The 113002-nt window shown below is 72.7% G+C and carries 100 protein-coding genes (1 of these 100 only partly in view); 55 read left to right on the forward strand and 45 right to left on the reverse strand.

All coding sequences use genetic code 11. The features are described 5' to 3' along the window. Positions 1–342: 342 nt before the first annotated feature. Positions 343–813, reverse strand: coding sequence for a carboxymuconolactone decarboxylase family protein (locus tag ACGFT2_RS23010; protein WP_393281265.1), 471 nt, complete (start codon positions 811–813; stop codon positions 343–345). 629 nt (positions 814–1442) lie between these two features. On the opposite strand from ACGFT2_RS23010, the gene ACGFT2_RS23015 reads away from it, so the two are divergent. Next, positions 1443–3557 carry a SpoIIE family protein phosphatase gene (locus tag ACGFT2_RS23015; RefSeq protein WP_393281266.1) on the forward strand — a complete coding sequence of 705 codons (2115 nt, stop codon included), beginning with the start codon at positions 1443–1445 and terminating at the stop codon, positions 3555–3557. 227 nt (positions 3558–3784) lie between these two features. On the opposite strand, the gene ACGFT2_RS23020 is transcribed toward ACGFT2_RS23015, so the two are convergent. Then, on the reverse strand, positions 3785–4234 hold the full coding sequence (locus ACGFT2_RS23020; RefSeq protein WP_393281267.1) for a spore-associated protein: 450 nt from the start codon (positions 4232–4234) through the stop codon (positions 3785–3787). 151 nt (positions 4235–4385) lie between these two features. Here ACGFT2_RS23020 and ACGFT2_RS23025 point away from each other — a divergent pair, with 151 nt between their 5' ends. Beyond that, a complete protein-coding gene (locus ACGFT2_RS23025; RefSeq protein WP_393281268.1) occupies positions 4386–5099 on the forward strand; it encodes a FadR/GntR family transcriptional regulator in 714 nt (237 codons plus the stop codon). Position 5100: 1 nt separating this feature from the next. Beyond that, positions 5101–5958, forward strand: a complete 858-nt coding sequence (locus ACGFT2_RS23030) for a sterol desaturase family protein (protein ID WP_393281269.1) — start codon at positions 5101–5103, stop codon at positions 5956–5958. On the opposite strand, the gene ACGFT2_RS23035 is transcribed toward ACGFT2_RS23030, so the two are convergent. The 5 genes from ACGFT2_RS23035 to ACGFT2_RS23055 all read right to left on the reverse strand — a co-directional run bounded on the left by ACGFT2_RS23035 (position 5936) and on the right by ACGFT2_RS23055 (position 10963). Next, positions 5936–8143, reverse strand: coding sequence for a xanthine dehydrogenase family protein molybdopterin-binding subunit (locus tag ACGFT2_RS23035; protein ID WP_393281271.1), 2208 nt, complete (start codon positions 8141–8143; stop codon positions 5936–5938). The genes ACGFT2_RS23030 and ACGFT2_RS23035 overlap by 23 nt on opposite strands. Next, positions 8140–9129, reverse strand: a complete 990-nt coding sequence (locus tag ACGFT2_RS23040; protein ID WP_393281273.1) for an FAD binding domain-containing protein — start codon at positions 9127–9129, stop codon at positions 8140–8142. The genes ACGFT2_RS23035 and ACGFT2_RS23040 overlap by 4 nt, the downstream gene beginning before the upstream one ends. Beyond that, the gene (locus tag ACGFT2_RS23045) at positions 9116–9643 is read right to left on the reverse strand and encodes a (2Fe-2S)-binding protein (RefSeq protein WP_393281274.1); all 528 of its coding nucleotides are present in this window, start codon (positions 9641–9643) and stop codon (positions 9116–9118) included. The genes ACGFT2_RS23040 and ACGFT2_RS23045 overlap by 14 nt, the downstream gene beginning before the upstream one ends. Before the next feature lie 306 nt (positions 9644–9949). Further along, entirely contained in the window at positions 9950–10546 is a 597-nt protein-coding gene (locus ACGFT2_RS23050; protein WP_393281276.1) for a hypothetical protein, read from the reverse strand. 201 nt (positions 10547–10747) lie between these two features. Then, entirely contained in the window at positions 10748–10963 is a 216-nt protein-coding gene (locus ACGFT2_RS23055; RefSeq protein ID WP_393281277.1) for a hypothetical protein, read from the reverse strand. A 282-nt stretch (positions 10964–11245) separates the two neighbouring features. On the opposite strand from ACGFT2_RS23055, the gene ACGFT2_RS23060 reads away from it, so the two are divergent. Next, positions 11246–11668, forward strand: a complete 423-nt coding sequence (locus tag ACGFT2_RS23060; RefSeq protein WP_393281279.1) for a hypothetical protein — start codon at positions 11246–11248, stop codon at positions 11666–11668. Positions 11669–11761: 93 nt separating this feature from the next. Here the strand turns inward: ACGFT2_RS23060 and ACGFT2_RS23065 are convergent, their stop codons facing one another. Beyond that, a complete protein-coding gene (locus ACGFT2_RS23065) occupies positions 11762–13264 on the reverse strand; it encodes a DUF4118 domain-containing protein (protein WP_393281281.1) in 1503 nt (500 codons plus the stop codon). A gap of 345 nt (positions 13265–13609) precedes the next feature. Here ACGFT2_RS23065 and ACGFT2_RS23070 point away from each other — a divergent pair, with 345 nt between their 5' ends. Further along, positions 13610–14203 (forward strand): response regulator transcription factor, encoded by a 594-nt coding sequence (locus tag ACGFT2_RS23070; protein WP_393281283.1) that lies wholly within the window; start codon positions 13610–13612, stop codon positions 14201–14203. Here the strand turns inward: ACGFT2_RS23070 and ACGFT2_RS23075 are convergent. The 4 genes from ACGFT2_RS23075 to ACGFT2_RS23090 form a co-directional block, all read right to left on the reverse strand. Next, the gene (locus ACGFT2_RS23075) at positions 14181–14888 is read right to left on the reverse strand and encodes a response regulator (RefSeq protein ID WP_393281285.1); all 708 of its coding nucleotides are present in this window, start codon (positions 14886–14888) and stop codon (positions 14181–14183) included. The genes ACGFT2_RS23070 and ACGFT2_RS23075 overlap by 23 nt on opposite strands. Before the next feature lie 195 nt (positions 14889–15083). After that, positions 15084–15509 (reverse strand): hypothetical protein, encoded by a 426-nt coding sequence (locus ACGFT2_RS23080; RefSeq protein WP_393281286.1) that lies wholly within the window; start codon positions 15507–15509, stop codon positions 15084–15086. A gap of 472 nt (positions 15510–15981) precedes the next feature. Continuing rightward, positions 15982–17283 carry a ThuA domain-containing protein gene (locus ACGFT2_RS23085; protein ID WP_393281288.1) on the reverse strand — a complete coding sequence of 434 codons (1302 nt, stop codon included), beginning with the start codon at positions 17281–17283 and terminating at the stop codon, positions 15982–15984. A 504-nt stretch (positions 17284–17787) separates the two neighbouring features. Next, a complete protein-coding gene (locus ACGFT2_RS23090; protein ID WP_393281289.1) occupies positions 17788–18048 on the reverse strand; it encodes a hypothetical protein in 261 nt (86 codons plus the stop codon). Positions 18049–18556: 508 nt separating this feature from the next. Here ACGFT2_RS23090 and ACGFT2_RS23095 point away from each other — a divergent pair. Both ACGFT2_RS23095 and ACGFT2_RS23100 read left to right on the forward strand, forming a co-directional pair. Further along, on the forward strand, positions 18557–19030 hold the full coding sequence (locus tag ACGFT2_RS23095) for a carboxymuconolactone decarboxylase family protein (protein ID WP_393281291.1): 474 nt from the start codon (positions 18557–18559) through the stop codon (positions 19028–19030). A gap of 340 nt (positions 19031–19370) precedes the next feature. Continuing rightward, positions 19371–19880, forward strand: a complete 510-nt coding sequence (locus ACGFT2_RS23100) for a GNAT family N-acetyltransferase (RefSeq protein ID WP_393281293.1) — start codon at positions 19371–19373, stop codon at positions 19878–19880. An 82-nt stretch (positions 19881–19962) separates the two neighbouring features. On the opposite strand, the gene ACGFT2_RS23105 is transcribed toward ACGFT2_RS23100, so the two are convergent. Together ACGFT2_RS23105 and ACGFT2_RS23110 are read right to left on the reverse strand one after the other, a co-directional pair. Next, positions 19963–21189 carry a glucuronyl hydrolase gene (locus ACGFT2_RS23105; protein WP_393281294.1) on the reverse strand — a complete coding sequence of 409 codons (1227 nt, stop codon included), beginning with the start codon at positions 21187–21189 and terminating at the stop codon, positions 19963–19965. A gap of 162 nt (positions 21190–21351) precedes the next feature. Next, positions 21352–23448 (reverse strand): SpoIIE family protein phosphatase, encoded by a 2097-nt coding sequence (locus ACGFT2_RS23110; protein ID WP_393281296.1) that lies wholly within the window; start codon positions 23446–23448, stop codon positions 21352–21354. A gap of 336 nt (positions 23449–23784) precedes the next feature. Here ACGFT2_RS23110 and ACGFT2_RS23115 point away from each other — a divergent pair, with 336 nt between their 5' ends. Both ACGFT2_RS23115 and ACGFT2_RS23120 read left to right on the forward strand, forming a co-directional pair. Continuing rightward, positions 23785–26241, forward strand: coding sequence for a SpoIIE family protein phosphatase (locus tag ACGFT2_RS23115; RefSeq protein WP_393281298.1), 2457 nt, complete (start codon positions 23785–23787; stop codon positions 26239–26241). A 79-nt stretch (positions 26242–26320) separates the two neighbouring features. Beyond that, on the forward strand, positions 26321–27136 hold the full coding sequence (locus ACGFT2_RS23120) for a maleylpyruvate isomerase family mycothiol-dependent enzyme (protein ID WP_393281300.1): 816 nt from the start codon (positions 26321–26323) through the stop codon (positions 27134–27136). A gap of 103 nt (positions 27137–27239) precedes the next feature. Here the strand turns inward: ACGFT2_RS23120 and ACGFT2_RS23125 are convergent, their stop codons facing one another. Next, the gene (locus ACGFT2_RS23125; RefSeq protein ID WP_393281643.1) at positions 27240–28340 is read right to left on the reverse strand and encodes a PP2C family protein-serine/threonine phosphatase; all 1101 of its coding nucleotides are present in this window, start codon (positions 28338–28340) and stop codon (positions 27240–27242) included. Positions 28341–28696: 356 nt separating this feature from the next. Here ACGFT2_RS23125 and ACGFT2_RS23130 point away from each other — a divergent pair, with 356 nt between their 5' ends. Beyond that, positions 28697–29974, forward strand: coding sequence for an FAD-dependent oxidoreductase (locus tag ACGFT2_RS23130; RefSeq protein ID WP_393281302.1), 1278 nt, complete (start codon positions 28697–28699; stop codon positions 29972–29974). A 3-nt stretch (positions 29975–29977) separates the two neighbouring features. Here the strand turns inward: ACGFT2_RS23130 and ACGFT2_RS23135 are convergent, their stop codons facing one another. Beyond that, positions 29978–30850: an SDR family oxidoreductase gene (locus ACGFT2_RS23135; protein WP_393281304.1), complete on the reverse strand. Its 873-nt coding sequence runs from the start codon at positions 30848–30850 to the stop codon at positions 29978–29980. Between the two features lie 102 nt (positions 30851–30952). On the opposite strand from ACGFT2_RS23135, the gene ACGFT2_RS23140 reads away from it, so the two are divergent. The 4 genes from ACGFT2_RS23140 (at position 30953) to ACGFT2_RS23155 (ending at position 34336) form a co-directional block, all read left to right on the forward strand. Continuing rightward, a complete protein-coding gene (locus tag ACGFT2_RS23140; protein ID WP_393281306.1) occupies positions 30953–31420 on the forward strand; it encodes a MarR family winged helix-turn-helix transcriptional regulator in 468 nt (155 codons plus the stop codon). A 201-nt stretch (positions 31421–31621) separates the two neighbouring features. Next, positions 31622–32356: a TetR/AcrR family transcriptional regulator gene (locus ACGFT2_RS23145; protein WP_393281307.1), complete on the forward strand. Its 735-nt coding sequence runs from the start codon at positions 31622–31624 to the stop codon at positions 32354–32356. Further along, positions 32356–33243, forward strand: coding sequence for an alpha/beta fold hydrolase (locus ACGFT2_RS23150; RefSeq protein ID WP_393281309.1), 888 nt, complete (start codon positions 32356–32358; stop codon positions 33241–33243). The genes ACGFT2_RS23145 and ACGFT2_RS23150 overlap by 1 nt, the downstream gene beginning before the upstream one ends. A 136-nt stretch (positions 33244–33379) precedes the next feature. Beyond that, positions 33380–34336, forward strand: a complete 957-nt coding sequence (locus tag ACGFT2_RS23155) for a hypothetical protein (protein WP_393281311.1) — start codon at positions 33380–33382, stop codon at positions 34334–34336. 126 nt (positions 34337–34462) lie between these two features. Here the strand turns inward: ACGFT2_RS23155 and ACGFT2_RS23160 are convergent, their stop codons facing one another. Then, entirely contained in the window at positions 34463–36112 is a 1650-nt protein-coding gene (locus ACGFT2_RS23160; RefSeq protein WP_393281313.1) for a sigma-70 family RNA polymerase sigma factor, read from the reverse strand. A 315-nt stretch (positions 36113–36427) separates the two neighbouring features. Continuing rightward, positions 36428–37234: an SGNH/GDSL hydrolase family protein gene (locus ACGFT2_RS23165; RefSeq protein ID WP_393281315.1), complete on the reverse strand. Its 807-nt coding sequence runs from the start codon at positions 37232–37234 to the stop codon at positions 36428–36430. A 532-nt stretch (positions 37235–37766) separates the two neighbouring features. Between ACGFT2_RS23165 and rpmG the strand changes: the two genes are divergently transcribed. Genes rpmG through ykgO form a run of 3 tightly spaced genes read left to right on the forward strand, consistent with a single transcriptional unit; the run spans position 37767 to position 38397 of the window. Beyond that, positions 37767–37931 carry a 50S ribosomal protein L33 gene (rpmG, locus tag ACGFT2_RS23170; protein WP_393281317.1) on the forward strand — a complete coding sequence of 55 codons (165 nt, stop codon included), beginning with the start codon at positions 37767–37769 and terminating at the stop codon, positions 37929–37931. 45 nt (positions 37932–37976) lie between these two features. Further along, positions 37977–38237, forward strand: a complete 261-nt coding sequence (locus ACGFT2_RS23175) for a type B 50S ribosomal protein L31 (RefSeq protein ID WP_393281319.1) — start codon at positions 37977–37979, stop codon at positions 38235–38237. A gap of 37 nt (positions 38238–38274) precedes the next feature. Beyond that, positions 38275–38397: a type B 50S ribosomal protein L36 gene (ykgO, locus tag ACGFT2_RS23180; protein WP_393281320.1), complete on the forward strand. Its 123-nt coding sequence runs from the start codon at positions 38275–38277 to the stop codon at positions 38395–38397. 393 nt (positions 38398–38790) lie between these two features. Here ykgO and ACGFT2_RS23185 read toward each other — a convergent pair whose 3' ends face one another. After that, positions 38791–39468, reverse strand: a complete 678-nt coding sequence (locus tag ACGFT2_RS23185) for a GAP family protein (protein WP_393281322.1) — start codon at positions 39466–39468, stop codon at positions 38791–38793. A gap of 478 nt (positions 39469–39946) precedes the next feature. On the opposite strand from ACGFT2_RS23185, the gene ACGFT2_RS23190 reads away from it, so the two are divergent. The 4 genes from ACGFT2_RS23190 to ACGFT2_RS23205 all read left to right on the forward strand — a co-directional run bounded on the left by ACGFT2_RS23190 (position 39947) and on the right by ACGFT2_RS23205 (position 44322). Next, positions 39947–40537 (forward strand): hypothetical protein, encoded by a 591-nt coding sequence (locus tag ACGFT2_RS23190; protein WP_393281324.1) that lies wholly within the window; start codon positions 39947–39949, stop codon positions 40535–40537. Positions 40538–40651: 114 nt separating this feature from the next. Next, positions 40652–42001, forward strand: coding sequence for a Dyp-type peroxidase (locus tag ACGFT2_RS23195; protein ID WP_393281325.1), 1350 nt, complete (start codon positions 40652–40654; stop codon positions 41999–42001). A 56-nt stretch (positions 42002–42057) separates the two neighbouring features. After that, positions 42058–43185, forward strand: a complete 1128-nt coding sequence (locus ACGFT2_RS23200; RefSeq protein ID WP_393281326.1) for a catalase family protein — start codon at positions 42058–42060, stop codon at positions 43183–43185. Positions 43186–43536: 351 nt separating this feature from the next. Then, complete coding sequence (locus tag ACGFT2_RS23205; protein WP_393281328.1) at positions 43537–44322, forward strand: hypothetical protein; 786 nt, start codon at positions 43537–43539, stop codon at positions 44320–44322. Positions 44323–44346: 24 nt separating this feature from the next. Here ACGFT2_RS23205 and ACGFT2_RS23210 read toward each other — a convergent pair whose 3' ends face one another. Then, positions 44347–46059: a RecQ family ATP-dependent DNA helicase gene (locus tag ACGFT2_RS23210; protein ID WP_393281330.1), complete on the reverse strand. Its 1713-nt coding sequence runs from the start codon at positions 46057–46059 to the stop codon at positions 44347–44349. A 324-nt stretch (positions 46060–46383) separates the two neighbouring features. Here ACGFT2_RS23210 and ACGFT2_RS23215 point away from each other — a divergent pair, with 324 nt between their 5' ends. From ACGFT2_RS23215 to ACGFT2_RS23250, 8 genes are all read left to right on the forward strand, one after another. After that, positions 46384–46872: an SRPBCC family protein gene (locus tag ACGFT2_RS23215; protein WP_393281332.1), complete on the forward strand. Its 489-nt coding sequence runs from the start codon at positions 46384–46386 to the stop codon at positions 46870–46872. Then, complete coding sequence (locus tag ACGFT2_RS23220) at positions 46865–48484, forward strand: phytoene desaturase family protein (RefSeq protein WP_393281333.1); 1620 nt, start codon at positions 46865–46867, stop codon at positions 48482–48484. Before ACGFT2_RS23215 ends, ACGFT2_RS23220 begins: the two co-directional genes overlap by 8 nt. A 129-nt stretch (positions 48485–48613) precedes the next feature. Continuing rightward, on the forward strand, positions 48614–49066 hold the full coding sequence (locus ACGFT2_RS23225; protein ID WP_393281335.1) for a hypothetical protein: 453 nt from the start codon (positions 48614–48616) through the stop codon (positions 49064–49066). 119 nt (positions 49067–49185) lie between these two features. Further along, on the forward strand, positions 49186–50067 hold the full coding sequence (locus tag ACGFT2_RS23230) for a short-chain dehydrogenase/reductase (RefSeq protein ID WP_393281337.1): 882 nt from the start codon (positions 49186–49188) through the stop codon (positions 50065–50067). Between the two features lie 52 nt (positions 50068–50119). Then, on the forward strand, positions 50120–50356 hold the full coding sequence (locus tag ACGFT2_RS23235; RefSeq protein WP_393281339.1) for a DUF2945 domain-containing protein: 237 nt from the start codon (positions 50120–50122) through the stop codon (positions 50354–50356). A gap of 73 nt (positions 50357–50429) precedes the next feature. Next, positions 50430–50918 carry an MSMEG_6728 family protein gene (locus ACGFT2_RS23240; RefSeq protein WP_393281341.1) on the forward strand — a complete coding sequence of 163 codons (489 nt, stop codon included), beginning with the start codon at positions 50430–50432 and terminating at the stop codon, positions 50916–50918. A gap of 65 nt (positions 50919–50983) precedes the next feature. After that, entirely contained in the window at positions 50984–51802 is an 819-nt protein-coding gene (locus ACGFT2_RS23245; protein WP_393281645.1) for an oxygenase MpaB family protein, read from the forward strand. 413 nt (positions 51803–52215) lie between these two features. Further along, positions 52216–53094 carry an SGNH/GDSL hydrolase family protein gene (locus ACGFT2_RS23250; RefSeq protein ID WP_393281343.1) on the forward strand — a complete coding sequence of 293 codons (879 nt, stop codon included), beginning with the start codon at positions 52216–52218 and terminating at the stop codon, positions 53092–53094. Between the two features lie 10 nt (positions 53095–53104). Here ACGFT2_RS23250 and ACGFT2_RS23255 read toward each other — a convergent pair whose 3' ends face one another. The 4 genes from ACGFT2_RS23255 to ACGFT2_RS23270 are packed head-to-tail and all read right to left on the reverse strand — an operon-like array spanning position 53105 to position 58171. Next, a complete protein-coding gene (locus tag ACGFT2_RS23255) occupies positions 53105–54121 on the reverse strand; it encodes a DUF5914 domain-containing protein (protein ID WP_393281345.1) in 1017 nt (338 codons plus the stop codon). Continuing rightward, positions 54118–55170, reverse strand: coding sequence for a phytoene/squalene synthase family protein (locus ACGFT2_RS23260; RefSeq protein ID WP_393281347.1), 1053 nt, complete (start codon positions 55168–55170; stop codon positions 54118–54120). Before ACGFT2_RS23260 ends, ACGFT2_RS23255 begins: the two co-directional genes overlap by 4 nt. After that, positions 55167–56711 carry a phytoene desaturase family protein gene (gene crtI, locus ACGFT2_RS23265; protein ID WP_393281349.1) on the reverse strand — a complete coding sequence of 515 codons (1545 nt, stop codon included), beginning with the start codon at positions 56709–56711 and terminating at the stop codon, positions 55167–55169. Before crtI ends, ACGFT2_RS23260 begins: the two co-directional genes overlap by 4 nt. Next, entirely contained in the window at positions 56708–58171 is a 1464-nt protein-coding gene (locus ACGFT2_RS23270; RefSeq protein ID WP_393281350.1) for a polyprenyl synthetase family protein, read from the reverse strand. The genes crtI and ACGFT2_RS23270 overlap by 4 nt, the downstream gene beginning before the upstream one ends. A 306-nt stretch (positions 58172–58477) precedes the next feature. Here ACGFT2_RS23270 and ACGFT2_RS23275 point away from each other — a divergent pair, with 306 nt between their 5' ends. From ACGFT2_RS23275 to ACGFT2_RS23285, 3 genes are read left to right on the forward strand one after another with little or no spacing between them, the layout of a single operon-like run. Further along, complete coding sequence (locus ACGFT2_RS23275) at positions 58478–59701, forward strand: lycopene cyclase family protein (RefSeq protein WP_393281352.1); 1224 nt, start codon at positions 58478–58480, stop codon at positions 59699–59701. Then, positions 59698–60417 (forward strand): class I SAM-dependent methyltransferase, encoded by a 720-nt coding sequence (locus ACGFT2_RS23280; protein ID WP_393281354.1) that lies wholly within the window; start codon positions 59698–59700, stop codon positions 60415–60417. The genes ACGFT2_RS23275 and ACGFT2_RS23280 overlap by 4 nt, the downstream gene beginning before the upstream one ends. Beyond that, entirely contained in the window at positions 60414–61967 is a 1554-nt protein-coding gene (locus ACGFT2_RS23285) for an FAD-dependent oxidoreductase (RefSeq protein ID WP_393281355.1), read from the forward strand. The genes ACGFT2_RS23280 and ACGFT2_RS23285 overlap by 4 nt, the downstream gene beginning before the upstream one ends. Before the next feature lie 89 nt (positions 61968–62056). Here ACGFT2_RS23285 and ACGFT2_RS23290 read toward each other — a convergent pair whose 3' ends face one another. Continuing rightward, entirely contained in the window at positions 62057–62416 is a 360-nt protein-coding gene (locus ACGFT2_RS23290; protein WP_393281357.1) for an STAS domain-containing protein, read from the reverse strand. A gap of 178 nt (positions 62417–62594) precedes the next feature. Between ACGFT2_RS23290 and ACGFT2_RS23295 the strand changes: the two genes are divergently transcribed. The 7 genes from ACGFT2_RS23295 to ACGFT2_RS23325 all read left to right on the forward strand — a co-directional run bounded on the left by ACGFT2_RS23295 (position 62595) and on the right by ACGFT2_RS23325 (position 72332). Next, positions 62595–63443 carry an RNA polymerase sigma factor SigF gene (locus ACGFT2_RS23295; protein WP_393281358.1) on the forward strand — a complete coding sequence of 283 codons (849 nt, stop codon included), beginning with the start codon at positions 62595–62597 and terminating at the stop codon, positions 63441–63443. 201 nt (positions 63444–63644) lie between these two features. Next, positions 63645–64073, forward strand: coding sequence for an ATP-binding protein (locus ACGFT2_RS23300; RefSeq protein WP_393281647.1), 429 nt, complete (start codon positions 63645–63647; stop codon positions 64071–64073). 347 nt (positions 64074–64420) lie between these two features. Then, on the forward strand, positions 64421–66094 hold the full coding sequence (locus ACGFT2_RS23305; protein ID WP_393281360.1) for a SpoIIE family protein phosphatase: 1674 nt from the start codon (positions 64421–64423) through the stop codon (positions 66092–66094). Further along, the gene (locus ACGFT2_RS23310) at positions 66094–67161 is read left to right on the forward strand and encodes a B12-binding domain-containing protein (protein ID WP_393281361.1); all 1068 of its coding nucleotides are present in this window, start codon (positions 66094–66096) and stop codon (positions 67159–67161) included. Before ACGFT2_RS23305 ends, ACGFT2_RS23310 begins: the two co-directional genes overlap by 1 nt. 32 nt (positions 67162–67193) lie before the next feature. Beyond that, the gene (locus ACGFT2_RS23315) at positions 67194–67583 is read left to right on the forward strand and encodes an STAS domain-containing protein (protein WP_393281362.1); all 390 of its coding nucleotides are present in this window, start codon (positions 67194–67196) and stop codon (positions 67581–67583) included. Positions 67584–68055: 472 nt separating this feature from the next. Next, positions 68056–72024, forward strand: coding sequence for a SpoIIE family protein phosphatase (locus tag ACGFT2_RS23320; RefSeq protein ID WP_393281649.1), 3969 nt, complete (start codon positions 68056–68058; stop codon positions 72022–72024). Continuing rightward, positions 72024–72332 (forward strand): STAS domain-containing protein, encoded by a 309-nt coding sequence (locus tag ACGFT2_RS23325; RefSeq protein WP_393281364.1) that lies wholly within the window; start codon positions 72024–72026, stop codon positions 72330–72332. Before ACGFT2_RS23320 ends, ACGFT2_RS23325 begins: the two co-directional genes overlap by 1 nt. A 250-nt stretch (positions 72333–72582) precedes the next feature. Here ACGFT2_RS23325 and ACGFT2_RS23330 read toward each other — a convergent pair whose 3' ends face one another. Then, the gene (locus ACGFT2_RS23330) at positions 72583–73014 is read right to left on the reverse strand and encodes a MarR family transcriptional regulator (protein ID WP_393281366.1); all 432 of its coding nucleotides are present in this window, start codon (positions 73012–73014) and stop codon (positions 72583–72585) included. A 200-nt stretch (positions 73015–73214) separates the two neighbouring features. Between ACGFT2_RS23330 and ACGFT2_RS23335 the strand changes: the two genes are divergently transcribed. Beyond that, positions 73215–74387 (forward strand): PP2C family protein-serine/threonine phosphatase, encoded by a 1173-nt coding sequence (locus ACGFT2_RS23335; protein WP_393281368.1) that lies wholly within the window; start codon positions 73215–73217, stop codon positions 74385–74387. A gap of 708 nt (positions 74388–75095) precedes the next feature. Next, positions 75096–76232 (forward strand): PP2C family protein-serine/threonine phosphatase, encoded by a 1137-nt coding sequence (locus tag ACGFT2_RS23340; RefSeq protein WP_393281652.1) that lies wholly within the window; start codon positions 75096–75098, stop codon positions 76230–76232. 69 nt (positions 76233–76301) lie between these two features. On the opposite strand, the gene ACGFT2_RS23345 is transcribed toward ACGFT2_RS23340, so the two are convergent. From ACGFT2_RS23345 to ACGFT2_RS23355, 3 genes are all read right to left on the reverse strand, one after another. Then, complete coding sequence (locus ACGFT2_RS23345; RefSeq protein WP_393281370.1) at positions 76302–76814, reverse strand: MarR family winged helix-turn-helix transcriptional regulator; 513 nt, start codon at positions 76812–76814, stop codon at positions 76302–76304. Between the two features lie 106 nt (positions 76815–76920). Beyond that, entirely contained in the window at positions 76921–77352 is a 432-nt protein-coding gene (locus tag ACGFT2_RS23350) for a response regulator (RefSeq protein WP_393281372.1), read from the reverse strand. A 3-nt stretch (positions 77353–77355) separates the two neighbouring features. Continuing rightward, complete coding sequence (locus ACGFT2_RS23355; RefSeq protein WP_393281374.1) at positions 77356–77721, reverse strand: hypothetical protein; 366 nt, start codon at positions 77719–77721, stop codon at positions 77356–77358. A gap of 122 nt (positions 77722–77843) precedes the next feature. Here ACGFT2_RS23355 and ACGFT2_RS23360 point away from each other — a divergent pair, with 122 nt between their 5' ends. After that, positions 77844–79439: an ATP-binding protein gene (locus tag ACGFT2_RS23360; RefSeq protein ID WP_393281376.1), complete on the forward strand. Its 1596-nt coding sequence runs from the start codon at positions 77844–77846 to the stop codon at positions 79437–79439. Next, the gene (locus ACGFT2_RS23365) at positions 79436–80647 is read left to right on the forward strand and encodes a PP2C family protein-serine/threonine phosphatase (protein ID WP_393281377.1); all 1212 of its coding nucleotides are present in this window, start codon (positions 79436–79438) and stop codon (positions 80645–80647) included. Before ACGFT2_RS23360 ends, ACGFT2_RS23365 begins: the two co-directional genes overlap by 4 nt. A 27-nt stretch (positions 80648–80674) precedes the next feature. Here ACGFT2_RS23365 and ACGFT2_RS23370 read toward each other — a convergent pair whose 3' ends face one another. From ACGFT2_RS23370 to ACGFT2_RS23380, 3 genes are read right to left on the reverse strand one after another with little or no spacing between them, the layout of a single operon-like run. Then, a complete protein-coding gene (locus tag ACGFT2_RS23370) occupies positions 80675–81103 on the reverse strand; it encodes a PRC-barrel domain-containing protein (RefSeq protein ID WP_393281379.1) in 429 nt (142 codons plus the stop codon). Next, a complete protein-coding gene (locus ACGFT2_RS23375) occupies positions 81100–81708 on the reverse strand; it encodes a PRC-barrel domain-containing protein (protein ID WP_393281381.1) in 609 nt (202 codons plus the stop codon). Before ACGFT2_RS23375 ends, ACGFT2_RS23370 begins: the two co-directional genes overlap by 4 nt. Next, positions 81705–81851: a hypothetical protein gene (locus tag ACGFT2_RS23380; RefSeq protein ID WP_393281382.1), complete on the reverse strand. Its 147-nt coding sequence runs from the start codon at positions 81849–81851 to the stop codon at positions 81705–81707. Before ACGFT2_RS23380 ends, ACGFT2_RS23375 begins: the two co-directional genes overlap by 4 nt. Positions 81852–82167: 316 nt before the next feature. On the opposite strand from ACGFT2_RS23380, the gene ACGFT2_RS23385 reads away from it, so the two are divergent. From ACGFT2_RS23385 to ACGFT2_RS23415, 7 genes are all read left to right on the forward strand, one after another. Next, the gene (locus tag ACGFT2_RS23385) at positions 82168–82596 is read left to right on the forward strand and encodes a phage holin family protein (protein WP_393281384.1); all 429 of its coding nucleotides are present in this window, start codon (positions 82168–82170) and stop codon (positions 82594–82596) included. After that, positions 82593–83075, forward strand: a complete 483-nt coding sequence (locus tag ACGFT2_RS23390) for a DUF3618 domain-containing protein (protein ID WP_393281386.1) — start codon at positions 82593–82595, stop codon at positions 83073–83075. Before ACGFT2_RS23385 ends, ACGFT2_RS23390 begins: the two co-directional genes overlap by 4 nt. 274 nt (positions 83076–83349) lie before the next feature. After that, positions 83350–84543, forward strand: coding sequence for a YbdK family carboxylate-amine ligase (locus ACGFT2_RS23395; RefSeq protein ID WP_393281388.1), 1194 nt, complete (start codon positions 83350–83352; stop codon positions 84541–84543). 235 nt (positions 84544–84778) lie between these two features. Next, entirely contained in the window at positions 84779–86563 is a 1785-nt protein-coding gene (locus ACGFT2_RS23400) for an N-acetylglutaminylglutamine amidotransferase (RefSeq protein ID WP_393281390.1), read from the forward strand. Positions 86564–87099: 536 nt separating this feature from the next. Then, positions 87100–89226 (forward strand): S9 family peptidase, encoded by a 2127-nt coding sequence (locus ACGFT2_RS23405; protein WP_393281654.1) that lies wholly within the window; start codon positions 87100–87102, stop codon positions 89224–89226. A gap of 399 nt (positions 89227–89625) precedes the next feature. Next, complete coding sequence (locus ACGFT2_RS23410; RefSeq protein WP_393281656.1) at positions 89626–90720, forward strand: glutamate--cysteine ligase; 1095 nt, start codon at positions 89626–89628, stop codon at positions 90718–90720. Between the two features lie 135 nt (positions 90721–90855). Further along, on the forward strand, positions 90856–91290 hold the full coding sequence (locus ACGFT2_RS23415) for a signal peptidase I (RefSeq protein ID WP_393281392.1): 435 nt from the start codon (positions 90856–90858) through the stop codon (positions 91288–91290). A gap of 145 nt (positions 91291–91435) precedes the next feature. On the opposite strand, the gene ACGFT2_RS23420 is transcribed toward ACGFT2_RS23415, so the two are convergent. The 7 genes from ACGFT2_RS23420 to ACGFT2_RS23450 all read right to left on the reverse strand — a co-directional run bounded on the left by ACGFT2_RS23420 (position 91436) and on the right by ACGFT2_RS23450 (position 101189). Continuing rightward, positions 91436–92095 (reverse strand): DUF5825 family protein, encoded by a 660-nt coding sequence (locus ACGFT2_RS23420; protein WP_393281393.1) that lies wholly within the window; start codon positions 92093–92095, stop codon positions 91436–91438. Positions 92096–92185: 90 nt separating this feature from the next. Further along, positions 92186–94141: a RiPP maturation radical SAM C-methyltransferase gene (locus tag ACGFT2_RS23425; protein WP_393281395.1), complete on the reverse strand. Its 1956-nt coding sequence runs from the start codon at positions 94139–94141 to the stop codon at positions 92186–92188. A 92-nt stretch (positions 94142–94233) separates the two neighbouring features. After that, positions 94234–94359, reverse strand: a complete 126-nt coding sequence (locus ACGFT2_RS23430) for a hypothetical protein (RefSeq protein WP_362156174.1) — start codon at positions 94357–94359, stop codon at positions 94234–94236. Positions 94360–94416: 57 nt separating this feature from the next. Beyond that, positions 94417–96195 (reverse strand): alpha/beta fold hydrolase, encoded by a 1779-nt coding sequence (locus ACGFT2_RS23435; RefSeq protein WP_393281397.1) that lies wholly within the window; start codon positions 96193–96195, stop codon positions 94417–94419. Beyond that, complete coding sequence (locus tag ACGFT2_RS23440) at positions 96192–97658, reverse strand: MFS transporter (RefSeq protein ID WP_393281398.1); 1467 nt, start codon at positions 97656–97658, stop codon at positions 96192–96194. Before ACGFT2_RS23440 ends, ACGFT2_RS23435 begins: the two co-directional genes overlap by 4 nt. A 648-nt stretch (positions 97659–98306) precedes the next feature. Beyond that, on the reverse strand, positions 98307–99554 hold the full coding sequence (locus tag ACGFT2_RS23445) for a DUF2993 domain-containing protein (protein WP_393281400.1): 1248 nt from the start codon (positions 99552–99554) through the stop codon (positions 98307–98309). A 117-nt stretch (positions 99555–99671) separates the two neighbouring features. Further along, a complete protein-coding gene (locus ACGFT2_RS23450; protein WP_393281401.1) occupies positions 99672–101189 on the reverse strand; it encodes an MFS transporter in 1518 nt (505 codons plus the stop codon). Between the two features lie 222 nt (positions 101190–101411). On the opposite strand from ACGFT2_RS23450, the gene proP reads away from it, so the two are divergent. The 3 genes from proP to ACGFT2_RS23465 all read left to right on the forward strand — a co-directional run bounded on the left by proP (position 101412) and on the right by ACGFT2_RS23465 (position 104765). Next, a complete protein-coding gene (gene proP, locus ACGFT2_RS23455) occupies positions 101412–102908 on the forward strand; it encodes a glycine betaine/L-proline transporter ProP (protein ID WP_393281402.1) in 1497 nt (498 codons plus the stop codon). 128 nt (positions 102909–103036) lie between these two features. Beyond that, positions 103037–103777 carry a PepSY domain-containing protein gene (locus tag ACGFT2_RS23460; protein ID WP_393281404.1) on the forward strand — a complete coding sequence of 247 codons (741 nt, stop codon included), beginning with the start codon at positions 103037–103039 and terminating at the stop codon, positions 103775–103777. Between the two features lie 211 nt (positions 103778–103988). Further along, entirely contained in the window at positions 103989–104765 is a 777-nt protein-coding gene (locus ACGFT2_RS23465; RefSeq protein WP_393281406.1) for a hypothetical protein, read from the forward strand. Positions 104766–104864: 99 nt separating this feature from the next. On the opposite strand, the gene ACGFT2_RS23470 is transcribed toward ACGFT2_RS23465, so the two are convergent. Then, positions 104865–105368: a GNAT family N-acetyltransferase gene (locus ACGFT2_RS23470; RefSeq protein ID WP_393281408.1), complete on the reverse strand. Its 504-nt coding sequence runs from the start codon at positions 105366–105368 to the stop codon at positions 104865–104867. Between the two features lie 97 nt (positions 105369–105465). On the opposite strand from ACGFT2_RS23470, the gene ACGFT2_RS23475 reads away from it, so the two are divergent. Then, positions 105466–105894 carry a hypothetical protein gene (locus ACGFT2_RS23475; RefSeq protein ID WP_393281410.1) on the forward strand — a complete coding sequence of 143 codons (429 nt, stop codon included), beginning with the start codon at positions 105466–105468 and terminating at the stop codon, positions 105892–105894. A 172-nt stretch (positions 105895–106066) separates the two neighbouring features. Here the strand turns inward: ACGFT2_RS23475 and snpA are convergent, their stop codons facing one another. Beyond that, positions 106067–106756 carry a snapalysin gene (gene snpA / locus ACGFT2_RS23480; RefSeq protein ID WP_393281412.1) on the reverse strand — a complete coding sequence of 230 codons (690 nt, stop codon included), beginning with the start codon at positions 106754–106756 and terminating at the stop codon, positions 106067–106069. A 182-nt stretch (positions 106757–106938) separates the two neighbouring features. Here snpA and ACGFT2_RS23485 point away from each other — a divergent pair, with 182 nt between their 5' ends. Next, positions 106939–108003: a LysR substrate-binding domain-containing protein gene (locus ACGFT2_RS23485; RefSeq protein ID WP_393281413.1), complete on the forward strand. Its 1065-nt coding sequence runs from the start codon at positions 106939–106941 to the stop codon at positions 108001–108003. Here ACGFT2_RS23485 and ACGFT2_RS23490 read toward each other — a convergent pair. The 4 genes from ACGFT2_RS23490 to ACGFT2_RS23505 all read right to left on the reverse strand — a co-directional run. Continuing rightward, positions 107922–109910, reverse strand: a complete 1989-nt coding sequence (locus ACGFT2_RS23490) for a glycoside hydrolase (protein WP_393281415.1) — start codon at positions 109908–109910, stop codon at positions 107922–107924. The genes ACGFT2_RS23485 and ACGFT2_RS23490 overlap by 82 nt on opposite strands. Positions 109911–110005: 95 nt before the next feature. Further along, complete coding sequence (locus ACGFT2_RS23495; RefSeq protein WP_393281417.1) at positions 110006–111529, reverse strand: sensor histidine kinase; 1524 nt, start codon at positions 111527–111529, stop codon at positions 110006–110008. Between the two features lie 17 nt (positions 111530–111546). Continuing rightward, a complete protein-coding gene (locus ACGFT2_RS23500; protein ID WP_393281419.1) occupies positions 111547–112260 on the reverse strand; it encodes a response regulator transcription factor in 714 nt (237 codons plus the stop codon). 87 nt (positions 112261–112347) lie between these two features. Next, on the reverse strand, positions 112348–113002 hold the 3' portion of the coding sequence (locus tag ACGFT2_RS23505; RefSeq protein ID WP_393281421.1) for a class I SAM-dependent methyltransferase. Its footprint extends 239 nt past the window's final position; the window shows 655 of its 894 coding nt (coding positions 240–894); the start codon falls outside the window, past its right edge; the stop codon is at positions 112348–112350.

Below are 113002 nucleotides of genomic sequence, written 5' to 3' on the forward strand. Positions count from 1 at the left end.
GAGCCAGGGCCGGCTCCGGGCACCGTCGTGACCAGCCGGAGGAACGTCTGTTCGCCGTGGGCGTGTCGCGGACTCCCGTCCACGATCGCACGTCGTGCGCCCTCAAGGACCGCGGGCAGGATGCCGGGCCCGGCGGGAACGGACCGGGTTGTCCAGTTGCCACCAGGCTCGGGCACTTCCCAGGTCGTTGCATCGGCATCGGCATCGGCATCGGCATCGGCATCGGCATCGGCGTCGACGTCGGCGTCGGCCCTGTCCCTGTTCGCCGTTCTCAGTTCGTCCGTGCGCCCGGGCCCCGTCTCACCTCGCGCCGTCGGCCCCGGCGCAGCAGCGGTGTCTTCGTCACCATTGGCCGGGCTGGTAGTCACCGGCGGGCTGCTGGGTGATGACGTTCAGCCGGTTCCAGGCGTTCATGACGGCGACGAGGGAGAGCAGGGCGGCGAGCTGGTCATCGTCGTAGTGCTTGGCGGCGTTGCCCCACACCTCGTCGCTGACACCCCCGTCGCCGTCCGCGATGCGGGTGCCCTGCTCGGCCAGGTCCAGGGCCGCCCGCTCGGCGTCGGTGAAGACCGTGGCCTCACGCCAGGCCGCGACCAGGTTGAGCCGCACCGAGGTCTCACCGGCCTGCTCGGCGTCCTTGGTGTGCATGTCGATGCAGCGGGCACAGCCGTTGATCTGGCTGATGCGGATCTCCACGAGGTGCTGTGTCGCCGCCGGCAGCGTCGAGTCCCCCACGGCCTTGCTCGCCGAGAGCAAGTACTTCGTGACCTTGGACCCGACGGGGTTGCCGCGGTGATCGAAACGAGCGTCCATGCTGAACTCCTTGCCGTGTTGCCTGTCGCACCCCCGCCGGCAGGACGCCCCGGCGATCGGTGGGCGGCCCGGTGATGATCTACCTCTCCCACCACTGCAGCCGGTCGTCCGAGGCGGCACCTGTCGGGGTTGCGTACGGCCCAGATGTGCGTGATCCGGCCGCCCCTGACGGCGAACGCGTACGCCGTCACGGTGACACCGGCTCGCCGGGCGGCGATCAGTCCGGGCCGGCCGATGATCGTCGGCTCCAGAATAGTGTCGCGCGGGCGAGGGCGACGCAGGCGCGCCCGGCCTCCGCTTGCCCAGTCCTCCGGACCCTCTCGCCCAGTCCGCCGGCCGCCCTCCGATGATCAGTCCGCCGTCCACTTCGGCGCCCTCCGATGATCAGTCCGCCGTCCACTTCGGCCGCCCGGATCACCCGTCCACTTCGGCCCGTCGGGGAGCAGAGCCGGTGGGCGTGGATCTTCCGTGGTACACCTGTGCCGGATCGCGTGCCGTCCGCCGTGCGGGGGCGTAGCGTCCCCGTATGAGCGAGGACGGGCGCGTCCAGCGCGGGCGGAGCGTGCCGCGCGGGCGGATGACTCGGGTGCGGGCGCCGGAAGTCGTTCCCGCCGGGCTGGAGGTGCCTCGTGACCGGAGCCGATGACGCGGCCACGGAGGCGCGGGACGCCGCGTTCGCGGAGACCGTGCGCCGCGCGGGCGCCTCCATCGGCGCCCTGTACCTCCTCGCCCCCGACGAGCGGCAGCTGTCGCTCGACGTGCTGTTCGGGGCACCGGCCGACTTCGCGGCGCCGTGGGCGACGGTTCCGGTGACCGCTCCGGCGCCGGTGGCCGAAGCGGTACGGGAGGACCGCATGGTGTGGGTCGGCAGCCAGGAGGAGCTGGCCCGCAGCTATCCGCGCACCGCGATGGCGTTGCCGTACCCGTTGGCGATGGCCGCCGCACCGGTCACCGGGGTGCGCCGGTGGGGTGTGCTGCTGCTGATGTGGCCGGCCACCCGTCCGCCGTACATGACCCAGCGCGAGCGCGGGCACATCGCGTCCAGCTGCGGACGGCTGGCCAGACTGCTCGAAGAAGCCGTCGGGAACCGCCCGCTCCCCGTCCCCGGCGACCGGCCGCGCGCACTTGCCGCGGGAACGGGCCGCCGCTCGACGGGCCCGGCGCTGGCCGCCGCCGACCTGATCGAGCGGCTGCCCGGCGGCAGTTGCGCGCTGGACCTCGAAGGGCGCGTCACCTATCTCAGCTCGGGTGCCTGCGAACTGCTGGGCCGGGATGCCGGCGAACTGCTGGGCACCCTTCCGTGGCAGGCACTGCGCTGGCTCGACGACCCGGCCTACGAGGACCGCTATCGCGCGGCCGTGATCAGCCGGGAGCCCGTCGCCTTCACGGCGTGCCGGCCGCCGGATCTGTGGCTCGACTTCCACATGTTCCCGGACGCCAGCGGCATCACCATCCGGATCGTGCCCTCCGGGGCGGCGGACCCGCCCGTCCCGGCCGCCCGTCACACCGGCCGCACCGTCACACCGGCCCGTGCCGGACGGCTCTACCAGCTCACACACCTCGCGGCGGCGCTGACCGAGGTCGTCAGCGTGCAGGACGTCATCGAGCTGGTCGCCGACCAGATCATGCCCGCGTTCGAGGCCCAGGCCCTGGTCCTGTCCAGCGCCGAGGGCGGACGCCTGCGGATCACCGGGTACCGCGGCTACGACCCCCGCACCATCGAGCGTCTCGACGGCCTTCCCCTCGACACCGCCCTGACGCCGGCCGGCCAGGTCCTCGGCAGCGGCGTCCCGGCGTTCTTCCGCGACCCCGAGGAGATGCGACGCGTCCACCCCGAGGCCGTGCCGATCAGCGGGAAGCAGGCCTGGGCCTTCCTGCCGCTGATCGTCTCGGGCCGTCCGGTCGGCTGCTGCATCCTGTCCTACGACCAGCCGCACACCTTCCCGGCCGAGGATCGCGCCGTCATGACCTCGCTCGCCGGCCTCATCGCCCAGGCCCTGGACCGCGCGCGGCTGTACGACACCAAGCACGGCCTCGCCCACAACCTGCAGCAGGCACTGCTCCCGCGCGCCCTGCCCAAGGTCACCGGCCTGCGGGTCGCCGCCCGCTATCTGCCCGCGACCAGGGGCATGGACATCGGCGGGGACTTCTACGACCTCATCCCCCTCGGCGACCAGGTCGTCGCGGCCGTCATCGGTGACGTCCAGGGCCACGACGCGGCCGCCGCCGCGCTCATGGGACAGGTACGCACCGCCGTCCACGCCCACTCCACGCTCGGCACGACGCCGGACCGGGTGCTCTCGGCGACCAACCGGCTCCTCATCGATCTCGGCACCGACCTGTTCACCAGCTGCCTCTACGCCCACCTCGATCTCGCGGGCCGGCGTGCGACGCTGGCCAGCGCCGGGCACCCCCCGCCGATCATGCGTGTGCCCGACCGCGGCACCGGCCCCCTCGACGTGCCGCCGGGACCGCTCCTGGGCATCGACCCCGATGCGGTCTTTCCTCTCACCGAGATCCCGCTCACCCCCGGGCTGCTGCTCGCCTTCTACACCGACGGCCTCATCGAGACGCCGGGAGCCGACCTCGACGACTCCATCGCCGGCCTCGCGCGCCACCTCGCCCACGCCGACGACCGGGACCTGGACGGGCTGATCGACACCCTGGTCGGGCAGACGGCTGCGAGCGGTCAACGCGCCGACGACATCGCGCTGCTCGTCCTGCACCACGCGATGACCCGGTGAACCTGGGCACCGGCGAACCATGCCCGGCGGGCACGTGCCCCGATCCGTCGCGCGCGAAAAGCCTCGGACCCCGGCCCCGCCACGAGCGGGGCATCCGCCGGGTCTGAACTCCCGCCACGTGCCGGGGACATCGAGTGGGCGAAGTGAACCGCCCTGCTCGGGGCATGCGTTCGCCCTGGCGGAACGGAGTGCGTTCCGCCAGGGCGAACGGGCGAACGGAGAGCGGGTCAGCGGGTGAAGGTGACCCGGTGCTCCTTCAGGGTGCCGCAGTTGGAGCCGGACACCTGCACGTACACGTTGTTGATGTTGCCACCCCAGTCGACGCAGTGGCCCTTGCCGTAGACGTAGGTCGGCCCCGCGTACGACGTGTACTGCCCGTAGTCCTCGTCACCCTGGTCGGTGCCGGTGACGTAGATCCAGGCGGACATGGCCACGGCGGTGCCCGGCTTGCTGCGGATGGTCGCGACGCAGTTCTTCCCGTTGGCGGAGTTGTACGTCAGATACACGCTGCCCAGCGAGCCGACAGGTGCCGAGTTGACGGTCTTGTAGGCGCTCCCGCAGACCTTCTGCGGTGTGGTGTCGGGTGCGGCGGCGGCCGGCGACGCCAGGGCGGTCGCGGTTCCCAGGGACAGGGCCGCCAACGCGGAAGCGGCCACGACGGAACGGGTGTATCGCATATTTCCCCCTTATGAGTCTTGGAGACGCTTGCTCCTGCCTGGTGTGACCCACGACTCATCGAAAGGGTTGCACCCCCACGGACAAGAACTCCCGGAGAAAGACTGGTCCAACCAGTTGACCAGTCGAGTCGGTCCGGCCACCCTGATCGCCATGACTCAGGGAGAGATCCGGCGGGAGGCGGTCTCCGACCAGCTCTTCGCCCTACTGCGCGACAGGATCCTCGGCGGGGTGCTGCCTCCGGGCTCCGCACTCACCTCGGAGCGGGACCTGGCGGCCGAGTTCGGGGTGAACCGGCATGCCGTCCGTGAGGCCGTCAAGCGGCTGCAGCAGGCGCGGCTGATCGAAGTCAGCCACGGCGGCCGCACTCTCGTTAAGGACTGGCGGCGCACCGCCGGCCTCGACCTCGCCGTGGGGATAGCCGCGGCGGACGGCGGCCCCGCGCTGGACGACCTCGCCCGGGACGCACTGGAGATGCGGGCGTGCATCGGCGCGGACGCGGCCCGGCTGTGCGCGCTGCGGTGCTCCGAGCGCACCGCCCTGGACATCGCCGAGGCCGCCGGCCGGTACGCGTGCAGCGGCCCCGACCTGTCCGAGCTGGGCGAGGCGGACGTAGCCTGGTGGCGGCTGATCGTGGAGGGGTCGGGGAACGTCGCCTACCTGCTGGCCTTCAACAGCCTGGTGGGCGGAACGCTGCCGGTCGCCGACGTACCCGACGACCTGCGCGCCGCCGAACTCCTCGACGTGGAGGCCCATCTGCGGCTCGCCTCCCACATCGCGGACCGCGACGCCGAGGCGGCCGAACGGCTCGCGCGCGAGCTGCTCACCCGCAGCGTGCCCGCCGCACCCCGGAAGGCGGTGCGCTGACATGATCCCGGCCGTCGTCTACGCGATACCGGCGTTCGTGCTCCTGGTCGTCGTCGAGGCGGTCTCCTACCGCCTCCTGCCGGACGACGAGGAGCGCGGCTACGAGATGCGGGACACCGTGACCAGCATGTCCATGGGCGCCGGCAGCCAGGTCGTCGCGGTGCCGTGGAAGGCGGCGACGATCGTGCTGTACGCGGCCGTCTTCACCGTCGCCCCCTGGCACCTCTCCGCGTCCTCCGGATGGACCTGGGTGCTGCTCTTCTTCGCCGACGACCTGGCGTACTACGCCTTCCACCGTGCCCACCACCGGGTGCGCGTGCTCTGGGCGAGCCATGTGGTCCACCACTCCAGCATCCGCTTCAACCTCTCCACCGCCCTGCGGCAGAGCTGGACACCGATGACGGGACTGCCCTTCTGGCTTCCGCTGGCGCTGCTCGGCATCCCGCCCTGGATGATCCTGCTGCAGCAGGCCGTCAGCCTCGTCTACCAGTTCTTCCTGCACACCGAACGCGTCGACAAGCTGTGGCGGCCGGTGGAATGGGTCTTCAACACGCCGTCCCACCACCGCGTCCACCACGGCTCGAACAACGTGTACCTGGACCGCAACTACGGCGGCATCCTCATCGTCTGGGACCGCGTCCTCGGGACCTTCGAACCCGAGGGGGAACGCGCGGTCTACGGCCTGACGAAGAACATCGGGACCTACAACCCCCTGCGCGTGGCGTTCCACGAGTACGCGGCCGCCTGGCACGACGTACGGGCGGCGCGGCGCTGGCGCGACCGTGCCGGCCACCTGTTCGGGCCGCCCGGCTGGGCACCCGCCGCGGCGCCGCCGGTCACAGCAGGGCGTCCAGGGTGAGCGGCAGTTCGCGAAGGCGCCTGCCGGTGGCGTGGTGCACGGCGTTGGCGATCGCCGGGGCGATGCCGACCAGTCCGACCTCACCGACGCCCTTGGTGCCGGTCGGGGTGCCGCGGTCGGGTTCGCCGACGAAGACCACGTCCAGGTCCGGCACATCGGCGTTGACCGCGACGAGATAGTCGGCGAACGTGCCGTTGGCGATGCGCCCGGTGCGCGGGTCGGTGGCCGTGTCCTCGAACAGGGCCAGGCCGATGCCGCCCACCGTGCCGCCGATGATCTGGCTTCGCGCCGTCTTGGAGTTGAGGATGCGGCCGCCGTCGATCACGGAGACCACCCGCGCGACCCGGATGAGGCCCAGGTCCGCATCGACGCGGACCTCCACGAACTTCGCGCCGTACGCGCCGGCGAGGGACATGCCCAGGTCGGCGGCGACCGGTGGGGTGCTCTTCCCGTTCGCGGTCAGCTCGGACAGCTCGTGCCGGGAGAGGATGTCCGCGTACGACTCCCCCCGGTCCGGACGGCCCGCGGGACGGATCCGCCCGCCGGCGCACTCCACGTCGTCCGGGTCCACGCCGTGCAGGGGCGAGTCGGCGTCACCGCACGCGAGGACGGCGAACGAGCGCACCAGCTGCCGGCAGGCGTCGTGCACGGCGTTGCCCAGGGCGCCGGTCAGACCGGAGCCGCCCGCCATCATCGAGTTCGGCATGTCGGAGTCGCCCAGGTCGAAGCGGACCAGATCCAGCGGCAGGCCCAGTGCGTCGGCGGCCAGTTGGGCCATCACCGTGTAGGTGCCGGTACCCAGATCGGTAGCCGCGCTGCGCACCAGCGCGCTGCCGTCGCGGTTGACGGTGGCCTGCGCCGTGCACGGCTGCGCGAACCAGGGGAACATCGCGCTCGCCATGCCGTAGCCGACCAGCCAGTTCCCGTCGCGCATGGAGCGTGGCTCGGGGTTGCGCTCGGCCCACCCGAAGCGGCGCGCGCCGACCTCGTAGCACTCCAGGAGTGCCTTGCCGGACCAGGGCAGCCCGTTGCGCGGGTCGACGTCGGTGTGGTTGCGCAGCCGCAGTTCCAGGGGGTCCATGCGCAGGGTGTGGGCCAGCTCGTCGAGCGCCGACTCCAGCGCGAAGTTGCCCTGCGCCTCGGCCGGGGCCCGCATGGACGTCGGCACGGCGATGTTCAGCCGGGCCTGCCGGTCCCGTGTGATCACGTTGGGGCACCGGTAGGCGAAGGCGGTGCCCGACGCGAACGGCTCGAAGTCGGTCTCCTCCATGCTCAGCGAGCTGAGGCTGCGGTGGTCGAGGGCGACCAGCTCGCCGTCGCGGGTGGCGCCGACGCTCAGCCACTGCACACCGCTCGGACGGTGCCCGACGGAGGTGAACATCTGCGGCCGGGTCAGCACCAGTTTGACCGGCCGTTTGAGCATCCGGGCGGCCATGGCGGTCAGAATGACGTGCGGCCACGCACGCAGCCCGGCGCCGAAGCCGCCACCCACGTACGGCACCAGGACCCGTACCGAACTCTCCGGGATGCCGAAGACCATGGCGAGGGTGGTGCGTACCATCGACGGCCACTGGCTGGTGTCGTGCACGGTGAGCGTGTCGCCCTCCCACGAGGCCAGGGTGGCGAAGAGGCCGAGCGGGTTGTTGGTGTTGTCCGCCGTGGTGTAGGTGGCCCGCAGGGTCACCTCGGCCGACTCCAGCGCCGCGCCGGGGTCGCCGCGCGAGGTGTCCATCTGCCAGGGGTCGACGAGCTGCTCGGCCCGCGGGTCCCGCAGGTCCAGCAGCGGCTGCGTGGTCTCGTAGTCGGCTCGCGCCAAGCGTGCCGCCGCGGCGGCCTGTTCCGGGGTCTCGGCCACGACGAACGCGATGTGCTGGCCGTGGTGGACGATCCGGTCGCTGCGCAGCGGCGGAGGTGGCGAAGCCCCGAGCGCCGTCATCGGCCCGGTCCCCACCTCGGGGGCGTTCTCGTGGGTGAGGACGGTCAGTACGCCGGGGGAGCCCTCGGCGGCCCCGGTGTGCATGCGGAGTATCCGGCCCGCGGCGACGGTGCTCTGCACCAGGGCGCCGTAGGCCTGGCCGGGGACGCTGAAGTCGCTGGGGTACGGGGCGGTGCCGGTGACCTTGCGCGGCCCGTCGACCCGGTTGACCCCCGTGCCGACCAGCGGCCTGCTTTCGACGGTGCTCATGTGGTCACTCCGGAAACGGTCTGCAGCTCGCGCACCAGGGTGCGCCGGGCGAGCGGCACCTTGAAGGCCGTGCCCGGCACGGTCCAGGCATCGCGCATGGTCGCCTCGGCGGCATCCAGGAACGTGGCCGTCGTGGCGGGCGCGCCGGTCAGCACGTGCTCGGCCTCGTAGGCCCGCCAGGGCTTCGTCCCCACCCCGCCCAGACCGACGCGCGCACGGTGGATCCTGCCGCCGTCCAGCACGAGCAGCACGGCGGCCGAGGTCAGGGCGAACTCGTACGACATCCGGTCCCGGACCTTGAGGTAGCCCGAGCGGGCGTCCGGCGACGGCAGCGGGATCTCGACCTCGGTGATCAATTCGGCGTGCTCCAGGACGTTCTCGGTCTGCGGGTCCTCGTCCGCCGTCACGTAGAACTCCGTAAGGGGCACGCTGCGGGACGTCGCCGGTCCCTGGATGTGCACGACCGCGTCGAGTGCCACGAGGGCGACGGCGAGGTCGGACGCGTGCAGCGCGATGCACCGCTCGCTCGCCCCGAGCACGGCGTGCATGCGCGCCACGCCGTTCACCGCGGCGCAGCCGGAACCCGGCGCCCGTTTGTTGCACTCGGGGACCGTGGGGTCGCGGAAGTACCGGCAGCGGGTGCGCTGCAGCAGGTTGCCGCCGATGGTGGCCATGTTGCGCAGCTGCACCGACGCGCCCAGCAGGAGCGCCTCGCGCACCACGGGAAGCCGCTCGGCCACGGTGGCGTCGGCGGCCAGCTCCTCCATGGTCGCCAGCGCGCCCACGTGGAGGGCCTCGCCGCGGCGCTCGATGCCGTGCAGCGGGAGCCGGGTGATGTCGATCAGGCGCGGAGGTTCGAGGACACCGTCCTTCATCAGGTCGAGCTGCGTCGTGCCGCCCGCCAGGAAGGACGCGGCCGGGTCGTCCGCCAGCAGCTGGACCGCCTCCCGGGTGCCGGTGGCCCGCACGTAGTCAAAGGCGCGCATCGGGACCTCCCCGGGCCGCCTCACGGATCGCCGCCACGATGTTGGGATAGGCGCCGCACCGGCAGAGGTTGCCGCTCATGAACTCCCGGATCTCCTCCTCGGACCCGGCCCGGCCCTCGGCCATCAGCGCCACCGCGGACATGATCTGCCCCGGTGTGCAGAAGCCGCACTGGAAGCCGTCGTGCTCCATGAACGCCCGCTGCACCGGGTGCGGTCCGTCGGCACCGGCGACACCCTCGATGGTGGTGATCGCACGGCCCTCCGCCTGGGCCGCCAGCGTCAGACAGGCCAGCACGCGGCGCCCGTCCAGATGGACGGTGCACGCGCCGCAGGCCCCCTGGTCACAGCCCTTCTTCGTGCCCACGAGGCCCAGCCGGTCACGCAGTGCGTCCAGCAGCGTCACCCGGGTGTCAAGGCGCAGGGCGTGCTCCCGGCCGTTCACCGTGAGTGTCACGACGCGCTCGGTGACCGCGGGAGGACCGCCCATGTCCCGTCTGCTCGCAACGTCCGTCATCGCGTCCTCCTCCGGACGGTCGCATACGGTCCGAGCCCCGTCCGGGGGCGTGTCCGATGGCGATTCGACCCATGAGTGCGAGTTGCGTTCGGATATGTACGTCACCTTATAGGCCGAATGTGTGGTCTCGCATGTGGTGCCGCCGCCCCGGCCCACCGGTCGACTTCACCGCCCACGCCCGATCCGTCGGCGTCGACGCGGCCACGTCCGGCATCTTCGGCTGCGCCGTCACGGAAGGGCAGGGCCGAGCCGTCTCGCGGTCCGGCCCCCCGACGCCGAGGCGGAACCCCGGCTTCACCCTGTGTCCTAGTCCTTGATGTCCACGTGCATGTCGAAGGTGCGGCCGGCGATCTTCACCAGCAGGTTTCCCTGCACTCCCCGGGTGGCCAGAGTCGCCCCCACCGTGCCCTTGCCGGCCTTCTTCTTGTCCTGTGGCGGGAAGTCGTGGAAGTCGGTGAACACGCCCTCCCCGCTGGCGTATTCGCCGGCCACCGCCCAGGCCTTGCGCAGCTGGGCGAACTCCGTGCGGGTCATCGCGCCCGACAGGCCGAGGTTGACCCGCTGTCCGCCCACGTAGGCGTCGGCGCACTGCTGGAGGATCTCCGGCACCAGCGTCTTCGACAGCTCCTCGGCCTGCTCCACGAGTGAGAGCAGCCCGTCCTCGTCGCCGTCGAGCTTGCTCCTGCGCGCGCTCCTCGCCGACTCCGCGAGCAGCGCCACCTGGTCGGAGTCGATGGCGCGGTACGCCTCGTCGTAGCCGTACTTGCGGTCACAGGCGATGCGGATCGTGGTCGCCCAGCGCTCCTCGCTCAGCCACTCCCGGTCGAACGCGCTCGCCGCGCAGTACGCGACGAGATCCGTCTCGGCCTCCGCGGCGTCCTTGGCGTACGTCCCCTTGGGCATGTCGTCCCCCCTCGTCCTGGGCCGCCCTGCCGGATGGTCGTGGACGGCGGCCTCCACCGTGGCACCGGGAGCAGGGTGTGTCAGCCGGTTCGCCGCATTCCGGTAGCGATGAGGACGTAGGGGACGGATGAGGCGGTGGACCCGGGCGCCCGCCCCGCCCCGCGCCGTATCGGCCGGTGCGGGCGTGGGCCCGGCGGGGTCCTAGCCGGCTTCCCGGCCGAGGACGCGGCGGGCCGCCTCGGCCTCGGCCGCCGGCGGGGAGAGTTCGTCGAGGGTGTCGAGCTCGTCGTCCGCCTCCAGCTCCCGCTCCCAGGCCGCCGCGAGCCGTTGCTGCTCCTCGCGCGGTCTGGAGCCGATCGCTTCCCGGTGATCGGGGTCCAGGGCCGCCAGGAATCGTCCGACCGCATCCGTCGGCATGCAGTGCTCCTTGTCGTGTGGAAGGGTTCCGCTCCGGGCCCAGCATGGCCAACGGCAGGCGTGCAGGGCGCCCGACACCGCCGGGTGACACCCTGATGGCCTCCCCGCGCGCCCCGCCGCCAGCCACCCCGCCGTCCGCGGCGCCGACCGGGATGGCAGGATTCACCGCGTGGGCGAAACGCAAGTTCGGGCTGGTCGGGGGGCGTTGCACGGCAGTACCGCCGACGCTCGGACGGCCCCTCGTCGGCCCGTCGGGCCCCGGGACACAGACGGGCAGCTGCCATGACTGCTGAGTGGTACGTCCTCATAGAAGAGGACACCAGAAGGACCGAGCGCGCTGACGGCGTCGAACTGAGGCTGCACCGGTGGACGCTCGTCGCCACGCACCGCATCGACGGGGACGAGGCGCGGGCCGCTGCGGTGGCCGAGGACGCGGCCCTGCACCACGTCCCGGAGGTGCTGGCCCGGCATGCCCGGCCCGGTGACCAACCGGAGCGGCATGCCTTCCGCACCCAGGACGGCGCATGGGTGGTGCTGGTGAGGCAGCGGCACCGGGACTGTCACATACGGGTGACCACGGCCCGGCTCGTGCACTCGCGGGAGGAGAAGGAGGCTCCGCCGAAGAGCCTGAAGGAGAAGTTCCGCAGCGCCTTGGAGGGCCCGCCGCCGGTGCCGGACCCGTGGACTCCGCCCCGCGACGCCTGAGTGCCCACGTGGCCGGGGGGCGGGGGCACCGACGCCCGCGGCTCCGGGTGCCGGCTCGGCGGGGTCACCGTAGGCTGTCGCTCCGGTCGCCGGCTAGGCGTAGGCGCGGCCGTGGTCCGTGAGGGGGAGGTCGACCCGCACGGTCGTTCCCACCGTGCGCGGGCTGTCGACGAGGATCCGGCCACCGAGCGCCTCCACCCGGTCCTTGAGGCCGACGAGACCGGTACCGCGGCCGAAGTCGGCACCGCCGACGCCGTCGTCGCGCACGGTGAGGATCAGCACCTCGTCACCGCCCTCGACCGTCACCGTGACGGCCGAGGCGCGCGCGTGCTTGACCACGTTGGTCAGGGCCTCCGAGACGACGTAGTAGCCGCTCACCTGGACCGGCTCGGGCAGATCGCCTTCGGCGTGCACCGCGAGATCGACCGGGACGGGGCAGCGGCGGCCGAGCGACTTGAGGGCGGGCACGAGACCGCCCCTGGCGAGGATCGAGGGATGGATGCCCCGTGCCATCTCCCGCAGCTCGTCCGAGGCGTCCGTCAGCCCCGCGGCGACCTGCTGAAGCCTCGCCCGCAGCTCGTTCAGGCCGTCCGGCACCATGTCCTGCGTCGAACCCACCAGCAGCACCAGCGAGACCAGCCGTTGCTGGACGCCGTCGTGCAGGTCCCGTTCGATGCGCCGGCGCGTCTCGTCGGCGGCGTTGACGATGCGCACGCGCGAGGCGGACAACTCGGCGCGGGCCTCGGCGTTCTCCACGGCGGCGGCGACCAGCTCGGTGAAGCTGGCGATCTGTGCCTCCGTGTTCCCAGGGAAGGGCTCGTCCCCCCGCGTCGAGGCCGCCATCACCCCCCACAGCCGGCCGCCCACCGTGACCGGGCAGCCGACCGAGGAGCGGATCCCCATGGCGCGGGCCTCCTGCGCGATCGCCCCCGAAGCGCTGGCGTAACTGTCGATCCGGACCGGGGAACCGAGCTGGAGGACCTCGCGAGCGACGCTCACCCCTTCCAGGTCGAAGCGCGCACCGACGAGCGGCGGGTCCGACCGCATGCTCCGGCTCCAGGCGGCGACGCCGGTGACGGTCCCGTCCGGCTCGTAGCGCTCCATGCGGGCCATGTCGGCTCCGCAGAGCAGCCCGACCTCTCGGGTGACGGCCTCGAAGACCGCCGCGGGCGGCTCCGACCGGGCGACCAGCGTCGCGACCCGCCGCAACGCGGACTGCTCCTCCGTCAGACGTCCCGCCGCCTCCGCCGCCCGCCGCAACCGGGCCGCCAGCTGTCCCACGACCACCGCCGTGAGGAGGAAGACACCCAGAGCGATGTAGTTCTCCGAGTGGTCGAACCGCAGCACGTGAAGCGGCGGAACGAACAGATAGCCGTAGACCGCGACGCAGAGCACCGACGTGACCAGCGCGAGCCCCGTCCCCCACACCACGGCGACGGGCAGTACGACCAGCAGATACAGCACCAGAGGGTGCAGCGACGGGATGTGCGGTTTGAGGAGCGCGATGAGGCTGGTCAGCGCGGCCACCAGCGTCACGCTGGCGAGCAGGCGGTTCGGCCAGCGCAGAACCGGCAAGCGGACCCGACGCCCTGCCATCACATCGCTTCCCCGGCCGACCACAAACGGACCTAACTCCTCAGAGTGTGACATATATGACCGATGTGGCGGCTCGTCGGCAGGGAGTCGTCCCCAACCGGTCTGCAGGAGAGGAGAGCACCGGAGAGCACGGGAGATCATGGGAAGAGGAGCGGGGAGAGCGGGGGGAGAGGAGCGGGGGAGGGCGGGGGAGCCGCTGGCCGGTCGGGAGGCCCGGCAGGCCGCCGGGGGACAGCAGGCCGCAGGGGGACGGCGGGCGCCGTCGCGTCGGGACGCGGGACCGTACCGGCTGCGAATACAGCTAGCAGGAATGCCGATCAGCCACCGCCCTGGGATTCTGGACCCATGCTGCGCTGCCTGATCGTCGACGACAATCAGTACTTCCTCAGCGCCGCTCGCTGTCTGCTCGAACACCAGGGCATCACCGTCGTGGGCCTGGCGTCGGACAGCGCCGAGGCGCTGCGGCTGGCCGAGCGCCTGAGGCCGGACGTGACGCTCGTGGACATCGACCTGGGTATCGAGTGCGGCCTGGAACTGGCCGGCCGGCTGCGGTCCGCGGCCGGTCCGCCTCCCCTGCCGGTGATCTTGATCTCCAGTCACGCCGAGGAGGACTACGCCGACCTGATCGAGGCGAGCCCCGCGACGGGCTTCGTCGGCAAGACGGTTCTGTCGGGCGATGCGATCCGTGCGGTGCTGGCCGCGGCGGACGCCGGTGGCCGGGCCGGTCCGGAAGGCAGTGGTCCGAAAGGCAGTGGTCCGAAAGGCAGTGGTCCGAAAGGCAGTGGTCCGGACGCCAGTGGTCGGGACGCCAGTGGTCGGGACGGTCGGGACGGCTGTGGCCGGGACTCCGGTGCCGGGCAGCGCGGCGGCTGGGAAGACAGCGGCCGCGACGAACCGGTCAACCCTGTCAACCCGGTCAACGGGCCTCCAGGAAGGTGATCACCGCCCGGACGCGGCGGTGGTCGTCGTCGGTCTCCGGCAGGTCGAGCTTTGCCAGGATGCTGCGCACGTGTTTCTCCACCGTGCCTTCGGTGACCCACAGCCGCCGGCCGATGCCGGCGTTGGACCTGCCCTCGGCCATCAGCTCCAGGACCTCGCGCTCCCGCGAGCTGAGTACGTCCAGAGGATCCGCCCTGCGGCGCGCGGCCACCAGCTCCTGCACCAGTGCCGGGTCCACCACCGAGCCGCCCCGGGCGACCCGCCGCAGTGCGTCGAGGAACTCCTGTACGTCGCTCACCCGGCTCTTGAGCAGATAGCCGACACCGCGGCCACTGGCGAGCAACTCCATCGCGTGTTCCACCTCGGCGTGCGCCGAGAGGACCAGGATGCCCGTGGCCGGCAGCTCCTGCCGGATGGTGCGTGCCGCGTCGAGGCCCTCGGTGGCCTGCCCCGGCGGCATCCGGATGTCGACCACCACCAGCCCGGGCGCCGCCCGCCGGACCAGATCGAGCAGTTGCGTCGCGTCGGCGGCCTGCCCCACCACCGCACACCCCGACCGCTGCAACAGGCTGGCCAGGCCTTCGCGCAGCAGGACGTCGTCGTCGGCGAGAACGACCCGCAGATCCGCCGTCTCCGGTCCGCCGCCGTCGGGCCCGCCCTCGGCGCTGGGGGTTGCAGGCGTCATGTCTGACATTGTCGGGGAGCCCGGGCGGGTGAGCACCCGGCAAGGGGCCGAGGGGGACGGTCGCACCACCGGAACGTGCGGACGCCGGCGCGTCGGGGCGCGGCTCGGGGCCGGTCGGCCTGCACCGACCGGCCCCGGGCCCCGGGCGGAACCCCCGGCCCGCCCCGGTCCTCCTCAGCCGTGACCGTGGCCTGCTCAGTGGCCGCCACCGCCGTGACCACCGCCACCGCCGTGGCCACCACCGCCGCCGTGGCCGCCACCGCCGTGACCACCACCGCCGCCGTGACCGCCGCCGCCGTAGCCGCCGCCGTGACCGTCACCATGGCCGCCGCCGTGGTCGTAACCGCCGTAGCCGTGACCGCCGTGGCCGTAGTCGTCGTGATCGTGACCCCAGCCTCCGCCGTAGCCGTTGTCGTCCCACCAGTCACCCTCGCCGTTGTAGCGATCGTGGCTGTGACGGCCGTCGTAGCTCTGAGCGTTGTGGTAGCCGGAGGCGAAGCCGCTGTGTCCGTCCGACTGGCCGGTGGCGGCACTCGCGACACCGACCCCACCGAGCACCAGGGCGGCCGTAGCGAGGGGGACGGAAGCCAGACGTACGAACCTGGACGCGTTTGACCTCATGACGAGACCTTCCGTAAGGGATGAGCTTCGCTGCAGGGCGACCCGAGGCCGAGCGCCTCCGCATGCAGTCGCTGCAGCACGGATGCCGAACCCGCGTCGGAGGCCGGTTTTCCTTCGTCTCCGTGAGCGGGAACCGAACTGTCTCCAGCTTTGCGCCGTGACGGGACCGTGTCTTTGCAGCCAGCGGTGGTTCTCGGCTACCGCTAGCAGGAATCGGCGCTCCGTCCGGCTCTCCCGCGCGGGTCCGCCGACGTACGAGGACGAAATGCCGTGATGCGTCTCGCGGTCCCGCCCACAGGCCGCGAGGAGCACGAGCCGGACCTCGCTGACGGTGGGGAAGCCGGCTACCGCGTGCCTCAGCGGCTTCGGGCCACCCGTCGCCTGTCACCCGTCGCCGGCAGCGCCACTGCCGCCCTCGGCGCCCCTGACGCCCCTCGGCACGCAGAGGGGCGGGTTTCCCCGCCCGGCTCGGTCAGGGCTGAGCGGTCGGTATGAAGCTCTGGACGGGGGAGCCGTCGCAGGTGCGCTGGGTGAGCTGGATACCGGCGGCGGCCGTGGCTCCGGCGCTCAGGCACTTGCCGCTGTGCCGGGCGACGAAGTGGTAGGCGCCGTCGTCCTGCCGGACGGCACGCCACTGCTGATTCCGGCCCCCGCCGTAGGCCCACAGCTGGAGGCCGGCGCCCTCGGCCGTGGAGCGGTCGGCGACGTCGATGACCTGCTGCGGGTCACCGCGGCCGGTGATGCGCAGATAACCGCTGTCGGTGGAACGGAACTGGTACTGCTGGGCCGTGGTGCCGTTGCAGGTGTACTGCTGGATCACCGTGCCGTTGGCCGTGCCGGCGGCGCGGGCGTCCACACAGGTGCCGTTGCCGCCGTTGCGCAGCGAGTACCAGGCCGTCTCGGAGAGGGGCCCGGACGGCGGCTCCGTCTGCGTCGCTCCACCCAGCCACTTCAGTCCGTCGAGGACGAACCGGTTCTGTGTCTCACTGGCGAACGTCGAGGACAGCGGCGTGTCGGTGGCGTAGTCCATGGCATTGTGACCGAAGTTCGCGTACAGCATCCTGTACTTGGTGTTCGTCCACAGGATGGGGTAGTAGCCGCTGTACCAGGTCTGGTCGGGGTCGGTGCCGACCGGGAAGCTGCTCGGGTCGATCGAGGCCAGGATCTTGATGTCGGGGTTCTGCCGGAGGTCGTGGGACCAGCTGTACCACTCGCTCACCGACGAGGCGAAGGTGGCCGGCAGGTTCTTCGTGGCGGGATGGGTGCGGTCCTCCACACGCAGTACGGTCGAGGTCGGGCCCCAGGTGTTGGACTTGAAGTCGCCGGATCCCAAGAACTGGTCGTGATACCAGGACCAGCCGGACGCGTTGGTGGTGAACGCCGAGACGTGGAAGCCCAGCCAGGCGCCGCCGGAGCGCATGTACCGCTCGAATCCCGTGCGTTGGGCCGCCGTCTGCGGAAGGTCGTCGAGGAAGAGGACCACCTGGTACGCGTCCACCCCGCCATTGGCGAGCAGGTCCCAGTCGTTGCTGGCGGTGTAGGTGAACCCGTTGGCCGCGGCCTGCCGCGGGAACCACTCGTTCGCCTCCTTCTCGAAGCTGATGTGCGCCGCGTCCCAGGTGCCGCTGTAGAGGCCCAGCACCTTGAAGGGCGCGGCGGCCGGGTGCGGGGCGGCTTGGGCGGGCGCCTCGGCGAGACCGATCAGCACGGCCAGCAGCAACAGCAGCCGCAGACAGCGGGACGGGACGGCCAAGGAGGCTCTGCGGGGGTGCATGGGACGCTCCTGTCGCATTACTCGACTGTTAAGTCAAGTCGTGAATAAAGTCCCCGTGGGGCATGAGTGCAGACCCGCGCGGGTGGGGGGTGGTGCGAAGTCGGCAGCGGTTCAGGGGTCCTCGGGCGGAACGGGTCCGAGACCTGGAACGTAGAAGGTCTGGACCAGGCGCGTCAAGAGCCGGACACGGCCAGGCTGCGGGCGGGTCGAGGGGGGGCGTGAGGCCGCAGCGGCGCAGGGCTCCCCAAGGGGCACGTGGTGCCGCGCGTTCGCCCGCCGACGCCGGACATGACTCAGCTGGTGACGGACGCCGTGTCCGTCACCAGCTGATGGCCGCCCGCGTGTGGTGATGTGTCCGCTCGGACGGTCCGGCGGCGCATGGTGTGCCCTGGACCCGTTGCCGCCGTCCGGACCTCAGCCGTCACCGCCCTCGCCTGGCCCGCCTTTCATGGCCTGGTGGCGCGGCGGGGCGGTCGGTTCCTGCCGCCGCCCTTCGTGCCGGCGTCAGCCCAGCAGGATCACCACGACGCCACCGCCGCCGTAGTAGCCGTTGCCATAGAAGCCGCTTCGGTTGCCGAAGCCGTTGCCGAAGCCGTTACAGCCGCCGTACCAGAAGCCGCCGCGGTAAGAGCAGCCGTTGTGTGTGGGGACGTTCGTCGGAGTGGCTGCCGATGCGGTACCCGCCAGGCCGACGGCGGTGCCACCGGCCATGAGAACGCTGACCGCAGCACCTGCGAAGAGACGCCTCGCGCGCTGTCCTATCATGGGCCTTCCTTCTTTCAACCCCTCGTGATTGCCGATGCGAGGGGGCTGGCCGGGCCGCCCTGGAAAGACACGGTGCGGCCATGGGTGTCGCCGCGTTCGGAAGAGAGATGCGGACTTTCGGCGTGGGCTGACGGCCCTTGGACAGGGCCCTCGCCTACGTCGGCGGGGCGCACCTCACGGAACGCGGCCCTCTCATCACACGCTAGCCGCCCTTCGACCGGCCAGCATCTCGACGGCGCCCCCGGGCTGGTCAGAGGGCCTGGTCAGGGCGTCGCGCGAGCGAATTCGGCGGGCCGTCCCAGGGCCTGCGGCGCGCCTGACCGAGGCAGCGGCACGCGGGGCGCGGCCCAGCTGGAGATCGTCGCCGTGGGACCGGACGGCATCGACGTGCGACGCGGATCCGACTCCGTCCGGTGTGAGACGTACGTCACATTTCGACCATGTCACATATGGCAAGGGCTGTTCCGTCCAAGGAGGTGTACGCACCACAACACCGCAGGAGTGCACCATGGAAGCTCGCTTGAACCTCTTCGCCAGCCCGGTCGCGGCCAAGTTCACCAAGCACCTCGTCGCGGCGGGGAAGGCGCTCGCGGAGTCGACGCTGCCGGTCACGACGCAGGAACTGGTGAAGCTCCGGGCCAGTCAGATCAACGGCTGTGGCTTCTGCGTCGACATGCACACCAAGGACGCGGCCCACGCCGGGGAGACCGCCACCCGCCTGAACCTGGTCGCCGCCTGGCGCGAGGCCACGGTGTTCACCGAGGCGGAGCGCGCCGCCCTCGAACTGGCGGAGCAGGGCACCCGCATCGCCGACGCGGCCGGCGGCGTCAGTGACGAGGCCTGGGAGAACGCCGCGAAGCACTACGACGAGGAGCAGCTCGCCGCCCTGCTGGGTGTCATCTCCCTCATCAACGCCTTCAACCGTGGGAACGTCATCGCCCGGGTCCCCGCCGGCGACTACCAGCCGGGCCAGTTCGGCTGAGCCGGAGCGCCTGCCGCGGCGGCCGGACCCCGCGCCGGCCGGCGCACCGCGGTACGCCCTCGGGCTCCGGCAACCGGAGTCCGAGGGCGTCTTCGGGATCGGCCGGCCGACCCGGTGGCCCCGGGGGAGCCGGCCGGCCTGTAGGCTCGTGGTCGTTCGTGTTCCGGAAACGAGGAAGCAGGGAGGTGAGGTTGATGACCGCGCTCAAGGCCACCGTCGGCAGCGTTCGGGTCTCCCTCACGTCCCGGGCCGTGGCCTGACCTCATCCGCCCCCCGGCCGGGAGCGTGAGCCCGCCGGACATCCACACGGACAACCTTGCGAAGAGGACTCTCCTCCACCATGCACACCACCTGGAACACGCGCGCCGAGACACGGAGCGACATCCCCGGCATCCGCGAGATCAACATCGCCGCCTTCGGCACTCCCGCGGAGGCCGACCTGGTCGACGCCCTGCGCGCCGACCCCGCCTGGATCGAGGGCCTGTCCCTGGTCAGTCACGAAGAGGACGGCACCCTCGTCGGTCACGCCCTGCTCACCCGGTGCCGCATCGGTGACGCACCGGCGCTCTGCCTGGCACCTGTCGCCGTACGTCCCGCCCACCAGCGCACCGGCGCCGGCTCGGCCGCCGTCCGGGCGGCCCTGGCGGCGGCCGAGAGCATGGGCGAGTGCCACGTCGTCGTCCTCGGACACCCGGCGTACTATCCGCGCTTCGGCTTCAGCCGGGCCTCGGCGCACGGCATCGGCCTGAGCATCGACGTCCCGGACGAGGCGCTGATGGCCCTCACCCTCGACTCGGAACGCCCGCTGCCCGCCGGTACCGTCCACTACGCGGCACCGTTCGGCATCTGACCGGCCTCCCTCCGGCGAACCCCGGTCCCGTGACCGGCCCGGCATCGGGTCGGTCACGGGACCCGGAGGCGAGCCGCGGGCGTCACAGGGTGGACAGGTCGATGGCGCGGTCGACGTCCCGCGGCCGCAGCACTCGCAGAATGCCTTCGAGCAGGTAGTAGTCGGCGTAGGGCAGGGAGATCTCGATCCCGTCCTCGGCCGGCCGGTTACGGGTGCAGCGGGCCACGACCGCCTCGGCGCGCGCCGACTTCCTCGTCAGGCAGGTCTCCGACAGGGCGGTGAGAATCCGCACCGCCACCTCGCGGTACTCGCGTCGGCCGGTCGCCGCGGACAGGTCGAGCAGCCCGCACGCCATGATCGCGCCCGCCGACGCGTCCTTGATGTCGTGGGGCTGCTGCGGCGCGCGGTAGTCCCACACGGGCACATGGTCCGCACCCAGCGCCTCCACCGCGAAGTCGGCCAGTTTGCGTGCCGTGGCCAGGAACTGCCGCTCCCCGGAGCGGCGGTAGATCGTCGTGAACCCGTAGATCCCCCAGGCCTGACCGCGTGACCAGCAGGAGGTGGGACTGTAGCCCTGCACGGTGCCCGGACCGACCGGTGCGCCGCTGACCGGGTCGAAGTCGTACACATGCGGGGTCGAGCCGTCCGGGCGGGGAAAGAACCGCTGCGCCGTCCTGGCGTGCTCCACGGCGACGTCGAGGTAGGTCCCGTCGCCGGTCTGCCGGCTCGCGAACGCCAGCAGATCGAGGTTCATCATCGTGTCCATGATCACCCGGCCGGCGTTGGCGGGGTCGTCCAGCGCTCCCCATGCCCGGATGAAGCGGCCCCGCGGGTTGTACCGCCGGACGAGCGAGCCGGCCGCTTCCACGGCGCCCGTCCGCCAGCTGTCGTCGCCCGTCAGCCGCCAGGCGGTGACCCAGGAGGGATAGAAGAGGAAGCCGAGGTCATGGGTGGTGGTGTCGTGCCGGCGGGGAGCGAGCTTGCGCGCCGAGTCGAGCGCCAGTGTCCGGAACGTCTCGTCCGCACTGTGGAGGTACGCCATCCACAGCGTCCCCGGCCAGAAGCCGCCCACCCAGTCTCCGTTCTGGGAGAGGACCCACTTCTCGAACTTCGTCCCGACGGGAAAGGCGCTCACCCCCGGCGCCACGGCGCGCAACTTCTGCACCGCGTAGTCGGCCGCCGCCCGCAGCACCCGGACGGCGGACGCCGGCTCCCCGCCACGGGCCGCCTCCGCGGAGTGCGCCGGCGCGGCGGCTGTCGCCGTGGCTCCGGCCGTCGCGGCCAGCACGGCACGCCGGGAGATGCTCATCAATGTCCTCCAACTGGTCAGCCGAACAAGGACGTTGACGGAGTCTGGCACGGCGCCCGCGTCTCCGTACACCCACATGAGCAATGTTCATATGGGTGAACACCGGGGTGGCGGCCCGGGTGGGGGCCGAAGGAAACGGTGTGCGCTGAGCGGTGAACGCGCTTACGAGACGCCGACGTCCCGTACCGGCATCTGCAGCGCCCGAGCGATGAGCAGGGCCACGTCGTCGTGGTCGTCGGGGTGGCGCAGGCCGTGCAGAAGGCGGTCGCAGGTCTCCTCCAAGGGCCGTTGGGGCTCGTCGAGGAAGCTCAGCAGCACCTCCAGCCGGTCGTCTATGGCGTGCTGACGTGTCTCGACCAGGCCATCCGTGTACAGGACCAGCAGATCACCTGGGCGCAGTTCGAGCGTGGTGGCCTCGAACCGGATGCCGCCGACGCCCAACGGGCCCGCCGCCGGCAGTTCGAGGAGTGCGGGGGCACGTCCGGGGCGGGCGAGCGCGGGTGGCATGTGCCCGGCGTTGGCGATGGTGCAGCGCCCGGTCCGGGGGTCGTACACCGCGTACAGACAGGTGACGATGTAGTGCTCCAGATCGCAGGTGACCTTGTCCAGGTGCTGGAGCACCTCGCCGGGTGCCAGGTCGAGTTCGGCGTAGGCGCACGTGGCGGTGCGCAGCCGGCCCATGGTGGCGGCGGCGTCGATGCCGTTGCCCATGACGTCCCCCACCACGAGAGCGGTCTTGTCGCCCGCGAGCGGTATGACGTCGTACCAGTCCCCGCCGACCTCGCTGGTGGCCTGCGCCGGCTGGTAGCGGGAGGCGACCTCCAGACCCGTGTGATGCGGCGAGTGGTCGGGCAGCAGGCTGCGCTGGAGGGTGAGCGCGGTGTTGCGGACACTCTGGAACCAGCGGGCGTTGTCGATGGCCACGGCGGCACGCCCGGCCAGTTCGCTCGCCAGGACGACGTCGTCGTCGTCGAAGGGCGCCGGGTTCTGGGTGCGCTTGAGGTCGAGGGCGCCGATCACCTCGCCGTGGGCGATCAGCGGCACGGCGAGGTACGAGTGGACGCCGGCCCGGGCCAGCAGCGCGCCGGCCTCGGCGTCCCGGGCGATGCGCGGCAGATCGCGCTCCTTCACCTCCGGGACGAGGACCGGACGGCCCGTGTGCACGCACAGCGTGACCAGGCGGTCGCCTTCGTACGCGGCGAGGTCGCCCGGCGGGTCGGCGGCACGCACGGCGACGGTGGGGTGGGCGGCTTTCAGGGCGAGCGCCCGGAAGAGTTCCGGGCCGTTGTCCGGTCTGCGCATCCGGCGGCAGGACAGTGCGGAGTCGAGCACGTCCACCGCCACCACGTCGGCCAGTGCCGGTGCCGCGATCTCGGCCAGTTCATGCGCGGTCTGCTGCACGTCCAGCGTGGTGCCGACCCGCGTGGAGGCCTCGGCGACGAGTGCCAGGCGCCGCCGTGCCCGGTCGGCCTCGGCGGCCGCGCGGTGCCGCTCGGTGACGTCGACGACCGAGGCGGCCGCGCCCAGGACGCGGCCGCCGGGATCCGCCAGGCGGTAGAAGGACAGCGACCAGGCGTGCTCGTGCTCGGGATCGGCCGGCGGCCGGCCGACGTGGTACTGGTCGAGGAGCGGCGTGCCGGTGGTGAGCACCTGGCGCAGAGCGGACTCGACGGTGTCGACGTCGGGGAAGGGCAGCGTCTCCCGCAGCCGGCGCCCGATGTGCTCCTCGGCGGGGATGCCGTCGATGCGCTCCAGCGCCGGGTTGACCAGCAGGTACTGCAGGTCGGGGTCCAGCAGGGCCAGGCCGATCGGCGACTGGTTGATGAGCTGCTCGCACAGGGCCAGGTCGGTCTCGACGCGCTGCAGCAGGGTGTGGTCGGCGGCGATACCGAGGGCGTAGACGTCCCCGAGGTCGTCCAGGAGGCGCATGGCGCGGAATTCCGTCAGGCGGCTGCTGCCGTCCTTGTGCTGCACCGGAAACGCGCCGGCCCAGCCCCGGCCGGTCTCCAGGACGTCCGTGAACAGGCTCGTCACGGACTGCAGATGCTCGGGGCTGACGAGCAGGCGTGCCGCTTGTTCGCCGAGGGCCTCCTCCGCGCTGTAGCCGAAGAGCTCCTCGGCCTGCGGGCTCCAGAAGACGACGCGGCCACGGGTGTCCAGGGCGACCGCGGCCACGCTGAGCACGTCCAGCAGGCCGGTCGGCCGGGGCCGCTCAGGCCGTCGGGCATCGTGCCCGGTCTCGAAGAACTCCGTTGCCATCCCGGATCCACCTCCACCGGCCGGTCGGCCGGCCCCCGGGTCGGTCGACCGGGAGACGGCGTCGTGCGGGCCCCGTGTGCACCTGTACGACAACCGGTTCCCTCCATGCTCCCTCGGGTGCCCCGCGGGCCCAACCCGGCGGCGCCGGCGAACGCGGTCCGAACCGCGTGTCCGCTCGGCGGGAGGGTCCGCCGAACCGGCCGCGGCGGGAGCCGCCGACCGGCCGCGAGCGTCCGCCGGACGGGCCCCGACGGCGGCCGCCGACCGCGTCCACATCAGGAACCCCGGGTACATCAGAGGTATAAAGGCGTGCATCTAGGTGTATGGGTGTAATTGATGGGATCTGAGCGAAAGGATGTCTCCACGTCCACGGGACCGGGTGATCTCTTCGACGCGGCCACCGACGCGGCCGCGGTCGTGTCCGGCGACGGCGTCGTCCTCGGCTGGACCCGCGGTGCGGAAGCTCTGCTGGGGTATGCGGCGCCTGAGATCGTCGGCGCCTCCGTCGCGCGGCTGTCCGCCGTGCCCGGCGACCCGGTGCGGGTCGCGGGTATCGCGCAGCGATGCCGTACGGGCAGCGGCTGGAGTGGCCTGATCACCGCACGGCACCGGGACGGCCACCCGCTGGAGGTGCAGGTGCGGGTCTCGGCGACGTTCCAGATGGGCCGGGACGAGTGCTTCCTGGTGTCGGCGCACGAGCGGAAGCCGCAGTGGGCGATGGGCCGGTCGGTGCTCGAAGGGTTCCTGACCCGCTCACCGCTGGGCATGGCCGTCATGGATCCGGAGCTGCGCTACCTCTGGCTGAACGACACCCTGGAACGGTTCGGCGGGGTACCACGTGAGCAGCGGCTCGGGCGGCGGCTGAGCGAGCTGCTGCCCGGACTGCAGGCGGAGACCCTGGAAGGGCTGATGCGCAAGGTGCTCGCGACGGGGGTACCGGTGACCGACTACGAGTACCTGGGGTGGAGCTGGGCCGATCCGCACCGCAGGCGTGCGTACTCGTCGTCGTTCTTCCCGCTCGTCGAGGGCGGGGACACCGTCACCGGTGTCTGCTACATCGTCATGGACGTCACCGAGCGCTGGTCCGCCCGGCAGCTGCTGTCGCTGGTCAACGAGGCGGGCACCAGTATCGGCACGACACTCGACGTGCTGCGGACGGCCCAGGAACTCGCCGACTTCGCCGTCCCCCGCTTCGCCGACTTCGTCATCGTGGACCTCCTGGAACCCGTCCTCAGCACCGAAGGGCACGGAGCCCCGCCGCCCGACGCGGGATCGCCGCCCGCCCGGCCGGCGATGCGGCGGGCCGCCCTGCGCTCGGTGCGCGAAGGCTGCCCCGAGGCGGTGGCCGGGGTCGGCGAGCGGGTCGCCTTCCTGCCGCCGCCCCACGACGTGAACCTGCTGATCGACGGCGATCCGCTCCTCGTCCCGGTTCTCGACCCGTCCGACGAGGCCTGGGCCGAGCAGGATCCGGTACGGGCGCAGCGGATCCGCGAGTACGGCCTGCACTCACTGATCGCCGCTCCCCTGCGCGCGCGCAACACCGCCCTGGGACTCGCCACGTTCGTCCGCTCGCTGAACTCGGTCCCCTTCGGACCCGACGACGTCCTGCTGGCCCGTGAGCTGGTGGCACGGGCGGCGGTGTGCGTCGACAACGCGCGCCGTTACAGCAGGGAGCACACGGCGGCGCTCACCCTGCAGCGCAGCCTGCTGCCACCCGTCCTCACGGGTGGTACCGCGCTGGAGGTCGCCTCCTCCTACCGGCCGGCCGACCCGGTGGGCGGCGTCGGCGGCGACTGGTTCGACGTCATCCCCCTGTCCGGTGCCCGGGTGGGCCTCGTCGTCGGCGACGTGGTGGGCCACGGCATCACCGCGGCGGCGAGCATGGGACGGTTGCGCACCGCCGTACAGACCCTGGCCGACATGGAGCTTCCCCCGGACGAACTGCTCGCCCATCTCGACGACCTCGTGCTGCGGCTGAGCGAGGAGGAGAGCGCGGCCGGTCCGGCCGGTCACGGCACCACGGCCTTCACCGGGGCGACCTGCCTCTACGCCGTGTACGACCCGGTCGGCGGACGGTGCCAGCTGGCCCGGGCAGGCCACCCGCCCCCCATCGTCGTCGCACCCGACGGACGGGCCCACTTCCCCGAGATACCCGCCGGGCCGCCGCTCGGGCTGGGGGGAATGGCGTTCCAGGCCACCGAGATCGAGCTGGCGGAGAACAGCCTGTTCGGTCTGTTCACCAACGGCCTCATCGAGGGATCCGACCGCGATGTGGAACGGGGGATGTCCCGGCTCGAAGAGGTGCTCGGCCGGCCCGAGGGCGACCTGGACACGCTGTGCGCGTCCGCCGTACGGCAGCTAGTGCCCGTGCCCCAGCCCGACGACATCGCCCTGCTCCTGACCCGGACCCGCCGCCTGGGCGCCGACCAGGTCGCCTCCTGGGACGTGCCCGTGGACCCCGCCGCCGTCGGTGACCTGCGGACCAGGGCCGCCCGCCGGCTGACGGACTGGGGCCTCGGGGACCTGGCCATGACGACGGAGCTGATCGTGAGCGAACTCGTCACCAACGCGATCCGCCACGCCGCACCACCCATACGACTGCGACTCCTCCTCGACACCCGCCTGACCTGCGAGGTCGCCGACGCCAGCAGTACAGCCCCCCGGCTCAGGCACGCCCGGAGCACGGACGAGGGCGGCCGTGGCCTCTTCCTGGTGGCCCAGGTCGCCCATCGCTGGGGCGCCAGGTACACGGGCGAAGGGAAGATCATCTGGGCCGAGCAGGAACTGCCGTGACCCCGCTTCGAGTGGACTCCAGCGGCCACAATGGGCGCGAAGGAACATCGGACCGGGAAGAGAACGGCGGCAGCAGCAGATGGCAGTGATGAGCGGGGCGGGGCATTCCCTGCCGTACGACACCCACCGCGAGGCCGTCGCGCGCGAGACCCTGCGCTTCGCCGAAGTGGTCAGGGGCGCCGATCCGACGGGCGCGGTGCCCTCCTGCCCGGACTGGACCCTGGCCGATCTCACCCGGCACGTGGGAGCGTTGCAGCGCTGGTTCTGCACTCTGCTGACCGGGCTGGTGCAGGAGCCTCCGCGCAGTCGTGACGTGGAGCTGGCTCTCCCCGGCGATCCCCGTGACCTCGCCGACTGGGTGGCAGCGGGGGTCCCGGACGTGGCGGCCGTGCTGCGGGCCACCGATCCGCAGGCGGCGATGTGGGCCTGGGGCGAGGACCAGCACGCGCGCTTCTGGGTCCGCCGGATGCTGTTCGAGACGCTGGTGCACCGGGTGGACGCCGAGCGTGCCGTCGGCCGGGAGCCGGACGTCGACCCCGCCCTGGCGGCGGACGGCGTCGACGAGTTCCTCGTCAACCTGCCCCACGCCGGCCTCTTCGCCCCCGAGGTGGACAAGCTGCGGGGTGAAGGCGAGATCATCGCGTTCCGGCCCACGGACACCGGTGGCGCCACCGGTGAGGCCTGGTGCGTGCGGCTGGACCCGGACGGCTTCCGGCTGCTGCCCCGGGCGGCCGACGGACCGGCCGCAACCGGCGCACGCACGGTGTCGGTGAGCGGCCGGGCGGCGGATCTCCTGCTGCTCCTGTACGGCCGCCGGTCCTACCGCGAGCCGGTCTTCGAGGTGACGGGACCGGTGGAGGTCCTCGACCGGTGGTTCGCCCGAACGGCCTTCTGACCGGGCCCGCACCAGATCCGGACCCGGGCGCCGAGGGGTACGCCGCGCCTGTGTCCGGGCGCCGTCCGGTGGCGCACCGTGACGGGGCGCAGGCCGGTGGGTGTCAGCCGGTCGCCGGAGCGGACCGCGCCGGTGGCTCCTCGGCGGGGAGGTGCACGGCGAGCGCAGCGGTGTCGTCCTGCATCCGGTTGCGGCTGTAGGCCAGCAGGTCGTTGTGCAGCCGCTCGAGCAGATCGCGCGGCGCCAGCGGCCCCCAGGAACGCAGCCGCTGGAGCAAGGGGTAGAAGGAGCCGTCGGGTCCCCGGGTCTCCGTGATGCCGTCCGTGTACAGCAGAAGCTGGTCGCCGGGGCCGAAGTCGTAGACGTCGACGTGATACGGGTCGCCGACGAGCATGCCGAGGTTCAGCGGCGGCGCCGACCGGCCGCGGTCCAGTTCGCTCACCTCACCGGGGCGGATGAGGAGTGGGGGCGGGTGGCCGCAGTTGACGATGCGGACGAGACGGCCGTCGGCGGGGATCTCGGCGAAGACGGCGGTGACGAACCGTTCGCCCACCTGCGTTCCGCCGAGCAGCTTCGCCCTGCGGTTCATGCTCCGCTCCAGCCGGTCCGCGAGCGCCGGCAGGTCGGGCTCGTCGTGCGCCGCCTCGCGGAACGCGCCGAGCAGGGTCGCAGCGGTCTCCACCGCGAGCAGCCCCTTGCCCCGGACGTCGCCGATGAGCAGCCGGACCCCGTACGAGGTGGGGACGGCCTCGTAGAGATCGCCGCCGATGCGTGCCTCCGCCGCGGCGGAGAGGTAGAGGCTCTCCAGGAGGAGGCTGCCGATGCGGTGGGGGACCGGCCGGAGCAGGACGCGCTGCGCGATGTCGGCCACGAAGCGCACGTCGGCCAGCGTGCGCTCACGGCGGATCCGATGGGCGGCCAGGACCGTGCCGAGGGCGCCCACCAGGGCGGTGCAGATGTACGAGGCCACGTAGTGGCGGTCCCACAGGTAACCCACGGACCGGCCCGCACAGCAGGGAGTGCCGGCCAGTACCCCCTCGAAGAGCACGGAGAACACCGTCGAGCCGGCGACCACGACGGGCCCGTGGGCGAAAGCGGTCAGCAACGGCACGGCGATCAGGGCGAAGCTCACCGGCCAGTCGGCGGGGGTGAGCGGTTCGATCAGCAGCAGTGCCACCACGTACAGGACCGGGAGCCAGCGCATCCAGGCCGGGGGAGCGGGCAGCCGGGACCGAGCGGCCATGGCGCCGTCCGGCAGCCGGCCGGCAGTCAGCTGCCGCACCCGTCGCCCCTGTGCGGCGCCGCCCGCGGGACGTGGCGGGCGGCGGGACACCACGCCGGACGGTTGGGCTTACGCGGCCTTCGCACACCGGACTCCTGTCACACGACCCGACACGTCCCCAGCCTGCTGTGCCGGGCCGTGGCACGCCGGTGATTGCGCCGTTCAGCGGCATGTTCCGTCGCCCACGGCACGCCCGGACCGCACGCAGTACCCTATTCATCAAGTGCGGAATTAATTCTCCGAAAGGCTGCTCCCCCGGCCGGAAGGGCAGGAGCGCGATGGAACGAACCACGTGCTGTGTGGTGGGAGGCGGCCCCGCGGGCATGGTGCTCGCCCTGCTGCTGGCCCGGACCGGAATCGCGGTGACGGTCCTGGAGAAGCACGCCGACTTCCTGCGTGACTTCCGCGGCGACACCGTCCATCCCTCGACCCTCGCGCTGCTGGACGACCTGGGCCTGGCCGAGCGCTTCGCCCGGCTGCCGCAGCGCCGGGTGCGCACCGTCCGGCTGCCCGTCGGGGCGGGCCGCTCGGCGGTCACGGTCGCCGACCTCGCGGTGCTGCCCGGTCCCTACGACTACGTCGCGATGGTGCCCCAGTGGGACCTGCTGGACCTGCTCGCGGAGGAGGCCCGGCGCGAGCCGTCCTTCGAGCTGCGGATGAACACCGAGGCGACCTCCTTCCTGATCGAGTCCGGACGCGTCACCGGGGTGCGCTACCGCACCAGCGACGGCCGTACCGGCGAACTGCGCGCCCTCCTCACCGTCGCCTGCGACGGCCGTGGGTCCCTGGCCCGCTCCCGTCCGGAACTGGGGCTGCGCAGCTTCCCCTGCCCGATGGACGCCTGGTGGTTCCGGCTGCCGCGGCACGAAGGCGATCCGGCCGGCCTCTTCGGCGGCGCGGGCGACCGGTTCCTGACCGCGATGATCGACCGCGGTGACTACTGGCAGTGCGCCGGACTCATCCCGAAGGGCAGTGACTCCCGGCGCCGGGCCGCCGGACTCGACCGTTTCCTGGCGGAGTTCAGCGCTGCGGTCCCCTGGGTGGCCGACCGCGTGCACGCACTGCGCTCGTGGGACGAGGTCAAGCTCCTGCGGGTGCGCCTGGATCGCCTGCGCCGTTGGCACCGCCCCGGCCTGCTCTGCATCGGCGACGCGGCACACGCCATGTCCCCGGTGTTCGGCATCGGCATCAACCTCGCGGTCCAGGACGCCGTGGCCGCCGCGCGCCGCCTGGCCGAGCCGTTGAGCCGCGGGACCGTGCGCCTGCGCGACGTACGCGGTGTGCAGCGTCGGCGCGGTCCCACCACGGTCGCCACCCAGACGCTCCAGCGGATGGCGCACGCCCGGTTCATCGCCCCCGTCCTGCAGGGGCGTTCGCCCTTCGGCAGCCCGCAGCGGGCCGAACGCGTCGCACGTCTCGTCGCCGGCTCCCGGTGGATCCGCCGCGTTCCCGCGTACTTCGTCGCCTACGGCGCCCTGCGCGAACACCCTCCCGAGGCCGCCGTACGGCAGCCGGCCGGCGGGGCCGGGGCAGGGGGAGCGCACCACCGTGGGTGAAGGTCAGGCTACCCAGCCGTTGGTGAGGCCGAGGACCGCGGAGCCGTCCAGGTCGGTGAGCTTCGTGCCCACGAAACCGCGAGCCCAGTCGGAGGTCTGGAGACGGAAGGCCGGCTCGTCCGCGGTCAGCGCCTCCAGCACCGTCTCGGCGGCGCCCTCCGCCGTCTGCGCACCGTCGAGGAACTGGCCGACCGTCCGGTTCAGGTAGGCGTCCAGCTGCGGTCCGTACACCCCGGCAGCGGCGACGGCTCCTTCCAGGTCGACCCCGGCGTTGGCGACGAACTCGGTCGCCACGGCGCCGGGCTCGATCACGGAGACGGACACGCCGTGCGCCGCGACCACGGGGGCCAGGCTCTCCATGTATCCCTCGACGGCGAACTTGGCGGCGCAGTAGGCCTCGTTGAAGGGCTGGCCGATCACGCCGCCGACGCTGGTGACGGTGATCAGACGGCCGCCGGACGCGCGCAGGTGGGGCAGGGCCGCCTTCGAGACGTCGAGCACGCCGAAGAAGTTGACCTCCATGACCTTGCGGACCTCGGCGACGGCCTCGTTCTCCAGGGTGCCGAGATGACCGGCGCCCGCGTTGTTGACGACGGCGTCCAGGCGTCCGTGGTCGGCGATCACACCGTCGATCGCGGAGGTGATCGAGGCCTCGTCCGTGACGTCGAGTCGCCGGATGTCCAGTTCCACGCCCGCCTCGGCGGCGGCCTTGCGGAGGGCGTCGGAGCGGCTGGGGTCGCGCAGCGTGGCGACCGTGGTCCAGCCCGCGCGGGCGGCGGCGACGGCGGCGGCGAGTCCGATACCGGAGGAGGTGCCGGTGATGAGGACGACCTTGGGGGACTGGGGCACGGACCGGAGCTGGGGCTGGGAGGGCATGGCAGGCCTTTCACGGCAGGAAGAGGGCGACTCGTTTGAGTGCGTGTACACACACTATAACCCTTTTCTCGTGCGTGTACACACAACCGCTAAGCTGGGGTCATGCCGAAGAAGAAGCTCACCGAGGTGGAGATGCCGGTGGCCGACCACGCCTTCTACGGGCTGGTCTGGGCCGGGACCGTGATGACGGACCGTGTCGACCGCGCCCTGAGCAGGGCGCACGACCTTCCGGTCTCGTGGTTCGAGGTGCTGCTCTGGCTGGCCTCCAGCCCCGAGCCCGTCCCGGCCTCGGTTTTGGGCAACAGCACCATGCTCAGCCGCAGCCAGGTCTCACGCGTCGTCGACGCCCTGCAGAGCCGCGGTCTGGTGCAGCGCACCCCTTCGCCCCGGGACGCCCGCTCGATCGGGGTCTCGCTCACCCCCGAGGGGCGCCGGCTCTTCGAGGAGGCCGACGCCACCCGCCGCGAGTGCCTCGCCCCCGTCTTCACGGACCTGCTCGACCAGGACGACCTGCAGGCGCTGAGCGGTGTGTGGAAGAAGCTCAAGGCAAACGTCAACAAGGAGGCGTGAGGGCGCCGTTGCCGGCCTCGGCGGCCGCGGGTGCCGGTGGCTCGCCGGCTCCGGCCGGGCCGCGGCGAAGCGGGATCCCGCACCGACGGTCAGGCCGCCTGCGCGGGGCGATGTGCCCGGCGTGTACCGCGCCGCGTCCGGACCGTGCGGTGGGCGGCCCACTTCTTGTGATGCGTCCACTGGACGCATAAAGTGCGTCCAGTGGACGCACAGCTGCATGAGCCGCCCGGCGGGCACGGTCCGGCCGTCGGGTCGGTCGCCTGGTGGCGTGGGCGGTACGCGGCCCGCGAGCGCCGGCGGTCCCGGCCCGGTGGCCTGACCCTCGGAGCGATCATGGACACCTCGCTCCGGATCGCCGACGAGCAGGGGCTGGACGCGCTGACGATGCGAGCCGTGGCGGAGCGGATGGATCTGCGGCACACCTCGCTGTACCGGCACGTACCGAGCCGCGAAGCGCTGCTGGTGGAACTGGTCGACCACATGCTGGGGGAGATCTCGCTGCCCGCGCCGGGCGCGGACTGGCGGGCGGGAACCGAGGCCGGGGCACGGGAGTACCGCCGAGTCCTGCTCGCGCACCGCGCACTGGTGCCCTTGCTGGCCCGGGGGCACCTCTTCGGCCCCAACGCCCTGCGCGCCCGGGAACAGGGCCTCGGCCTGCTGATCGCCGCGGACTGGCCGGCCGGGAGCGCCGTACGGATCTACCTCACGGTCACGCACTACGTCGTGGGCGCCGTGCTGCTGGACACCGGGGGAGCGGTACACCCGCCGGGTGAACGGGCGGACGCGCACGGGCTGTTCGCCTCGCTGCCGGCCCGCACGCACCCCCTGGTCGCCGCCCACTCGGCGCTGCTCGGCGGCCTCGACGGCGAGGAGGAGTTCGACTTCGGCCTGCGGTGCCTGCTGGACGGCATCGCCGGAACACGGGAGGGTCGCTGATGCCCCGGACCGCCATGCCCACGATCGCGCAGTGGACCGCAGGGGGGAGCAGGATCGGCGTGCGCGGGCGCGCCGGCCGGCACACCCTGTTCGTCCGTCAGGACGGTCCCGCCACCGGGCCGCCGGTGACGCTCGTGCACGGGTTCCCCACCTCCTCCCACGACTGGTCGCCGATCGTGCCCCTGCTGGCGGCGCGCGGACACCGGGTCACCACATTGGACCTGCTCGGTTTCGGCCACAGCGACAAACCGCGCCGGCACATCTACTCCCTGCTGGAACAGGCGGACCTGGTGGAGGACGTCTGGCGCGGTCTCGGCATCGGCGACACCGCGCTGGTCGCCCACGACTACGGCGTGAGTGTGGCCCAGGAGCTGCTCGCGCGAGGCCCCGGCCGGATCACCCGCATGGCCTGGCTGAACGGCGGCCTCTACCCCGATCTGCACCGGCCCGTGCGGGCGCAGCGGCTGCTGCACGGCCCGTTCGGCCCGCTGCTCGCGCACGCCGTCACCGAACGGGGGTTCCGGGCGGCCATGCGCCGGATACTGGGCCGACCGGTCCCGGACGGCGACCTGCACGCCATGTGGGAGAGCGTCCGTCACGACGGAGGCCGTCTGCTGGCACCCCGGCTGCTGCGCTACATCGACGAGCGGCGCACCCATCAGGCGCGCTGGATCCCGGCGCTGGAGGGCTACGCCGGGCCCACGCTGTTCCTCTGGGGGCCGGCGGACCCGATCAGCGGCGCCCATGTGCTGGCCCGGATCAGGCAGCGCATGCCGGACGCGACCGTGACCGAACTCGCCGGACCGCCCACCGTCGGCCATTATCCGCAGGTCGAAGCCCCGGACGAGGTCGCCGGCCATCTCGTCGACTTCCTCGGCACGCCGTGATCCGGCAGCTCGGATTCGGCCGGTTCGAGTCTTGGCGTCTCACCATACGGGCGGGTAATAGCGAGGTTAGTCGTGTAACCAGTAACGATCTTGACTCATCCCTTGTGTGGATCAGATGCCGCTCTAGCCTCCGGACATGGCATTTCTATCGAGCCGCCGTAAAAAGGTGCGACTTGCTCCGGAACTGGACGATCAGGATCTGGGCAGGCTCCTGAAGTCCTTGCTGGCCACCACCAGAACGGGCACGATCGCGACGACGGACCTCTGCGTCGCCCAGATAACCCGGCTCCTCGACCAGGAGCCGGGCGACTGGGACCGCAGGGCCCACCGCCTGTCCGTCCTCGCGGACTACCTGTCGGCATCGCATCTTTCGCGGTCCTGGATCACTCGCGAGCCGCGCAACGCGAACGCGCTCCTGCTGCACTCCTGGACGCAACTGGTACGCGGCCGCTCCGAGGGGCGTCTGGAAGGCGCGGACGCCGTGGTCGACGATTGTCTGCGGGCCGCGGAACTGATCCCGCAGGACCCCACGCCCTGGGTGGTCCTGCTGGGAGTGGCACGCCTGGAACGCTGGGACCAGCCCCAGACGTTCGGGGTGTGGAACGAGGTGCTCGCGCGTGACCGGTGGAACCGCGAGGCCTACCTGAACATGCTGGGCTACCTCTCGCCGGACGAGGCGGGGTCGCGGATCCAGGTCCTGGACTTTGTGGACGCCCTCAGCGCACGCATGCCCGCGAACGCTCCCTGCGCGGCGACCGAACTCACCGCACAGGTCTCGCAGTACCACGCGGTTCTGGACCGGGGCGGATTCGAGGCGCTGGTGGCACGCAACCACTGGTCCCAGGCGATGGCCGCCCAGGCGCTCGACCGCGTGGCCCACACCTGGGCGCAGCCCGGCTTCCTCCAGCACGCCGGTGCCCTCGCCGACCTCAACTCCCTCGCCTACGCGCTGATGGCCGCCGATCGGCGCCGCGAGGCGCGACCGCTCTTCGAGGCGCTGGGCGGCACCGTCACCGCCTGGCCCTGGAACGCCGGCGGCGATCCCGTGACCGAGTTCGACCAGGCACAGCGCAGAGCGGCCGCCGGCCAGTGACGAGCGGAGGGCTGCCGGGGGACGGTGAGGGGCGGACGGCTGCCGGGGGACGGTGGCGGGCGGAGGGCTGGCGGGGGACGGTGACTGCCGGACGGCTGCCGGGGAACGGTGACGGCGGCCGGGGGGTCAGAGCTTGGTGCCGAAGTCCTGCGTCCACCAAGGGCCGCCACCGCCGTTGTGGACGCCGACCCCGATGTTCTTGAACGAGCAGTTGAGGATGTTGGCCCGGTGACCGGGGCTGTGCATCCAGGAGTCCATCACGGCCGCCGGGGTCTGCTGGCCCTCGGCGATGTTCTCCCCGTAGGTGGACCAGCGGTACCCCGCGGCGGTGATCCGCTGCCCGGGGTCGGCGCCGTCCGGGTTGGTGTGCTCGAAGAAGTTGCGGGCGGCCATGTCGTCGGAGTGGGCCTGCGCCGCCTTCTCCAGTTGCGCGTCCTCGGTGACCGGCCCGCAGCCCGCCGCCGCCCGCTCCTTGTTCACCAGCGCGACCACCTGCGCGACGGTGCCCGTGGGTACCGGATCGGCCTGCGGCGCCGTGGACGCGGTCCGCGTGGGCCGGGGGGTCGGTGCCGGAGCCGCCGTGCTCTTCTTCGGCGCCGGCGGTGTCTTCTTGGCGGGCTTCGGCTTCCTGGAGGCCGAGGCCGAGGCCGAGGCCGTCGCAGTGGGAGACTTCTTCCCGGCCGGCGGCGAGGACTTGCCCGCTCCGGGCGCGGAAAGGTCCACGATGGGCGCGCCGGTGGCGGCCGCGGTGCTCGGGCCGTCGCCGCCGCCCGAGCCGGAGTCCGTTCCGAAGTACCACAGCCCCCCGCCGGCGAGACAGGCCGCCACCACGGCGCCACCGACGGCCCGACGCCGGACGCGCCGACGCCGGCGCGCCTCGCCACGAGAGCCCGTCCGGGCGCCGCCGCGGTGCCCGGTCACGGCCGCGCCCGAGCGTCCTGCCGCGTCCACCGCCGACGCGGAGCCGGCACTGGCCATACCGCCCGCGGTGGGACCCCACTTCGCGAGCAGCGCGGCGGAGACGCCGATCAGCGCCAGGCCGGCCAGCAGCCCCTCCGCGGGCATCAGCCCGCTCCACAGGCCCGAGCACCGTACGCAGCCGCGGGCGTGCCGGGCTATTCGCTTGCGCCACAGCGCGGAGGGCCGGCCGTCCCAGGCGGCCAGCATGCCCTGCAGTTCCTCGCACCGAGGCCGTGACTCGAGCGCCCGCACCACCACGCGGGCCGCCTCCAGTTGTGCCTTCATCCGCTGCACCCGTACCGCGGCGTGCTGCGGCGACAGCTCCAGGGCCCCCGCGACCTCGCCGCGGGTCAGCTCACCGGCGCACTCCAGCCACCACAGCGACAGAAGTCCCCGGTCGTCCGGCTCCAGCCAGCGAGTGGCGCGTGCGGTCTCCTGCCGCTGGCCGGACAACTGCAGCTGCATCATGGTCAGATCCACGAAGTCCGCGCCGGGATCGGCGAGCTCCTCGGCCTCCTCCACGCCGCCCGGCGCGGACTGCCGGGCCTGCCAGTGCGCGCGGACCTGGTTCATCGCGATCGCCACGATCCAGGAGCGGAAGCTCTCGGGAGTACGCAGTTCGCCCAGTGCGTCCAGGGCGCGGAGCATGGTCTCCTGCACCACGTCGTCGACGTCGACCGAGCCGTTCAAAGCACGGCCCACGATGTTGTAGACCAGCGGAAGGTGGGCGCTGACCAGGGCGTCCTGGGCCGCCGCATCGCCCGCTCGGGCAGCGGTGACCAGTGCCGCCGTCTCCACCGTGCGCTGTGTACTCATCTGTCGCTTCCCTGTCCTCGATGCCGAACGGAGCTGCCCGACACATGGGAGACCGCTCGGCGAGCCCCGGATAACACTTATTCGGAGGCTCGTTCGAGGAGAGGGTCGTCGTACTGACCGACGACCGCAATGGAAGAGATCACAGTGAGGCGGATCGGGGATCTTTATGGGTATGTTCTAGGGATTTCTCGTGGGCTGGGCGCTTTCGGCCGCTTCATCCGTGCCTGACGGACCCTCACCCCGTCCGGGAGCGGCGAGCGGTGAGGGGTGAGCGGAGCGCCGGGAGCCGGGAACTGGGCAGCGGGAACCGGGCGTTCAGGCCACGCTGGTGAAGAGGGGAAGGTATCCCAGCGCCTGTCCGGCCGCCGTGGGGTGGTACGACTCCACGACGTTCCGCCACTCCACGCTGCGCAGCCACGAGCTGGACGAGCAGATCTCGTGGCCGGTGAAGACCCTGCGCACGTCGGCGAACGTGAACCCGTGCGCGGCGGCGCGCTCGGCGATCACCCTGTCGAGCTGGTCCACGGCCGCGTTCAGGGCGGACCTCTCGGTGTCGTGCAGGCCACCCCGGCAGGCGCCGTGGAGCTGGTAGAAGTGCGGATAGCCGAGCACGACGACATGGGCGGCCGGGGCCTTGCGCCGGATCGCCGAGTAGAGCCGGTCGAGGTCGGCCGGGAGGGTCCCGTCGATGAAGGTGCGCGCACGGGTGACGGCGGACGTGCAGACGCCGGTGCCCGGCAGTACACAGCTCGCCATGACACGGGCGTAGCCCGAGTCGCTGCCGCCGACGCTGATGCTGACCAGATCGGTGCGGCCGTTGAGCGGACCGAGCTGCCGGGCCAGGACATCGGTCGTGTGGGCGCCGTTGCACGCGGTGAAGCTGAACGACGAGGCGTGGGACGCGGCCCACAGCACGGGGTACGCCTGCCTGCTGCGGAAGCAGCTCGCGTCGGAGGGGACGTAGCTGCCGGCGCCGACACCGGACGAGTAGGAGTCGCCCAGAGCCACGTAGTCCAGGCCGGTTCTGTTCGACGCGGCCGGCGCCGTGGCCGGACCGGCGAAGGTGCACGCGGCGGCGAGCAGGAAGGCGGACGCACACGACACTGTTCGGGACCGTCTCATGCTTCTGCTATAGCGAGGATGGGGTCCCGGCACCCGTCGTGTCCGTCCGTTCCGCCCAGCCGCGTTGACAAACGACTCGGCGAGTGCCGCTGCCGGAGCGTCCCGTGGCGGCGGGGGCGCCGGCCAGGCGCGGAGGTGGGACGCCGCGCCCACCCCCCGCCGCGGAATTCACCCGGTGAGCCGTCACCCGTACGGCAGACCCCTCGTCTCCTTCGTGCTCGCCGGGCCGCGTGGGCGTTCGCGCTCGCCGGGCCGCGTGGGCGGGTGGGAATGCGGGGCCGGCCCGGTCGGTTGTAGCCGGTGTGGTCGTGGCGGGGGCAGTGTCCCCGGGCCTCACCTGTCGCCCATGGGGGCGATCGGCGGAGCATCTCGCCGCGCAGGCGACGCCCTTCACGGCCACGATGCCGCTCGTGGGGCCCGCCGGAAGTCCGGTCCGGACCCGATGACAGAACCGGGAATGCCGCGGCGGACGCCAGCGTTCCCTATGAGTGACATGCTCAGGACAATCAAGAGCGTGTGAAGGGAGAACCTCATGGCAGGCAGCACCGTGCGCCCCGTCGTCAGGCTGAAGTCGACGGCAGGGACCGGAGTCACCTACGTGACGCGAAAGAACCGTCTGAGCGACCCGGACCGGCTCGTGCTCCGCAAGTACGACCCGGTGGCGGGCAAGCACGTCCCCTTCCGCGAGGAACGCTGAGCCACGCGGCAGCCCCCGGAAGAACCGCGACAAGGAGGCAAGTCCATGAGGTCCGGTATCCACCCCACGTCCCGGCCGGTCGTCTTCCGCGACCGTGCGGCCGGCGCTCACTTCCTGACCAGCTCGACCGCGACGGCGTCGAAGACGATCCAGTGGGCGGACGGAAACACCTATCCGCTGATCGACGTCGAGGTCTCGTCGGCCAGTCATCCCGTCTACACCGGCGCCGCGAGGGTGGTGGACACCGCCGGCCGCGTCGAACGCTTCCAGCGGCGTTACGGCCGGCCGGTCAGCTCCCGAAGCTGACCGCGGACGCCGGACCGAGCACGAGGAGAACCCCGCCATGAAGGTACGCAAGTCGCTGCGCTCGCTGAAGTCCAGGCCCGGCGCCCAGGTGGTGCGCCGCCGCGGCGTGGTCTTCGTCGTCAACAGGAAGAACCCCCGCTTCAAGGCGCGCCAGGGCTGACACCCGGCGCGCGGCGAAGCCGACCGGCCCGGCCCCTGCTTGCCGCAGGGCCGGGCCGGTCCCGCGACGGTTATGACGCCCCGCGGCTGGACCGCTGCCAGCCGTCCTGCGCGAACATCGCGCGCACCCCGACCGCCATGCGGTGGTCCGCACGCTGCCGAAGCAGGCGCCGATCGGCAGGTTGCGGACCATGTCGTGCCGTGGGGGCGTTGCCGCCCGGCTGCCGGCGATGGCGTCGGCCTCGGCAACAGTGGAGTAGACCCGTAGCACCTGGTCGGCGCCGCTCGGCCGACGAGCGCCGAAGCTCGGGTGGCCGGGCGGTGAGAGCCCCCGGGCCAGCCGACCACGCCACCTGCTGCGCGTCTCTGCTCGGACCGCCCATGGGTGGGTGCGTCAGGAGGTGAGGATGGAGATGCCGTCTCCGAGCAGTTTCAGCCCGAGGACGAAGAACAGGACGGCCATCACGGCGACATTGTGCTGAGCTGCCCAGTCCTTCCAGTTTCCGAGCGTGGTCTTGGCCCGCTCTCCACCGAGCAGGAACACTCCCAGTGGGGCCAGCAGGCCGAGGCTGGCGATCACAACGAAGATCGCCAGCGATGCGATCTGCTGCCCGACCGGCAGTCCCGCGGAGCCGATAGTGGCGCCTGCGGCGATGGTCAGTGGGGCGTTCTTGGCGTTGAGCGCGGCCAGGGCCAGTCCGAGAGCGAAGATCTTGACGGGCGCGAGGCGGTCGAGCGCGCTCATCCACTTCGGCAGCTGCGCTTGCGAGGGGTCCTTCGGCCGCCGGTGCCATTGCCGGGCGCCGAAGACGGCGAGGAGCACGCCGAGGGCGAGTTTGAGAGCTCCCACCCAGGTGGCCGGTTGGTTGTGGGCGGAGGCTCCCGCGGGGGAGGCGATCGCGAGCATCACCGCGCCCAGTGCCGAGAGTCCCAGGATCCAGCCGACGGTGAAGAGGAGTCCGTTGGGACGGCCTCGGGGCGTGGCGAGGATGAGGATGACCGCGATGATCGGGAGCGGGCTGACCGCGACGCCGGCCGCAAGACCGAGGACGTCACCGAGAACTTTGCCCATTGTTGCCTCCGGGTGGGAGTCGGGGGCGGCGATCCAGGTGGGCGAGGCTTGGCGGAAGCAGGTGCCCCGGCCGCCACCGGCGTGACGGGACGATCCGCGATCGGCTGCGCCGTTGTTCTCAGGGCCGCGCGGATGTGATCGCCCTGGAGGAGCGGACGCGATTGCCCGAGAGGGTGACGGCGGCGTACCCGGCAGGTCCTCCCATCTTCCTGCGCCTGGCCGTATCTGTCCTCGGGAGTCTTCTCCGGGGTGAGGCCACCTGCATGAGCCCGCGGCACCCGCGTTCCTGCCTTCCCGGACGTGGCGTCGAGGCCATCGGTCAGTGAAGTGACCGAACGGGTGCCCTGAGCGTTCGCATCGCTCAGGGGCGAAGATGCGAGGCGGCGCATCCACGGTGACGATGAACAGGTGAGGGCGATGGCGCCCCATGTCGTGCGCTTGGAGACCCTCGCACCGACCGCAGCAGGAGGATCTCACGATGACTGCGACGACAGGTGGAACCCAGTCTGCTCACCCCGAGCGCCCGGGCAGGTCGGACGGGGTCTGCAGCGAGTTCACCGTCTTCACCAAGATCAAGCCGGGCGAGGCCGAGGCGCTGCGTGAGGACCTCGCCGCGATGGCCGACGCGGCGCAGGACGCGGACGCCCACGCGGCGGTACGGCAGATCGGCACCCTGCATGACGCGCGGCACGTGATCTTCGACGACGACACCCGGTTCATGTTCGCCAGCGTCTTCGACGGTTCCTGGGACACCTACATCGACGACTTCGCCAAGACGGTGGTCGGCGCCCGCTTCGAGAGGGTCTTCTCGCACAGCGAGGGGTTCCCCGGCATCCACGATCCGGGGGCGAAGGACTGGTTCGTCGCCCACCAGGCGCCCGCGAACGTCTTCATCAGCGCCTATCCCGAGCTGACCGTTCAGCAGATCTACAAGGACCATCGTGTGGAGGAGGCGTTCGAGGAGGTGCTGGACACCCCCGAGTTCCGCTCGGCCCTGGAGAACCCGGCGAACGCGGAGCTGGTGGCCACGCCCGCTTTCCAGAAGCTGCTGGAGGAAGCCTCGGCCTAGCAGCAGGGCGCAAACGACCCTCGGAGCCGACGCGCTGACGGACCGGTCGGCGACCGTGAGGCCGGTCGCCGGCGGGCTGCCCGGGCAGAGGCCGATGTGGAGGCACGACCGATCATGAACACCGCGGACAGCAGCACGGCGAGCGTGCGCGTCGAGATCGACGACGTCCAGAGCGGGGCCCTGCGGCCTCGGCCCGTTCCCTACGAGGGGAAGTTCGTCTTCCTGCACGTCGACGACCGCCACGCCGGGCGCGCCCTGCTGCGGCGGCTGCTTCCGCTGACCTCAGGTGGTCTGACCAGCGCGGACCGAAACCGGGACGCCTGGGTGGCCGTGGCGTTCACCTATCAGGGACTCGAGGCCCTAGGGGTGCCCCAGGAGTCGCTGGACAGTTTTCCGAGGGCGTTTCGTGAAGGCATGGCCGCTCGCGCGGCGCTGATCGGCGACGTGGGAGAGAGCGCACCGGCCCACTGGGAGGCACCGTTCGGAACGGGTGAGGTCCACATCGCGTTGAGCGCCCTCTCCTCCGACGCGGCGCAGCTCGAGAGGGAACTGCAACGGGCTCGTGTCGCCTACGAGGACACCCCCGGTATCCGGGTGATCTGGCAGCAGGAGGTCCGCCAGCTCCCGACCGGGCGCACCACCTTCGGCTTCCGGGACGGCATCAGCCATCCGAACATCGAAGGCGTCGGCCTGCCCGGCTCCAACCCGCAGGAGGCCCCCCTCAAGGCCGGCGAGTTCATCCTCGGCTACCCCGACGAGACCGGCAATCTGCCGCCTATCCCCAGCCCCGATGTGCTGGGCCGCAACGGAACCTACGTGGCCGTCCGCAAGATCCACACCAACGTGGCGGCCTGGCGCCGGTTCCTGCGTGCGAACAGCTCCAGCGCCGAGGAGGAGGCGCTGCTGGCGGCGAAGATGGTCGGGCGCTGGCCCAGCGGGGCGCCGCTGACCCTGGCGCCGGAGCACGATGATCCGGAACTGGCGGCCGATCCGCAGCGCGTCAACAACTTCCTGTACCGGGAGCACGACGACGGAGGCTTCCGGTGTCCCGCAGGTGCGCATGTCCGGCGCACCAACCCCCGGGATGCCACGATCATCGGCGACGCACGGATGCACCGCCTCATCCGCCGCGGCACCACCTACGGCCCGCCGCTGCCCGAGGGCGTGCTGGAGGACGACGGCGCCGACCGCGGGCTGGTCGGGGTGTTCATCGGGGCCCATCTTGAACGGCAGTTCGAGTTCATCAAGGCCGAGTGGGTCAACGACGGAAACTTCATCGGCTACCCCGGCGAGCAGGACCCCGTGGCCGGGCACCACGGCGGAACCGGCAGCAGCACCATCCCGGAGAAGCCGGTCCGCCGGCGCCTGCGCAACCTGCCCAGCTTCGTGGTCACCCGCGGCGGCGAGTACTGCTTCCTGCCGGGTCTGCGTGCCCTGCGCTGGCTCGCAGACCTGGAGAACTGACGGCGATTCCGCTCGACCGAAGGTCCGATCACGCTCTGCGAGGAGAGGCCGAAGCCATGGCCACACAGTTCGTCCGCTACACGCCTGACGTCGAAGACGACGACCCGGACTTCGACCAGAACTTGCAGAAGGTGATCGACAAGACCGAGAGCTACATCACCGAGTCGGTCACGGCCGGCGGCACCGGACAGGCGCTGCGCGACGCCCACGCCAAGGGCTACGGGCTGGTACGAGGGGAAGTGGAGATCCTGGCCGGGCTTCTCCCCGAGTACGCCCAGGGCATCTACGCCACCCCGGGAACCCACGATGCACTCATCCGCTTCTCCAACGGCTCGCCCCACGCCGGAGCCGACGCACGACTGGGTGCCGCCACCGGACTGGCACTGAAGATGTTCGACATCCCCGGCCCCACCCTGCTGGAAGACGAACCGGACACCGGCACCTTCGACTACGCCAACATCAACGGACCGATCTTCTTCTGCAACACCGTCGAGCACTACCTGTTCATCCAGGAACTGTTCCTGAACGCACCGGCCTACTTCTCCCAGGGCCGACCCGGAGCACATCGCTTCTTCACCGAATTCGTGACCGGAAAGGGAACCCTGGACCAGGACGACTGGGCGTGGGACGAGTTCCTGGCCTTCCTGCGCCTGGCGAAGACCCGTCCGGCCAACGTACTGCTGTCCAGCTACTGGACGATGGGAGCGGTCCGGCACGGGGACCACATCGCCAAAGTCCGCATCACCCCCGCCCCGGACTTCGCCGCCGCGGTGGTCCGACGCGACATCGACCCGACCTCCGCGGAGGAGGTCTTCCGGCCGGCCCTGCAAGCCGAACTGCAGGAGCGGCCCTACGCCTTCGACATCCAGGTGCAACTCTGCACCGACCTGCAACGCATGCCGGTGGAGGACACCAGCGTGGAGTGGCCCGAACAGCTCTCGCCGTACGTCACCGTGGCGAAACTGCGATTGCCGCAGCAGGACATCTCCGGCCCGGAGAACCTGGAGAAGATGGACTCACTGTCCTTCACACCCTGGCGGGTCACCGCCGAACACGCACCCCTGGGCAACATCATGCGGGCCCGCAAGGAGGTCTACCGGCGCTCCTCCATCGCCCGCCACAAGCTCAACCAGCAACCACGCACAGAGCCCCGCAGCGCCTCCGAGGTGCTCGGCCCACCCTGATGAAGCCGTCCAACTGGGAAGGCGTCGGCGAGACGCGATCTGCCCCTCGCGGGCGATGGCGTGCTCGCTGCCGACCTGTTGGATCGACAGCCCCCTGCAGCCCGGCAGCCGTCCGCTGCCTCTATAGTATGAGCGAAAAGAACTGATCAATCCGAGGGTCCCGGTACGGACTCGTCCAAAGCCGTGGTGCGGCCGACTCGGTGCTGCCCCGAGGTCGCCTCCGGCCGGCACCTCGTCTACGGGCGCGAGTTCGAAAACGCCTTCGACTTCCTTCCCCTGTGTCGGCCACCTTGCCGGGACGCGCCGGACGACGCTTCCGGCGCGCCTGATCCCCTGACGTCTGGAGAGTTCATGCGTTGCGCCCTGCCGCTGGCCGCCGCCGCGTTGCTGTGCGCGGGTTGTGCCGCCGGCGGTGGTGCCAAGCCCGCGGCCGCCACGCACCGGCCCGATCACGGCTCCGCCGTGCGAGCCGCGCTCGCCGGGGCCGCCAGGACCAGCGCCCGGCTGAACGAGCGCGTCGAGATCACCGGCGGGAGCGAGACCTTCGCGGTGACCGTCACCGGCCGGTTCGACTTCGGCCGCGACCGGGGCTCGCTGGCCGTCGACTTTCCCCAGGGCGGGATCGCTCACGTCGAGGAGACCTTCGCGGACGGCAAGGTGTACCTCCTCGGAGCGGGCGGCGTCGACCCGGGGACGTGGGGCACGACGGCCCGCGACAAGGCTGAGGCGCATTACGTCCTGCGGGCTCCGCTGAACGACCCTGAGCACGTCCTGCGGCAGTCGTCCGCCATGAAGCGTGTCTCGCGGGTGGGGGAGGAGAGCGTCCACGGTGTACGCGCCGTGCACTACCGGGGCATGCTCGACCACAAGGCCCTGACGTTGCGGCTCGCCAAGGACGTACGCGAGAAGATGGACCAGGCCCGGGACCTCGTGGGGGACGACCTACCCGCCTTCGCGGACGTCTGGCTCGACGGCCGCGGACGACTGGTACAGACACGGATGACGCTCGGCCTGTCCGAGGCCCGGGTCGAGGTGACGACGGCGTTCTCGAACATCGGCGAACCGGTGCGGGTGACGGTGCCGCACACCGAGGACACCGTTCCGGTCAGCAGCGTGAGCGGTGTCCTGACCGGCTGAGCGCCCCGTCCCACCGGCCGAGTCCTACCCGCTGGCGTCGCCCGGCGCGCCGACCACGGTGAGCAGTCCGTCGTGGTCGGCGAGGGCCTCCAGCGACAGCGTGCGGTAGCCGACCTCCTCGAACAGGACCGTGATGCGGTCCCCTTCCTCGCTCAGCACGGAACCCCGCCCCCACCGGCCGTGCCGTACCGAGGCGCCCACCGGATAGTCGCGCACGGCGGGGTGGACCGGCTGCTCCCGGCCGGCCCGCGCATCGGCCGCCTCGGTTCCCGGCGCGTCGCACACGTCGCAGTTGCCGCACGGCGCCGCGTACTCCTCGCCGAAGTAGCCGAGCAGGAAACGTCGCCGGCACCCGGTCGTCTCGGCGTAGGTCCTGGCCATGTCCACCCGGGAGCGTTCCACCCGCTTGTGCGCCTCGGCGGTGTGCACCGCCCGGTTCACCGCCGGACCGGGTGCCGTGGCAGCGGCCGGCCGTACCGCGCCGGAGTCGTCGGTGACGACGGCGCCGGCCTCCTCCAGCAGGTTCACCGCGGCGGTGAACCTGCCGCGCGGCAGGCCCGCGCCGCGCCGCAGCTCGTCCAGCCCCACGGGCCCGGGCCGTTCCGCGTGGACCGCCCGCGCCACCGCGGCAACCGTGTCCCGGCTCGGCGTACGGGAGCGGAAGTACGCCTGCATCCCGGTGTCCTCGGCACGGTAGTGCAGGACGGCGAGAGCGGGCTCCCCGTCCCGGCCGCAGCGCCCGATCTCCTGGTAGTAGGCGTCGAGGGAACCCGGCAGCGAGGCGTGCAGCACGAACCGTACGTCCTGCTTGTCGATGCCCATCCCGAAGGCCGAGGTCGCCACCACGACGTCCGTCTCACCCGCCAGGAACGCCTGATGGACGCGGCGCCGCTCGGCGGCACGCAGGCCCGCGTGGAAGGCCTCCGCGGCGAGCCCGAGGGCGGCCAGCTCCCCGGCGTAGGAGTCGCAGTCCTTGCGGGTGGCCGCGTAGACGATGCCGGGCTTGCGTTCGGCCGCGGCCCGCTCGACGACGAGGCGCCGCCGTTCGTCCTCGTCCAGGTGACGGTGGACGTCCAGGCGGATGTTCGGCCGGTCGAAGCCGGTGACGAGCTGCAGCGGCCGGCGCATGCCGAGCCGCTCGACGATGTCCTGGCGTACCGGGGGCGCCGCGGTCGCGGTCAGCGCGAGCACGGGCGGGCGGCCCAGCCGGTCCACCGCCTGCCCCAGGCGCAGGTAGTCCGGGCGGAAGTCGTGCCCCCAGAACGACACGCACTGGGCCTCGTCCACCACGAACAGAGCCGGACGGGCCTCGTTCAGCCGCCGTATCACCTCGTCCTTGGCCAGCTGCTCGGGAGACAGGTAGACGAACCGGACGGCCCCACTGGCCACCGCCTCCCAGGCGTCCTCGGTCTGCGCGGCGGTGAGGTCGGAGTTCACGGCGACGGCACCCGGGGCACCGGCTCCGCCGGGCAGCCCGGCGATCTGGTCCCGTTGCAGGGCGAGCAGCGGCGACACCACCACGACGGGCCCGGACAGCAGCAGCGCGGGTACCTGGTATACGGCGGACTTGCCGGATCCCGTCGGCATGACGACGAGGGCGTCCCGCCCCCGCACGATCCACTCCATGGCGCGGAGTTGCTCCGGACGCAGGCTGTCCCACCCGAAGACGTCGGCGGCGGTGGCGCGCAGCCGCGCGCTCCACCCGCCGTCCCCGCCGCGCGCCTGTCCGTCACCCATGTCCGCTCCCTGCCGTTCCGTACCGTCTCGCCGCCGCAGAGGCCACCCGCCGCGGGCTCACGGGGACCATGCACGCGACACCGGGCCGACCGGTCCGGGTGCTCCTCCACCGCCGTTCCTGGGTGCCCACGCAACGGCGGAGGCAGTCCTGTGGACGGGCACGGGAGGTCCGTGCCCGTACCGACGCGGAGCGGCCGCCCGCGGCGAGGCCCGGCGGCCGTCGGTGACGGGAGGTACTGCCGTGGCTGCCGATGGCCGATGGTTGGTCACCCCGGTGCCGGGGAACTCGGCGGGTTCCTCGCCGGCTCGACAACGGAGGCCCGAGTGGCGGTACGTCATCGACTGATCAAGGCCAGCCCCGCCGCGGTGTGGGACGTCCTCGCGGACGGCAGCCGGTACGCGGACTGGGTGGTGGGCACGGCCTCGTCGTATCCGAAACGCGGCCGGTGGCCGCAGGAGGAGGCCGCCATCGGATACGAGATCCGGCTGGGACCGTTCCGGGTGGGAAACGAGACGATCGTACGGCGCTGCCGCGAGGGCTCCGTCCTGGAACTGGAGGCCCAGGCGGGCTTCCTCGGCACCGCCCGGATCGCCATCGAGCTGCGGGAGTGGGGCCGGTACACCCTGGTCATCGTGGACGAGCACCCGCTCCAGGGAGCGGGCGGCACCCTCCACAACGCGGGATTCGAGGTGCTCATCCAGCTGCGTCACCGCGCCATGCTGGCCCGGCTCGCCGCGGCCTGCGAGGACGCTGAGCGCGGCGAGGGAGCCGCACCGCGCACGCCGGGCCGGCCCGGAGCCGACCATGCCTGACGCCGTGGTGATCGGCGCCGGGCCCAACGGGCTCGTGGCCGCCAACCTGCTGGCGGACGCCGGGTGGAGCGTCCAGGTGCTGGAGGAACAACCGGAGCCCGGCGGCGCGGTCCGCCACGACCGAGGGGTGGACGCCGACTTCGTCAACGACCTCTTCAGCTCCTTCTATCCCCTGGCCGCCGCCTCTCCCGTACTGTCCCGGCTCCATCTGGAGGAACACGGACTGCGCTGGAGCCACGCGCCGCAGGTGCTGGCCCATCCCCTGAGTGACGGCCGGTGCGCGGTGCTGGACCGGCGGATCGACGTCACCGCCGACTCCCTGGACACGTTCGCACCCGGCGACGGAGCGGCATGGCGGCGCCTGTTCGCGCTGTGGCAGACCGTTCGCGAAGATCTGCTCGACGCGTTGTTCACCCCGTTCCCGCCGATCAGGTCCGTGGCCCGGCTGGCCCGCACCCTGCGGGCCGCGGGCGGTCTGCGCACGGCGCGGTCCCTGATCCTGCCGGTGCGCCGGATGGGGGAGGAGGAGTTCCGCGGCGAGGGCGGCCGGCTGCTGCTGGCCGGCAACGCCCTGCACGCGGACCTCGCCCCCGAGTCGGCGGGCAGCGGCGGCTTCGGCTGGCTGATGTCGATGCTGGGACAGACGTACGGCTTCCCCGTGCCGGTCGGCGGTGCGGGAGCGCTCACCGAGGCCCTGGTGCGGCGGCTGCGCGCGCACGGGGGCGAGCTGCGCTGCCGGGAGCGGGTGGAGAACGTCACCGTGCGCGACGGGCGGGCCGTGGGCGTGCGGACCGCCGCCGGCGAGCGGGTGGCCGCGGAGCGCGCGGTGCTGGCGGACGTGGCCGTGCCCGTCCTCTACCAGCAGCTCGTCGGCCCCGAGCACCTTCCCGCACAGCTGATGGAGGACCTGCGGCGCTTCCAGTGGGACTTCGCCACCTTCAAGGTCGACTGGGCGCTCGACGGACCGGTGCCGTGGCAGGCCGGGCCGGCCTGCCGGGCCGGGACGGTCCACCTGGCCGACGGCATGGACGAGCTCACCCGGTTCGCGGCCCAGATCGCCATGCACCAGGTGCCCGACCGGCCCTTCGCCCTGTTCGGGCAGATGACCACCGCGGACGCCACCCGCTCCCCCGAGGGCACCGAGTCGGCCTGGGCCTACACCCACGTCCCGCGCGACATCCGGGCGGACGCCGGGGACGAGGGGGTCACCGGCGAGTGGCGCCCCGCCGACCAGGAACGGATGGCGGACCGTGTGGAACGCCAGGTCGAGCGGTTCGCACCCGGCTTCCGCTCCCGCATCCGCGCCCGCCGTGTCCTCGCGCCGCCGACTTTCGAGGCCCTGGACGCCAATCTCCTGGGCGGTGCCATCAACGGGGGCACCACCAACATCCACCAGCAGCTCGTCTTCCGGCCGGTACCCGGCACGGGGCGACCCGAGACCCCCCTGCCCGGACTGTTCCTCGCCTCCGCCGGGGCGCATCCCGGCGGAGGCGTGCACGGTGCTCCCGGAGCCAACGCGGCCCGGTCCGCGCTGCGCGCCCACCGGGCACCCGCGCTGGTCCGCGCCCAGCGGCTGCTGACCCGCCGGGACCGGACCGGACACCGGCGCTGACCGCGCGGCACCGGACGGCCCGTCGGCCGGCGCCGCATCCGATCGCCCGGCCCACCGGGAAGGGGTTCACGAAGACCAGCGGCCGCCGGCCCGGCGGGAGCGGCGTCCGGACACAGAGCGGAGAGCGGCATGAGCGAGTACCAGGGCGGTCCCGATCACCGGCACCGGCGTCCCCACGGAGTCGACGACAAGACCGTCGAAGCCCTCGGAGCGCTGTCGAAGGCACTGGAGACCACCGAGCGGGCCCGCGGCCACCTCTACGCCTTCCACCAGCTGACCGGCGGGGCCGACCTCGAGCTGGACCGGGCGGTACGGCTCCTGCGCGAGGCCGGGCACCCGGAGTGGGCCGACAAGGTCGAGACCGAGATCCTGGGCCGCAACGTCATCCCCGGCCATTGGACGTTCCAGGTGCTCGAGGCCTACAACGACACCTACTACCGGCCCTTCCAGGAGCTGGAGCGCAGCGTGGTCGCCGAACTCGCCCAGGGCCGGGACCACCTGTACGAGGCGGAGCTGAAGGAGGCCCGCCGCACCCCCGGGCACCCCGACCATACGCTCCTGCCCCCGGGCGCGGAGAGCTGACCACGCCGGGACGCCGGCCGGAGCGGAGAGCCCCACGCACGACGGCGCACGACGGAGACCGGAGCGGAGAGTCCCCACGCACGACAACGCTCGACGGCGCACGACAGAAAGGCGCACCCGTGTCCAGCAGCCCCCTGAGGAACCGAACCGTCGTGGTGACCGGAGCCGCCCGCGGGCTGGGCGCCGCGCTCGCGTTCGCGGTGGCCCGGCGGGGCGCCCGGCCGGCGCTCCTCGGCCACGAGAAGGATCTGCTGGAGGCGAACGCGGCGAGGATGCCCACGCCCGCCCTGGCGATCGAGGTCGACGTGACCGATCTGGCGGCCCTGCGGGCGGCCGCGGACGAGGTGCGCCACCGGCTGGGGCGGCCCTCCGTGGTGATCGCCAACGCCGGTCTCGCGCTCGGCGGGCCCTTCGACGACACCGCCCCGGCCGACTGGCGCCGCGTGATCGACGTGAACCTCACGGGCAGCGCCCACACCGCGATGGCCTTCCTCCCGGACCTGTACGCGACGGCGGGCTACTACCTGCAGATCGCCTCCCTGGCCTCGCTCGGCGCGGCCCCGCTGATGAGCGCCTACTGCGCCGCCAAGGCCGGCGCGGAGGCCTTCGCGCACTCCCTGCGCGCCGAGGTCGCCCACCGGGGCGTCGCCGTGGGGATCGGCTACATCAACTGGACCGACACCGACATGGTGCACGACGCGGACCGGCACGCCGTGCTGCGCGAACTGCGTGCCGCCATGCCCGCGCCGGCCCGCCGGGTGACCGACGCCGACGTGGTCGCCGACCGGCTCGTACGCGGCCTGGAACGCCGGCGCACCGCCGTGTACGTGCCGTCCTGGCTGCGGCTGGTCCAGCCGGTTCGGGCGGCCCTCCCGCCGGTCGTACTGCGCGTCGCCCGCCGCAGACTGCCCCGGCTGGAGGCCGAGGGACCCTTCGTCACCACCGGACTGCTCGGAGCCGGAGGCGAGGCCGACCGGGCGGCGACGGGGCGCATCCCCTGAGGCCGCCGGTCCGGCGTGAGCCGGGACCGCACTCGCGAAAGGAACGACCGTCATGGCCGACAAGAACCACAAGGGCTCCAACGAACGGCTGAGCAAGGGCGAAGAGGTGGCGTGGCAGAGCCACGGATCCACCGCCGAAGGGAAGGTCGAGCGCCGGATCACCCGGCGCACGAAGGCCGCCGGCCGCACGGTCGACGCATCCCCCGAGGAACCGCAGTACGAGGTCCGCAGCACCAAGTCCGGCAGGTCGGCGGTGCACAAGCCGTCCGCCCTCCGCAAGAAGAAGTGAGCCCCGGCACAGCGCCCGTGACCCGGTCGGACGAGCCGGCCGACCGGGCCCGGCCGACCGAAGGAGGGCGACCGTGCAGACCTTCCTGCCCGATCCCGACTTCCACCGCAGCGCGCTGCTCCTGGACCGCCGGCGCCTGGGCAAACAGCGCGTCGAGGCGCTGCAGGTCCTGCGCGGCCTGACGGTCCCGGGCTACGGCTGGCGCAGGCACCCGGCCGTACGCATGTGGCACGGGTACGAGGAGGCGCTGGTCCGCTACGGCCTCGAGGTCTGCCGGGTGTGGCGGGACCGGGGCCACCAGGACAGCTGCGCCGCCTCCCTGGTGGCCGGATTCGCCGAGTGCCGCCCCGGCGCCCCCGTCCGTGACCAGCGGGCGCTCTCGGCCGCCGGGGAGCTGCCGCCCTGGCTCGGTGACGAGGCCTTCCACCTCAGCCACCGTTCCGCCCTGGTCCGCAAGGATCCGGAGGTGTACGCGTGCGAGTTCCCCGGCGTACCCGACGACCTGCCCTACGTGTGGCCGCGGTCCGACCGGGAACGCGATGAGGTGCCCAGCCGCCCGTGACCGCGCGGGGCGGCGCGAGAGACGGAGGGACCGTGCTTCCGGACGTACGCGCCCGGCTGGGCGCGATGATCTTCCAGCGGGTTGCGGGCCCCGACGGACCGGCCGTCCGGGCACGGATCCACGGCACGCCCGGTCCGCGCTGGTTCGCGCCCGGCCGCCCCATCCGCACCGTGCACGGCGACGCCTCGATGTTCATCGGAGGCATCGGCGCCCTGCTGCTGCAGTCGCTGCACCCCCTCGCCATGGCGGCCGTGGCCGCCCACTCCGGATATCGCGGCGACCCCTGGGGACGCCTGCAGCGCACCAGCGCCTTCCTGGCGGTGACCACGTACGGCACGGCGGCCGACGCCCAGGCGGCCGTCGACCGGGTCCGGGACATCCACCGGCGGGTACGCGGGACGACCTCGCAGGGACAGCCCTATGACGCGGCCGACCCCCATCTGCTCGGATGGGTGCACGCGGCCGAGACGGAGAGCTTCCTGCGCGCGCACGAGCGCTTCGGCCGTCACCCGCTGGACCCGGCTCGCTACGACGCCTACGTCGCCGACACGGCGGTCGTCGCCGAGGCACTCGGCGTGCTCGATCCGCCACGCGACCGCCGGGCCCTGTCGCGGCGGCTGGCCGCCTACCGCCCCGAACTGCGCGCCACCCCGGAGGCCCGGGCCGCGGCCCGCTTCCTGCTGATCGAGCCGCCCCTGCCGCTCGCCCTGCGCCCCGTGTACGGCGTTCTGGCGGCGAACGCCGTGTCGCAACTCCCGTCCTGGGCCCGGCACCTGCTCCGGCTGCCCCGCGTCCCGCTCGTCGAGGACCTGACGGTCGTACCGGCGGGCCGCCTGCTCACACGGACCGTCCGCTGGGCGCTGCCCCCGGCGCCCGGCGGCTGACCATCCGTCAGACGGTTTCCCCGGCGAAGGCCCGCCCGGGAACAGCGGCTCGACGCTCCTGAAATGACGGGGCGTCAGCGCCACGCTTCGCCCGCGTCGCCTCGGTGTGGGAAGTGCAGGAGCCTCAACCGGGCCGTGTGGAGCGGGCGTGTCCCCGCGTGATGCGTGAGCGTTTCAAATATGTTCGGTCCACCATGTTGACTGAGCGATCCGGCGACCGCACATTACCTATCGGTAGTACCCAGCGGTAATCCCGCGACCGGCACGTCAGCCGCCGTCGTGCGCGCCCTCGTTCGGCACGCCCCCGGCCGGCTCCCCCCTGGCTCGAGCCGCCGCATTCTCGCGCACCAGCACGCACGCGGGCACCGCCCTGCCCGCGTGCTCCGTGTCCCCGCCACGAGAAGGAAGAGCACATGCCCATGCCCGTCCTGCGCCGTGCCCTCATCGCCGCCTCGGCAGCCGCCGGCGCGCTGTCCCTCAGCCTCACCGCCGCCCCCGCCCCGGCCCACGCCGCGCAGCCCCTCGAGTACGCCGCGCTCGGCGACAGTTACAGCGCCGCCTCGGGCGTCCTGCCCGTCGACCCGGCCAATCTGATCTGTCTGCGCTCCACCGCCAACTACCCGCACGTCATCGCCGCCCGCACCGGGGCCAGGCTCACCGACGTCACCTGCGGGGCGGCACAGACCAAGGACTTCACCGAGGCCCAGTACCCCGGGGTGGCCCCCCAGGCCGACGCGGTGACCCCCGACACCGGCCTGGTGACGCTCACGATCGGCGGCAACGACAACGGCACCTTCATCAACGCCGTCACCTCCTGCGGCACCGCGGGCGTGCTCAGCGGTGGCCACGGCAGCCCGTGCAAGGACCGGTACGGCTCATCCTTCGAGGACGCGATCGACGCGAACACCTACCCCGCGCTCGAGAACGCGCTGCGCGCCGTCCGGGCCAAGGCCCCCGACGCCCGCGTCGCGGTTCTCGGATACCCGTGGATCACGCCCGCCACGGCCGACCCCTCCTGCTTCGTCAGACTGCCGATCGCCTCCGGAGACGTGCCGTATCTGCGCTCCCTGCAGACACACCTCAACGCCGTCGTCCGGCGCGCCGCCGAGGAGACCGGGGCCACCTTCGTCGACTTCGCCCAGGCGTCCGAGGGACACGACGCGTGCAAGCCCGTCGGGACGCGGTGGATCGAACCCCTGCTCTTCGGGCAGAACATCGTCCCGGTCCACCCCAACGCCCTCGGCGAACAGCGCATGGCCGAGCGCACCATGAGCACGCTCGGCATCGGCTGACAGACCGCCGTCAGCCCGGGAACCGTCCGGTGGAACGCAGCCGCCAGCGCCGTTCGGCATAGGCGAGATCGTCTCGCCACAGCCGTCCGGCGGCCGCGCGCACCAGAGGCCGCAGCAGCGGCGCGCTCCTGCGCGCGACCGCGAAGCCCGGCCGGTCGGAGGCCGCCATCACGGCCTCGATCACCGCGGTCCGCGGCCGGCCCAGCTCGTCGGGTGCGAGGGGGGTGGCGTGGGACTCCACCACGGATCCCGCGCCCTCCCCGCCGGTGATGTGCATGACGACGGTACGTGGCTCCGGTGCCGTGAACTCGGCCCGCACGGGCACGACCAGCCGTCCCGCCACCTTGAAGGACACGTCGACCGTGAAGGCGTCACGGGCGCCGTCCCCGGATCCGTCGGGGGAGCCCACCACCGTCAGATCGACGAACGAATAGGGGTGGAACCAGGCTCCGTGCCACGGATCCAGGCGATTGGCCACGACGTCCTCGGGCTCGCAGGTCCCGGTGCCGACGTAGACGGCCGTCAGCGCGCGCGACGGCTCCGGCCGCCGCGGGACGACCGGAGCGGACAGCGGCTCCTCGCCGCCGGCCGCGTCCAGGCGCACCCAGACGAGCACACCGTCGTCGTGCACGGGCAGCGGCGTCCAGCCCGCGCACGGGCCGCCGTCGAGGGCGAGCCCGTGCCAGTGGCACACCAGGGTGCCGCGGTGCACGGGGCTGTCCCGCAGCGGCGCCCCGAGATGCGGACAGCTCCCCGGGCCCGCCACCGGACGCCCGTCGGCGCCGCGCCAGAGGACCACCTCCTGCCCGGCGACGGTCCGCCCCAGCGGACGGTCGGAGCGCAGGTCGCGCGAGGCGCCGACGACGTACCAGTTGCCGGACGGGCGGGCCTGAGCCCGCTTCAGCGCCTGTGCGATCACCGACGGCCTGGCCTCCCGCCAGGTAGGGCGCTGACGTTCCCAGGGCACGGCCCGTCCGCGCAGCGACAGCGGGAGACGGCCGCGCCGGGCCGGCCGGTCGGCGTTCACGCGACCTCCTGGGAGACGTGGGAGACCACCGGGCGCGGCACTTCGTCCGGCGCTTCGGCCGCGGCGACGGCGGGCGGCGAAGGCACGGCCACGGACGCGTGGCCCCGGCGCCGGCCGCGGGCTCGCAGCCGTGCGGCCAGCACGCGGACGAGCCCGTCGGCGGCGACCGCGGCACGGCGCCGGCGCGGCACCACGGCCCTGCGGTGCAGCACCGGGTATCCGGCCGCGGCGATCGCGTCCAGGATGCCGCCGTAGAGCACGAACGCGGTCCGGATGCAGGGCCGTGACACCGGATCGAGCATCTCGATCCCGGGGGCCGCCTGGCGGTACACCCCGCGGGTGAGCGCCTCGAACTCCCGCAGGGCGGCGGTGATACGGCGGTCGGACCGGCCCGTGTCCCTGCTCCAGCACAGCAGCGGCCGGTCCACGCCGTGTGCCGCGAGCAGATCGGCGGGCAGGTAGACGCGGCCCCGGTCGAGGTCCTCCCCGACGTCCCGCAGGAAGTTGCTGAGCTGGAAGGCCACGCCCAGCGCGGCGGCGTGCGGTGCCGCCTCCTCGCGCGGGACGACCGTGCCGAGGACCGGCAGCATCTGCAACCCGATCACCGCGGCGGAGCCGTGCATGTAGCCGCACAGATCGGCGTAACCCGGATAGTCGGTCACCACCAGGTCGGAGCGCATCGCGGCCATGAAGTCCGCGAAATGCGTGTGCGCGATGGCGTACCGGCGTGCCGTGTCGGCCAGGGCCAGCACCACGGGCTCGTCGCTGTGCCCGCCCCGCAGGCCCCGGTCCAGATTCCGCGCCAGGTCCGCCAGCACCGCGTCGCGCCGCCCGGTGCCGGCGCCGGGGTCGATGGAGTCGACGATGTCGTCCGCCCAGCGCGCGAAACCGTACAGGGCGTGCACGGCGGGCCGGCGCTCGACCGGCAGCAGCCGGGTCGCGAGGAAGTACGTCCTGCCGTGCCGCGCGTTGAGCGCGCGGCAGTGGCGGTATGCCGCGCGCAGGCCCGGATCGGTGATCCCGGCCGCGTCGAGTTCCCGGTCGGTCATACGGCGGTTTCCTTCCGGCGGGCCGCCGAGGCGACGCGCCTGCTGGGGGACGGGTGTCCCGGGAGGCCGGTGACGCGGGCGGCGGCGAGCTTCCCCGACACCAGCACGGTCGGCACGCCGACACCCGGTGTCGTGCCGCACCCGGCGAGGACGGCGTTCTCGGTGCCGCGCACGAGATTGCGGGGCCGGAACGGCCCGGTCTGGGCGAAGGTGTGAGCGGCCGAGAACGGGGTCCCCGCGGCATGGCCCTGGGCCTGCCAGTCGGCCGGGGTGACGAGGCATTCCCGCTCGATGGCGGCCCCGAGGCCGTCGAGACCGCGCCGCTCCAGGTCCCCGAGCAGCGCGTCCCGGTAGCGCGGGGCGAGATCGGTCCAGGCGGCGGCCCCGGGACCGATGTCCGTGTTGGGGCACGGAGCGAGGACGTAGTGCAGGTGGCGGCCCGGGGGAGCGAGCCGCGGATCGCTGGCGGTCGGCCGGGTGATGAGCAGCGAGGGATCGCTCATCAGCCGCCCGGTGCGGGTGAGTTCGTCGAAGGTCGTGCGCCAGGCGGCACCGAAGGAGAGCGTGTGGTGGGCGAGATCCGGCCAGGTGCGGTCGGTGCCCGCGTGCAGGACGACCGCGGACGGGGAGTGCCGCAGCCGCAGCGGCCGCCGGGGCGGGCGGCCCAGCAGCCGGTAGGCGACGGGCAGGTCCGGGGTGAGGACGACCGCGTCGCACGGCAGGCGGCCCTGCTCGGTGAGGACCGCGGTGACCCGGCCGCCCGAGCGTTCCAGGCCGGTCACCCCCTCGCCGTACCGCAGTTCGGCACCCGCGTCGGCGGCGGCGTCCGCCATGGCCCGCGGCAGGGCGTGCATCCCGCCCCGGGGGAAGTACACCCCGGCGACGGTGTCCATGTAGGCGATCACGGCGTACGCCGCCAGGGCCCGGGCCGGCGGCACACCCGCGTACAGGGACTGGAAGGAGAAGATCCGCATCAGCCGTTCGTCCTTCAGGAAGCGGCCGATCCCGGTCTCCAGCCGGCCGAAGCCGCCGAGCGCGGCGAGCCGCACCAGGTCGGCGTTCAGCAGGCCGAGCGGCGAGTCGAAGTTGGCGTCGATGAACCGCCGCATCTGCGCCCGGTGGAGCCGGACCAGCCACTCACGCAGGCGCCGGTAACCGGCCGCCTCACCGGCCCCGGCGAACCGCTCCACCTCCGCGGCCATCGCCTCGGCATCGGTGTGCACGTCCAGCCGGCTGCCGTCCGCGAAGCAGGCCCGGTAGGCCGGGTGCAGGGGGATCAGCTCGACGCGCCGGCGCAGGCTGTCACCCACGGCGGCGAACGCCTCGTCGGCCAGGTCGGGCATGGTCAGCACGGTGGGGCCGGTGTCGATCCGGTAGCCGCCGAGCTCCAGCCGCCCGGCGCGTCCACCCGGCAGCGGGTCGCGCTCCACGACGGTGACCCGGCGTCCGGCGCCCAGCAGATGCAGGGTGGCCGACAGCCCGGCGAGTCCGGCTCCGACGACCACGACGTGGTCGGTGCGTCCGGGCAGGGCGCGCGTCATCGGCGGGCCTCCCGCTCGCCGGAAGCCGAAGCGGAAGCCGAAGCCGGAGCCGAAGCCGAAGCGGAGGTGGAAGTGGAGGCGGAGGTGGAAGGGGAAGCGGAAGCGGGAGGTGACGCGGAACCGGAAGCGGGCTCGGCCGCATGGGGCGTGCCGCGCCCCGGACCACCGTCGAGGGGGGCGGCGTCCGCGACGCCGCCGAGCATCCGGCGCAGCCGGACCTCACCCTCCGGGACGAGCCGTGCGCCGTCGAGGTGACGCAGCCCGCGTTCCACGAGCCGGTTGATCCCCGTCTCCACCGTGGTCCGGGCACCGGTGCGCACCAGCACCTCGCGCACCTCGTCCAGGCCCTCCCCGGTCAGATCGCCGTTCCCGAGGGAGCGCTGCAGCACGGCCAGCGCGTGCCGGTCGCCGGCGGCTTCGGCCCGGGCCCGCGCGAGAGCGGCGAGATACGTGGGCTTGCCCTCGCGGACGTCCGAGCCGCAGGGCCTGCCGGTCCGCCGGGGATCACCGAAGACGTCGTCCAGATCGTCACGCAGCTGGAACGCCATGCCGACACAGCGACCCGCAGAGCACAGCGCCCGCGTCGTGGCCGCGTCGGCGCCCGCGAGGGCGGCACCGAGCGAGAGGGGCCGTTCGACGGAGTACAGAGCGCTCTTCAGGCAGGCCGCGCGCAACGAGCGGGGCAGCGAGTACGCCGGGTCCAGCTGCCCGTGGACGTCCAGGTACTGACCGGCCACCATCTCCGTGCGCATCTCGCTCCACAGCCGGCGCACGGCGCCCGCCGGCACGGGATCGAACGGCGTCTCGGCCACCAGGTCGTCGGCCCACGCGAGCGCGAGGTCCCCGGCCAGGATCCCGGCCGCCTCCGCGAACCGCCCGGCCCGCCGGGAGGACGCCATCCCCGCGTACCGGCCGCGCAGTCCGGCGTGCAGCGCGGGCCGGCCCCGGCGGAGTTGCGCCCCGTCCATCACGTCGTCGTGGACCAGGGCACAGGTCTGCAGCAGTTCGAGCGCCGCGCCGACGCGCAGGGCCGGGCCGAGCGAGGCCGGTCCGCCGCCGCAGGCTCGCAGCGACCACCACAGCAGCTGCGACCGGGTGCGCTTGCCACCCGTCCGGGTGAAGTGCGCGACCCGCTCGGCCAGATCGTCGGCGAACAGCGCGTCCACGGCGCGGGCGCGGGCGAGACGGTCGGCCAGCACGTGGTCGAGCACCCGCCCGACGGCCCCGCGCACGTCCGCGTCGACAGCACGCGCGTCACCGATTCCCGGCGGCAGGAGCGGATCGGCCCCGTCCGTACCGTCGCCACCCGCAGCCACCTCGGCCCCGGCGGTCCACGCGATCCCGTCGGCCCCGGCGTCGCCCGCGGGATGCGTCCGAGCGGGCGATCCCGGCACCGGCACCAGACGGGGGACGGGCGGCGGCGCGGCCGCGTGATGTTCCTTCGCCTGCGTGGGGCGCATGCCGGTTCCTCTCGTCGTCACGGATCACCGTCATCCACGTCTTCGGCTCGGGTGCCGGACACGGATGCAGCGCGTGCCGGACGCCGATGGAGCGCGTGCCCGGCACTGGTGCAGCGCGTGCCGGGCCCGGCGGCACGCCTTCTGATGATGTTTCTTCCACTTTCGCCCGTGTCTCTTCCACGTTCACCCGCCGCGACGACGGACGATCACCGCCTCCGAGTGACCCGCATCCGGACGGGCACACGGGCGGGAATACGCGGAAGGCGCGCGGTGCGCACACGCGGGAGAAGCAGGGAGGGAGCCGTCGTGGTCGACACGGATGTGGCCGTCCTCGGGGCGGGAGCCGCCGGACTGTCCCTCGCCCACCGGCTGGCCGGGGACCTGCCCGGGCGGCGGACGCCGTCCGTGCTGCTCGTGGACGCGCCACCGGGACCGCTGCGCCCACCGAGCCGGACGTGGTGCTTCTGGGAACCGGGCCCGGGCCGCTTCGACGCCGCGGTGACGGCCTGTTGGCCACGGCTGCGGGTGCGCCCGCCGGACGGCGACCCGATCGAGGGAGACCTCGCTCCGCTGCGGTACAAGATGATCCGGTCCGACGACCTCGAGGCCCTGGTCGGACGGACGCTGGCGCACAGCCCGAACGTGCGGCGCCTGGCGGCGACGGTCGAGACGGTGGAGGACGTCCGGGGAGGTGCCCGCGTCCAGGTCACCGACGCGGACGGCCGGTCGCGCGTCCTCACCGCCCGCTGGGTGTTCGACTCCCGCCCCCTGGGCAGCCTGCCGGCCGCCCGCACCACGCTCCTGCAGCACTTCCACGGCTGGTTCGTCCGCACCGCACGGCCGGTCTTCGACGCCGGCACCGCCGACCTCATGGACTTCCGCACCCCGCAGCCCGCCCACGGCCTCTCCTTCGGCTACGTGCTGCCCACGGGACCGCACGAGGCGCTCGTGGAGTACACCGAGTTCTCGTCCGGGCCGCTCACCGCGGACGGCTACGAGGCCGCGCTGCGCCAGTACACCGACGAGGTGCTGCGCCTGGGCGACCTCCGGATTCTCTCCACCGAGACCGGGCTCATCCCGATGACGGACGCCCGCGTGCCACGGCAGGTCGGCGCCTCGGTCTTCCGCATCGGCGCGGCCGGGGGCGCCACCCGCCCGTCGACCGGCTACACCTTCGCCGGTCTGCAACGCCAGACCCGGGCCGTGGCCGCCGCCCTGCGCCAGGGCCGCCGGCCCGTCCCGCCCGACCCCCACTCCGCGCGCTCCCGCGCCATGGACGCCGTACTGCTGCGCGCGCTGGACAGCGGCCGGGCCGACGGCCCCGCGCTGCTGTGCCGGCTGTTCGCCCGGGTCCCCCTGCCGCGGCTCCTGCGCTTCCTCGACGGACGCACCCGACTGCGCGAGGACCTCTCCGTCGGCCTGCGCACGCCCATCGCACCGATGCTCCGCTCGGCACTGGAACTGCCCGGCCTGCCCCGCCGCCCCTTCGACCACCCCAGTCCCGACCAGCCGCCCCTGGAGACCGCATGACCCTGCTGCGCGACGAGGACCTCACCGCCGCCTTCGACCACGCCAGCCGCAGCTACGACACACTGGTGGCCGCCAACCCCGGCTACCACGCGCATCTGCGGCGCTCCGTACGCCGGCTCGGCCTGCCGGGACACGGCGCCGGGTTGCGTTTGCTGGACCTCGGCTGCGGCACCGGCGCCTCGACCGCCGCCCTGCGCTCCGTGCTGCCGGCCGCCCGCATCACGGCCGTGGACGCGTCCGCCGGCATGCTGGCCCGAGCCGCCGACAAGCCGTGGGCGTCCGGTGTGACGTTCGTCCACACTCCGGCGGAGCGCCTGGCGGAGGCAGGGGTGAGCGGCCCCTTCGACGCGGTGTTCGCCGGCTACCTCTTCCGCAACCTCTCCGACCCCGACACCGTGCTCGCCGCCGTCCGCGGCCTGCTGCGGCCCGGCGGACGGCTCGCGGTGCACGAGTACACCCTCAGCGGCCGCCGCGCCGACCGTGCGGTCTGGACGGCGGTGTGCCGGGGCATCGTGCAGCCCACCGCGACCCTCCTCGGCGACGGCGGGCTGTACCGCCATCTGTGGCGCAGCGTCGTGGACTTCGACACCGCAGGCCGCTTCGCCGACCGGCTGCGCGCGGCGGGCTTCGAGCACGTCCGCGCCCTGCCGTTGCCCGGCTGGCAGACGGGCATCACCCACACGTTCGTCGCCCGGCGCGCCGAGGACGCGCGATGACCGTCCGCCCGCGCCGCGACGCCGCCCGCCGGGGCCGGGACCGGCGCGCCCAGGTCCTCCCGGCCCGGCCCGGGGCCCGGCGCGTCACCGGCCGCCGCCCCACGACCGCCGTGGTCGGCGCCGGCATCGCCGGCCTCGCCGCCGCCACCGCGCTGGCCGAGCGCGGGGTCGCCGTCACGCTCTACGAAAGCCGGCCCTACCTCGGCGGGCGCGTCGGCGGGTGGCCGACCGAACTGGCCGACGGCACCACGGTGACGATGAGCCGCGGCTTCCACGCCTTCTTCCGGCAGTACTACAACCTCCGCGGACTGCTCCGTCGTACCGACCCCGGGCTGCGGCGGCTGGCCGGCCTGCCGGACTACCCGCTGCGGCACGGCGGCGGCGCGCACGACGGCTTCCGGCACGTCCCGCGGACCCCGCCGTGGAGCGCGCTCGGGTTCGCCGCGCTCAGCCCGTCCTTCGCCCTGCGCGACCTGCGCGCCCTCGATCCGGTGGCGGCCCTCCCGCTGCTCGACGTGCGCGTCCCGGAGGTGTACGCACGCCTCGACGACATCAGCGCCCACGACTTCCTGGACGCCGTACGCTTCCCCGCGAAGGCCCGCCATCTGGCCTTCGAGGTGTTCTCCCGGAGCTTCTTCGCCGACCCGCGGCACCTGTCGGCGGCCGAGATGGCGCTGATGTTCCACATCTACTTCCTCGGCTCCGCCGAGGGCCTGCTGTTCGACGTGCCCCGCGAACCCTTTCCCGCGCTGTGGGATCCCCTGGGCGACTACCTGCGGCGGCACGGCGCCGAGGTGCTCACCGCGACACCGGCCGAGCAGATCACGCCCGTGGCCGACGGCGGTCACCGGATCGTCACCGGACAGGGCGAACGGTCCTTCGACAGCGTCGTACTCGCCCTGGACACCGCCGGTCTGCGCTCACTCGTCGCCCGTTCCGACCGGCTGGGCGACGCCCCGTGGCGCGAACGGATCGCGCGGCTGCGCAACGCTCCACCCTTCCTGGTCAGCCGTCTGTGGCTGGACCGGCCTGTGGCGGCGGACCGGCCGGGGTTCCTCGGGACCAGCGGCTTCGGCGCCCTCGACAACGTCAGCGTGCTGGAACGCTGGGAGGACGAGGCCGCCCGCTGGGCCCGGCGCACCGGGGGCTCCGTCGTGGAACTGCACGCCTACGCGGTGCCGCCGCAGGCCGCCCGGGACGTCGAGCAGAAGGGGCTCGTCGAGCAACTGCACCGGGTGTACCCGGAGACGAGCACGGCCGCGATCGTCGACGCCCGCCACGAGTGGCACGACGACTGCCCGCTGTTCCCGGTGGGAGGTCACCTCGACCGGCCGACCGTGCGCACACCCGATCCGCGCCTCGTCGTGGCCGGCGATCTGGTCCGCACCGAGTTGCCGGTGGCGCTGATGGAGCGGGCGGCGACGACCGGCTTTCTGGCCGCCGACGCGCTCCTGGAACAGTGGGGCGTACGGGGCCAGACCCTCTGGACGGTGCCGAACCGCGGCCGAACCACCGCCCTGCGGGCCCTGGCCAGGTGGGGGAGCGGATGACCGGCCACACCCGACGGGGCGGTACGCGGGTACGCCCGTGGCAGCCGGCCGGCGCCGGGGGCCGGCCGGCAGGTGCCCCTGGCGGCCCGTCAGTCTCCGGCGGTGCGCAGGGCCGCCTCGCGGGAGTCGGCGACGGTGAAGTGGCCGAGCGTTCCGCTGACGGTGAGCAGCCTGAGGACGCTGTCGTGCAGCGGCCCGAGCAGGATGAAGGAGCGGCCGCTCGTGTGATGGCGCCGCTGTGCCTCCAGAAGGGCGCTGAGCAACTGGCTGTCCCCGAAGGTCACCCCGGAGACGTCCACCACCGTGGCCGGCAGGGCGGCCTCGTCCGCCTCGGCCCAAGCGGCCCGGAGCAGGTCACACTCGTCATAGTCGACCTCACCACGCACCGTGATCTCGAAGATGCGATCGTGCTGCGCGACCAGCACAGTCGTTCCGGACTCCCACTCCATGCCGCCATCCTGGCATCCGAGCACCCGTGAAGGCGATGCCACCCCCGGAAGGAGGACGTGAGAGCTTTCCGAAACGGTCGGCGAACGGCAGGAATGCCCAGCGTGGGCGGGGGTAGACGCGCCTCTGTCGTGAAAGGTCGCCGAGAGAGTCGGCGTGCGGATCCGGGAGGGGAACACCATGACGACGCTGACCGTGGGGGGCCGGGAGACGCGGACGGCGGTCGGGTTGCCCGAGGTCGCCGATCCTTCGGGTGTGGCGCCGAGGGATGCGCGGGAGTTGTCCAGGGTCTTCTTCGATCAGCTGGCGGTGCTGGAGGAGGGGACGGCGGAGTATCAGTACGCCCGGAACACGCTGATCGAGATGAACATGTCGTTGGTGCGTTTTGCGGCGGCCCGGTTCCGTAGTCGTGGGCCGGAGGAGATGGAGGACATCGTTCAGGTCGGCATGATCGGTTTGATCAAGGCGATCGATCGGTTCGAGTTGACGCGTGAGGTGGAGTTCACGTCGTTCGCGGTGCCTTACATCGTGGGGGAGATCAAGCGGTTCTTTCGTGACACGTCGTGGGCGGTGCATGTGCCGCGGCGGTTGCAGGAGGCGCGGGTGCAGTTGGCGCGGGCGACGGAGGAGTTGCGGGGCCGGTTGGGGCGTACGCCGACGGTGGGGGAGTTGTCGGAGCTGATGTGTCTGTCCGAGGAGGAGGTGGTGGAGGCCCGGTTGGCGGCGAACGGGTACAACTCCGCTTCTTTGGACGCGGCGATCGGTGGCAGTGAGGACGGTGAGAGTGCGCTGCAGGACTTCATCGGTGCGGAGGACGCGGCGTTGGGGTTGGTGGAGGACTTCCACGCGTTGGCGCCGATGATCGCGGAGCTGGACGAGCGGGACCGGTTGATCCTGCATCTGCGGTTCGTGGAGGAGTGCACGCAGGCGCAGATCGGTGAGCGGTTGGGTGTGTCCCAGATGCATGTCTCGCGTCTGCTCTCCCGCACGCTCAAGCGGCTGCGCGAAGGCCTGCTGGCGAACCACTGACCCCCGCCTGCCGAACAGAGCCGCCGCGCGGGCATGGAGACCGGAAAGACGGGCAGACACAGCGGAGTGAACGTTTCGACAACGGCTACCACGGCGGCGGCGCCCCGGACCGGCACCGCCGCCGTGACCCACACCGGCACAGCGGCCGCGTCTCATGCCGACCGCGGCGACGGCGCGGCGCACGGCGACGGCCCGGCACCGATGCACACCACGACCGCGTTCGACGGTGGTGCCGGCTGCATCGCCGAGGCGCGCCGACGGGCGGCGCGATTCCTGGACCGGGCGCGGACGGAACACGGCCTGCCGGTCTCGGCCCGGGCGTCGGACCTCACCCGGCTTGTCGTCAGCGAACTGGTCACCAACGCCGTCAAGTACGCCCCGGGCCCCGTCCTGATGGACCTGCGGATCGTCGGCGGACTGGTCGAGGTGGCGGTGTGGGACTCGAACCCGGCGCTGCCGCTCGCGCATGCTGCCGAGCCCGGCCGGGTGGGCCGGCACGGTCTGGAGATCGTCATGTCCGTCGTCCACGGCTTCGAGGCCCGGCGGGAGCCCGTGGGCAAGCGGATCACGGCCGCCATCGCGCTCACGGACGACGATCTCGGCGGGAGCGCCGGCGACCCTGCCCGGTGAGCCCCCGTGAGTGACCTGTGAGGCGCGCAGGGCCGCCCTCGCACGCCCGTACCGGCCGGCGCGGATCCGGTGCGCGTCTCGCCCGCGGCCCGAACGGCGATCGAACGGGCGGCCGCCACGCCACCGCAAAGGATGAGGATCCGCAACCGGTGGCGGGGCAGGTGTTGTTCACAGGCGCTGCTCACGGGTGGGCGGACCGCTCGGGCGGTGAGCCACGCCCAGGTACCGGAACCGCCACCGGCACGCGGTGGCTTGCGTCCGGGAGATCGATGCGGGACTGTTGTCGGACGGCATCTATTTCCCAGGGCAGGAAGGTGGTGGGGTGCGCACCATGCGCGCCCCTGCTTGTGTGCGCATTTCGCGGCTCTCCGACAAGCCCGCGCGACGCCGCCGCCAGTGTCGGTGCGACGTGGGGTGACGCCCCCTACCCGGTACTGGTCGTCGACCACCATGGTGGCCTTGTCCAGATCAATCAGGCGGCCAGATCGCTGCTCCCGGACGCCGTCGACGGCGACCGGCTGCGCGACGTGGTGCCGCCCTGGCTGTCCGACGCCCACCGGCGCCACGTCCAGGGACCGGACGGTACGCCTTCCGTCCCCTCGACCGGCACCATCGACGAACGCGTCTTCGAGGCCCACCCGTCCGCCGCCTCCACCGGCGGGGACGTGGTCTGGTGGCTGGTGGACGACACCGACCGCGCTCTCGCCGAACAGGCGCTGTACCGGGCCCGGGAGCGGACGAACGTCCTCGCCGAGGTGTCCAGCAGTCTCCTGTCGACGCTGAACGTGCCCCGGTGCATGGAGCTCGCCGCGTCTCTGGCGGCCGAGCACCTGGCCGAGGCGGCCGTCCTCGTGTCCCCGCCGCACGGGCGGCGCCACACCCTCAACTACGCGGTGCGCGGCGGCACCGGGGCCCAGCAGACCCGGCAGATCGATCCGCGCGGCGTTCCGGGCCTCAGCGAGGCGCTGCAGGGCTTCCCGCCCGTTCCCGTACGCTGGATCAACCCCGACGACATGCCGGACTGGCTGCTCCCGGACGGCTTCTGCGGAGCGGCGGGCTCCGTCATCGTGGCTCCGCTGCCCGGCCACGGCGTCCCCGCCGGAGCACTGGTCCTGCTGCGCTCCGGCTCGGAGAAGAGCTTCTCCGAGGGTGAGGAAATCTTCGCCCGGCTGTTCGCGGCCCGGGCGGGTGCCGCCCTGTCGGCGGCCCGGCTGTACACGGAACAGACCGCCATCACCGCCACGTTGATGCGGGAACTGCTTCCCCCCGCCCTGCACCGCGTGAACGGCGTGGAGTACGCGGCCGGCTACCGCCCGGCCAAGGACCACGAACGGGTCGGCGGGGACTTCTACGACTTCCATCCCGCGACCGACCCCACCCAGGAGACCCTCGTCGTCCTCGGGGACGTCGCGGGCAAGGGCCTGGACGCCGCCGTACTGACCGGCAAGATCCGCAACACCCTGCACGCACTGCTGCCCCTGGCCGCGGACCACCGGAAGGTACTGGACCTCCTCAACGGCGCGCTGCTCAGCTCCCATCACACCCGCTTCGCCACGCTGGTGCTCGCCTCCGTGCGCCGCCGGGCCGGACGCGTGCACCTGCGGCTGACCAGCGCCGGGCATCTGCCGCCCCTCGTCGTCCGCGACGACGGCCGGGTCGAACAGGTGCCCACCCAGGGTTCGCTGGTCGGCGCGCTCCCGACGGTGACGGCGCGGACGGTCGAGACGACGCTCGGGCCGGGGGAGACCTGTCTGCTGTACACCGACGGCATCACCGAGGCGCGCGGCGGGCCGCTCGGCGAGGAGTTCCTCGGCGAGCCGCGCCTGAAGCGCGTACTGGCCGAATGCGCGGGGATGCCCGCCGAGGCGGTCGTGGAACGCGTCCAGATGCTCGCCTCCCAGTGGCTGGGCGAAGGCCGGCACGACGACATGGCGGCCCTCGCCATCAGCGCCCCGAAGAGCGGACCGCTCACGGTCGTGGGAGGCAACGCCCGGCATCCGCAGCCCAGGAGGAGCAGGTGATGCACGCCGCCAGGACGGCCGAGTCCCGCGACCGGCTCTGGCAGGCCGTCGCCGCCGGTGACGAGTACGACGCGGTAGACGCCGTGCGAAGCGCCCTGGACGACGGACTCGACGAGGAAGCACTGCTCCTGGACGTCATCGCGCCGGTCCAGGAGCAGGTCGGCACCGAGTGGGCCGCCGACCGCTTCACCGTGGCCCAGGAACACGCGGCCACCGCCATCAACGAACGCGCCGTCGCCGCTCTCGCCCGTCAGCGGCGGCGGGGCGCCGCGAACCGGGGGCGGGTGACCGTCGGTTGCGCCGACGGCGAGTGGCACGCCTTCCCGGCCCGGCTCGTCGGCGAGGTGCTGCGCCTGCGGGGCTGGCAGGTCGACTATCTCGGCGCGCAGACCCCCACCGCGCATCTCGTCGCCCACCTCCACCACACCGATCCGCAGGCGGTGCTGCTGTCCAGCTCGCTGCCCACCCGTCTGCCCACCGTCCACACCGCCATCACCGCCTGCCAGGCCGTCGGGGTGCCGGTCATGGCCGGCGGCCGCGCCTTCGGGCCCGACGGCAGGTACGCCCGGGCTCTGGGGGCCGACTGCTGGGCCGCGGACGCCCGTGCCGCCGCCGCGGCACTGGAGAGCGGCATCGCCCGGCCCGCCCCGGCGGCCGTGCGGCACGTGGTGGACGACCTGCCGCATCTGTCCGACCAGGAGTACACGCTGGTCGTCCGCTCCCGCGGCCAACTGGTCAAGCAGGCCCTCGTGGATCTGGAGGACCGCTTCCCCGCGATGCGCGCGTACGGCGAGACCCAGCGGGAGCACACCGCGGAGGACATCGCCCACATCGTCGACTTCCTGGCCACCGCGCTCTACGTCGACGACCCCCGGCTCCTCACCACGTTCCTGGTCTGGGCCGCCGACCTACTGGAGGCGCGGCAGGTACCGGCAGCCTCCCTGCTCGCCGGACTCGACGCGCTGAGCGAGCGGCTGCGCGAGTTCCCCCGCACCCTCGGTCTGCTCCGTGACGGGGCCGCCGCGGTGCGCTGGCGTCCCGCAACCCGGCCCGGCACCCACCTATGACCCGGCATCAGCCCAGCGAATTCGGCCTCACCGTGACCAGCGAGCCGACCACGCTGACGGTGTACGTCGCGGGTGAACTCGACTACGACACCGGCGACGACCTGGTGGCCACGTTCGCCGACCACCTCGGCCGGCACCCCGGCCCGCGCGAGGTGCGGCTGGACTTCCGCCACCTGACGTGGATCGATTCCGCCGGGCTCGCCGCCCTGCTGATGATCCACCGTCGCGCCGGCGCCGTGGGCGCCGGGCTGCGCCTGGACAACCGCCCCGGCTTCCTCGACGCCCGGCTCCGCCTCACCCACGTCTTCGAGCACCTCGTCGGGCCCGGAGACTTCTCCGGCACCGGCGGCCGGTCCGGACGCTTCTCCGACACCGGCGCCCCCGGGGCAGACGGCGACGTCACCAGGCTCGGCGTGACCTGATCAGGTCACGCCCGGCGCGGCGGCCGCTCTCCGCACCGGCCCGCGCGGCGACTCGGCGCCGCTTCCGCCGTTCGCCCGCCCAGGGCTGCCAGATCCGGCACAATGCCCTGGTCCGCTCGTTCCAGGGCACCGACGACGTCAGGCGTCGAGGACGGATGGAATGTCCCGGTGGGGGCATACGGGCCACGCTGAGCCGGCCGTCGTGCCGGCGCGGCCGGTCCTCGTGCGGCCACGAGCCGCGCAGGGAACGATCGGAGCCGGGATGGGTGAAGGGGCCGGGGTGGACGACGAAGGCCGGCGCGCGGCGGACACGGCGCGCCTCGCAGGCGCGCACGCGGTGTTCGCAGGCGACCGCGAGGTGGGTGCCGACCTGGCCGCCGTCTACTGGGCCGCCACGCCGCTCGGGCCGCCCGAGCGCTGGCCACAGAGTCTCCTGACGGCCGTCGGCATCATGCTCTCGTCGCGGTTCCCCATGTGGATGGCGTGGGGGCCGGATCTGACGTTCTTCTGCAACGCCGGCTACCGGCGCGACACCCTGGGCCGCAAGTACCCCTGGGCGCTGGGCCGGCCGGCCCGTGAGGTGTGGGCGGAGATCTGGCCCGACATCGGCCCCCGCATCGACCGGGTCCTCGACACCGGCGAGGCCACCTGGGACGAGGCGCTGCTGCTGTTCCTGGAACGCTCCGGCTATCCGGAGGAGACGTACCACACCTTCTCCTACAGTCCGCTGCGCGACGACGCCGGACAGGTCGTCGGCATGCTCTGCGTGGTCAGCGAGGAGACCGACCGGGTCGTGGGCGAGCGGCGGATGGCGACCCTGCGCGACCTGGGGTCCGCGCCCACCGTGCTCCGCAGCGAGACGGAGACGCTGGCCTTCGCCTGCCGGCAACTGGCGCGCAACACCCGGGATCTGCCGTTCACCCTGACCTATCTGTTCGCGGCCGACGGCGCCCGGCTGGCCGGCAGCACGGGCCTGCCCGACGGGCACCCGGCCGCCCCCGCACTCCTGTCCGGGGACCGGCCCGACCAGGTGTGGCCGGCGGCCGCCGCGAGGCGCGGGGAGCCCGTGTGCGTACCGCTGGCACAGGGCCCGTTCGGCACCCTGCCCACGGGCGACCGGCCCGAGCCGCCCGCCCAGGCCCTCGTGGTGCCGCTGCCGCGGCAGGGCGGCGACCCGTACGGATTCCTGGTGGCCGCCCTGAACCGCTACCGCCCCCTCGACGACGGCTACCGCGGCTTCATCGACCTGACGGCCGGCCATCTGGCCGCCGGCATCGGCAGTGCGCGCAGTTACCGGGCACAGCAGCGGCGCGCGGAGGAACTCGCCGAACTGGACCGGGCCAAGACGACGTTCTTCTCCAACATCAGCCACGAGTTCCGCACCCCGCTCACCCTGATGATGGGCCCGGCACAGGAACTGCTCACCCGGCTGCCGGCCGCCGAGCCCTCGGTCCGGCAGGATCTGGCGGCCATCCACCGCAACGGACTGCGGCTCGGCAAGCTCGTCAACAGCCTGCTGGACTTCTCCCGCATCGAGGCCGGAAGGATGGAGGCCCGTTACGAACCGGTCGACCTCGCCGCCGTCACCGCCGAACTGGCCAGCGTCTTCCGTTCCGCCGTGGACCGGGCGGGTCTCGCCTTCGACGTGGACTGCGCGCCGCTGTCCCAGCCGGTCCACATAGACCGCGGTATGTGGGAGAAGGTCGTCCTCAACCTCCTCAGCAACGCCCTGAAGTTCACCTTCGGAGGGACGATCTCGGTCACCGTGCGGGAGCGGGACGGCTCCGCCGAGGTCCTCGTCAGGGACACCGGCGTCGGCGTCCCGGCCGCCGAGATGCCCCGGCTGTTCGAGCGGTTCCACCGCATCAGCGGCACCCGCGCCCGCTCCAACGAAGGCAGCGGCATCGGCCTCGCCCTGGTCCGGGAACTGGTCCTGCTGCACGGCGGCACCATCACCGCCGAGAGCGAGGAGGGCAAGGGCACCTGCTTCACGGTCAAGCTGCGCTTCGGTGCCGGGCATCTGCCCGCCGAGGCCGTCGCCGCCGGGGAGCCCCATGATTCCGCGGTGACGGCGGCGCCGTACCTCCAGGAGGCACTGCGCTGGCTGCCGGGTGCGGAGGCCACCGAGGGACAGGAAGGCGCGGGCACGGCGCCCGGCTCGCCCGTCACGCCGCGCACCGCCGGGACGCCGGCGCACGTCCTGATCGCCGACGACAACGCCGACATGAGGGAGTACCTCACCCGCCTCCTCACCCACGCCGGCTACCGCGTGTCCGCCGTCGCCGACGGGGAGGAGGTGCTGCGCGCCGTGCGCACCACGCCGCCCGACCTGATCGTCAGCGACGTGATGATGCCCCGCCTCGACGGCCTGTCGCTGCTGAGCGCCCTGCGCCGGGACCCTCGTACGGCGTCCCTGCCGGTGCTGCTGCTGTCCGCCAGGGCGGGGCAGGAAGCGGCCATCGAGGGTCTGCAGGCAGGGGCCGACGACTACATGGTCAAGCCGTTCGCCGCCGCCGAACTGCTGGCCCGGGTCCGCGCCAACGTGGAGCTGGCCCGGCTGCGCGGACACCACGCCCGGTGGCGCACCGCACTCGTGGACTCCCTGCAGGAGGCCTTCTTCGTCTGCGACGAGAACGGCGCCGTGACCGAGATCAACACGGCCTTCACCGACATCCTCGGCTACGGCCCCGAAGGGCTGCCCTACCGTCCGCAGCACCCCTGGTGGCCCGACGCGACGGCCGACCCGGACGGTCACCGGCAGGCCACCGCCGCCTTCGCAGCCCTGCTGCGAGAGCGGCACCACAGCCGTACCGTGCCCGCCGTCCGCAGGGACGGGCGCCGCCTGTGGGTCGCGGTGACCTTCACCCACGCCCACGACCCCGACACCGGGCGCCGGGTGATCGTCGGCACCTTCCGCGACGTGACCGCCGAGCACTACGCCGTCCAGCGCGAGAGCGCACTGGCCGCGCTCGGCACCCGGCTGTCCCAGGCGACCAGCCTGACCGACACCCTCGCGGCGGCCCTGGCACAGCTCAAGGAGGTGTGGCGGGCCGACCGTGTCCTGGCGGCCGTCTTCGGCTCCGGGGACACGCCCTCGGTCACGGCCACCGACCCGGTGGACTGGCAGGACCTGCCCGAGCAGCGCCGGCACACCCTCACCGAGCTGCACCGGCGCCCTCCGCTGACCTCCGCCTCGGACGCGACCGGCGCGGGAACGGTGGTGGAACATCCCGAGGGCCCGATGGCGCTGTGGGTGGAGACGGGTGGCCACCGGCCCTTCGGCGACGAGGACCAGCTGCTGCTGACCCTGCTGGCCGGGCACCTGGCGCAGGCCCTGACCCGGGCCCACCAGTTCGACCTGCAGCGCGGTACCGCGCTCGCCCTGCAGCGAGCGATCCTGGGTCCCTCCGCGCTGCCCGGCGGCTTCGCCGTCCGCTACGAACCCGCCACGCAGCCCCTGGAAGTGGGCGGCGACTGGTACGACACGATTCCGCTGCCCGACGGCAGGATCGGGATCGTCGTCGGCGACTGCGTCGGCCGGGGGCTCCGGGCGGCCGCCGTGATGGGGCAGCTGCGCAGCGCCTGCCGGGCTCTGTTCCTGCAGGACACCAGCCCCGGCCGCACCCTCACCGCACTCGACAACTTCGCCACCGGGATCGCCGACGCCGTCTGCACCACCGTCTTCTGCGGTGTCCTCGCCCCGGACACCGGCGAGTTGACCTACGCGAGCGCCGGACATCCGCCCGGAATCCTCGCCCACCCCGACGGCACCGCACAGTTGCTGGAGCACGGGCGCTCGCTGCCCCTCGGCGTGCGGCCGGGACGGCCACGGCCGGAGGCGACCACGGCCGTACCGGTCCGGTCGACGCTCCTGCTCTACACCGACGGGCTGGTCGAGCGCCGGCGGCAGAGCCTGGACCAGGGAATCGGCCGTGCCTGCGAGGTCCTCCGGGCCGGCGGTGACGTCGTCCTGGAAGGCCTGGCCGCGCACCTCATGGACCGCCTGGCGCCGGCGGACGGCTACGAGGACGACGTGGTGGTGCTGCTGTACCGCCACCCGGCACCGCTCAGCCTCTGCTTCCCCGCCGAGTCGGGCCAGCTGGCCCCGATCCGCCACGCCCTGCGCAGTTGGCTCAGCTCCTGCGGACTGCCGCCGAAGGCCGTGATGGACGTCCTGATCGCGGCGGGGGAGGCGTGCGCCAACGCCGTGGAACACGGCCATCGCGACGCTCCCGGTGCCGCCGTCCGGCTGCGGGCCGAAGCCTCGGCACGACGGGTCCGGCTCACCGTCGCGGACAGCGGACGCTGGAAGGAACCCCGGCCCGCCGCAAACCCCCTGCGCGGCCGGGGAATCAGTCTCATGCGGGAACTGATGGAGCACGTGACCATCGACCCCGCCCCCACCGGGACCACCATCGACATGCACACGAGGATCCCCTGATGGCCACCCCGCTCACCATCACGCCGGCGAAACGGCACGACGGCACCTCGCTCCTCACCCTGGCCGGCGAGATCGACCTCAGCAACAGCGAGCAGCTGGCCCGGGCGCTGGAGCAGGCTCCCGGCGCCGTGCTGGTCGATCTGACCGCCGTCGAGTACCTGGACAGCGCGGGTCTGAACGTCCTGTTCACCCATGCCGATCGCCTCGAACTGATCGCCCCGTCGCTGCTCCGGCCCATCCTGACCGTCTCGGGTCTCGCCGACCTCAGCACCGTGCACGCGCCGCCCGAGGCCGGCCCGGCGACCTGACGGAAGGCACCGCCCCGGCGACCGAGACCTGGACCACATTCACGACAGACCGGTTCGAAAGCGGGTGACCGAAAGACGGCAAGGGCTGTGCCACACCTCTATGTTGCCGTTTGACAACTATGGTCACGAAGCAACAAAGTAGCCGTGTCGAGGTACACGCGGAAAGGACTGGAATGCTGCGGTGGGCGGAGACCGCGCCGTGTGCTGGTCACCGCGGACGCGAAGGAAAGGTGCCGCCGCGCCCGGCCGTTCAGGCCGTCCGGCTGGATCCCTGGGCGTCGTCGTGTATCTGCGTGGCCGCCGCGGAGCAGAAGGCGTCCAGCCCCTCCGCGAGCGCGACCCGCTTGGACGCGGGCATCAGTTCGAGGACTGCCTGCAGTTCGGCCTCGCGCCGTGCGCGCAGGTCGGCGAGGAACGCACGCCCATGCCCGCTCAGGTGCAGGCGCACCTCGCGCCGGTCGTCCGGGCTGGTCGCGCGCTCGACGAAACCGGCGGCCTGCAGCCTGTCGAACAGGCGGCTGGTCGACGGCGGGGTGGAGGCGAGCGACGCCGCGAGCGTGCGCAGGTTGATGCCGTCCTGGTGCTCGAGTATGTGCAGCAGGCGCAGTTGGGACGCGGACGCCGGCGCCGTCGAGGCCCGGCCCCACAGGACTTCCAGCAGCTCGGAGGCCGTGGTGGTCACGCGTGCGATTTGCTCGGGCTCCGGGCGGCGATGGAAGGCAGTCACGGTCACACTCTCGCAGGCACTGGGGTGCCCGCCAGCGTACTAGGTACAGAGCCGCCGGTCGCCGATGTCCCGCGGACCGGCACGGCCGAAGAGGAAGCCTCGCCTCCTGGACGAGGCCCGTAAATTTCCGGCAAGAGATTGGCATTCTTCCCATCGTGAACAGATTCCTCGCCGCTGAACGCGCTCTGCGTACAGCGGCCCCCCACGAGTTGCTCGACGCCGTGCGCCGCGTGCTGGTCGAGCAGTACGCCGCCACCGGCGTCGAACTCTTCCTGGCCGACTACAGCCTGACGTTGCTCCAGCCGGTCTCGGTGCTGCCGCACACGCTGCAGCCGCTCTCGGTGCACAACGGCCCCGCGGGACGCGCCTTCGGCTCCCAGCAGCCGCACGCCGAGGACGAGCCCGACGGCCGGGTACGGCTGCACCTTCCGGTCAGTGTGCGGGGCGACCGGCTCGGCGTGCTGACCGTGACCCTGCCCGGAAGCGACCTCGCCCGCCGGTACCAGGAGGAGCTCCACGACATCGCCGAGGTGCTGGCGCACGAGGTGGTGGTGGCCGAGCGGGACACCGACCTCTATCTGCAGGCGCGACGCAAGGACCGGCTGACGCTGGCCGCCGAGATGCAGTGGCAGTTGCTGCCCGGCCGCTCGTGCTCCCGTCCGGAGTACGACCTGGCGGCGCAACTGGAGCCCGCCTACGGCATCTTCGGCGACAACTTCGACTGGTCGGCCACCGCCGATCACCTGATGCTCTACGTGACCAACGGCATGGGCGAGGGCATAGAGGCATCCCTGCTGACGAGCCTCGCCCTCAACGCGCTGCGCAACGCGCGCCGGGCCGGAGTCTCCATCGCCGACCAGGCCGCCCTGGCCGATCAGGCCGTCTACGCCCACTACCGCGGCCGCTGCTACCTGTCCGTCCTCCTGTTCGACTTCGACCTCGAGACAGGCCGGGTGAGCGTGGTGGACGCGGGTTCGCCCCGGATGCTGCGCCTGCGAGGCGGCGTCGTGGAGGCCGTCGCCCTCGACGCCCAGCTCCCGCTGGGCATGTTCGAGGAAACCGACTACATCGCGCAGGAGTTCACGGTCGAACCCGGCGACCGGCTCGTCTTCGTCAGCGACGGGGTGCACGCCGTCGCGTCACCCAAGGGCGAGAATTACGGAGACGCGGCCCTCGCCCGGGCGATCCAGGCCACCCGGCTGCTCCCGGCGGCCGAGGTGCCGCGGGCCATCCTGCGCGAACTGACCAGCCATCGCGGCGAGGCGACACCGGACGACGACGCTCTCGTGGTGTGCCTCGACTGGCGCGGAAAGCCGCCCGCGCACTGAGCCCGCCGCCCCGCCGGCCCGCCGGCCCGCCGGGTTGTGGCGTCGTGTGACGTTCGCATCCTTCCCCCACGAGGTGAGTGCCTTTCGGCAAGGACGAGGTGCCCGCCCGCCGCCGCACGGCGCCGGGACGTCACGACGGGGAGAAGGCGCGGAGGGCGCAGCGCGACACGGCCCGCGAGGCGGCTACGCGGCGGACCGCCTGCGGGCCTCCGGGGAACCGGCGGCCGTCGAGGCCCGGCACCGGCGTCTCCACCTGGACGCCGGGACCTTCCGGGAACGGCGCCGGGAAGAGATCGCCCAGCGCTCGGCCGACGCCACCCTGTTCCGAACGGTGTTCACCGGGTCCCGGCGCGAGGTCGTGGAGGCGAACAGGTCCGTGGTGGACGCCCTGGCCGAGGTGGTGCGCCGGCCGGCTGGAGGACATGCCGGCTGGAGGACACGGAGGCCTCCGGCATCCGCCTCGCCGTCGCACAGGCCGTCGTCGGCCTGGAGACCGGCCTGAGCACGATCGTCACACGGGCCCGCCTCGCCGACGCTCCGGCGTACGCCCTGGAAGGGCAGGGCATCGTCGTCACGTCCGCGCACGGGAGCCGACGCACACCCGCACCGGCCGGCGCGGTCCCGTTCCGCCGCACGCTAGTGTGGAGTCCCCGAGGGGAGAGGGTGGTGATCGTGGAGAACGCCGACGCACTGCCGTCCGCGGGGAGCATGCTGCGCGCCGCTCCGCCCCACGCCCTGGTCGCCACGGCCCGGCGTGTCCTCGCCGACCTCGTGGGCGCCGAGGACGTGACGCTGCTGATGGCCGACTACGGACTCACCGTCCTGCAGCCCGTCACGCACCTGCCGCACGCCGAGGGGTCGGTGTCGGCCCACGACGGCCCGGCGGGCACTGCCTTCGTCACCCAGAAGCCGGTGGTGGAGGTCCCGACCGGCATCGACCCCCAGCTGGTGCACCTGCCCATGACCGTCCGCGGAGACCGCGTGGGCGTGCTGTCCGTCCGCCTGCCCGCGGCCGCGGTGGACCCCGCCACCGTCCTGCGGCTCGGCGAGTTCGCCACCGAGCTGGGCCACGAGGTGGCGACCGCCGACCGCGACACCGACCTGTACCTCCAGGCGCGACGTACCCGCCGCCTCACCCTCGCCGCCGAGATGCAGTGGCAGCTGCTGCCCGGGCGCGGCTGTGCGCGCGAGGAGTACGTCATCGGCGCTCACCTCGAGCCGGCCTACGCCGTCGGCGGTGACAACTTCGACTGGTCCACCAGCGCCGACCGCCTCGTCCTCACGGTCACCGACGGCATGGGGCGGGGCATCGAAGCCTCGCTGCTCACCAGCCTCGCCGTCGGCGCACTGCGCAACGCCCGGCGGGCCGGCGTCGGACTGGCGGACCAGGCGGCCCTCGCCGACCAGGCCGTCTACGCCCAGTACGCCGGCAAGGTGTACGCCGCCACGCTGCTGCTCGAGTTCGATCTGCCCACCGGCACGGTTCGCGCCGTCGACGCGGGCTCTCCCCAGCTGTTCCGCCAGCGAGACGGGCATACCGAGCGGATCGAACTGGAGGCCCAGCTGCCGCTCGGCATGTTCGAGGAGACGCCCTACACGGAGCAGACGTTCGACGTCCGGCGCGGCGACCGGCTGATCGCGGTCAGCACCGGCGTGCACAGCACGCGCGCCGCGACCGGCGAGGTGTTCGGGGAGTCCGTGCTGCGTCAGGTCCTCGGCGCCACGCGTGCCGCGTCCCCGCACGAGACGGCACGCGCCATCGTGGGCGCGCTGATCGAACACTTCGGCGGCGAGCAGCTCATGTCCGATGCCGCCGTGCTGTGCCTCGACTGGAACGGCCGCTGACACGGCCCCTCCGGCCGCTGACACGGCCCCTCCGGCCGGTGGCCCGGGCCGGAAGACGGCCCGGAGCGGTCACGGCTCGCGCGTCCCGGGCCGGTCCGGCGGCGGGGCCGTGCGCTCGTGCGCCCGGAGGAAGGCGTGCAGTCCCCGGCCCAGTGCCGCGCGTTCCCCGGCTTCCATCCCGGCCAGCACGTCGGCCAGCGCCTGCGCCCGGTACGAGGCGACCTCGGCGAGAACGTGCCGGCCGTGCGTCGTCAGGCTCAGCCGGACCTCGCGCCGCTTGTCCGGGTGCGGGGCGCGCTCCAGCAGTCCCGCCGCCTCCAGCCGATCGCACAGACGGCTGGCCGTGGGCAGCCCTATGTCCATGCGATCGGCCAGACTCGTGAGGTTCAGACCCGGCCGCGACTTCAGTATCCGCAGCCCCCGCAGCTGGTGCGGCGACAGCCGCAGGCTGGCCCGCTGCGCGGCGGCGGACCACAGGTCCGCCAGACCTTCCACGGCGTCGGCCATCTCCAGGGCGCGGGCTTCGGGCGCGTCGCCCGGCCCGTTCGCCTGGTCGTCACCGACCCCGCCGAGACGAGTCACGAACACATCACTTTCAGCAATCCCGGGACCAGACGGCTGTCGTCCTCATGCCAACGCTGTACCCGCCAGGCCGCCGGGCAAGCGGCGCCGGCCCGGTGCCGTGGCCCTACTGCCTCGGCGGCTTGACCGCCACGTCCAGGTAGAACGCGTCGATACTGCGCACCGCCTCTTCGAACTCTTCCAGATTGACCGGTTTCGTCACGTACGCGTTGGCGTGGTGGTGGTAGGCGCCGGTCACGTCGTCCGGCGCGGCGGAGGTGGTCAGCACGACCACCGGGATGGTGCGCAGCTCGGCGTCCTCCTTCACCACGGCGAGGAACTCACGGCCGTTCATCCGCGGCATGTTCAGGTCGAGCACGATGAGGTCGGGCCGCGGCTTGTCCGGATCGCGCAGATACTCCAGCGCCGCCACTCCGTCGGAGACCTGGGTGAGATTGCGGGTTCCACGCTCGGCGAGCGCGTCCTGGATGAGCATGGCGTCGGCGACGTCGTCTTCGACCAGCAGCACGTCGTACGGGCGGGTGGTGGCGGCAGCCATGGGTTACGAACTCCGGGGGGTGGGTCGGGTGGTCGGACGGGTTGTGCGGCTGGTGACGAGGCCGGGCCAGCGTCGCCGGGCGCCTTGCCGGCTCATGTTGCTCGCCTGTCCGATCTCGGGGTAGGTCGCTCCGCTCGCGGCGGCCGCGCGGGCGGCCTCGTCCTCCAGATGCCGGATGGCTCTCCTGACCGAGCCGAGAACATGCAGGTGTGCGAGTGCCCTTTGGCGGGCATCCGTCAACGCGTTGTACGAGCCGGCCGGCGGGGCGACGTCCTGCGCGAGGCGCCGGGCGAGTTCGTCGACCGCCTCTGTCACCAGGGCGGCCAGCTCCGTGCCGGGCAGACGGGGGAGGGAAGGGCGGCCAGGCATGTGCCCACCTTAGGGGGCCGATCGACGATCCGACAACATCTGTTGTCGAACAGAGGTAGAGTTCATCGGCGGCCACGCGTCCGGACGCGGCCGCCGACCACCTGAGGAGCCGACACACCGCCATGACCAGTACGCCGTCCGTCAAGCAGGGTGCGCTCGCCCGCTGGACCACTCGCCGCTGGCTGCGCGCAGGTGTCACCGGAGCCCTGGTCGCCCTGGCGGTGCTCGGAGCGCTGGGCGGCTGGGCGATGTGGCGTACGTCGCAGATCACGACGGAACTGGTGGACAGGCGCTCGCCCGCGCTCATCGACGCCATCCGCCTGGAGACGGCCCTGATCGACCAGGAGACCGGCGTCCGCGGCTACGGCCTCTCCGGCCGGCGTGAGTTCCTCCAGCCGTACGCCGAGGGCGTCGCGGGCGGACGAGCCGCCATGCGGAGCCTTCGGTCGCGTATGGAGGGCGACGCGCAGGGGCGTTCGGACCTCGCGGAAGTGGACCGGCTTGCGCACGACTGGACGGAGCGGGTGGCCCGCCCCGTCTCCTCCGCCTCCCCGCAGGAGGCCGTCCGGATCGCCGCCGCCCGGGACACCGACGGGAAGACGACCTTCGACTCACTGCGCGGTGCGATGGCCCGGCAGCAGCGTCATCTCCAGGACGAGCGGACGACGGCCGCCCGGAATCTGCGCGACGCCATGACCCTGCGCAACTGGACGTTCGGCGTCATCGCCGCCCTGATCGTTCTGATCTCCTTCCTCATCTTCGAAGGCCTGCGGCGGGGCATCACCGATCCGCTCAGCCAGCTGGGCGCGGCCGCCCGTGAGGTGGCGCACGGCCGTTTCGACCGCTCCGTCGTCGTCTCGGGCCCGGCCGACCTGCGGCAGCTGGCCGCCGACGTCGACGCGATGCGCCGGCGGCTGGTCGCGGAACTGCAGTTCAGTGAGGAGTCCCGCGCGCTGCTCGACGAACAGGCAGCCGACCTCAAACGCTCCAACACGGAGCTGGAGCAGTTCGCCTACGTGGCCTCGCACGACCTGCAGGAGCCCCTGCGGAAGGTGTCCAGCTTCACCCAGCTGCTGCAACGGCGCTACGGCGGCCGGCTGGACGAACGCGCCGACCAGTACATCGCCTTCGCCGTCGACGGCGCCAACCGCATGCAGGTGCTCATCAACGACCTGCTGGCCTTCTCACGTGTCGGCCGCGTACACGCCGACCACGACACCGTGAACCTCGACGACGTGCTGAACCGGACCCTGGACACCCTGAGCGTCGTCGTCGAGGAGAGCGGCGCCGAGATCACCCACGACCCGTTGCCGACCGTCGTAGGGGACACCACCCAGCTGGGCATGCTGTGGCAGAACCTGCTGTCGAACTCCCTCAAGTTCCGCAGCCCGGACCGTCCGCCGCGCATCCACATCAGTGCCGCACAGGACGACGGGATGTGGCGGTTCGCCGTCAGCGACAACGGCATAGGCATCGAACCGGAGTTCCAGGAGAAGGTCTTCATCCTCTTCCAGCGGCTGCACACCAAGGACGCCTATCCGGGCACGGGCATCGGCCTGGCCATGTGCAAGAAGGTCGTGGAGTTCCACGGAGGGACGATCGCGATCGACCCCGACCACCGGCCGGGAACCCGCGTCCTGTTCACCCTGCCCGACACCGCCGACACCGCCGAGGCCTCCGGTGCCGCGGACCCGGCGGCCGGAGAGCCGCAGCCGTGACGGACCAGGCGACAGGCCGCGCCGAGCACTACCGCATCCTGCTGGTGGAGGACGACGACGGGGACGCCCTCCTGGTCGAGGAGCTGCTCCTCGACACCGATCTGCCGCACACCCTCGCCCGGTGCCGGACGGCCGCCGACGCACGCGCGGCGCTCGCCGAGGAGCACGCCGACTGCGTGCTGCTGGACCTGCACCTGCCGGACGTCTCCGGGGTCGAGACGGTCCAGGCCGTCCAGACGCAGACCCACGCCGCCATCATCGTGCTGACCGGTCTGCAGGAGCCGAGAGCCGGCGTGGAGGCCCTCGCCGCGGGTGCCCAGGACTACCTGATCAAGGGCAAGGTCGAGCCGGACCTGATCCAGCGGGCCGTCCGCTACGCCGTCGAGCGCAAGCAGGCCGAACGGGCCAACGCGGCACTGCAGGTGGGCCGGCTGCGCGCCGAGGAGAACGCCCGCCTCGAGCGTGGACTGCTGCCGGATCCCATACTGTCCTCCACCACGGTCACGGCCTCCAGCCGTTATTTCCCCGGACGCGCCCAGGCGCTCCTCGGGGGCGACTTCCTCGACGTGGTGCAGACCGACGACGGGCAGGTGCACGCGGTCATCGGAGACGTCAGCGGCCACGGACCGGACGCGGCCGCTCTCGGCGTCTGCCTCCGGATCGCCTGGCGGTCGCTGACCCTCGGCGGCCACCGGGACCAGGAGCTGCTGGCCCTGCTGGAGCGGATACACATCGCCGAACGCACGGGCAGCGATCTGTTCACGACCTGCTCGCTCATCACGCTCGACCCCCAGGCGGCCACCCTCACCCTGCATCTGGCCGGCCACCACGGTCCCGTGCTGCTCACCCCGGACGGCCCGCAGGAGGTCGCGGCGACCCACGGAGTGGCCCTCGGCATCCTGCCCGGACTGGGCAAGTGGCCGGCCACGACACTCAAACTGCCCCGCCGCGGCGCCCTCGTCGCGTACACCGACGGACTCATCGAGGGCTACGCGGGCCACCACGGCGACAGACTCGGCGTCACCGGCCTCCTGGACCTGATCGGCGCCATCCGCACCCCGGACCCCGGCAGCCACCTCGACCAGCTCATCGCCAGGACCCGGCAACTCAACGCCGACCGGCACACCGACGACCTCGCGATCCTGCGCCTGGACTGGGACACCGGGGCCCACGAACAGCGGGCGAACGCCTGGCGGACGGCGCCGTAGCGAACGCATCGGCACCCGGGCCCGGGCTCAGGCACGTGCCGCATGCACGACCATGGCATGGGAGCCGAGGCCGATGAGGCGGTCGCCGGTGATGTCGCCGAGGGCCGTGTACACGCTGAGGATCGTTCCCGAGGCGGGATCGAAGGAGACGTCCTTGACGGTGCCGTGCTCCACGCCGTACTCGGTCAGCACCCGGGCCCCGACGGCATCATGATGCTCCGGGACCTCGTCGTCCCCGGCGACGGCGGCGCCGCGGGAGCGTACGATCACGGCGTCCTGCCCGACGGCCTCCACCGCGCTCCAGGCGACGACGGCAGCGTCCTTCGGCGCTCCGGACAGACGCAGGCCGGCGACGCTGCGGGTGTGGGGATCGATGGTCAGGTCCTTCACGGTGCCGAGCGTCACCGCTTCGTCGGCGATGATCACCGGGAGGCCCCGGGCCTGCGTGAACATCATCGTGCGAGGCCTTTCTCGTCGGGTGCGGGAGTGCCCGCGATCGGCTGACCGGTCTCCGCGCGGAACGCCTCGACCTGGGCGCCGAAGCTGGAAAGGTCCTCGGCGACGAAGTGGCTCGCCCGCGCGGGCACGACCACGGCCTCTCCGGATACGGCCATCGTCTGTCCGCGGGGGATGAACACCTTGCGCCGGGGCTGGTCCGCGTTCTCGTGGGCGGCGACCTCGAAGCCGATCACCCGTCCACTCGTACCGGCCTCGATCACCACGTCACGCACCGTGCCCACCTCGGTGCCCTGATCGGTGACCACGGGCACACCGATCACCCGGCCGTGCCCGGCCTCGCCCTTCGCCACGACCGCGTCCCGGTCCTCGAAGACCGCCTCGCCCGGAATCATCACGGCCGCGGGCCCCAGGGCGTGCACCCCCGAGAACGGCAGGCTCCGCCTCATCGGTCCGGCCAGCAGGCCCCGCCCGCTGAGCGTGAACCCGGTGACACGTCCGCCCCCCGCGTCGAAGACGGTGTCCTTGATCTGCGCCACCGCCTCCCCGCCCAGGGTCACGACCACGAGCTTGTGCAGCTCGGAAGCGAGCATCAGCCCCGTCACGGCCGGCCTCCCCGGCCGGACCGGCGGCCACCGCGCACCGCGATCACCGTCCCGGCACGCCGCTTGGCCTGAACCGCCAGCATCGCCGCGCCCAGCAGTCCGACCACCGCGATGAGGAAGACCACCCAAGCCCACCACACCATTGCCGACCTCCTCCTGGCATCACCGTCGTCGTAACGGCTTCTCCTTGTGCTTCCGGCTGCCCGCAGGGCGGTCCCGACAAGCCTCCGGACGGCGACCGACGCCGCGAATTGTGGCTGAGCACCCCGTCAACCACCGGAGCGGGTCAAGTCGTTCGAACACGCGAGGGAGGCGGTCGGGGGCGACGACGGGAGCGGTGCCGTGCAGGCCGGCGAAGCCGCACGTCCTGAACCGGGCCCTTCGGGGTACCCGCGCCCACACGGGACGGCGCCGCGGCGCTTTCGTCCCCACGGCAACGACTGACGGGAGGTGATCGCCGTGACGAGTACCCAGCCGCACAACGCGTCCGATCGGCATGCGCCGGGCACGGAACCGGTGGGAGAGCTGGTCCAGCGTGCTTCGCAGCAACTGACGGAGCTGGTGCGCGGGGAGCTGCGTCTGGCGCAGGCGGAGATGAAGGAGAAGGGCAGGCGCTACGGCAAGGGCGGCGGGATGTTCGGCGGCGCCGGCGTCGTGGGCTTCCTGATGCTCCAGGCCCTGGTGGCCACCGCGATCGCGGCGCTGGCGGTACCGCTGCCGGTGTGGGCCGCGGCCCTCATCGTGACCGCGGTGCTGGGTGTGATCGCCGCGGTGATGGCGCTGACCGGGAGGAAGGCGGTCGCACAGGCCGCGCCGCCCACGCCCCAGCAGACGATCGAGAACGTGAAGGCCGACGTGGCCGAGATCAAGGAGAGTGCACACCGATGACCCAGCCGCCCCACGACGAGCCCACCGCCTCCGGCCCCGAGGAACTGCGCGAGCAGATCGAGCGGACCCGCCACGAACTCGGCGAGACCGTCGAGGCGCTCGCGGGCAAGGCCGACGTCAAGGCCCGTGCGCAGGAGAAGGCCGCCGAGGCCAGGGAACAGGCCGCCGCCAAGGCCGGGGAGTTGCGGGAACGGGCCGCGACCCAGGTGGGCACACTGAAGGCCAAGGCCGCCGACGTCGTCCACCAGGCACAGGACAAGCTCCCGGACCCGGTCAGGGACAAGGCCGCCCTGGGAGCCCGGCGGGCCGGCGAGGAGGCCGCCCGGGTCGGCAGGCTCTGGGAGGAGAACGCGCCCGAGCCGGTGCGCGCGAGGACGCTCCAGGGCGCACGGGTGGCCCGGGACAACCGCACCCTGCTGCTGGCGGCCGGCGGTGCGGCCGTCCTGGCCTGGCTGACCCTCCGGCGCCGCAACGGCTGAAGCGAGGGCAGGGGTGCCGGCGCGCACGCGACGGTCGGCACCCCGCCCATGCGTGCTGCACGCGACAGTCGGCACCCCGCCCGTGGTGCTGCACGCGAGGTGGACACCCCGCCCATGCGTGCAACGCAAAGCTCGTTTGAGCGCCATTTGTCATAAGATGTGAACTATGAGGCGTGTCGGAGGCTGATCAGGGGAACTCGGAGCACGTCAACCGCCCAGGCCGTCGGCAACTCGGCGTAACGGGCGGCTGTGGACTACTCGCAGGGGAGAGCCCGTGACAGCGCGCCTCGGAGCAGAAGAAGAGTTTCACGTGCTGGACGTGGAAAGCGGCCACCTCGTACCACGCGCCGGCGAACTGCTCGGCCGCATCGAGAGACCCGGCTTCACCGGCGAGTTGCAGCAGTCGGTGGTGGAGGACAACAGCGGCGTGCACGACTCGCTCGACGGCCTGTGGACGGACCTGGCCTCGGCCCGGCGCCGCCTCGACGCCACGGCAGCCCCCCTCGGCCTGGCGGTGGTGGCCGCCGGCACGGTTCCGCTGGCCGGCGTCGAACCCCGGGGCGTCACCGCCGATCCCCGCTACCAGCGCATGGCCGACGACTACCGGCTCGTCGCCGACGAACAGCTGATCTGCAGCGCGCAGATCCACGTCGACGTCCCCGACCGGGACACCGCCGTCCGCGCCATGTGCCTGATCTCGCCCTGGCTGCCGCCCCTGCTGGCCCTGTCGGCAAGCTCGCCGTTCTGGCTGGGCTCCGACACCGGCTACGCCAGCTGGCGGACCATGCTGTGGCAGCGGTGGCCCACCGCGGGTCCGGCCGGCTGCCACCCGGACGCCGCCGACTACGACCGGACCCTCGCGGAGCTGATCCGCTCGGGCGTCATCAGCGACGCCGGCATGATCTACCACGATGTACGGCCCTCCGCCCATCAGCGCACCCTGGAGCTGCGGATCTGTGACGCCTGCCCGCGGGTGGAGACCGTGGTGCTGGTCGCGGGCCTCTTCCGCGCCCTGGTGCACGACGCCTGCGAGCGCCTGTCCCGCACCGACGGCCCGCTGTGCGACGGCCGCCACGACCGGCTGCGGGCGGCCACCTGGCGTGCGGCCCGGTCGGGCCTGGAGGGTGCGCTGGTCGACCCCGTGACGCTCGCCCCGGCACCCGCCCCCGTCGTGCTGACGGGGATGCTGGCGGGGCTGCGTCCCGCGCTGGAGGCGACCGGAGACCGGGAGACCGTGCGGGCACTGCTCGAGGAGGCGCTGTCCGTGGGCAGCGCGGCGCACCGGCTGCGCCGGGCCGCCCAGGCCGAGGACCTCCGCGCCAGCATCGACCTGATGACGGCCGAGACCCGCGGCGAACGCCCGGCGCGACGCCCGTCGGCCGGCTCCCGGCGCACCACCCTCCAGCCGGACCCGCTGGGCGGTCACCCGTACGCCGGCAGATCCACCGCGCCGACGCCGAGCGCGTGATCCGCCCAACCTGCCGACGGTCCTCGAACGGGCGGGGCCCCCTCCGTCCGACCGGCGACCGTTGCCCGACCAAGGAGAGTCACACTTCCATGCACGCGACGAAGGATCTTCCGGCCCCCGATCGTCCGCTCCCGGGGCAGCCCGGGAGAGCAGCACCGTCCGGCTGCCGGCACGGCCGTACGGGCCGCGCGGGCTGCGCCGTGCGGCCCGCAGTCCGGGGGAGGGGGAGCCTCTGATGTGCGGTCTCAGTGGGGAGATACGGTTCGACGGCGAGCGGCCGGACGTCGCCGCGGTGGAACGGATGACCGACCGGCTCGCGCCGCGCGGCCCCGACGGGCGCGGGCTGTGGTCGCAAGGGCCGGTGGCTCTCGGCCACCGCCGTCTGAAGATCATCGACTTGTCGGACAGCGGCTCCCAGCCGATGGCGGATCCCCACGCGAGAATCGCCGGCGTCTTCAACGGCTGCGTGTACAACTACCGCGAGCTGCGTGACGAACTGCGTGCGCTCGGCCACGAGTTCTTCTCCGACTCCGACACCGAGGTGGTGCTCAAGGCCTACCGGCAGTGGGGCACCGACTGCGTCGGGCGCTTCTTCGGCATGTTCGCCTTCGCGATCGTCGAGCTGGACACCGGACGCGTGGTGCTGGCCCGCGACCGGCTCGGCATCAAGCCGCTCTACGTCGCCCGGACCACCGACCGGCTGCGGTTCGCCTCCACGCTGCCGGCCCTGCTGGCGGGCGGCGACGTCGACACCTCGCTCGATCCGGTGGCGCTGCACCAGTACTTCAGCTGGCACGCGACCGTGGCCGCGCCGCACACCGTGCTGAGCGGCGTGGGCAAGCTTCCCCCGGCCACCGTGCGCGTGGTGGAACCGGACGGAACCCACAGCGACCGCTGCTACTGGCAGCCCGCCTACACGCGCCGTCCGGAGCACACGGCCCTGAGCGCGCAGGACTGGACGGACGCCGTGCTGGACGCGCTGCGCACCGCCGTGCGCCGCCGCATGGTGGCCGACGTGCCCGTGGGCGTACTGCTGTCCGGCGGTCTGGACTCGAGCCTCATCGTGGCCCTGCTGGCCGACGAGGGACAGCACGACCTCGCGACCTTCAGCGTCGGGTTCGAGTCCGAGGGCGGCGAGGAGGGGGACGAATTCCACTACTCCGACCTCGTCGCACGGCACTTCGACACCCGTCACCACCAGCTGATGGTGCCGTCCGACCGGGTGTCGGGGGCGCTGGAGGCGGCCGTCGGCGCCATGAGCGAACCCATGATGAGCCACGACGTGGTGGCCTTCCACCTGCTGTCCGAGCAGGTCGCCAAGGAGGTGAAGGTCGTCCAGAGCGGCCAGGGCGCCGACGAGGTGTTCGCCGGCTACCACTGGTACCCGGCGATGGCGGACGTGTCCCGGCAGCGGGCCGCGGACGCCTACATCGACACCTACTTCGACCGGACCCACGCGGAGCTGTCCCGCATCATCGAGCCCGCCTTCCTGACCGAGCGGGACAGCTCCGCCGAGTTCGTGCGCGCCCACCTGGCGGCCGAGGGTGCGGACACGGCGCTGGACGCCGACCTCCGGCTGGACACGCACGTGATGATGGTCGACGATCCCGTCAAGCGGGTGGACAACATGACGATGGACTGGGGCCTGGAGGCCCGGGTGCCCTTCCTCGACCACGAGCTGGTCGAGCTGGCCGCCGCCTGCCCGCCCGAGCTGAAGCTCGCGGACGGCGGCAAGGGCGTCCTGAAGGCCGCCGGGCGCAAGGTCCTCCCGCGGGAGGTCGTCGACCGGCCCAAGGGGTACTTCCCGGTCCCGGCGATCAAGCACATGGCAGGCCCGGTGCTGCAGCGGGTCCGTGAGGCGCTCACCGCCCCCGAGGCCAGGAAGCGCGGCGTCTTCCGCCAGGAGTACGTCGCCGAACTGCTCGCGGCACCCAACGCGCACCGCACCCGGCGAGGAGCGAACACACTGTGGCAGGTAGCGCTGCTGGAGACATGGCTGCAGACGCACGGCGTCCGCTGACCGGCCGGGCACCGGGCGCCGAGAGGCAGGCGGCGCCGCTCCCCGGCGCCGGCCCGGCGGCCCGCCCACCCGGTACCGAACCACGCGACGGCGCCGCCGCCGGACGCGCCTCGGCGGGGGAGACATGGACCGGAAGCCCCGCACCAGCGGGAGGCCGCGCACCGGCGGAAGGCGGTGCGTCAGCGGGGGCGCCCGCGTCCGCGGGGGGCCCGGCGGCTGCGGAAGACGGTGCTCGGGTGGGGTCGTCCGCGTCGGCGGGGGGCATGGCAGCGGCGGAAGGCCGTACGCCGGTGGGCTCGTCCGCGTCGGCAGGGGGCCGGGCGGCCGCGGAGGCGGTGTCGCGGAAGGGGGCGGCGGTGTCGGGGGAGGGCGGCACGGTGACCGGAGCGGCGCCGGCAGGAGCACTCGACGCGCCCGCCGAAGGCTCTGTGGCGCCCGCCGGAGCCCTCGCCGCAGCTACCGGAAGCTCTGTGGCGCCCGCCGGAGCCCTCGCCGGGTATGCCGGAAGCCCCGCGGCGCCCGCCCGCGGCCTCGCGATGTCGGGGGCGCGACCGGCGCCCGAGCCCGTTCCGCTGCCCGACACCTCCGCTCCGCTCGACGTACCGCAGCCGCTGATCGCCCACGCCTGCTGGTACCCCTCCGTGGACCCCGGCGGCCGGCAGGTCGCCTTCATCTGCGACCGCACCGGTGTGCCGCAGCTGTGGGCCGGTCCCGTGGACGGCGAACAGGTGCATCTGCTGGACGCGGACCCGGACCCGGTGATCGAGGTGTCCTGGTCCCCCGACGGCCGGTGGATCGCCTACACGACCGCCCCCGGGGGCGGTGAACTCACCCGCGTCCTGTGCGTGCGCCCCGACGGCACCGGCCGGCGCCTGCTGGCCGGCGGCGAACCGGGCGCCTCCGCGCACCTCGGCTGCTGGTCCCCGGACGGCGCCGCCGTCGCCGTGACCGTGACCGAACCCGCGCCCGCGGGCCTCGCGCCCGCCGAACCGGAGGGGCCGGCCGCGACGCCGGACCCGGCGGCGGCCGCCCACGTGGGCGACTGGGCCGGCCGCGACGGCCGCGCGATCCTCCTGGGCGGACCTCACCTCACCTTCCCCTCCCACCCGCCCCACGAGGGGCCGGTGAGGACCGTGACGCGCGGGACACACACCGTGCCCGCCACAGAGCCGGGCCACCGCGCCCTCGCGGCCTACCTCGTCGATCCCGAAGGCGCCACCGCTCCGGTGCTGCTCGCGAGCGAAGCCGGGGCGCCGACCCTGCGCGTGTGCGCCCTGAGCCGGGACGGCGGACTCGCCCTGCTGCGCCGGGGGCCGCGCGGGCGCCGCGAGGCACTCGTCGTACGGCTGCGGGACGGCGCCGTCACCGGATCCGTCCGCGTCGCCGACGGGGATCCGTGGATCGGCGGCTTCTCGCCCGACGGCGGTACCGTGTGGCTGCGCAGCGACGCCGGGCAGGAGTTCGCCGCACTGGTGGCGGTCCGGCTCGGCCCGCAGGGACAGTTGCTCGGCCGGCGGGTCGCCGCGGCCCGCCCGGGCTGCGACCTGGAACTGCTCGCCCTCGGCCGGGCCGGGCACACCGCGGTGCTGTCATGGAACGTGCGCGGCGTCAGCGAGTTGGAGGTCACCACGCTGAGCGTGGCCGTACCGGACGCGGACGGCGCCGGCCAGGCCGAGCCGCCCGCGACCGCGGGCCCGTCCCATGCCCTCGAACTGCCCCACGAGGTGGTCACCCGGGTGGCACCCACCCCGGCCGCGGACGGCCCGGTGGTGGCGCTGTCGGGGTCCCGGCGCCGGCCGGGCGTGTGGTGGGTGCCCCGGGGTGTGGCGCTGCGCATGCCCTGGTCCGCGCGCGACGAGGACACCGTCCCCGGCGGCCGCCCGCCCGTCCGGCCCGTCCCGCTGCGCCCCGTCGCGCGGGACGGGCTGGAGCTCGGCGGCTGGTACTACCGTGCGCCGGGCCGTTCCCCGGAGGAGCCGGCCCCCTGCGTCCTGCATCTGCACGGCGGTCCCGAGGAGCAGGAGCGCCCGGTGCTGGAGCCGCTCTACCACGAACTGCTCGGCCGGGGACTTGACGTCTTCGCCCCCGACATCCGGGGCTCGTCCGGATACGGCCGTTCCTTCGTCGACGCGGACCTCGGCGACGGCCGCTTCGCCGCGCTCGAAGACGTCGCCGCCTGCGCCGCCCACGTGATCGTGGCAGGACTGGCCGACCCGCGCCGGCTCGCCGTGATGGGCCGTTCGTACGGCGGCTATCTGACGATGGCTTCGCTCGTCTGGCACCCGGAGCTGTTCCGCACCGGCGTGGCGGTGTGCGGGATGTCGGACCTGACGACCTTCTTCGCCGGCACCGAACCGTGGATCGCCGAGTCGGCGGCCCACAAGTACGGTCACCCCGAGCGCGACCGCGAGCTGCTGCGGGCCCTGTCGCCGATGAGCCGCGTCGACGCGCTGCGCGTCCCCGTGCTGGCCGTGCACGGCGAGCACGACACCAACGTGCCGGTGGGGGAGTCGGAGCAGTTCGTCAGGGCTGCGAGGGAGCGCGGACTGGACGCCGAACTCCTGCTGCTGCACGAGGAGGGGCACGAGTTCCGGCGCGCGGACAACCGCCGCCTCTTCCGCCGCACGGCCGCCGACTGGATCCAACGGCACCTGGCGACCTGACGCGACCGCGGTCCCGCCGGCCTGCGACGGGCATCCCGCGACCGGAACGCGGAGCGCGGAGCCCTGGCGTGTCCTCCGGCGTGTCCCGACCGGCGTCCGCCGGCGGTGATCCGCGGCACCGCACCTGCATGTTCGGCATGGTCGAACCCGGCCCGGACGGCTCGCGTCCGTGCATCTCGCGTCCGGCGGCCACCCCCGGCTCTCGTCCTGCGCGCCGACGGGTGCGCCGGATTCCTGCGCGTGCTCACCGGCGTCGGCCTCGACCAGATCTTCACACTCCACCCGGCGGTGGACGCCTTCGACACCTGACCCGCCAGCGCGTTTGGAACTCCGGCCGCGGTGGCACTTGGAGCGTCCCGGCACACGGACGGGGCGACGCCGGATGACGGGAGGCCCATGATGACGACCGTCGGCGTCGAAGAGGAGTACCTGCTGGTGGAGCCGGTCAGCGGGCGGCTCGCGGCCCGAGCGGAGAAGGTACGCTCCGCGGCCGGCCTCGAGCCCTTCGTCGCGGCTCGGGAGATCCAGCCGGAACTCCTCCAGGCGCAGGTCGAGGCCGTCACCCCGGTCTGCGAGTCGCTGGACGAGGTCGGGGGCCATCTGGTGCGGCTGCGGCACGCCGTGGCCGGGGCCGCCGAGGCACACGGGTGCCGCCTCGTCGCGAGCGGCACACCGCCGCTGCGCCAGGCCCTGCCCGTCCCCGTCACCGATCAGGCCCGCTACCGCGCCTTGCAGCAGCAGGCACCCCAGCTGGTGGCCGAGCAGATGGTCAACGGCATGCACGTGCACGTCGCCGTCCCCAGCCGGCACATGGGCGTCCAGGTCCTCAACCGGATCCGGGTCTGGCTTCCGGTGCTGACCGCCATGGCGGCGAACAGCCCGTTGTGGGACGGGCACGACACCGGCTTCGCCAGCTGGCGCACCGTGGTGTTCGACCGCTGGCCGGTCAGCGGCGTCCCGCCGTGCTTCACCGACGACACCGAATACGACGCACGGGTACGGCTGCTGCTGTCGACCGGGGTCATCGCGGACACCGGTCAGCTGTACTGGCAGGCCCGCGTCTCCGACAGCTACCCCACGGTCGAAGTCCGCTGCCCGGACGTGCAGCTGCGCACCGACGAGGCCGTGATGTTCGCCGGGCTCGTACGTGCCCTGGTCGACACGGCGATGGGGGAGGTGGCAGCCGGCACGGCGGCGCCGGAGGCGCATGCCGAACTGGTGGACGTGGCGATGTGGCAGGCGGCCCGCCACGGACTGAGCGGCGACCTGGTCACCCCCCGGGGCGAGCGCTGCCGGGCGGGCGATGCCGTGTACGGGCTGGTGGAGCACGTCGGACCCGCTCTGCGCGCCGCGGGCGACACCCGTGAGGTCACCTCCCTGGTCCACCGGCTGCTGCAGCAGGGAACCGGCGCGGACCGCCAGCGTCAGGCGCTGGCCGAAGGCGGTCTCGACGCCGTCATCGACATGCTGATCGACAGAAGCGGAATGTCCTGAACACCGCGTGCCGACACCGCCGCCGACACCGCACGCCGCTCCGGCGGCCCCTGCGGCCTGCCCGCCCCGGCCTGTTGCCCGAGGCGCCGGCTGCCCCGTGGGTGCTGACGCGGCCGGCTGCTACCTTCCGGAGACATGACCGACAGCGTGTACGTGGGCAATGCGGGCAGGGACGCGGCACTGGACCGGGGGTGGCTGCTGGGGCACTTCAAGGACGCCTCCGATCCCCGGCACAGCGAGGACGTGGAGATCAGATGGGGCGTCCACCCGCAGGGCGACGAGCGGGCTCGATGGGTGACCGGCGAAGAGCGCACCGCCCTGCTGGTGCTCATCAGCGGGCGCTTCCGGGTGCAACTGCCGGGCCGCAGCGTTCTGCTGGCCCACCAGGGGGACTACGTCGTGTGGGGCCGAGGCGTCGACCACTCCTGGTTCGCGGAGGAGGAGTCCGTGGTGCTGACGGTCCGCTGGCCCTCTGTCCCCGGCTACAAGCTTGCGGATGATAGCGATTCCGCTGCTGGGCACGGCCGTTCGCCCGGTACCGCGACCAGCACGGTCGTACGCCGTCCGTGAGCCGCCGTCGCGTCCGCACCCGGACGGCCCGGCTTGACGCCGCGTGGTGGCAGCGGTTCGAGCCGGGCCCGCCTGCCGTTCGTCGGATCCCCCCGCCGCACGGCAGGTGATCGTCGACGATCGGGATCCACTCCCGTGACGGGCCCTACACGGCCATCGCCTCCTGCAACCAGCGGGCCACCCGGTACGGCAGCCACCAGGCGAGGTCGTCCGCTCGCAGGACGAGATGCTCGGCAGTGAGTTCCTCCAGGATGTCGCCGGCGACCTCGGTGTGGTGGGCGCCCCGGTCGAGCCGGGCGACGGCCCCCGGATAGCGGGGGTCGTCGGCGGTGAAGCGGCGCAGGTCGCCCCAGCGCCGGTCGCGGATCTGCAGGAACCCAGGGCCCTGACGCCACACGAGTTTGCACAGGTAGTGCCGGGTCCGCCAGGCCTGCAGCGCGGTGTCGGCCTCGGTGGGGCCGGTCACGGTGCGGGGCGGCTGCAGGTGCGACAGCACCTTCCAGGTCTCCTCGGCGGGCCCCGCCGGCAGGTGCAGGTCCCAGTCGACCTGTACGGCCCGCGCCGTCAGGTCGCGGACCAGGCAGAGCCGGTCGATCGCGGCCCGGGCGGCGGCCCACCCGGGCGTGGCGAGGTCCACCGGGCGGTCGAGTTCGGCGCGGCGCGCGCCCATGCTCCACAGTCGTTCGGCGGCGCCGGGTTCCGGGGCGAGTGGGATGCGGCCCAGGGACATGCCCGGCAGCGTCCGGGCGAGGGGGTCGTGGTCGCGCCAGGCCAGGACGGCCGGGGGCGGTGGACTGGCTGGCATGACGGCTCCTTGTGCTTGGCCGGGAGGCGTACGGGGCGGACCGGATCAGAGGGGAGGGGACGCGAGAGCGGCGCCGCGGGCGGGCGGGCTTCAGGGCAGTGCCGGAGCCGGAGCGGGACGGGCCGTCGTGACGGCACCCGACGGCGGTTCCGACGCGGGGCGGGCGTACAGGTGGTTCATGTAGTCGAGGCGCAGCAGGTCCTGGTTGACGGACGCGGGTGCGATGTGGACGTACTGGCCGGCGTCGGTGAAGGTCACCCCCAGCGCCGTCCACTCGTCCAGAAGCGCCTGGACCTGCTCCAGGGTCCGATCGGCGAGCGCGGGGTCCGCCGTGGCCTTGCGGTGCAGGGCGGCGGGGGAGTGCGGTTGGTCGAGGAGCCGGAAGAGCGCGACGCCGAACGGGTCGGTCAGGCGAAGCGTCCGCCAGTCGAACGAGTGCCGCCGGCTGACCAGCACGATCTCCTCACCGAGGTCGGTGTGGGTGAGCCGGGAGTCGGTGTGGTGCTTCTTCCACGCGGCGATACCGTCGTTCAGCCCGCTCACCGTGTCCTCGCCGATGCCGCGTTCCGGCGCCTGGAAGACATAGGCCAGGCCGTGCAGTTCCTCCTCCGGCAGGTCGTAGGTGAACAGGTAGTGCTCCTCCGGACGCAGGCCGGTGAAGCCCAGTTCGGGCCGGTTGAAGTAGGGGCTGAAGCGTTCGATGGCGATCCTGGCGGACAGGTCGACCGGCGGGTTCAGATGCTCGAGCGCGGGCAGCTGGCGGATGACGGGGTCGTAGTCCTCGGCCGTCTCCCCGGGGAAGCCGTGCAGGTAGTTCCAGGACACCGACAGGCCCGTCTCGGCCGCGTCCCGGAGCATCCGTACGTTCTGGCAGCCGCTGACCCCCTTGTCCATCAGGTCGAGCACCCTGCTGTTGAGGCTCTCGATGCCGGGCTGGACGTAGATGAGCCCGGCGTCGGCCAGGACCTGCAGCTGCGGGCGGCGCATGTTCGCCTTGATCTCGATGTGCATGCGCAGGTCGTAACCGCTGTCGATGATCCGGGGCAGCACAGTGGTGAGGTACCGCATGTCGAGGATGTTGTCGACGACGTACATGTCCAGGACGCGGTGACGCTCCGCCAGGTCCATGATCTCCTGGTAGAAGGTGTCGGGGCTCTTGCTGCGGAACTCCATGAACGAGCCGTTCAGACCGCAGAAGGTGCAGTGGTGCTTCTCGCCCCACCAGCAGCCGCGGGCGCCCTCGACCACCAGCTTCGGCTCCACCCAGTTGCGTGCCACGGAGGCGGCGAGGCGTTCGAAGTAGCCGCTGTAGTCGGGCGGCAGGATGGCGGCCGGCGGCAACGGTCCGGTGGGCATCGGGTTGGCGACCGAGGTGCCGTCCTTGCGATGGCACAGCCCCGGGAGCCCGGCCGCCGCGTCGGCGCCCGCGCCGTCGCGCAGCGACTCCAGCAGCCGCGGGAAGGCGTCCTCGCCCTCACCGCGCACCACGAAGTCGACGAAGGGGAAGTTCCGGTGCACGGCCGCGCCCTGTTCGGCGTCGCAGTTGGCGCCGCCCATGACCGTCACGATCTGCGGAGCGAGCCGCTTGATGTGCCGGGCGGCCGCCAGCGCGGCGGTGTTCTGCTGGAAGGTGGACGTCAGGCCCACCACGTCGGGGGCGAGGTCCGCCACCCGCTGCGCGATCTGCTCCACGAACTCCGGTACGACGGCGTGCAGTTCCCGGGTCATCCGCATCCGCGAGGAGCGCAGCTTGCCGCTCATCACCTTGGTGAACTCGGCGTCCTTCCAGGCGGGGTCGTCGTACAGGGCGCTGGAGAACACCCAGTCGCCGCAGCCGAGGAAGTAGGAGGACAGCGCGTAGTACTCGTAGTCCTCGGCGGAGAACTCGGTGCGCCGGGTGATCCAGTCGGTGAACTCGAGGTTGGCGTGCAGCACTTCGCACGTCGCGCCCGCGACGCGCTCGTCGACACTGCGTTTGAGGATGCCCAGGGCCAGGGAGGGCAGGTCGATGGGCGACCACGGCATGTTGAGGAGGAGAACGCGCACGGACGGCTCCTTGGATGAGAGCGTGGGGTGACGGTCGGGAGGGACGGCGAGCCCGGCCGGCCCGCGCGCACGCGGGCCGGCCGGACGGTGAGTCACTCCTCGTTGTCGTCGCCCTCGTCCGCGTTGCGGAACGGGACGGTGATGGTGATGCCGATGCCCGGCTTGCGGTTCTGCTCGTCGCCCGCGAGCGGGTCGTTGTGGATGATGTCCTTCTGCACGGTGCTTCTCCTTCTGTGAGTGGCGTGGTGCTGTGCACACCCGGTCCCGCTGTGGCCTCAGCGGGACCGGGGCCCTCCGGCCGGAGCCGGAGGACGTCCAGGGGCGCGGGGCGCCGGTCGGGGCAGCCGCGCGCGCAGGAAAGAAAGCGAGCGGCGCAGCACCGCTACGTGCGCCGCGCCGTCGTAGCCGTCGTGGCCGGTGTCGAGCCACATGGCCTCGTGGGGTACGCCCGCGGCGGTCAGCGCCTGGAGATAGGTGCGGATCTGCCCGGGCGGGCACTTGGTGTCACGGTCGGCGCCGACGACGAGCAGCGGCGCCGTGACCGAGGACGCGTAGGTGAGGGGCGAGCTGCCGGCATAGCGCTCGGGCACCTCGTCCGGGGTGCCGCCGAACATCCGGACGTCCAGGGCCCGCAGGGCCGGGGTGGTCGCCCGGTGCGCGGCGGCCCAGTCCGCGACCGGTTTGACGGCCACTCCGGCCTGCCACCGCCCGGGACGGCTGCCGAGCGCGAGCAGCACCAGATAGGCGCCCCAGGACACCCCCCACAGCGCGACGGCGTCACCGGCGATCAGCCCGCGGGAGACGAGATCGGCCCGGACCGCGTCCAGATCCTCCACCTGGGTGTGCCCCACTCCCGCCGGGAAGGCGCGCCGCCAGCGCGGCCCGTACCCGGTGGAGCCGCGGTAGTTGACGCGGACGACCGCGTATCCGGACGCCACCAGGGAGTGCACCGTGCCGTCGTAGGCGTCCCGGTCGTGGTCGGCCGGCCCGCCGTGGACCAGGAAGACGGCGGGCGGCGGCGCGCTGCCGGCCGGCTCGGGCAGGCCGAGCAGGGTGTGCACGGGTCCCGACGCCGTGGGCGTCCAGCAGTCCGTGTGCCGGCCGGGGACGACGACCGCGGGGCCGGCCGGCGGCAGGGCGATGCCGTCCGTGGCCCGCAGGACCGGCCGGTGGGTGGTCGCGGTCCACAGGTAGTCGACCGCTCCGACGGCGCGCGGCGCCGCGTCCAGCAGGGTGCCGGCGGGCGTCGGCACGAGGCCGCGGTGCCTCGTGCCGAGGTTCACCCGGTGCAGCAGGGAGCGCCCGTGACGGTCCTGACGTACCAGCACCTCGCGGCCGTCCGGATACCACCCGGCGCTGACCTCGGTGTCGAAGGTGCACCAGTGGTGGGTGCGCAGACCCTGCCGTGCCGTCCACGTGGCCAGGGCGTAACCGTCTCCGACATCCCGGACCAGGAGCAGCTCGCCGCGCCCGCCGGTGGACGCGAAGCCCTGGCACCACAGTCCGGGACCGGTCAGGTCGGCGACGGTCCGGCCGTCACGTGTGACGACCGAGACGGCCACCGCGTCGTCGGCCGAGGCGGCCAGGGCGATCAGTTCGCCGTCCGGGCTGACGCCGGCGAGCCGGCACGGCCGCGTCGTACGCAGCACCTCGCGCGGGACCTGGCCCCGCCGGCCCATCGCCACCACGGTGCACCGTCGCCCGGCGACGGCGGCGGCCACCGTCCCGTCCGCGGTGACGGCCAGCCCGCGCGGCAGTCCGGCCGGCGCCCCGGGCAGTCCCGGTAATCGCGGGCCGCCCTCGAAGCGCTGGAACCACCAGCGGCCCGCGCCCGACGCGTCCTCGTCGAACCACCACACGTAGCCGTCGGCGTCGATCGCCCGGTGCACGGTGCCCACCCGGCTGCTCGTGACCTGCCGGACCCGACGGCTCTCCGCGTCCCACGTGAAGACCTCACAACGTCCGGCGGCGTCCGCGGTGAAGACCATGCGGCGCCGGTCGGCAGGGCACACGTCGGGCAGGGCGGCGAGGAACACCTGGTACGCGTCGGTCATGGCCGGTCTCCCGCCGCCGAACGCGTCGACGGGCCGGTGCGCCCGGGTCCGTCCGCCGGCCCGGGTGGGCCCGGCACCGTGGCCGCGGATCGCTGGGTGTGCACCGCCAGTACGGCGAGGACGGCTCCGCAGCACAGGGCCGGGAGCCGGCCTCCGCCCCAGCCGACCAGGGCGGCCGCGCACACCGGGGCCAGGGCGGCGGTCGTCGTCGCACCGGCGGCCAGTACGGCGCCGGCCCGCGACTGCAGCTCCTGCGGTGCGGCCAGCACGGCCGCCGCCCCGAGCACGACGGTCACCACGGGCAGCACCGCACACAGCGTGGAGAAGCACAGGGCCCACACCCACGGCCCCTCGGCCACCGACAGCGCCGCACACGGCGGCAGGAGCAGCCAGGTGGCCGCCGCCAGCGAGCGGTGTGCGCCGAGCCGCCGTACCACTCGGGCCGCCACCAGCGAGCCGGCCAGTCCCGCCGCCCCGGACACCGTGAGCACCCCTCCGGTCACGGCACCGCCCGACCGGCCGCCCAGCACGAACAGGGCGGTGTAGAAGAGCAGGGCGAGCATTCCGCTCGCCACCGACGACCACAGCAGCACCAACCGCAGCACGGGGGAGCGGAGCACCACCTCCACACCGGCCCCCAGCTCGCCCCCGATCCGTCCTGGAACACCGGTCGTGCCGGTCGTTCCGGTCATGCCGGTTGTGTCGATCGTGCCGGTTGTGTCGATCGCGCGGGTTGCGTTGATCGTGGGGGGTGTTCGGGTGGTGCCGGGCGGCGGCTCGGCCGTACCGCCCGTCGGCTGTGCCGGCGCGGTGTGCGGGTCGAGGCGCCCGCGGATCGCCCGCGTGCCGAGCGCCGCCACGGCGTAGGTGACCGCGTCGACGGCGAACGGCAGGAAGCGGCTCACGCCGAACAGGACACCGCCCAGCGCCGGTCCCAGCACCAGCGCCGCCTGATCGCCCGCCTGCAGGCCGGCCACGGCCCGTGGCATGTCGTCCGGCGCCGCCAGCCGGGACAGCGCACCGCGCGCCGCCGCCTCGTACGCCGTCGCGGACAGGCGCTCGGTGAGCGCCAGACCCAGCAGGACCCACAGCGGCGGATGGCGCAGGCAGGAGACGGCCAGTCCGGCCATGGCCAGCGCGGCCAGCACCGCCGACGCGGTCATGAGGGCCCGCCGGTGGCCCCGGTCGGCCGGCACGGCGATCAGTGGCCCCAGCAGCACTCCGGCGATCGCGGCGGCACTGGCGAACGCGCCCGCGGTCGCCGGGCCGTGGCCCAGATCCAGGAGCAGGAGCGGGAAGACCAGTCCGGAGGCCTGACTGCCGAGCGCGTCCACGGCGTTGACCCACCACAGAACGGCTGTGTCGCGGCGGCCGCCCTTGCCGGCCCCGGCCTCCTGCCGCGGGGGAGCGGACACCGGCGAGGGCGCCGGCTCGCCGTCCACATGCCGCGGTACGCCAGACACGTCGATCTCCCCCACCCCCTGAAACGCCCGGCGGCCGCCGCCGGAGGTGACCGGCAGAGGCGTGCGGAAGCACACGGCGCACGCCGGAACCGGCCGCCATGTGTGGAAAATGTGTGCGAAGTGCGAAAGCGAGCCGGAGCCTAATCACCCCGGTGCCGGGGGAACAAGGGCCCGGTGGTCGCCTCGCTCCCCTGCGCCGCACGCAAGTTGGCCGACAGTCGACTAGCCCCTCGCTCGCGACCGGCGTCCGCGCTGCGGTACCGCGGCGGTCCCGTCCACGTGCCGCCGTGTAGGGGGCGCGGCACTTCGCGACAGCGCACTCCAAGGAGTCCGGGCCCCGTCCGCCCGCAACCCGACGCCGCCGCTGTCACCGGCAAACGCCGACGTCCGCGTGGTGTCGCACGGACCGGCACACAGGTGCCGCGCGGTCCGGGTCCGGGAGTTGCGGCCCGAAACGAAGGCGTTCGCAGCCGCGGGCGCGCCCCGGCCTGCCCGGCCCGAGCACCCCGTCGGCGATCGCCCGGCACCGACGGCGGTGACAGGGCGGGCGTGGATTTCTCTTTGGCCGACAACGCGTCCCATCGAAGCCCAAAGAGCAAGCAACCATTCCGCCTCTGGGCCGGCCTGCTCCCGGCCGGCCCCGCGGTCTCAGTGGCCCAGGAGTAGTCCCGCGCCGCTCACCTCGGCGTGGATGCCGTCCTTGCCCACCGTCACCCGCTGCAGGCGCAGGGCGCCCGCGGGCGGCTTCGGGAGCTGGAAGGAGAAGGCGAAGCGGTCGGCGATCTGGGGGCGGGTGAGCTTGGTCAGCGCGGTGAGCAGGGACACGTCGATGCCCAGCCGCTCCAGGAGCCGCGGATGGGCGACGGCCGTGTCCACGAGGTTCACGCGGGTCAGGTCGTGCAGGAAGCGCGGCGCGCCGGTGAGGCGGTGCAGCTCGTCCTCGTCGCGAAGGGCGGCGCGCACCGCGCTGTCCGGGACACCCAGCCGGCGCACGATCTCCGGCACGCCGAGCAGCGCCTTCATCTTCTCCGCCTCGCGGGTGAGCCGGCGCGCCGAGGCCCGGGTGAGGTGCAGACCCTCACCGGGGCCCGTCCCGGGCCGGTACGTCGCCAGGTCGCCGACGTCCAGCCGCATGCCGTCGACCGAGGTGGCGACGGAGCGCTCTCCCTGACGCCGGACACGGGCGTCGGCCCGCACCCGCACCTCGCGGCCCGCGACACGCAGATCGCCGAGCGCCTGGACCCGGCCCGGTCCGTGCGGTGTGAACGAGACCTGGGACGCCCCGAGTTCGCGGTTCATGTCGGCGTAGGAGAGCAGGACCTGACCGTGCATCTGTGGAACCAGCGCGCCCCGCACCGCGGTCAGCCCGTCGCCGTCGATGCGTATGTCGTGCGCGGTAGCCGTGACCTGGGTGAGCGTGACCCGGTGGGCCGGAATATCCGGCACGGTGATCTGGACCGAGTCCAGACGCCGGTCGGCCAGCTGAGTGAGGAACGGGAAGCCGCCGATGCGTACCTCGGGGGCGGCGGCGAGGTGCAACTGGTCCTTGAGCCGGTCGGAGGCCTTGCGCTCGGCGTAGAGCAACGCCCAGCGATCGGCGAGTACGACGACGCAGCTGAGGACGAGCGCCCAGGCCAGAAGTCTGACCAGGACGGGCAGGCCGGTGGCGCGATTGCGGCGGCGGCTGCCCTTCCGGTGGTTGGGCGGTTCCCAGGCGTCCTCCTCGGCGCCCACGCTCCGGGGGGCCGGTTTGTCGTCCTCGGTGAGGAATTCGTCCAGCGGGTCGTCGGCCAGCGAGGCCAGTTCCTCGTAGGGATTGCGGGCGGATGGAACCCGCTCGGCGGCGGAACCGTCGGAGTGGGAGGGTTGATGCGTCTGTATGTGGGGGGTACGCATCGGCTGATTTCAGCACATAGTACTACCCAGTACGCAAGTCCTACTCGAAGTAAGGCCTGGAACAAGCGGTTTGACGGAAATCCACCCGCGGACCCGGCGGTTCTGCACCGCGGGGTCTCACGTCTGCCGCGCGTGCACCGGGCTGTTGGCGACCTCGTCGGGGCACGTGCGGTGCGGTTGGTGTCCGCGCCGGTCGCGCTGCCAGTCGAACGTCGCGAGGGCCAGGGACGCCAGCATACCGACGAGAGCCGCGGCCAGTGCGGTGACGACGGCACCGCGGTAGTCGCTGCTTCCGCCGAGCACCAGGTAGAAGAGGCCGGGCAGGGCGGCGGTGCCCACCGCGGCGCCGAGCCGCTGCCCCGTCTGCAGGGCGCCGCCGGCCGCGCCCGCCATGTGCACGGGCACGTCCCGCAGCGTCATGGTGATGTTCGGGGACACCACGAAGCCGCCCCCTATGCCACCGAGGAACAGGAGCGGCGCGGCGACCCAGGGAGCGACGCCGAGCGGTACGAACCGCAGCAGCAGCGCGGTGCCGCCCAGGCCGACGATCACACCCGTCAGGCCGCACACGGTGAGCAGCCGGCCGAACCGGTCCACCAGCCGGCCCGAGATCACGGCGGCGATCGCCGAGCCGAGCGCGAACGGGGTCACGGCGAGACCGGACCGCAGCGGCGAGAAGCCGAGGCCGCGCTGGTAGAAGAGGGCGAAGACCAGCCAGACACCGCTGAAGCCGATGAAGTACAACGTGCCGACGCCGGCGCCCACGGCGTAGCCGCGGACGGTGGTGAACAGGCGCGGGTCGAGCAGTGGCTGGGCCTCCCGGGCGACGAGGTGACGTTGCCACCGGGCGAAGCCGGCGAGGAGCGCGGCGCCGACGGGGAACAGCCACCAGAGGCGGCTGATGCCGCCCGAGTCCGCCTGGACCAGTGGATACATGAGCGCGAGGACGCCGATCCCGAGGAGGAGGACGCCGGGCACGTCCACGTGCCCCCTGCCGGACCGGCGCGTGCGGGGCAGCAGCCGGCGGCCCAGCAGGACCGCGAGGATGCCGATGGGGACGTTGACGTAGAAGATCCACCGCCAGCCCTGGGCGCCGGAGGCCAGGGCGAGGATGACGCCCGCGGTGATGGGCCCGGCGGCCGAGGAGACGCCGACGGTCGCGCCGAAGAATCCGAACGCGCGGCCGCGTTCGGCGCCACGGAACATCTGCTGGATGAGAGCGGAGTTCTGCGGCGCCATGAAACCGGCCGCCAGGCCCTGGGCGAGGCGGGCCACCACCAGCAGGGTGATGTCCGGCGCCGCCCCGCACGCCGCGCTGAAGAGCACGAAACCGCTGAGGGCCAGCAGGAAGATGCGCCGCCGGTCCAGGGCGTCGCCGAGCCGTCCCGCGGTGACGAGGGCGAGGGCGAAGGTGAGGGCGTACCCGGACACCACCCACTGCACCTGCGCGGGGGAGGCGTGCAGGTCGCGCTGGATGGTGGGCAGGGCGACGGCCACGATGGTCACGTCCAGCAGGCTCATGAAGCCGGCCACCAGAGTGACCCACAGGGCCCGCCATCGCTGCGGGTCCGGCTCGTACCCGCTTTCCTGGACGCCCGTGTTCCGGCCGCCCGCCGCTGACGCCGCCGCTGTCACGTGCTCGCGCTCCTCTCACCGGACCGGTGCCCGGGCGAACCAGGTTCCCGCACCGGGCACGGGCACACACCACAGCCTGCGACCGGATCGCCGCAGGGGAAAGTCCGCCCCGGACCGTCTTCGACCGTCACTCACGGTGACCGGAGGGGTGCCGTGCGAAGGGGGCGGTTTGAACGGACGAGAACTGTGCAGGCGGAAGGCGACCGGCGAAAGGATCAAGTCATGACGGCGACCGACAACGACGAGTCGGCAGACCTCGCCGCGGTCAGACGCCACAGGGTGCTGTTCCGCGCGATCGAGAGGCGACGTCACCCGAAGCTGCGCCGCAGCGACATCACCGTGACCGACGAGGCGGCGGTCAAGCGCGCCACCAAGGCCGCCGCCCTCGGCAACGCGATGGAGTGGTACGACTTCGGCATCTACAGCTATCTGGCGTCGACCATCGGGAAGGTCTTCTTCCCCTCGGGGAGCGACACCGCCCAGTTGCTCGGCTCCTTCGCCACCTTCGCGGTGGCGTTCCTGGTGCGGCCGGTCGGCGGGATGGTCTTCGGGCCCCTCGGCGACAAGATCGGCCGCAAGAGCATCCTCTCCATCACCATGATCATGATGGCGGTGGGGACCTTCGCCATCGGTCTCATCCCCTCGCACACCGCCATCGGTCTGTGGGCTCCCGTCCTGCTGATCTTCTTCCGGCTGGTGCAGGGCTTCTCGACCGGTGGGGAGTACGGGGGCGCCTCGACCTTCATCGCGGAGTACGCGCCCGACAAGCGCCGCGGATTCTTCGGCAGCTTCCTGGAGTTCGGCACACTCGCCGGGTACGTCGGCGCCTCCGGCCTCGTCGTCATCCTCTCCAGCGTCTTCACCGAGGACCAGATGCTCCAGTGGGGCTGGCGCATCCCGTTCCTGGTCGCGGCCCCGCTCGGGCTGATCGGCCTCTATCTGCGGCTCAAGCTGGACGAGACGCCCGCCTTCCAGAAGCTGGAAGGCGGCCAGGCCAAGGCGACCGAGGCCGCCGACGCCGTCGAGAGCTCGGCCACCGCCGACCTCGGCAAGATCTTCACCCGCTACTGGCGGCCGCTGGTGCTCTGCCTCGCGCTCGTCGCGGCGTACAACATCACCGACTACATGCTGCTGTCGTACATGCCGACGTATCTGTCCGACGAACTCGGCTACGGCACCAACCGCGGGCTGCTGATCCTGCTCGTCGTGATGATCGTCCAGATGTGCGTCATCAACCAGGTCGGCCGCCTCTCGGACCGTTTCGGGCGCAAGCCGCTGCTGATGGCGGGGATGCTCGGCTTCCTCTTCCTCTCCGTGCCGTCCTTCCTCCTCATCCGGCAGGGCAGCATCGTCCTCATCACCCTGGGCCTGCTTCTGATGGGTCTCTCCCTGGTGATGATGCTCGGCACGATGTCGGCGGCGCTCCCGGCGATCTTCCCCACCCACGTCCGCTACGGCTCGCTCTCGGTCGCGTACAACCTCGCCACCTCGCTGTTCGGTGGTACGACCCCCCTGGTGGTGACCGCTCTGATCAGCGCTTTCCACACCAACCTCATGCCGGCCTACTACGCCACGGCCGCGGCGGTGGTCGGCGTCGTCGCCGTCCTGTGCATGCGGGAGACCGCCAACAAACCCCTGGCCGGGTCCCCGCCCTCCGTCGAGACGGAGGAGGAGGCCGCCGAACTCGTCCAGGCCCGGTCCGCGGCGCCCAGGTTCTGACCGCACCGCATGGCACAGCAGCGCACCGCGGCCGGCGGCGGACACACCGCGCCGGCCGCGGGACCCCCCAAGTGGCCGAGGGTGAAAAGCTCACCTAATGTGCCAATATGGTGACAAACAGAGATGGTATGACTGCACAGCGTGAACGTCTGCCGGTCTCGCGAGGCATCGGCCTGGTGTGTGTCGCGGCCGCGGCGGGCGCCCTGATCACGGGCTGCGCCAAGGGCGGCACCAGTGCCACCGGGACCACTGCGGTCGAGGCCGCCCAGGTGGCCCCGACGACATCGTCGCCCTCCGCCCCGGCGATATCGCCCTCCGCCCCCGCGACGTCCTCCTCCAGCCCGGCGTCGTCGACCTCCGCCTCGGCGAGCGGAGGCACCCTCACCGAGGACCAGGCCCAGCGCAAGGCCCTTCTCGCGAAGGTCAAGGTCGGCTACGACAAGGCGCTGAGCGCCGCGACGGCGGCGGTGCCGAAGTCGAAGCCGGTCGGGATCGAGCTGAAGGGACCGGCCGACAGTCCCGGCTGGGAGGCCGCGGTGGCCACCGCGGACGGGACCGTCCACCACCTTCGCGTCGACGCGGTCACCGGCAAGGCCGCTCAGGGGCAGGTCGAGCAGGGCCAGGACTCCGACGACAAGCGTGAGCTGGCGGACCGGCTGAGCAAGGCCACCGTGACCGTCCAGCAGGCCGTGCAGACGGCCACGGGCAACACCAAGGGCACCGTGACCGCGGTCGAGCTCGGCGACACCGACAGCGGTGCGCCGAAGTGGTCCGTCGACGTCGTGACGGCCCAGGACTGGAACAAGACGACCTTCGACATCGACGGGACCAACCGCAAGATCATCAGGCTGCACGTCGACCAGGACTGAACGGGGCACGCAGCGTCGCCGCGTCGAGCGCGCGGGAACCGAACGCACCGAATCGTGCGCACGGCGTCCTGGCGAAGCGCTTCCCCGCCGTCCGGGCTCGGGTCCGGGCGGCGGGCGCTTCTTGCCGCCGTTCCCGCTGGTGACGTCGCGACGCCGTTACCCCGTGGGTCCGCGAGTGGTCGTCCGCGTGGCTCGTCCCCACCCTGGAAGCATGAGCACCGTCGCGGCCACCGGCTCGAACCGGCTCCTGGAGAGCCCCATCGTCGGCATGGCCCCGTGGATCGTCTTCTCCCTGCTGGTCGGACCGGGCAGGTTCGAGATCGCGGTGGCCCTGGCCCTGGCCTGCACCGTCGTCCTCGTGTCCGCCGGCAGACTCATGAACCGGGGCAGCTCGTGGAAACTCCTGGAGCTGGCCGACCTGGTCTTCTTCGCCGGCCTGGCCGTCGTCGGCGCCCTGGCGAGCGCGGGCACGCTGCGCTGGCTGGAGGTGTACGCCGGTGAGGTGTCCAACGTCGCCCTCGTCCTGATCGCCTTCGGATCGATGGTGGCCGGGATGCCGTTCACCCTCCAGTACGCCCGCGAACAGGTCGACCGGACCCGATGGCACACGCCCGCGTTCCTGCACGCCAACTACACGATCACCGGTGTGTGGGGGCTGGCGTTCCTGGTCGCCGCCGCCGCGGGTGGCTACGGCGACCTCGTCCTGCGCAACCCGGACAACATCTGGACCGGCTGGATCATCCAGATCCTGGCCATCGTCGTGGCACTCCGCTTCACCGCCTGGTACCCCGACGTGGTCCGTGCCCGGGCCCGGCGAGACCAGGGACTGCCGGTCCCCGATCCGCCCCGGCTCGCCGGCCTGCTGCTGCCGCTGGCCGGTCTGCTCATCCCGATCGGGATCGCCGTGCTCATCCTCGACAACACCTGGTGGCTGGGCGTGGCCCTCATCGTCGTCGGCGCGCTCCTGGGCAAAGCGCTGCGGGAATGACGCCCACGCGGAAGCCGCCGGCGCCGGTGACGCCGGCGTCCGGCCGCCACCCGAGCGCCAGGCGGAATCTCCTCGCGGTCGCACCCCGGTACCGGCCGCTCACCGGTCGCCCTCCTCGACGCTGCGCCGGTACCAGGTACCCGGCCTGCCCCCGAGGTCGGCGGGGTCGGCCGGGCCGAGCAGGGTGAACCCGGCCTTCGTCAGCACCTTCCGGGACGCCGCGTTCTCGTGGGCGGTGGCCGCCAGGAGCGTGCGCAACCCGTACCGTGCCGCCGCCGCCCCGCACAACTCCCGCACGGCGGCGGTCGCCAGGCCTTGGCCGGCCGCGTGCTGCGCAATCCGGTAACCGAGTTGTGCGGTGCGGTCCTCGATGTCGACCAGGTTGAACCTGCCGAGCACCGAGCCGTCCTCGGCGACGAGCACGTGGAAGGCGCAGACGCCGTTCTCCTGCTCGGCCAGCAAAGCGTCGTACCGCTCGGCGAACCGGGCGAAGAACTCGTCGCCGCGGTCGGAGACGGACGCGGCGAAGTAGGCGCGGTTCGCCAGCTCGAAGGCCAGAACCTCCTGGGCATGGCCGGCATGCAGCCGCTGCAACTCGGGCACGGCGCGACCCTATCCCGAAGGCGGGTCGAGGCCACTTGAATTTCCGTGCCGGGGCGTTCACACGTTTGCCCGGGCGGGGTCGGGCAACGCGAAGTCCATGACTGAACCGAACAGTGAGACGAGCCGCAAGTCCGCAGCAGCGAAGGAGACGGCGTCGAAGGCGCGGCAGGCGGCGGACAAGGCGACGGCACCCGCCGGACGCGCGGCGAAGAAGGCCGCGGCGACCACCGATGACGCGGTGTCGGCCGCGAAGTCCGGCACCGATCGTGCGGCCGGGGCGACCGGCGCCGCCGCCCGTACCGCTGCCCAGGGCGTCGAGACCGGCCGGCAGGCGCTCATCACGGCCTCGGGCCAGGTGGCGGCCACGGCCAAGACGGCCTGGGCGGTGGTCGCCCACCGTAAGGTGGTCGTCGCAGGCGTGGGCGCGGGCCTCACCGCGCTGACCGCCGCGTCGTACGCGATGGGCCGCCGGGCCCAGCGGCACACGTACGGCCCCCTCACCCGCCTCACCAACGCGCGTATGTGACGCCCCGTCCGCCGCTGCCGTACGTCGGCGACCGGCTTCCACCGGCACACCCGGGCACGGCCGCTCGGCGCCGGCGCACACAGCAGCGGTACGGACCGCGGTCGGCGCCGCGGTCCGTACCGGAAGGGGCCGGGCTGGGCCGTGGGGAGGTCGGCCCGGCACGTTCACAGGGTCAGCGCGACGCGTTCACCCGCGCGATGGCCTTGGCCAGGCCGTTGACCCACAACTGGTTGACCCTGGAGCGCTCGGTGGAGTTCGGGTACCGGTTGGTGCAGGACGGGCCGGGGCCGCCACCGGACATCAGCTCGCTGCACGGTCCGCTGTAGTGGTCGGGCAGCCCGAGCACGTGACCGGTCTCGTGCGCGGCGACCCGGATGGAGTCGTACTGCTGGTTCTGCGCGTAGTCCAGGAAGATGTAGCCACTGCCGTGACCGTTGGTGGAGGCGTAGGACCCGCGTGAGTCGTTGCCCTCGTAGTAGGAGAAGTCGGCGCCGCCGGACGTCGCCTGGAGCTTGACGTTCGACACCGAGCTGTTCCAGATGGAAGCGGCGCTCGATATCTGGGAACGGAAGCTCGGGGCCTGGGAGGCGTTGTAGTAGACGGTCACCGCCTTCAGGGAGGGCTGGGCGGCCTGCCTCTTGGCGACCGACTTCAGCACGGCGTCGAAGAACGCCTTGTTGCCGGCGTTCTCGGCCGAACCCACGTAGCCGGCGGCGGTGGTGGGGGCGGGGGCCTTGGCGGGGCTCTGGGCGTTCGCCGGGCTCGCGGTGCCGAGCGCGGCCGAGGCCAGACCGAGGCCGAGCGCGAGGGCCAGGATTCGTCTGGGGTTCTTCCGGCCGGTGTTGTGGCGGAACGAGGCCATGTGGGGGCTCCTTCTCGTCCTGTGGGGTTGAACGATCGGTTGCCAGTGAGTCTCAGGCAGGCCAACGGTTCCGGGGATGATGGCAATCGGGGATAGCACGGGGCTATCGGCGGGCAACTCGTCCACTTTCGTTGGACCTTGAACATCTGGTGTCACGCCCCCTGCCGCCCTACGCTCCCTCCATGGAGCTCGAGGTGAGGCATCTGCGCGTTCTCTGCGCCATCGCCGACACCGGCAGCCTGCACAAAGCGGCACGAGAACTCGGCCTGGCACAGCCCTCGTTGAGCACTCAGCTGCGCCGCATAGAGCAGGCGCTCGGTGCCCAGCTCTTCGTGCGCGCCCGGACCGGCTGCCGCCCCACCCCGCTGGGGCTCACGGTCCTGAGCCGGTCCAGGCCGCTGATCACGGAGTTCGCGGCGATCGTCACCGAGACCCGGGCGGCGGCCGCCCGTGCCGCCGGCCGGTTCCAGCTGCGCATCGGCGCCACGGCCAGCCGGGCGATCCCCGGCTGGCTGCGCCTGCTGCGGGCACGGGTGCCGCGGATCGAACCGACATTGCAGATGAACGTGTCCGCCAACACCCTGCTCGGCATGGTCGCCGCGGGCAGGCTCGACATGGCCTTCGTGCACGAGGTGGAGGGCAGCCCGCTGCGGGTGCCGCCCGGCCTCCGCCTGCGCGTGCTCCTCGAACGCGAACCGCAGTTCGTCACGCTCGCCGCGGACCATCCGGCGGCGTCCGGGCGGCAGGTGAGGCTCGCCGACCTGGCCGGCGACCGCTGGATGATCGACTCCACGGTCGACGGCGAGTGGGACGCCCTGTTCCGGGTGCTGCGGGCGGCGGGCCTGGAGCCGGAGATGCTGCACGGCGACTACCTCACCGCCTACTCCCTGGCCGCCACCGGAGAGGTGGTCACGGTCAGCCAGCCGACCGCCCACCCCCGCCCCGACCTCGCGATCCGGCCCCTGGAGGGCAACCCGATCGGGGTGCGTCTCCTGCTGGCCGCCCGCACGGAGGCCGAACTGGACAGTGTCTTCCCGCAGTTGGAAGAGGCCTACTGGGCGGTGGCCCACGAGTCACCGGCCTACCGGGAATGGCTGGAGCACGCACGCCCCGGGGACAGCCCCGGGGACCGGCTTCCGTCGGACCAAGACGGCCTCCCCGTCTGTCAGAGACCCTCGGGACACAACCGCCGGGCCTTGCCGCCCTTGACCACCGCGTCGACACATCCTCCGGGCAGTCCGTCGTGAGCCGTGGCCGAGAAGTTGGCGGTCACGGTCAGCTCGCCGTGCCCGAACGTGGTCCGCTGCACCTGCCGGTCCGGCGTCAGCCGGCGGAAGTCGGTCATCGGCGAGGTCGCCGCCGCCTTGTGCAGGGGTTCGAAGTACTTCTGCAGCCGGGCGATCTGCTCGCCGTGCCGGTCGAGTTCGGACTGGTCGAGCACGAGGTTGAGCGGCACGTTGTACAGCATCGCCAGCAGGGCGCGGTCCCGGCTCTGGGCCGGCAGCTTCGACCACGGCAGCTCCCAGCGCTCGGTGCTGATCACCGAGTCGTGCAGCACCGTCTGGTAGAGCGGCACCCGGTACCTCGGGTCGTACATCGCCCTGGCGACGTCGTCCGGGAGGCGGACGGGCTTGAAGAAGATCGCGGGCGCGTTGTAGGGCGCGTAACCGCCCCACACCGTACGGTCCTTCTCCAGCTTCCACAGCGCGTCGGTGACCGGGGTGCCGGAGCCGTGGCTGAAGGACAGCACGCCGTTCGACCAGGAACCGGCGCTCTCCGAACCGAGCACCAGCTTCCGGTCGCCGGACAGCCACGCCATGCGCTCCAGCCGGTTCCGGCGGTCCCGGGCCTCGGTCATCGGATGCTCGGGCGTGTGGTCGGAGAACAGCTCACCCGCGGCGTCGACGTCGAGGAAGTAGCTGCCGGCGCCGTTCGCGGTCATCTCCCGGGTGCGGTCGGCCAGATAGTGCCGGGAGGGCTCGGCGCGCCGGAGCGCCTCGGAGCTGACGTAGCAGCCGCGATCGTGGAAGCCGCTGACGACCTCGCCGTCCGCTCCACGCACACAGGCGTCCTGCCACACCGGGGCGGGCCACTTCGACACCGGGGTGTCCGCCGAGCCGGGGTCCTGGGCGTTGGCCCAGGAGTCGTACGGCCCCACGAGATAGCCGGACCGCTCGGCCAGGCTCGTGGCCCCGGCGGTCATGGGCGCGTCGTCGGCGTCGTAGCCCAGCCACATCCGGTCGATGCCCAGCTCCCGCAGCCGCCGTACGCCCTCGGCGGTGCGCGCCTGCCCCCAGGTGTAGGCGTGGAACGCGCCCACCAGCTTGCCGACCCCGGGATTGCGGGCGATCTTCTCGCGCAGGGTGGTGATGCCACCGTGCCCGGACAGCCAGGCGCGGTAGTCGCGGGCCGCGGCCACCGGCGAGCCGTCGGTCAGCGCGAAGGTCACCTTGTAGTCCTTCGTGTCCTCCTTCGGCGAGAACGCGTGCCGGGCCTCGGTGTGCAGACGGCCGGCCTCGGAGACGAACTTCAGTGTCGTGCCGATGTCGGACTCGGCGATGTAGCTCGCACCGTGCCCTCCCGGCAGGCCGGTGCCCCAGAACGGCATCGTCAGGCCGTCGGCCACACCCGCCTCCGAGCCCGCGAGCCCGCCCCGTTCCGAGTTCCACCACTTGTCGGCGACCGGCACCGACAGGCCCTCACCGCGCGGCACCTGCAGTTCCCGGGTGGCCGGGTCGACGCCGGTCACGGGCCAGCGCAAGGTGGCCTCGCGGTCGGAGTGCACGGACACCGCCAGCCGTCCGTCGCGCGCGGACACCGTGACCGTGAGCCCCTTCGCCGCGTAGCGCCACGTGGCCCGCCCGCCGCGCACCGACACCTTTCCGGCGGAGCCGAGCCTGTCGGCAGCGGGTGCGGAGAGCTGCCAGGCCCGGCCGTCGTCGGCCTGGGCCCGCACGGCCAGGGACGCGGTGTCCACCACCGTGCGGCCTCCCGCGACGGGCACGGTGACCTGCCCCCCGTGCACTTCGACCTGCCGACGATCATCGGTGCCCGTGCCGAACGCGGTGGCCGTGCCGACCACGGCGATCACCGTGAGGGCCCCGCTCACCGCGATGAGCTTCTTCCTGGTCTTCCTGATCTTCCTGGCCTTCATGGTCGGTCACTCTCGCGAGTCGGCATAAGAGACTTGTGAGAGCCCGGCCGCCGGGCCGCGTGCTCAGCCGGGCCCTTGCCCATCCGGGCCGGTGCTCAGCGCGGCTGCGGGCCGCCGGACGGCATCCGTAGCCGGAAGAGCGCGCCGCCGCCGGGCGCGCGCCGCGCGGTGAGGTCGGCGTGGTGGGCGCGGGCGATCTGGCGGGCCATGGCCAGGCCCAGCCCGGAGCCCGGCAGGGCGCGGGCCGTGCGGGCGCGGTAGAAGCGGTCGAACACGTAGGGCAGGTCTTCGTCGGCGATGCCGGGACCGTGGTCGCGGACCTCGACGACCGGATGCCCCGCCACGCGGGTGAGCGTCACTTCCACGGGGCGGCCGGGCGGGCTGAACTTGGCCGCGTTGTCCAGCAGGCTCGACAGCAGACGGGAGAGCCGGGCCGGTACTCCGGCGACCGTGCCGTCGCGTGCGTCCGGGGCGACCCGGAGTCCGAAGGGCACGCCCGGCCAGTGGCCCCGCGCCGCGTGGACCACATGGCTGACGACGGACGCCAGGTCGACCTCCTCGACGAGGGGGTCCGGTTCCTCGTCGCGGGCCAGCTCGATCAGGTCGTTGACCAGGACGGTGACCTCACGCAGCTGCCCGCCGAGCGCGGTGGCCGCCCGCTCGCGCTGAGCCTCCGTCAGACGGTGTGCACGGGCGAGCAGTTCGGCGTTGGTGCGCAGCGCCGTGAGCGGGGTGCGCAGCTCGTGGGAGGCGTCGGCGACCAGCCTGCGCTGTGCGGTCACCGACTTCTCCAGCTCCTCGAGCATGGTGTTGAACGACGCGGCGAGCCGCGTGATCTCGTCCTCGCCATGGGCGCGGTCCGCCGGCAGTTCGATGCGGTGCCGGGCATCGCGCGTGGTGGCGATGCGCTCGGCGGTCGCGGTGAGCCGGGCGACCGGAGCGAGTCCGGTACGGGAGACCCAGAAGCCGAGCCCACCGGCCAGGACCACCCCGGCCGCACCGACGGCGGAGAGCAGTCCTGCGGCCTGCCGTACCCCCTGGTCGACGGTGTCGGCCCGCACGGCCACCTGCACGGCCCGGCCGTCGCCCAGGGGTGTGGTCAGTATCCGGGCGCGGTGACCGGCGAGGCGGATCTCGCTGAGGTACGGGCCGTGCGTGCCGGCCGCGACCTGCCGGGTGGCGGTGGTCACGGGCAGCAGATAGGGCTTGGCCGGATCGTCGCCGGGCCGGGCCGGGACCAGCTGGGTGCAGGCCGGCGCGGCGAGGAACCGGCACTCGCCCTGTACGACGCCCGGGGGTTCGTCGCGGTACTGCTGGGCGGCCAGCCGCGCCGACTGGGTCAGCTGCAGGTCGAGCTGGTGCAGCAGCTGGTGCCGGATCACCAGGAACGCGGCGGCGCACACGCCGATCACGACGACGGCCACGGCGGCCGAAGCCGCGAGAGTCAGCCGGGTGCGCAGCCGGTGCCGGGGCCACCGTCCGTACCGGACCCCGGGAGGCCGGTACGAGTCGCTGTGCCGGTCGGAGTGCTTCGGTCGTCCCGAGTCCGCCTGCCGGTTCGGGGCGCCGTGCCGGTCCGAGTCGGTCTCCTGCCGGTCCGCGTGCTCAGGCCCGTCCATGTGCCCCGGCCGGTTCCTCACGGCAGGTCCAGGCGATAGCCGACGCCGTGCACGGTGTGCACCAGCCGGGGCTCACCCCCGGCTTCCAGCTTGCGCCGCAGATAGCCGACGTACACGGCCAGGGAGTTGGACTCGGGTCCGAAGTCGCAGCCCCACACCCGCTCCTGGATGGTGTCTCTCGGCAGCACCTGCCCGGGGTGCCGCAGCAGCAGCTCCAGCAGCGAGAACTCGGTCCGGCTGAACTCGACGGCACGCGAGCCACGCCGTCCGCTGCGCGTGGCCGGATCGACGACGAGGTCGGCGAAGGACAGTTCCGTCACGGCTGCCGGCTCGGTGGGCGCAGTGCGGCGCAGCAGTGCCCGCAGACGCGCCACCAGCTCGTCCAGGGCGAAGGGCTTGACCAGGTAGTCGTCGGCGCCCGCGTCGAGGCCGTCCACGCGTTCCCGCACCGAGCCCAGGGCCGTCAGCACCAGCACGGGAGTACGGTCGCCCACGGCCCGGAGCCGGCGGCACACCGCCAGCCCGTTCATTCCCGGCAGCATCACGTCGAGCACCATCGCGTCGGGCTCCCAGTCGGCGACGAGGGCCAGCGCCCCGAGTCCGTCCGCGGCCCCGCGCACGGTGTAGCCCTCCACCGCGAGCCCGTCCTCTACGGCGTACCGCACCTCGGGCTCGTCGTCGACGACCAGAATTCTCGGCGCCCTCACCACTTCACCTGCCGCGCTGCTCATGCAGCACAGCCTGCCAAACCTCCTCCGGGACACCGCGCACGGGCCACCGGGCGCACCACGAGGAGCGCCACCCCCGGCCCCGCCCTGTCACCGGCGGCGCTGCCCCCAGGCCATCGCCATGCCGGGCCCCAGCTCGGCGAGCCGGGGCGATGCCAGGTACGCGAGGGCCTCGTCGACGACGGCGGCGTCCACCAGACCGGTGTCCTCCAGAGCGGGGCGCATCCGGCTCCATGTCCCGGCCCAGAATCCGGCGAGCGGGCTGCCCGCGACCAGCGGCGGGCAGAACAGCTCCGCGGCGACCTCGTGCAGGCCCTCCTCCCTCAGGAAGTGCGGATAGGCCGGGACGGCGGAGATGTCGGTTCCGATCGTCGATCGCAGTGCCCGCCACATGGCGTCCATGGTCCGCCGATAGGCGGAGGAGGCGTCCAGGGGGCTCGGCAGCTCCACGGCATCGCCGAGCACCAGCCGGCCTCCCGGTCCGAGCCAGCCCGCGAGCCGTGCGACGAGCCGGCGGCGCTGGGGCAGGTGCATGAGGACGAACCTGGCGTGGATGAGGTCGAAGCCGCCGAGGTCCAGGCCCTCGTCGGCGACGTCGGCGTTCACCACCCGCAGCCGGGGGCCCGCCATGGCGTCCAGTCCGCTGGTGTCCCGGTCGAGGGCGACGACCTCCTCGACACCCGCCTCTTCCAGCAGCCAGCGCGCCACCGTCCCGGTCCCCGCTCCCACTTCCAGACAGCGGCTG

The sequence above is a fragment of the Streptomyces sp. NPDC048514 genome, from assembly GCF_043199955.1.
GTDB lineage: Bacteria > Actinomycetota > Actinomycetes > Streptomycetales > Streptomycetaceae > Streptomyces.

Bases quoted from the DNA above. Each gene is read 5' to 3' on its own strand.
- ACGFT2_RS23220 (WP_393281333.1), top strand. From the start codon at position 46,865: ATGCCTGACGCCGTGGTGATCGGCGCCGGGCCCAACGGGCTCGTGGCC.
- ACGFT2_RS23495 (WP_393281417.1), bottom strand. From the start codon at position 111,529: ATGGACGGGCCTGAGCACGCGGACCGGCAGGAGACCGACTCGGACCGG.
- ACGFT2_RS23485 (WP_393281413.1), top strand. From the start codon at position 106,939: ATGGAGCTCGAGGTGAGGCATCTGCGCGTTCTCTGCGCCATCGCCGAC.
- ACGFT2_RS23245 (WP_393281645.1), top strand. From the start codon at position 50,984: ATGATCTTCCAGCGGGTTGCGGGCCCCGACGGACCGGCCGTCCGGGCA.
- ACGFT2_RS23055 (WP_393281277.1), bottom strand. From the start codon at position 10,963: ATGCCGACGGATGCGGTCGGACGATTCCTGGCGGCCCTGGACCCCGAT.
- ACGFT2_RS23405 (WP_393281654.1), top strand. From the start codon at position 87,100: ATGTCGGGGGCGCGACCGGCGCCCGAGCCCGTTCCGCTGCCCGACACC.
- ACGFT2_RS23105 (WP_393281294.1), bottom strand. From the start codon at position 21,189: ATGAGCATCTCCCGGCGTGCCGTGCTGGCCGCGACGGCCGGAGCCACG.
- ACGFT2_RS23225 (WP_393281335.1), top strand. From the start codon at position 48,614: ATGAGCGAGTACCAGGGCGGTCCCGATCACCGGCACCGGCGTCCCCAC.
- ACGFT2_RS23350 (WP_393281372.1), bottom strand. From the start codon at position 77,352: ATGGCTGCCGCCACCACCCGCCCGTACGACGTGCTGCTGGTCGAAGAC.
- ACGFT2_RS23135 (WP_393281304.1), bottom strand. From the start codon at position 30,850: ATGCCCTCCCAGCCCCAGCTCCGGTCCGTGCCCCAGTCCCCCAAGGTC.
- ACGFT2_RS23115 (WP_393281298.1), top strand. From the start codon at position 23,785: ATGGGATCTGAGCGAAAGGATGTCTCCACGTCCACGGGACCGGGTGAT.
- ACGFT2_RS23120 (WP_393281300.1), top strand. From the start codon at position 26,321: ATGGCAGTGATGAGCGGGGCGGGGCATTCCCTGCCGTACGACACCCAC.
- ACGFT2_RS23400 (WP_393281390.1), top strand. From the start codon at position 84,779: ATGTGCGGTCTCAGTGGGGAGATACGGTTCGACGGCGAGCGGCCGGAC.
- ACGFT2_RS23325 (WP_393281364.1), top strand. From the start codon at position 72,024: ATGGCCACCCCGCTCACCATCACGCCGGCGAAACGGCACGACGGCACC.
- ACGFT2_RS23020 (WP_393281267.1), bottom strand. From the start codon at position 4,234: ATGCGATACACCCGTTCCGTCGTGGCCGCTTCCGCGTTGGCGGCCCTG.
- ACGFT2_RS23320 (WP_393281649.1), top strand. From the start codon at position 68,056: ATGTGGATGGCGTGGGGGCCGGATCTGACGTTCTTCTGCAACGCCGGC.
- ACGFT2_RS23125 (WP_393281643.1), bottom strand. From the start codon at position 28,340: ATGCGCTGGCTCCCGGTCCTGTACGTGGTGGCACTGCTGCTGATCGAA.
- ACGFT2_RS23080 (WP_393281286.1), bottom strand. From the start codon at position 15,509: ATGAGGTCAAACGCGTCCAGGTTCGTACGTCTGGCTTCCGTCCCCCTC.
- ACGFT2_RS23190 (WP_393281324.1), top strand. From the start codon at position 39,947: ATGACTGCGACGACAGGTGGAACCCAGTCTGCTCACCCCGAGCGCCCG.
- ACGFT2_RS23460 (WP_393281404.1), top strand. From the start codon at position 103,037: ATGACTGCACAGCGTGAACGTCTGCCGGTCTCGCGAGGCATCGGCCTG.
- ACGFT2_RS23390 (WP_393281386.1), top strand. From the start codon at position 82,593: ATGACCCAGCCGCCCCACGACGAGCCCACCGCCTCCGGCCCCGAGGAA.
- ACGFT2_RS23355 (WP_393281374.1), bottom strand. From the start codon at position 77,721: ATGCCTGGCCGCCCTTCCCTCCCCCGTCTGCCCGGCACGGAGCTGGCC.
- ACGFT2_RS23310 (WP_393281361.1), top strand. From the start codon at position 66,094: ATGCACGCCGCCAGGACGGCCGAGTCCCGCGACCGGCTCTGGCAGGCC.
- ACGFT2_RS23175 (WP_393281319.1), top strand. From the start codon at position 37,977: ATGAGGTCCGGTATCCACCCCACGTCCCGGCCGGTCGTCTTCCGCGAC.
- ACGFT2_RS23110 (WP_393281296.1), bottom strand. From the start codon at position 23,448: ATGGCAACGGAGTTCTTCGAGACCGGGCACGATGCCCGACGGCCTGAG.
- ACGFT2_RS23050 (WP_393281276.1), bottom strand. From the start codon at position 10,546: ATGCCCAAGGGGACGTACGCCAAGGACGCCGCGGAGGCCGAGACGGAT.
- ACGFT2_RS23250 (WP_393281343.1), top strand. From the start codon at position 52,216: ATGCCCATGCCCGTCCTGCGCCGTGCCCTCATCGCCGCCTCGGCAGCC.
- ACGFT2_RS23160 (WP_393281313.1), bottom strand. From the start codon at position 36,112: ATGAGTACACAGCGCACGGTGGAGACGGCGGCACTGGTCACCGCTGCC.
- ACGFT2_RS23415 (WP_393281392.1), top strand. From the start codon at position 90,856: ATGACCGACAGCGTGTACGTGGGCAATGCGGGCAGGGACGCGGCACTG.
- ACGFT2_RS23030 (WP_393281269.1), top strand. From the start codon at position 5,101: ATGATCCCGGCCGTCGTCTACGCGATACCGGCGTTCGTGCTCCTGGTC.
- ACGFT2_RS23420 (WP_393281393.1), bottom strand. From the start codon at position 92,095: ATGCCAGCCAGTCCACCGCCCCCGGCCGTCCTGGCCTGGCGCGACCAC.
- ACGFT2_RS23185 (WP_393281322.1), bottom strand. From the start codon at position 39,468: ATGGGCAAAGTTCTCGGTGACGTCCTCGGTCTTGCGGCCGGCGTCGCG.
- rpmG (WP_393281317.1), top strand. From the start codon at position 37,767: ATGGCAGGCAGCACCGTGCGCCCCGTCGTCAGGCTGAAGTCGACGGCA.
- ACGFT2_RS23410 (WP_393281656.1), top strand. From the start codon at position 89,626: ATGACGACCGTCGGCGTCGAAGAGGAGTACCTGCTGGTGGAGCCGGTC.
- ACGFT2_RS23260 (WP_393281347.1), bottom strand. From the start codon at position 55,170: ATGACCGACCGGGAACTCGACGCGGCCGGGATCACCGATCCGGGCCTG.
- ACGFT2_RS23075 (WP_393281285.1), bottom strand. From the start codon at position 14,888: ATGACGCCTGCAACCCCCAGCGCCGAGGGCGGGCCCGACGGCGGCGGA.
- crtI (WP_393281349.1), bottom strand. From the start codon at position 56,711: ATGACGCGCGCCCTGCCCGGACGCACCGACCACGTCGTGGTCGTCGGA.
- ACGFT2_RS23205 (WP_393281328.1), top strand. From the start codon at position 43,537: ATGCGTTGCGCCCTGCCGCTGGCCGCCGCCGCGTTGCTGTGCGCGGGT.
- ACGFT2_RS23100 (WP_393281293.1), top strand. From the start codon at position 19,371: ATGCACACCACCTGGAACACGCGCGCCGAGACACGGAGCGACATCCCC.
- ACGFT2_RS23025 (WP_393281268.1), top strand. From the start codon at position 4,386: ATGACTCAGGGAGAGATCCGGCGGGAGGCGGTCTCCGACCAGCTCTTC.
- proP (WP_393281402.1), top strand. From the start codon at position 101,412: ATGACGGCGACCGACAACGACGAGTCGGCAGACCTCGCCGCGGTCAGA.
- ACGFT2_RS23475 (WP_393281410.1), top strand. From the start codon at position 105,466: ATGACTGAACCGAACAGTGAGACGAGCCGCAAGTCCGCAGCAGCGAAG.
- ACGFT2_RS23065 (WP_393281281.1), bottom strand. From the start codon at position 13,264: ATGGCAGGGCGTCGGGTCCGCTTGCCGGTTCTGCGCTGGCCGAACCGC.
- ACGFT2_RS23280 (WP_393281354.1), top strand. From the start codon at position 59,698: ATGACCCTGCTGCGCGACGAGGACCTCACCGCCGCCTTCGACCACGCC.
- ACGFT2_RS23370 (WP_393281379.1), bottom strand. From the start codon at position 81,103: ATGATGTTCACGCAGGCCCGGGGCCTCCCGGTGATCATCGCCGACGAA.
- ACGFT2_RS23195 (WP_393281325.1), top strand. From the start codon at position 40,652: ATGAACACCGCGGACAGCAGCACGGCGAGCGTGCGCGTCGAGATCGAC.
- ACGFT2_RS23150 (WP_393281309.1), top strand. From the start codon at position 32,356: ATGCCCCGGACCGCCATGCCCACGATCGCGCAGTGGACCGCAGGGGGG.
- ACGFT2_RS23295 (WP_393281358.1), top strand. From the start codon at position 62,595: ATGACGACGCTGACCGTGGGGGGCCGGGAGACGCGGACGGCGGTCGGG.
- ACGFT2_RS23360 (WP_393281376.1), top strand. From the start codon at position 77,844: ATGACCAGTACGCCGTCCGTCAAGCAGGGTGCGCTCGCCCGCTGGACC.
- ACGFT2_RS23040 (WP_393281273.1), bottom strand. From the start codon at position 9,129: ATGCGCGCCTTTGACTACGTGCGGGCCACCGGCACCCGGGAGGCGGTC.
- ACGFT2_RS23010 (WP_393281265.1), bottom strand. From the start codon at position 813: ATGGACGCTCGTTTCGATCACCGCGGCAACCCCGTCGGGTCCAAGGTC.
- ACGFT2_RS23300 (WP_393281647.1), top strand. From the start codon at position 63,645: ATGCACACCACGACCGCGTTCGACGGTGGTGCCGGCTGCATCGCCGAG.
- ykgO (WP_393281320.1), top strand. From the start codon at position 38,275: ATGAAGGTACGCAAGTCGCTGCGCTCGCTGAAGTCCAGGCCCGGCGCC.
- ACGFT2_RS23270 (WP_393281350.1), bottom strand. From the start codon at position 58,171: ATGCGCCCCACGCAGGCGAAGGAACATCACGCGGCCGCGCCGCCGCCC.
- ACGFT2_RS23035 (WP_393281271.1), bottom strand. From the start codon at position 8,143: ATGAGCACCGTCGAAAGCAGGCCGCTGGTCGGCACGGGGGTCAACCGG.
- ACGFT2_RS23340 (WP_393281652.1), top strand. From the start codon at position 75,096: ATGCTGCGCGCCGCTCCGCCCCACGCCCTGGTCGCCACGGCCCGGCGT.
- ACGFT2_RS23165 (WP_393281315.1), bottom strand. From the start codon at position 37,234: ATGAGACGGTCCCGAACAGTGTCGTGTGCGTCCGCCTTCCTGCTCGCC.
- snpA (WP_393281412.1), bottom strand. From the start codon at position 106,756: ATGGCCTCGTTCCGCCACAACACCGGCCGGAAGAACCCCAGACGAATC.
- ACGFT2_RS23085 (WP_393281288.1), bottom strand. From the start codon at position 17,283: ATGCACCCCCGCAGAGCCTCCTTGGCCGTCCCGTCCCGCTGTCTGCGG.
- ACGFT2_RS23140 (WP_393281306.1), top strand. From the start codon at position 30,953: ATGCCGAAGAAGAAGCTCACCGAGGTGGAGATGCCGGTGGCCGACCAC.
- ACGFT2_RS23285 (WP_393281355.1), top strand. From the start codon at position 60,414: ATGACCGTCCGCCCGCGCCGCGACGCCGCCCGCCGGGGCCGGGACCGG.
- ACGFT2_RS23095 (WP_393281291.1), top strand. From the start codon at position 18,557: ATGGAAGCTCGCTTGAACCTCTTCGCCAGCCCGGTCGCGGCCAAGTTC.
- ACGFT2_RS23200 (WP_393281326.1), top strand. From the start codon at position 42,058: ATGGCCACACAGTTCGTCCGCTACACGCCTGACGTCGAAGACGACGAC.
- ACGFT2_RS23445 (WP_393281400.1), bottom strand. From the start codon at position 99,554: ATGCGTACCCCCCACATACAGACGCATCAACCCTCCCACTCCGACGGT.
- ACGFT2_RS23490 (WP_393281415.1), bottom strand. From the start codon at position 109,910: ATGAAGGCCAGGAAGATCAGGAAGACCAGGAAGAAGCTCATCGCGGTG.
- ACGFT2_RS23155 (WP_393281311.1), top strand. From the start codon at position 33,380: ATGGCATTTCTATCGAGCCGCCGTAAAAAGGTGCGACTTGCTCCGGAA.
- ACGFT2_RS23500 (WP_393281419.1), bottom strand. From the start codon at position 112,260: ATGAGCAGCGCGGCAGGTGAAGTGGTGAGGGCGCCGAGAATTCTGGTC.
- ACGFT2_RS23090 (WP_393281289.1), bottom strand. From the start codon at position 18,048: ATGATAGGACAGCGCGCGAGGCGTCTCTTCGCAGGTGCTGCGGTCAGC.
- ACGFT2_RS23060 (WP_393281279.1), top strand. From the start codon at position 11,246: ATGACTGCTGAGTGGTACGTCCTCATAGAAGAGGACACCAGAAGGACC.
- ACGFT2_RS23290 (WP_393281357.1), bottom strand. From the start codon at position 62,416: ATGGAGTGGGAGTCCGGAACGACTGTGCTGGTCGCGCAGCACGATCGC.
- ACGFT2_RS23210 (WP_393281330.1), bottom strand. From the start codon at position 46,059: ATGGGTGACGGACAGGCGCGCGGCGGGGACGGCGGGTGGAGCGCGCGG.
- ACGFT2_RS23130 (WP_393281302.1), top strand. From the start codon at position 28,697: ATGGAACGAACCACGTGCTGTGTGGTGGGAGGCGGCCCCGCGGGCATG.
- ACGFT2_RS23235 (WP_393281339.1), top strand. From the start codon at position 50,120: ATGGCCGACAAGAACCACAAGGGCTCCAACGAACGGCTGAGCAAGGGC.
- ACGFT2_RS23045 (WP_393281274.1), bottom strand. From the start codon at position 9,643: ATGACGGACGTTGCGAGCAGACGGGACATGGGCGGTCCTCCCGCGGTC.
- ACGFT2_RS23465 (WP_393281406.1), top strand. From the start codon at position 103,989: ATGAGCACCGTCGCGGCCACCGGCTCGAACCGGCTCCTGGAGAGCCCC.
- ACGFT2_RS23435 (WP_393281397.1), bottom strand. From the start codon at position 96,195: ATGACCGACGCGTACCAGGTGTTCCTCGCCGCCCTGCCCGACGTGTGC.
- ACGFT2_RS23070 (WP_393281283.1), top strand. From the start codon at position 13,610: ATGCTGCGCTGCCTGATCGTCGACGACAATCAGTACTTCCTCAGCGCC.
- ACGFT2_RS23380 (WP_393281382.1), bottom strand. From the start codon at position 81,851: ATGGTGTGGTGGGCTTGGGTGGTCTTCCTCATCGCGGTGGTCGGACTG.